The organism is Marinactinospora endophytica (assembly GCF_054780875.1).
On record NZ_BAAGVM010000001.1, the window covers coordinates 342,059 to 457,401 of the forward strand.

General features: G+C 71.9%; 98 protein-coding genes and 1 riboswitch (2 of these 99 running past the window's edge). Of the genes, 48 read left to right on the plus strand and 50 right to left on the minus strand.

Features of this window, described 5'->3' with window-relative positions:
* Nucleotides 1-991 carry the 5' portion of a thiamine pyrophosphate-dependent dehydrogenase E1 component subunit alpha gene (locus tag ACYVHU_RS01525; protein WP_078760315.1) on the minus strand. The gene continues 101 nt to the left of window position 1, outside the view, so the window shows 991 of its 1,092 coding nt (coding positions 1-991); its start codon is at nucleotides 989-991; its stop codon lies off the left edge, out of view.
* Nucleotides 992-1,123: 132 nt separating this feature from the next.
* Here ACYVHU_RS01525 and ACYVHU_RS01530 point away from each other — a divergent pair, with 132 nt between their 5' ends.
* From ACYVHU_RS01530 to ACYVHU_RS01540, 3 genes are all read left to right on the plus strand, one after another.
* Entirely contained in the window at nucleotides 1,124-1,573 is a 450-nt protein-coding gene (locus tag ACYVHU_RS01530; protein WP_078760316.1) for an Lrp/AsnC family transcriptional regulator, read from the plus strand.
* A 261-nt stretch (nucleotides 1,574-1,834) separates the two neighbouring features.
* Nucleotides 1,835-2,980: an ADP-ribosylglycohydrolase family protein gene (locus ACYVHU_RS01535; protein ID WP_432936139.1), complete on the plus strand. Its 1,146-nt coding sequence runs from the start codon at nucleotides 1,835-1,837 to the stop codon at nucleotides 2,978-2,980.
* Between the two features lie 106 nt (nucleotides 2,981-3,086).
* Entirely contained in the window at nucleotides 3,087-4,847 is a 1,761-nt protein-coding gene (locus ACYVHU_RS01540) for an ABC-ATPase domain-containing protein (protein ID WP_498947379.1), read from the plus strand.
* Nucleotides 4,848-4,950: 103 nt separating this feature from the next.
* Here ACYVHU_RS01540 and ACYVHU_RS01545 read toward each other — a convergent pair whose 3' ends face one another.
* The 5 genes from ACYVHU_RS01545 to ACYVHU_RS01565 all read right to left on the minus strand — a co-directional run bounded on the left by ACYVHU_RS01545 (nucleotide 4,951) and on the right by ACYVHU_RS01565 (nucleotide 10,443).
* Nucleotides 4,951-5,310, minus strand: a complete 360-nt coding sequence (locus ACYVHU_RS01545; protein WP_144389963.1) for a hypothetical protein — start codon at nucleotides 5,308-5,310, stop codon at nucleotides 4,951-4,953.
* 890 nt (nucleotides 5,311-6,200) lie between these two features.
* The gene (locus ACYVHU_RS01550) at nucleotides 6,201-7,424 is read right to left on the minus strand and encodes a zeta toxin family protein (RefSeq protein ID WP_078760321.1); all 1,224 of its coding nucleotides are present in this window, start codon (nucleotides 7,422-7,424) and stop codon (nucleotides 6,201-6,203) included.
* Nucleotides 7,414-7,812, minus strand: coding sequence for a type II toxin-antitoxin system Phd/YefM family antitoxin (locus tag ACYVHU_RS01555; protein ID WP_078760322.1), 399 nt, complete (start codon nucleotides 7,810-7,812; stop codon nucleotides 7,414-7,416). Before ACYVHU_RS01555 ends, ACYVHU_RS01550 begins: the two co-directional genes overlap by 11 nt.
* Nucleotides 7,813-7,911: 99 nt before the next feature.
* Nucleotides 7,912-9,360 (minus strand): MinD/ParA family ATP-binding protein, encoded by a 1,449-nt coding sequence (locus ACYVHU_RS01560; protein WP_078760323.1) that lies wholly within the window; start codon nucleotides 9,358-9,360, stop codon nucleotides 7,912-7,914.
* A gap of 6 nt (nucleotides 9,361-9,366) precedes the next feature.
* Nucleotides 9,367-10,443 (minus strand): VldE C-terminal domain-containing protein, encoded by a 1,077-nt coding sequence (locus ACYVHU_RS01565; protein WP_078760324.1) that lies wholly within the window; start codon nucleotides 10,441-10,443, stop codon nucleotides 9,367-9,369.
* Nucleotides 10,444-10,713: 270 nt separating this feature from the next.
* Between ACYVHU_RS01565 and ACYVHU_RS01570 the strand changes: the two genes are divergently transcribed.
* The 11 genes from ACYVHU_RS01570 to ACYVHU_RS01620 all read left to right on the plus strand — a co-directional run bounded on the left by ACYVHU_RS01570 (nucleotide 10,714) and on the right by ACYVHU_RS01620 (nucleotide 22,538).
* Nucleotides 10,714-11,337, plus strand: coding sequence for a DUF6668 family protein (locus ACYVHU_RS01570; protein WP_498947380.1), 624 nt, complete (start codon nucleotides 10,714-10,716; stop codon nucleotides 11,335-11,337).
* A gap of 27 nt (nucleotides 11,338-11,364) precedes the next feature.
* On the plus strand, nucleotides 11,365-11,673 hold the full coding sequence (locus ACYVHU_RS01575) for a hypothetical protein (protein WP_498947381.1): 309 nt from the start codon (nucleotides 11,365-11,367) through the stop codon (nucleotides 11,671-11,673).
* A 34-nt stretch (nucleotides 11,674-11,707) separates the two neighbouring features.
* Entirely contained in the window at nucleotides 11,708-12,520 is an 813-nt protein-coding gene (locus ACYVHU_RS01580) for a DUF8175 domain-containg protein (protein WP_498947382.1), read from the plus strand.
* A 111-nt stretch (nucleotides 12,521-12,631) separates the two neighbouring features.
* The gene (locus ACYVHU_RS01585) at nucleotides 12,632-14,152 is read left to right on the plus strand and encodes a TrbL/VirB6 family protein (RefSeq protein WP_498947383.1); all 1,521 of its coding nucleotides are present in this window, start codon (nucleotides 12,632-12,634) and stop codon (nucleotides 14,150-14,152) included.
* A complete protein-coding gene (locus tag ACYVHU_RS01590; protein ID WP_235000740.1) occupies nucleotides 14,139-15,641 on the plus strand; it encodes an SCO6880 family protein in 1,503 nt (500 codons plus the stop codon). The genes ACYVHU_RS01585 and ACYVHU_RS01590 overlap by 14 nt, the downstream gene beginning before the upstream one ends.
* 7 nt (nucleotides 15,642-15,648) lie before the next feature.
* Nucleotides 15,649-17,211 carry a putative type IV secretion/conjugal transfer ATPase gene (locus ACYVHU_RS01595; RefSeq protein WP_078760330.1) on the plus strand — a complete coding sequence of 521 codons (1,563 nt, stop codon included), beginning with the start codon at nucleotides 15,649-15,651 and terminating at the stop codon, nucleotides 17,209-17,211.
* Nucleotide 17,212: 1 nt separating this feature from the next.
* The gene (locus tag ACYVHU_RS01600; protein ID WP_078760331.1) at nucleotides 17,213-18,949 is read left to right on the plus strand and encodes a type IV secretory system conjugative DNA transfer family protein; all 1,737 of its coding nucleotides are present in this window, start codon (nucleotides 17,213-17,215) and stop codon (nucleotides 18,947-18,949) included.
* On the plus strand, nucleotides 18,946-19,455 hold the full coding sequence (locus tag ACYVHU_RS01605) for a DUF4913 domain-containing protein (protein WP_235000742.1): 510 nt from the start codon (nucleotides 18,946-18,948) through the stop codon (nucleotides 19,453-19,455). Before ACYVHU_RS01600 ends, ACYVHU_RS01605 begins: the two co-directional genes overlap by 4 nt.
* A gap of 13 nt (nucleotides 19,456-19,468) precedes the next feature.
* A complete protein-coding gene (locus ACYVHU_RS01610; protein WP_078760332.1) occupies nucleotides 19,469-20,122 on the plus strand; it encodes a GNAT family protein in 654 nt (217 codons plus the stop codon).
* A 347-nt stretch (nucleotides 20,123-20,469) separates the two neighbouring features.
* Nucleotides 20,470-21,393: a proteasome assembly chaperone family protein gene (locus ACYVHU_RS01615; RefSeq protein WP_078760333.1), complete on the plus strand. Its 924-nt coding sequence runs from the start codon at nucleotides 20,470-20,472 to the stop codon at nucleotides 21,391-21,393.
* Entirely contained in the window at nucleotides 21,390-22,538 is a 1,149-nt protein-coding gene (locus tag ACYVHU_RS01620; RefSeq protein WP_078760334.1) for a quinone-dependent dihydroorotate dehydrogenase, read from the plus strand. Before ACYVHU_RS01615 ends, ACYVHU_RS01620 begins: the two co-directional genes overlap by 4 nt.
* Before the next feature lie 82 nt (nucleotides 22,539-22,620).
* Here the strand turns inward: ACYVHU_RS01620 and ACYVHU_RS01625 are convergent, their stop codons facing one another.
* The 3 genes from ACYVHU_RS01625 to ACYVHU_RS01635 all read right to left on the minus strand — a co-directional run bounded on the left by ACYVHU_RS01625 (nucleotide 22,621) and on the right by ACYVHU_RS01635 (nucleotide 25,543).
* Nucleotides 22,621-23,307 (minus strand): DUF6461 domain-containing protein, encoded by a 687-nt coding sequence (locus ACYVHU_RS01625; RefSeq protein WP_498947384.1) that lies wholly within the window; start codon nucleotides 23,305-23,307, stop codon nucleotides 22,621-22,623.
* A gap of 42 nt (nucleotides 23,308-23,349) precedes the next feature.
* Nucleotides 23,350-23,886: a hypothetical protein gene (locus ACYVHU_RS01630; protein ID WP_144389965.1), complete on the minus strand. Its 537-nt coding sequence runs from the start codon at nucleotides 23,884-23,886 to the stop codon at nucleotides 23,350-23,352.
* Between the two features lie 91 nt (nucleotides 23,887-23,977).
* A complete protein-coding gene (locus ACYVHU_RS01635; RefSeq protein ID WP_078760336.1) occupies nucleotides 23,978-25,543 on the minus strand; it encodes a polysaccharide deacetylase family protein in 1,566 nt (521 codons plus the stop codon).
* Between the two features lie 356 nt (nucleotides 25,544-25,899).
* Nucleotides 25,900-26,126: riboswitch (cobalamin riboswitch) on the plus strand.
* Between the two features lie 171 nt (nucleotides 26,127-26,297).
* Between ACYVHU_RS01635 and metE the strand changes: the two genes are divergently transcribed.
* Complete coding sequence (gene metE / locus ACYVHU_RS01640) at nucleotides 26,298-28,574, plus strand: 5-methyltetrahydropteroyltriglutamate--homocysteine S-methyltransferase (RefSeq protein ID WP_498947385.1); 2,277 nt, start codon at nucleotides 26,298-26,300, stop codon at nucleotides 28,572-28,574.
* Nucleotides 28,575-28,916: 342 nt separating this feature from the next.
* On the opposite strand, the gene ACYVHU_RS01645 is transcribed toward metE, so the two are convergent.
* Complete coding sequence (locus ACYVHU_RS01645; RefSeq protein WP_078760338.1) at nucleotides 28,917-29,873, minus strand: carbohydrate kinase family protein; 957 nt, start codon at nucleotides 29,871-29,873, stop codon at nucleotides 28,917-28,919.
* Nucleotides 29,874-30,180: 307 nt separating this feature from the next.
* Nucleotides 30,181-31,269: a hypothetical protein gene (locus ACYVHU_RS01650; RefSeq protein WP_235000793.1), complete on the minus strand. Its 1,089-nt coding sequence runs from the start codon at nucleotides 31,267-31,269 to the stop codon at nucleotides 30,181-30,183.
* Between the two features lie 548 nt (nucleotides 31,270-31,817).
* Between ACYVHU_RS01650 and ACYVHU_RS01655 the strand changes: the two genes are divergently transcribed.
* Both ACYVHU_RS01655 and ACYVHU_RS01660 read left to right on the plus strand, forming a co-directional pair.
* Nucleotides 31,818-31,991, plus strand: coding sequence for a hypothetical protein (locus ACYVHU_RS01655; protein ID WP_200813517.1), 174 nt, complete (start codon nucleotides 31,818-31,820; stop codon nucleotides 31,989-31,991).
* A gap of 251 nt (nucleotides 31,992-32,242) precedes the next feature.
* Entirely contained in the window at nucleotides 32,243-32,674 is a 432-nt protein-coding gene (locus ACYVHU_RS01660; protein ID WP_078760339.1) for a PPOX class F420-dependent oxidoreductase, read from the plus strand.
* Between the two features lie 128 nt (nucleotides 32,675-32,802).
* Here the strand turns inward: ACYVHU_RS01660 and ACYVHU_RS01665 are convergent, their stop codons facing one another.
* Entirely contained in the window at nucleotides 32,803-33,837 is a 1,035-nt protein-coding gene (locus ACYVHU_RS01665; protein ID WP_078760340.1) for a coiled-coil domain-containing protein, read from the minus strand.
* A gap of 703 nt (nucleotides 33,838-34,540) precedes the next feature.
* Here ACYVHU_RS01665 and ACYVHU_RS01670 point away from each other — a divergent pair.
* From ACYVHU_RS01670 to ACYVHU_RS01720, 11 genes are all read left to right on the plus strand, one after another.
* A complete protein-coding gene (locus ACYVHU_RS01670; protein WP_078760341.1) occupies nucleotides 34,541-35,497 on the plus strand; it encodes a methionine ABC transporter ATP-binding protein in 957 nt (318 codons plus the stop codon).
* The gene (locus tag ACYVHU_RS01675; protein ID WP_078760342.1) at nucleotides 35,494-36,174 is read left to right on the plus strand and encodes a methionine ABC transporter permease; all 681 of its coding nucleotides are present in this window, start codon (nucleotides 35,494-35,496) and stop codon (nucleotides 36,172-36,174) included. Before ACYVHU_RS01670 ends, ACYVHU_RS01675 begins: the two co-directional genes overlap by 4 nt.
* 40 nt (nucleotides 36,175-36,214) lie before the next feature.
* On the plus strand, nucleotides 36,215-37,069 hold the full coding sequence (locus ACYVHU_RS01680; RefSeq protein ID WP_078760343.1) for a MetQ/NlpA family ABC transporter substrate-binding protein: 855 nt from the start codon (nucleotides 36,215-36,217) through the stop codon (nucleotides 37,067-37,069).
* 254 nt (nucleotides 37,070-37,323) lie between these two features.
* Complete coding sequence (locus tag ACYVHU_RS01685) at nucleotides 37,324-38,592, plus strand: type 2 periplasmic-binding domain-containing protein (protein ID WP_498947386.1); 1,269 nt, start codon at nucleotides 37,324-37,326, stop codon at nucleotides 38,590-38,592.
* 128 nt (nucleotides 38,593-38,720) lie between these two features.
* The gene (locus ACYVHU_RS01690) at nucleotides 38,721-39,728 is read left to right on the plus strand and encodes a carbohydrate ABC transporter permease (protein ID WP_432936123.1); all 1,008 of its coding nucleotides are present in this window, start codon (nucleotides 38,721-38,723) and stop codon (nucleotides 39,726-39,728) included.
* A complete protein-coding gene (locus ACYVHU_RS01695; RefSeq protein WP_078760345.1) occupies nucleotides 39,725-40,639 on the plus strand; it encodes a carbohydrate ABC transporter permease in 915 nt (304 codons plus the stop codon). Before ACYVHU_RS01690 ends, ACYVHU_RS01695 begins: the two co-directional genes overlap by 4 nt.
* Nucleotides 40,636-42,102: a GH1 family beta-glucosidase gene (locus ACYVHU_RS01700; protein ID WP_078760346.1), complete on the plus strand. Its 1,467-nt coding sequence runs from the start codon at nucleotides 40,636-40,638 to the stop codon at nucleotides 42,100-42,102. The genes ACYVHU_RS01695 and ACYVHU_RS01700 overlap by 4 nt, the downstream gene beginning before the upstream one ends.
* A 99-nt stretch (nucleotides 42,103-42,201) precedes the next feature.
* On the plus strand, nucleotides 42,202-43,221 hold the full coding sequence (locus tag ACYVHU_RS01705) for a LacI family DNA-binding transcriptional regulator (RefSeq protein ID WP_078760347.1): 1,020 nt from the start codon (nucleotides 42,202-42,204) through the stop codon (nucleotides 43,219-43,221).
* Nucleotides 43,222-43,652: 431 nt separating this feature from the next.
* Nucleotides 43,653-44,384, plus strand: a complete 732-nt coding sequence (locus tag ACYVHU_RS01710) for a hypothetical protein (RefSeq protein WP_327307852.1) — start codon at nucleotides 43,653-43,655, stop codon at nucleotides 44,382-44,384.
* A gap of 49 nt (nucleotides 44,385-44,433) precedes the next feature.
* Nucleotides 44,434-44,724: a dihydrofolate reductase family protein gene (locus ACYVHU_RS01715; RefSeq protein WP_235000744.1), complete on the plus strand. Its 291-nt coding sequence runs from the start codon at nucleotides 44,434-44,436 to the stop codon at nucleotides 44,722-44,724.
* 27 nt (nucleotides 44,725-44,751) lie between these two features.
* Nucleotides 44,752-44,955, plus strand: coding sequence for a dihydrofolate reductase family protein (locus ACYVHU_RS01720; protein WP_235000746.1), 204 nt, complete (start codon nucleotides 44,752-44,754; stop codon nucleotides 44,953-44,955).
* A 51-nt stretch (nucleotides 44,956-45,006) separates the two neighbouring features.
* Here ACYVHU_RS01720 and ACYVHU_RS01725 read toward each other — a convergent pair whose 3' ends face one another.
* Complete coding sequence (locus ACYVHU_RS01725; RefSeq protein WP_432936116.1) at nucleotides 45,007-46,212, minus strand: D-alanyl-D-alanine carboxypeptidase family protein; 1,206 nt, start codon at nucleotides 46,210-46,212, stop codon at nucleotides 45,007-45,009.
* Between the two features lie 479 nt (nucleotides 46,213-46,691).
* On the opposite strand from ACYVHU_RS01725, the gene ACYVHU_RS01730 reads away from it, so the two are divergent.
* The 5 genes from ACYVHU_RS01730 to ACYVHU_RS01750 all read left to right on the plus strand — a co-directional run bounded on the left by ACYVHU_RS01730 (nucleotide 46,692) and on the right by ACYVHU_RS01750 (nucleotide 52,057).
* Nucleotides 46,692-49,817: a sensor histidine kinase gene (locus tag ACYVHU_RS01730; RefSeq protein ID WP_078760349.1), complete on the plus strand. Its 3,126-nt coding sequence runs from the start codon at nucleotides 46,692-46,694 to the stop codon at nucleotides 49,815-49,817.
* A 223-nt stretch (nucleotides 49,818-50,040) separates the two neighbouring features.
* The gene (locus tag ACYVHU_RS01735) at nucleotides 50,041-50,442 is read left to right on the plus strand and encodes a roadblock/LC7 domain-containing protein (protein WP_078760350.1); all 402 of its coding nucleotides are present in this window, start codon (nucleotides 50,041-50,043) and stop codon (nucleotides 50,440-50,442) included.
* A gap of 23 nt (nucleotides 50,443-50,465) precedes the next feature.
* The gene (locus ACYVHU_RS01740) at nucleotides 50,466-50,960 is read left to right on the plus strand and encodes a DUF742 domain-containing protein (protein ID WP_394330028.1); all 495 of its coding nucleotides are present in this window, start codon (nucleotides 50,466-50,468) and stop codon (nucleotides 50,958-50,960) included.
* Nucleotides 50,961-50,994: 34 nt separating this feature from the next.
* Nucleotides 50,995-51,585: a GTP-binding protein gene (locus ACYVHU_RS01745; protein ID WP_078760352.1), complete on the plus strand. Its 591-nt coding sequence runs from the start codon at nucleotides 50,995-50,997 to the stop codon at nucleotides 51,583-51,585.
* 169 nt (nucleotides 51,586-51,754) lie between these two features.
* A complete protein-coding gene (locus ACYVHU_RS01750) occupies nucleotides 51,755-52,057 on the plus strand; it encodes a hypothetical protein (protein ID WP_078760353.1) in 303 nt (100 codons plus the stop codon).
* 28 nt (nucleotides 52,058-52,085) lie between these two features.
* Here the strand turns inward: ACYVHU_RS01750 and ACYVHU_RS01755 are convergent, their stop codons facing one another.
* Both ACYVHU_RS01755 and ACYVHU_RS01760 read right to left on the minus strand, forming a co-directional pair.
* Complete coding sequence (locus tag ACYVHU_RS01755; RefSeq protein WP_078760545.1) at nucleotides 52,086-53,042, minus strand: cation diffusion facilitator family transporter; 957 nt, start codon at nucleotides 53,040-53,042, stop codon at nucleotides 52,086-52,088.
* Nucleotides 53,043-53,169: 127 nt separating this feature from the next.
* Nucleotides 53,170-53,799: a TetR/AcrR family transcriptional regulator gene (locus tag ACYVHU_RS01760; RefSeq protein ID WP_498947387.1), complete on the minus strand. Its 630-nt coding sequence runs from the start codon at nucleotides 53,797-53,799 to the stop codon at nucleotides 53,170-53,172.
* A 198-nt stretch (nucleotides 53,800-53,997) separates the two neighbouring features.
* Between ACYVHU_RS01760 and ACYVHU_RS01765 the strand changes: the two genes are divergently transcribed.
* Nucleotides 53,998-54,765: an SDR family NAD(P)-dependent oxidoreductase gene (locus tag ACYVHU_RS01765; RefSeq protein WP_235000750.1), complete on the plus strand. Its 768-nt coding sequence runs from the start codon at nucleotides 53,998-54,000 to the stop codon at nucleotides 54,763-54,765.
* Between the two features lie 353 nt (nucleotides 54,766-55,118).
* On the opposite strand, the gene ACYVHU_RS01770 is transcribed toward ACYVHU_RS01765, so the two are convergent.
* The 3 genes from ACYVHU_RS01770 to ACYVHU_RS01780 are packed head-to-tail and all read right to left on the minus strand — an operon-like array spanning nucleotide 55,119 to nucleotide 60,053.
* Nucleotides 55,119-56,273, minus strand: coding sequence for an acyl-CoA dehydrogenase family protein (locus ACYVHU_RS01770; protein WP_078760356.1), 1,155 nt, complete (start codon nucleotides 56,271-56,273; stop codon nucleotides 55,119-55,121).
* Nucleotides 56,270-58,411 (minus strand): acetyl/propionyl/methylcrotonyl-CoA carboxylase subunit alpha, encoded by a 2,142-nt coding sequence (locus ACYVHU_RS01775; protein ID WP_078760357.1) that lies wholly within the window; start codon nucleotides 58,409-58,411, stop codon nucleotides 56,270-56,272. Before ACYVHU_RS01775 ends, ACYVHU_RS01770 begins: the two co-directional genes overlap by 4 nt.
* 31 nt (nucleotides 58,412-58,442) lie before the next feature.
* Entirely contained in the window at nucleotides 58,443-60,053 is a 1,611-nt protein-coding gene (locus tag ACYVHU_RS01780; RefSeq protein ID WP_498947512.1) for a carboxyl transferase domain-containing protein, read from the minus strand.
* A 130-nt stretch (nucleotides 60,054-60,183) separates the two neighbouring features.
* Between ACYVHU_RS01780 and ACYVHU_RS01785 the strand changes: the two genes are divergently transcribed.
* Together ACYVHU_RS01785 and ACYVHU_RS01790 are read left to right on the plus strand one after the other, a co-directional pair.
* Nucleotides 60,184-60,780, plus strand: a complete 597-nt coding sequence (locus tag ACYVHU_RS01785) for an SACE_7040 family transcriptional regulator (RefSeq protein ID WP_078760359.1) — start codon at nucleotides 60,184-60,186, stop codon at nucleotides 60,778-60,780.
* A 144-nt stretch (nucleotides 60,781-60,924) separates the two neighbouring features.
* On the plus strand, nucleotides 60,925-62,283 hold the full coding sequence (locus ACYVHU_RS01790) for an NAD(P)/FAD-dependent oxidoreductase (protein WP_078760360.1): 1,359 nt from the start codon (nucleotides 60,925-60,927) through the stop codon (nucleotides 62,281-62,283).
* A gap of 72 nt (nucleotides 62,284-62,355) precedes the next feature.
* Here ACYVHU_RS01790 and ACYVHU_RS01795 read toward each other — a convergent pair whose 3' ends face one another.
* The 3 genes from ACYVHU_RS01795 to ACYVHU_RS01805 all read right to left on the minus strand — a co-directional run bounded on the left by ACYVHU_RS01795 (nucleotide 62,356) and on the right by ACYVHU_RS01805 (nucleotide 63,720).
* Nucleotides 62,356-62,565, minus strand: a complete 210-nt coding sequence (locus ACYVHU_RS01795; protein WP_078760361.1) for a heavy-metal-associated domain-containing protein — start codon at nucleotides 62,563-62,565, stop codon at nucleotides 62,356-62,358.
* 38 nt (nucleotides 62,566-62,603) lie between these two features.
* Entirely contained in the window at nucleotides 62,604-62,891 is a 288-nt protein-coding gene (locus ACYVHU_RS01800) for a metal-sensitive transcriptional regulator (RefSeq protein WP_078760362.1), read from the minus strand.
* A 223-nt stretch (nucleotides 62,892-63,114) separates the two neighbouring features.
* Nucleotides 63,115-63,720: a hypothetical protein gene (locus tag ACYVHU_RS01805; RefSeq protein ID WP_078760363.1), complete on the minus strand. Its 606-nt coding sequence runs from the start codon at nucleotides 63,718-63,720 to the stop codon at nucleotides 63,115-63,117.
* A 201-nt stretch (nucleotides 63,721-63,921) separates the two neighbouring features.
* On the opposite strand from ACYVHU_RS01805, the gene ACYVHU_RS01810 reads away from it, so the two are divergent.
* The 3 genes from ACYVHU_RS01810 (at nucleotide 63,922) to ACYVHU_RS01820 (ending at nucleotide 65,554) form a co-directional block, all read left to right on the plus strand.
* On the plus strand, nucleotides 63,922-64,176 hold the full coding sequence (locus tag ACYVHU_RS01810; RefSeq protein WP_078760364.1) for a DUF2630 family protein: 255 nt from the start codon (nucleotides 63,922-63,924) through the stop codon (nucleotides 64,174-64,176).
* A gap of 81 nt (nucleotides 64,177-64,257) precedes the next feature.
* A complete protein-coding gene (locus ACYVHU_RS01815; RefSeq protein WP_498947388.1) occupies nucleotides 64,258-64,869 on the plus strand; it encodes a DUF4126 domain-containing protein in 612 nt (203 codons plus the stop codon).
* A 10-nt stretch (nucleotides 64,870-64,879) separates the two neighbouring features.
* Nucleotides 64,880-65,554, plus strand: a complete 675-nt coding sequence (locus ACYVHU_RS01820; protein WP_078760546.1) for an HAD family hydrolase — start codon at nucleotides 64,880-64,882, stop codon at nucleotides 65,552-65,554.
* Nucleotides 65,555-65,745: 191 nt separating this feature from the next.
* Here ACYVHU_RS01820 and ACYVHU_RS01825 read toward each other — a convergent pair whose 3' ends face one another.
* From ACYVHU_RS01825 to ACYVHU_RS01860, 8 genes are all read right to left on the minus strand, one after another.
* The gene (locus ACYVHU_RS01825) at nucleotides 65,746-66,360 is read right to left on the minus strand and encodes a superoxide dismutase (protein WP_078760366.1); all 615 of its coding nucleotides are present in this window, start codon (nucleotides 66,358-66,360) and stop codon (nucleotides 65,746-65,748) included.
* Between the two features lie 136 nt (nucleotides 66,361-66,496).
* The gene (locus ACYVHU_RS01830) at nucleotides 66,497-67,900 is read right to left on the minus strand and encodes a DUF2399 domain-containing protein (RefSeq protein ID WP_498947389.1); all 1,404 of its coding nucleotides are present in this window, start codon (nucleotides 67,898-67,900) and stop codon (nucleotides 66,497-66,499) included.
* Complete coding sequence (locus tag ACYVHU_RS01835) at nucleotides 67,897-72,036, minus strand: TIGR02680 family protein (protein WP_078760368.1); 4,140 nt, start codon at nucleotides 72,034-72,036, stop codon at nucleotides 67,897-67,899. Before ACYVHU_RS01835 ends, ACYVHU_RS01830 begins: the two co-directional genes overlap by 4 nt.
* 75 nt (nucleotides 72,037-72,111) lie before the next feature.
* Nucleotides 72,112-73,398 carry a TIGR02678 family protein gene (locus ACYVHU_RS01840; protein ID WP_498947390.1) on the minus strand — a complete coding sequence of 429 codons (1,287 nt, stop codon included), beginning with the start codon at nucleotides 73,396-73,398 and terminating at the stop codon, nucleotides 72,112-72,114.
* Nucleotides 73,395-75,023, minus strand: coding sequence for a DUF2397 domain-containing protein (locus ACYVHU_RS01845; protein WP_078760370.1), 1,629 nt, complete (start codon nucleotides 75,021-75,023; stop codon nucleotides 73,395-73,397). Before ACYVHU_RS01845 ends, ACYVHU_RS01840 begins: the two co-directional genes overlap by 4 nt.
* Before the next feature lie 73 nt (nucleotides 75,024-75,096).
* Nucleotides 75,097-75,552, minus strand: coding sequence for a MaoC family dehydratase (locus ACYVHU_RS01850; protein ID WP_498947391.1), 456 nt, complete (start codon nucleotides 75,550-75,552; stop codon nucleotides 75,097-75,099).
* Between the two features lie 114 nt (nucleotides 75,553-75,666).
* Nucleotides 75,667-76,038: a hypothetical protein gene (locus ACYVHU_RS01855; RefSeq protein WP_078760372.1), complete on the minus strand. Its 372-nt coding sequence runs from the start codon at nucleotides 76,036-76,038 to the stop codon at nucleotides 75,667-75,669.
* A 73-nt stretch (nucleotides 76,039-76,111) separates the two neighbouring features.
* Entirely contained in the window at nucleotides 76,112-78,274 is a 2,163-nt protein-coding gene (locus tag ACYVHU_RS01860) for a phosphodiester glycosidase family protein (protein WP_498947392.1), read from the minus strand.
* A gap of 265 nt (nucleotides 78,275-78,539) precedes the next feature.
* Here ACYVHU_RS01860 and ACYVHU_RS01865 point away from each other — a divergent pair, with 265 nt between their 5' ends.
* Entirely contained in the window at nucleotides 78,540-79,634 is a 1,095-nt protein-coding gene (locus ACYVHU_RS01865) for an isopenicillin N synthase family dioxygenase (RefSeq protein ID WP_078760374.1), read from the plus strand.
* Between the two features lie 27 nt (nucleotides 79,635-79,661).
* On the opposite strand, the gene ACYVHU_RS01870 is transcribed toward ACYVHU_RS01865, so the two are convergent.
* The 4 genes from ACYVHU_RS01870 to ACYVHU_RS01885 all read right to left on the minus strand — a co-directional run bounded on the left by ACYVHU_RS01870 (nucleotide 79,662) and on the right by ACYVHU_RS01885 (nucleotide 84,141).
* Nucleotides 79,662-80,783, minus strand: coding sequence for an enolase C-terminal domain-like protein (locus tag ACYVHU_RS01870; protein ID WP_078760375.1), 1,122 nt, complete (start codon nucleotides 80,781-80,783; stop codon nucleotides 79,662-79,664).
* Between the two features lie 120 nt (nucleotides 80,784-80,903).
* Nucleotides 80,904-81,515 carry a class I SAM-dependent methyltransferase gene (locus ACYVHU_RS01875; RefSeq protein ID WP_078760376.1) on the minus strand — a complete coding sequence of 204 codons (612 nt, stop codon included), beginning with the start codon at nucleotides 81,513-81,515 and terminating at the stop codon, nucleotides 80,904-80,906.
* 87 nt (nucleotides 81,516-81,602) lie between these two features.
* Nucleotides 81,603-82,721, minus strand: a complete 1,119-nt coding sequence (ald, locus tag ACYVHU_RS01880) for an alanine dehydrogenase (protein ID WP_432936090.1) — start codon at nucleotides 82,719-82,721, stop codon at nucleotides 81,603-81,605.
* Between the two features lie 124 nt (nucleotides 82,722-82,845).
* The gene (locus ACYVHU_RS01885; protein ID WP_498947393.1) at nucleotides 82,846-84,141 is read right to left on the minus strand and encodes an amidohydrolase family protein; all 1,296 of its coding nucleotides are present in this window, start codon (nucleotides 84,139-84,141) and stop codon (nucleotides 82,846-82,848) included.
* 377 nt (nucleotides 84,142-84,518) lie between these two features.
* On the opposite strand from ACYVHU_RS01885, the gene ACYVHU_RS01890 reads away from it, so the two are divergent.
* Together ACYVHU_RS01890 and ACYVHU_RS01895 are read left to right on the plus strand one after the other, a co-directional pair.
* Nucleotides 84,519-84,722, plus strand: coding sequence for a Z-ring associated ZapG family protein (locus ACYVHU_RS01890; RefSeq protein WP_144389967.1), 204 nt, complete (start codon nucleotides 84,519-84,521; stop codon nucleotides 84,720-84,722).
* Nucleotides 84,694-86,730, plus strand: coding sequence for a bifunctional copper resistance protein CopD/cytochrome c oxidase assembly protein (locus ACYVHU_RS01895; protein WP_432936084.1), 2,037 nt, complete (start codon nucleotides 84,694-84,696; stop codon nucleotides 86,728-86,730). The genes ACYVHU_RS01890 and ACYVHU_RS01895 overlap by 29 nt, the downstream gene beginning before the upstream one ends.
* Before the next feature lie 54 nt (nucleotides 86,731-86,784).
* Here ACYVHU_RS01895 and ACYVHU_RS01900 read toward each other — a convergent pair whose 3' ends face one another.
* The 12 genes from ACYVHU_RS01900 to ACYVHU_RS01955 all read right to left on the minus strand — a co-directional run bounded on the left by ACYVHU_RS01900 (nucleotide 86,785) and on the right by ACYVHU_RS01955 (nucleotide 101,927).
* The gene (locus ACYVHU_RS01900; RefSeq protein ID WP_078760381.1) at nucleotides 86,785-87,198 is read right to left on the minus strand and encodes a hypothetical protein; all 414 of its coding nucleotides are present in this window, start codon (nucleotides 87,196-87,198) and stop codon (nucleotides 86,785-86,787) included.
* 45 nt (nucleotides 87,199-87,243) lie between these two features.
* Nucleotides 87,244-87,945 carry an AAA family ATPase gene (locus ACYVHU_RS01905; RefSeq protein ID WP_078760382.1) on the minus strand — a complete coding sequence of 234 codons (702 nt, stop codon included), beginning with the start codon at nucleotides 87,943-87,945 and terminating at the stop codon, nucleotides 87,244-87,246.
* A gap of 960 nt (nucleotides 87,946-88,905) precedes the next feature.
* On the minus strand, nucleotides 88,906-91,929 hold the full coding sequence (locus tag ACYVHU_RS01910; RefSeq protein ID WP_498947394.1) for a sbcc family protein: 3,024 nt from the start codon (nucleotides 91,927-91,929) through the stop codon (nucleotides 88,906-88,908).
* A 43-nt stretch (nucleotides 91,930-91,972) separates the two neighbouring features.
* Entirely contained in the window at nucleotides 91,973-93,124 is a 1,152-nt protein-coding gene (locus ACYVHU_RS01915; RefSeq protein WP_078760384.1) for an exonuclease SbcCD subunit D, read from the minus strand.
* 110 nt (nucleotides 93,125-93,234) lie between these two features.
* A complete protein-coding gene (locus ACYVHU_RS01920; RefSeq protein WP_498947395.1) occupies nucleotides 93,235-93,894 on the minus strand; it encodes an O-methyltransferase in 660 nt (219 codons plus the stop codon).
* Nucleotides 93,895-93,975: 81 nt separating this feature from the next.
* Nucleotides 93,976-94,740 carry an ATP-binding cassette domain-containing protein gene (locus ACYVHU_RS01925; protein WP_432936075.1) on the minus strand — a complete coding sequence of 255 codons (765 nt, stop codon included), beginning with the start codon at nucleotides 94,738-94,740 and terminating at the stop codon, nucleotides 93,976-93,978.
* Nucleotides 94,733-95,536 (minus strand): ABC transporter ATP-binding protein, encoded by an 804-nt coding sequence (locus ACYVHU_RS01930; protein WP_235000752.1) that lies wholly within the window; start codon nucleotides 95,534-95,536, stop codon nucleotides 94,733-94,735. Before ACYVHU_RS01930 ends, ACYVHU_RS01925 begins: the two co-directional genes overlap by 8 nt.
* 5 nt (nucleotides 95,537-95,541) lie before the next feature.
* Nucleotides 95,542-96,429, minus strand: coding sequence for an ABC transporter permease (locus tag ACYVHU_RS01935; RefSeq protein WP_498947396.1), 888 nt, complete (start codon nucleotides 96,427-96,429; stop codon nucleotides 95,542-95,544).
* On the minus strand, nucleotides 96,426-97,442 hold the full coding sequence (locus ACYVHU_RS01940) for an ABC transporter permease (RefSeq protein WP_078760387.1): 1,017 nt from the start codon (nucleotides 97,440-97,442) through the stop codon (nucleotides 96,426-96,428). Before ACYVHU_RS01940 ends, ACYVHU_RS01935 begins: the two co-directional genes overlap by 4 nt.
* 84 nt (nucleotides 97,443-97,526) lie before the next feature.
* Nucleotides 97,527-99,137: an ABC transporter substrate-binding protein gene (locus tag ACYVHU_RS01945; protein ID WP_078760388.1), complete on the minus strand. Its 1,611-nt coding sequence runs from the start codon at nucleotides 99,135-99,137 to the stop codon at nucleotides 97,527-97,529.
* Between the two features lie 139 nt (nucleotides 99,138-99,276).
* Nucleotides 99,277-100,848: a hydantoinase/oxoprolinase N-terminal domain-containing protein gene (locus ACYVHU_RS01950; protein WP_144389968.1), complete on the minus strand. Its 1,572-nt coding sequence runs from the start codon at nucleotides 100,846-100,848 to the stop codon at nucleotides 99,277-99,279.
* Nucleotides 100,845-101,927 (minus strand): S-methyl thiohydantoin desulfurase family protein, encoded by a 1,083-nt coding sequence (locus ACYVHU_RS01955; protein WP_078760389.1) that lies wholly within the window; start codon nucleotides 101,925-101,927, stop codon nucleotides 100,845-100,847. Before ACYVHU_RS01955 ends, ACYVHU_RS01950 begins: the two co-directional genes overlap by 4 nt.
* A gap of 101 nt (nucleotides 101,928-102,028) precedes the next feature.
* Here ACYVHU_RS01955 and ACYVHU_RS01960 point away from each other — a divergent pair, with 101 nt between their 5' ends.
* Entirely contained in the window at nucleotides 102,029-103,543 is a 1,515-nt protein-coding gene (locus ACYVHU_RS01960; RefSeq protein ID WP_078760390.1) for a PucR family transcriptional regulator, read from the plus strand.
* Nucleotides 103,544-103,565: 22 nt separating this feature from the next.
* Here the strand turns inward: ACYVHU_RS01960 and ACYVHU_RS01965 are convergent, their stop codons facing one another.
* The gene (locus ACYVHU_RS01965) at nucleotides 103,566-104,279 is read right to left on the minus strand and encodes a metal-dependent hydrolase (RefSeq protein ID WP_078760391.1); all 714 of its coding nucleotides are present in this window, start codon (nucleotides 104,277-104,279) and stop codon (nucleotides 103,566-103,568) included.
* 230 nt (nucleotides 104,280-104,509) lie between these two features.
* Between ACYVHU_RS01965 and ACYVHU_RS01970 the strand changes: the two genes are divergently transcribed.
* From ACYVHU_RS01970 to ACYVHU_RS01990, 5 genes are read left to right on the plus strand one after another with little or no spacing between them, the layout of a single operon-like run.
* Entirely contained in the window at nucleotides 104,510-106,339 is a 1,830-nt protein-coding gene (locus ACYVHU_RS01970) for an ABC transporter substrate-binding protein (RefSeq protein WP_078760392.1), read from the plus strand.
* Nucleotides 106,336-107,379, plus strand: a complete 1,044-nt coding sequence (locus ACYVHU_RS01975) for an ABC transporter permease (protein WP_498947397.1) — start codon at nucleotides 106,336-106,338, stop codon at nucleotides 107,377-107,379. The genes ACYVHU_RS01970 and ACYVHU_RS01975 overlap by 4 nt, the downstream gene beginning before the upstream one ends.
* Complete coding sequence (locus ACYVHU_RS01980; RefSeq protein WP_498947398.1) at nucleotides 107,376-108,353, plus strand: ABC transporter permease; 978 nt, start codon at nucleotides 107,376-107,378, stop codon at nucleotides 108,351-108,353. Before ACYVHU_RS01975 ends, ACYVHU_RS01980 begins: the two co-directional genes overlap by 4 nt.
* Complete coding sequence (locus ACYVHU_RS01985; RefSeq protein WP_498947399.1) at nucleotides 108,350-109,381, plus strand: ABC transporter ATP-binding protein; 1,032 nt, start codon at nucleotides 108,350-108,352, stop codon at nucleotides 109,379-109,381. Before ACYVHU_RS01980 ends, ACYVHU_RS01985 begins: the two co-directional genes overlap by 4 nt.
* Nucleotides 109,378-110,421, plus strand: a complete 1,044-nt coding sequence (locus tag ACYVHU_RS01990) for an ABC transporter ATP-binding protein (protein WP_498947400.1) — start codon at nucleotides 109,378-109,380, stop codon at nucleotides 110,419-110,421. The genes ACYVHU_RS01985 and ACYVHU_RS01990 overlap by 4 nt, the downstream gene beginning before the upstream one ends.
* Here ACYVHU_RS01990 and ACYVHU_RS01995 read toward each other — a convergent pair.
* From ACYVHU_RS01995 to ACYVHU_RS02010, 4 genes are all read right to left on the minus strand, one after another.
* A complete protein-coding gene (locus ACYVHU_RS01995) occupies nucleotides 110,418-110,801 on the minus strand; it encodes a peptidoglycan-binding protein (protein WP_498947401.1) in 384 nt (127 codons plus the stop codon). The genes ACYVHU_RS01990 and ACYVHU_RS01995 overlap by 4 nt on opposite strands.
* Nucleotides 110,802-110,967: 166 nt before the next feature.
* Nucleotides 110,968-111,906 carry a S66 peptidase family protein gene (locus ACYVHU_RS02000; protein ID WP_498947402.1) on the minus strand — a complete coding sequence of 313 codons (939 nt, stop codon included), beginning with the start codon at nucleotides 111,904-111,906 and terminating at the stop codon, nucleotides 110,968-110,970.
* Nucleotides 111,903-113,954: a S9 family peptidase gene (locus ACYVHU_RS02005; protein WP_078760398.1), complete on the minus strand. Its 2,052-nt coding sequence runs from the start codon at nucleotides 113,952-113,954 to the stop codon at nucleotides 111,903-111,905. Before ACYVHU_RS02005 ends, ACYVHU_RS02000 begins: the two co-directional genes overlap by 4 nt.
* A gap of 99 nt (nucleotides 113,955-114,053) precedes the next feature.
* A protein-coding gene (locus tag ACYVHU_RS02010; protein WP_498947403.1) for a M20/M25/M40 family metallo-hydrolase crosses the window boundary here: on the minus strand, nucleotides 114,054-115,343 show its 3' portion. It continues 90 nt past the right edge of the window; only the last 1,290 of its 1,380 coding nucleotides appear in the window; the start codon falls outside the window, past its right edge — the gene reads right to left on this strand; its stop codon occupies nucleotides 114,054-114,056.

A 115,343-nucleotide genomic window follows, 5' to 3' on the forward strand; every position in this document is an offset into this window, starting at 1 on the left:
CGGGGGCGGCGTCCACGCGCTCGCGCACGTCGGCGGCCATCCGCTCGGCCTCGGCGGCGAACCCCGCCAACGTGTCGTCGTCCACGTGGCCCTCCGCGCGCAGCAGCGTCTCCAGCCGCTCGATCGGGTCGCGCTGCTTCCAGTACTCCACCTCGGAGTCGTCCCGGTAGCGCTGGGGGGCGTCGGCGTTGGTGTGGGCGTCCAGCCGGTAGGTGCGCGCCTCGACGATCGCCGGCCCGCCTCCCGCCCGCGCCTCCTCAAGGGCCCGGCCGACCACGGCGTGCACGGCCGCGGCGTCGTTGCCGTCCACGTGGTAGCCGCGCATCCCGTAGCCGACGGCCTTGTGGGCGAGGGTGGGCGCCGCACTCTGGCGGTGCAGCGGGACGCTGATCGCCCAACCGTTGTTCTGCACCAGGAAGACCACCGGGGTGTTCCACACGGCGGCGAAGTTGTACGCCTCGTGGGCGTCGCCCTCACTGGTCGCGCCGTCGCCCATGAGGACCAGGGCGGCCACGTCCTCGCCCTTGTGGCGGGCGGCGTAGGTGAGCCCGACCGCGTGGGAGGCGTTGGTCGCCAGGGGCGTGCACTGGGGGGCGCAGCGGTGCAGGCCCGGGTCGTAACCGCTGTGCCAGTCGCCGCGGAGCAGGGTCAGCGTCTCGACCGGGTCCACGCCGCGGGTGACCAGCGCGACGCTGTCCCGGTAGGTGGGAAACAGCCAGTCCTGTTCGGCGAGGGCGAGGACGCCCGCCACCTGGCAGGCCTCCTGACCGTAGGAGGAGGGGTAGACGGCGAGCCGGCCCTGGCGGGCGAGGGCTCCGGCCTGGCGGTCGAAGCGGCGGCCGACGATCATGGCCCGCAGCAGCGAGGTCAGGGTCGTGGGGGAGGGGCAGGAGACGGTCGGGTCGGCGACGCGCCGGCCGTGCCGGTCCACCAGGCGTATCGGCTCCAGGGTGGGGAGCGGCGGCGCGATGCGGTCATCGAGGCGCTTCATGTCTTGAATATGAGGTGGATCACCCCATAGTGTCCATGTTGTCCCGGCAAGGGTGGACGGATTGCTCCGACCGTTGGAAAAAGGGGTAGAACGTCCGGCCGGCGACGCCGTGAGCGGTGTGAGGTGAGACACATGGCTGCCGGGCTCGACGATGTCGACCGGACCCTCCTCGAACTGCTCCGCGGGGACGGGCGCATGTCGATCCGCGCGCTCGCCGAGCGGGCCCACATCTCCCGCGCCAACGCCTACGCCCGCCTGGACCGCCTCCGCCGCGACGGGGTGATCCGAGGGTTCACCGTGGTCATCGACCCCGAGAAGTGCGGTGCCGGCCTGGCCGCCTATGTGTCGGTGCGCATCGAACAGCACTCCTGGGAACGGTTCCGCGACCACCTGCGCCACATCCCCGAGATCGACCACGCGGCGCTGGTCTCCGGCGACGCCGACCTCCTCCTGCTCGTCCGCGTCGCCGACGCCCCGGCCCTGCGCACCCTCGTCCTGGAACGCCTCCAGCGCATCCCCGAGGTCCACTCCACCCGCACCATGTTCATCCTCGACGAACCCCCGGTGATGCACCGCCCTTAGACGCGGTATCGGATGCGTGGGAACGGCGGCGCTTTCGGGATCCGTCCCGCGACCGGCCGCTCGCGGGATGGTCGGCCCGGGAGCGACCGGCGGCGACGCCCATCGTCGTGGATGCCCGGTCCCCGTCACGCCGCTGACCGGCCGGCCACGCCATGGCCGGGGAAGCGGGACGCGCTCCACCGCCCTACCCGGCGGGGATGCGCGCGATGTCGGACGGGTGGATCATGATTCCCCCGACAACGGCGGAAAGGCGGACGGGACGTGACGACGGAGAAGGAACGCGACCGGGCGGAGAGGTACCGGTCACGGGTGCGGGGCTGCCTGCTCGGCGGCGCCATCGGCGACGCGCTGGGGGCACCGGTGGAGTTCATGACCCTCGCGGGCATCCGCGCCGAACACGGGGCCGCGGGGGTCCGCGCGTACGTCGCCGACCACTCCGACGGGACACCCCGCCACGGGCTCGTCACCGACGACACCCAGATGACGCTCTTCACCGTCGAGGGCCTGATCCGGGCCGGCGTGCGCGCCGACCGCGGAACGGGGTTCACGCCGGCCCCCGTCCACCACGCCTACCTGCGCTGGCTCGACACCCAGCTCCACGACGCGCCGACGGGCCGGCGCGACGGTCTGCTCCAGGGACAGCGCTGGCTCTACGCCCGCCGCGCGCCCGGCACCACCTGCCTGAGCGCCCTCGAAGCCGTCCACGAGCGGGCCGGCGCCGGCCGGATCCCCTTCGGCACCCCCGCCGCCAACAACTCCAAGGGCTGCGGCGGGGTCATGCGCTCGGCCCCGTTCGGGCTGCTCGCCACGCCGGCGTGGTCCCAGGAGCCGCCGGTGTTCGACTGGGCGGCCGAGGCGGCCGGCTACACCCACGGCCACCCCACGGGACGGCTCGCCTCGGGGGCGCTCGCGCTGCTGGTGCGGCGCCTGGTCGCCGGCGACGGGCTGGACGAGGCGCTGGAGGCGACACTCGCCGAGCTCGTCACGCGCCCCGGTCACGAGGAGACGAGCGCGGCGTTGCGCGCGGCCCGCGCGGCGGCCCGCGACCTGCCGGTGTGCGCGGAGACCGTGGAGCGCCTGGGCGGCGGCTGGATCGCCGAGGAGGCCCTGGCCATCGCCGTCTACGCGGCACTGGTCCACCCCGGTCCCGAGGAGTTCACCGACGCGCTCGCGCTGGCCGTCACCCACTCCGGGGACAGCGACTCCACCGGCGCGATCTGCGGCAACATCCTCGGAGCGCTGCACGGGGAGACGGCGCTACCGCCCGAGCTGGCCTTCGAGGTCGAGGGACGCGGCACGATCCTGGAACTGGCCGACGACTTCGTGTGGGAGTTCACCGCGGGGCGCCGGCTGCACGGCGACCACGGCCCCCACACCCGCTGGAGCAGCCGCTACCCCGGGAGCTAGGCGCCGCGCCGCCCTGTGGACGGCCGTCCGACCCGCATCGCTTCGGCGCGTAGCATCCGGGCAGGGGCACCCGGAAAGGCCGGGCGCGCGACGAGAGGGGAGCACCATGCCCGCAGGCTACGGAGGCCGGGGACACCGCCACGGAGGTCGCCCGGACGCGGGGCGGGGTCACGAACGGCCCCAGATCCGTGGCCGCCGTGACAGCCGGCGGCTTTCCGAGGAGCTGCGACGCATGGACGGGGCCTCCTACGGGCGTTACCGCGCGCTGTCGGGCGACTGGGACTTCGACGACCACACCCTGACCGTCGAACGGGTCCAGGCCGACCCCTACGCGCCGCCCTCGCGGGTCGCGGTGCGCATCCCGGCCGAGGTGGCGGGCCTGCCCGACCACGCCTGGCGTTCCCCGGTGCGGCGCCGCGCGACGGCCGACTACCTGGTGCGCCGCGCCCACCGCCTGCTGAAGGGGGCGCGGCTGCGCGTCGACGTCGGCGGGCAGGAGGTCCTCGACCGGTCGGCCTGCCGTATCGACGACGACGGCGGGGTCGTCGTGCGCATGGGGGTGGAGCTGCCGGGACACGGGCGGCGCATCGACGGCCACGCCGCGGAACGGGAGCTGTGCGAGCGCGTCCCCGAACTCGTCGACGGCCTGTGCTGGGAGGCGCTGGACACGGCCGACGCCACCTCTTTCGCCGACACCGTCGAGGACGCGGTGGCCCTGCGCGCGATGCTGCCCGAGCTCGGCCTCGTCGCCTTCGTCGCCGACGGTTCGGTGCTGCCGCGCCGCAGCGGGGTCAGCGACCTGCCCATGAGCGGCGACCCCGTCCCCTTCGTCTCCCCCCAGAGCCTGCGGGTGACCGTGCGGCTGCCGCACCGGGGCCAGGTGAGCGGCCTGGGGGTGCCCGAGGGCATCACCCTCATCGTCGGCGGCGGGTTCCACGGTAAGTCCACCCTGTTGCACGCGCTGGAACGCGGGGTCTACGACCACGTCCCGGGCGACGGACGCGAACTCGTCGTCACCCGAGCCGACGCGGTGAAGATCCGCGCCGAGGAGGGGCGCAGGGTCGAGCGCACCGACGTCGGCGCCTTCGTCCGCAACCTGCCCACCGGCGCCGACACCGGCGACTTCTCCACCGACAACGCCTCCGGTTCCACCTCGCAGGCCGCCAACATCGCCGAGGCGCTCGAAGCCGGGGCGGGAACCCTGCTGGTCGACGAGGACACCACGGCCACCAACCTCATGATCCGCGACGCGCGCATGCAGGCCCTGGTCCACGGCGACCGCGAGCCTCTCACCCCCTTCGTCGACCTGGTCCGCCCGCTGCACCGGGCGCACGGGGTGTCCACCGTCCTGGTCATGGGGGGCAGCGGCGACTACTTCGACGTGGCCGACCAGGTGGTCATGCTCGACGGGTACCGCCCCTACGACGTCACCGAGAAGGCCCGCGAACTCGCCCGGCCGCGCACCGACGCCCGCTTCCACCCGCCGGCCCGCCGCGTGGTCGACCCCCGCTCGGTCGACGCCCAGGTGCGCGGACGCCACCGGATCAAACGGCGCGACATGGACGTGCTCACCTTCGGCGAGACCGACATCGACGTGCGCCACCTCGCCCAGCTCGTCGATCCGAGTCAGATCACCGGTGTCGGCCTGGCACTGCGCACCCTCGCCGAGGACGGCATCCTCGACGGCCGGCGCTGCCTCGGCGAGGCCCTCGACCTGCTGGAGGAGCGCCTGGACTCGGGTGGGGTCGAGGCGATCGGCCGCGGGTACGCGGGCGACTACGCCCTGCCGCGCCGCCACGAGATCGCCGCCGCGCTCAACCGGTTGCGCACGCTCCGCGTCAGCCGGGTTCTCCGCGACCGCGAGTGAGGGAGGCCGGGACGGCACGCCCGGCGATCCCCGGACCCGTCTTCTCTCCTCCGCCGGGGCCGTTCTTCCTCGCCCTTGTGCGGCCCGGGCGGTGCTGCCGGCCTCACGGGTTCTCGCCGAAGGACCCGCCGAGACGTCCCCGGCGGTGCCGACCGTCAGGGACGCGGGGTGAGAGGTGTGGCGCGGGGCGGGTGGGGACGGAAGTCGTCGAGCGGGCGGGGACGCCTGGGACGCGGTGGGTCTCCCACCACTCCGGGGAGCCGAAACCATGGGGTGGGCCGGCCGAACGCGAGTAGGGGCGTACCCTGCCCGTGCGCCGTGGACGGGCGGGGATCACCCCAGGGTCCTGCGGTGGGGCGCCGACGGTGCCGGGCGCCAGTGTGACGATGACGGAGCGCGGGTGGGCGAGGGCCGGCAGCGTGACCGCGAACGCGGTCATGACGCGGCTGATAAAGTCGCGCACAGCTCTTCTTCCTGGGCTAGAGGAATGGAGAGTCAGGCCCTGGGCAGGTGTTGGCGCACCCACCAGGGCCGTTTCCGTCTATGGGGATGACGATACACGGGATTTCCGGGAGGCGTCCCACGGTCCGGGGGCGCTCCTTCCGCTCTTGCGGATCATTTATCCATTCACTCGGAAAACAAGATAGATAAACCCGCCTTTGGTGGCAAGATAAGCATTTTCTGGATATATCGCTGAATTCGGTTGGGGATACCACTTGGGTGGCTCACCGTCCGGGGCCGGCCGTGCGGGAACGCCGACCGGGAACGAACAGTCGTCGCCGCCAGTGGAACCGGACGACCAGACCGGCGAACGGAGAAGGCCGAGTGGACGTGACGTCGCCCTATGAGGGCGGAGGCACGCATGCGCGTCCCACAACCGGCCCGGTCGGCGCGCCGTTGTCCCCGGTCACGACACGGCCCAGGAGGGTGACGGCGGACACGAGGCCGGGGTGTCACGCAAGGACGGTGATGACGGCCTCAGGCGCGTTCGCGCGGGGCGGTTCCACGGGAGGAACCCCAGGGGCGGTACGGGCGGTGGGTCCCCCTCCACGAGGCGGGGGCCGGCCTCGCCGGCGGGACCGCAGTTTCCCGTGTTGGCGGTCCGCTCGTGGTGGTAGTGGGTTCGTTCGGCGATGCCCTCAGTGGCCGATGGCCGGCCGTCTGCCAGAACGGGAGCGAAGAAGACGGTGAAAGGCCGCTTCATGGTCTGGGCGTGACCGATGGAGTCCCCGATGGCACCCCGTGCCGATCAGATCCCGAGGGCGATGAAGCGGCCGAATCGTCGTGATGATGACCGATCGGCTTTCCCGCCGGTCACCTGCGCCCACCCGCGCGAGATCAGGAAGCGAGGGATCAGCGTTCGATCCCCGAACCCGGATCGGAACGGCGGCGGGGATCGGGCTGCTGGGGAGGTGCCGGGGATGTGTTGGGTGGTGCGAGCCCGTGTTGGGCGCGGCGCACCGTCTCCGTGGTGGTGAGATCCGCAGCCGACCCCACTCGTTTGTCCGGTGATTGCGTGAACGCGGCGAGGAAACGGGCCTTGTCCTCGGCGCCGGCTTCCAGGAACTTCAATGGACTCTGGGGCAGGTCGACGTTGTCGACGCCCCGCAGGCCGGCTTGGAAGACCACCTTCTGCACGGTCTGCCAACGCTGGTGTAGATCGAGTGCCTCTTTGTCTCCGTTGTAGGCGATGGGGGCGACCAGGTCGGCGTCGGAGTGCAGGGCCAGCATCGTCCCCGCGGTGACCGGACCGAGCTCGCCCCGTTCGATCAGCTGCTCGGCGTTTTCCCAATAGGAGGCCAGCCACTCTGAGGCCTCGACGCGACTGAAGGGCACCTCCCCTTCGCTGCGTGCCTCTTTCAAAGCCTCGCCCGCCCGGGGCGGACGCGACCATCGGCCGTCGTCGCCGCGCTCGTTCTCGTAGTAGATGGTTCCCGACCGGTCGGTGACGACGATCCGGTCCACGTGTGGACTCGCCTCCAGCGTGTCCAGCGTCTGCGGGACCATCCCATAGATCCGGTCGTGGGACTCGGCGTCGGCCCAGCGGCCCTCTTCCGGCGGCTCGGAGAGGTAGCGCTTCACCATGTCGAGGCGGCTGCGGTACTCAGACACCGCCATCGCGACCGCCTCGATTCGAAAACCCTCGTGGGCACCCGGTTCAGGGGCTTGGGCGAACCGCTCGACGACCCCCATCACCCTGGAGGGATGGGCGAAGGTCCCCTCGAGGATCAGGCTGTAGCCATGGGCGTGCGCGTGCTGCTGGGTCATCTCGTTCCAGCGGTGCATCGCCTCATTGGTGAGCGCCGCCATATCCAGGGGGCGCTCTTGCTGGATCTTGCTGTAGTGAGGGTGGAATTTTCGGAAATTATCCGGAGTGACCGGGGCGATGTCATCCCCGTGGTACTTGATGATTCTTTTGGTCGCGGTGGACTTGCCTGCGGCGAGTTGTCCGCCCAGTAACACAAGGGTCGGCTTGTGGGTACGTCCAATTCCGGCGAAGACAAGGTCTTTGATGTCCTCGTGAAATATCTCTTGTAGTTGTTCAGGCTTGACTTCGTAAGGAGTTTCAGACGTCATATTCGGTTTTCAGCTTGTCGAGTACGGAATTAAGGTGCTGAATTTCGCTGATCATCTCCCCGCGGGACAAAGTACGCCTCTTGATTAGCCATGCCTCCTTCGCTTTCTCCTTGGCTGTAGCTTTTGCTTCGGCGGTCTGCGCAGCTCTCCCGAGTCGGGTGTAAGCGGCAGCTACCGAGGCTGCAGTGTCGTGCAGGAGATCGGCGATGATGGCGTCAGGCATATTCGCGAAGCGTGGGTCTTCGGAGGTCTCCTTCAGGGGTGCGATGCGGGCGATGGGCTTGCCCTTGCGGGTCAGGATGATGGATCGGCCGAGGTAGCCGGCCTCGCTGGCGAGGTCGCCCAGGATCTTGCGGGCCTCTTCGATTCCGATTTCTCTGTTTTCCATGCCAGCAACCTTAAGTTACTTAAGGTTGTGAGGGAAGGGGTTTCCGAAGAAACCTCACCACAGGTTTGCCACAGACATCCTGTGCCTCCAGGACGGGGTTCAACGGGTGGTAATGAGGGCCGCGAGCCGGCTGTAGGCGGCGCGGGTCGCGCGCCTGAGCCGGTTCGGTTCGATGACTCCGCCCTTGTGCAGGTGGCGGTCGAAGGGGATGGTGACGACCGGCAGTCCCTGTTCGACGAAGCGCCGTTCGGCGTCGGAGCGGCGCGGGGCCTGGGAGGTGCGTCGGCAGATCGCGATCACGCAGGAGGCCGCCAGCGTGGGATAGCCCCTGGAGAGCCAGCGCAGGGTCGCCTGCCCGGCGGCGACGGCGTCGGCGGACGGGTCGAGCACGATGACACAGTGCGTGGAGCGGTCGAGGACGGCCTTGACAACCGGGTCGTCGAGATCGGTTCGGCAGTCGGTGACCACGGTGTCGGCGAAGCGTTCGACGTGGTGGGCGGCTGTTTCATAGTCCTCGACCCCGCCGCCACCGGCCAGGGCGTGCAAACGCTGACGGTTGGAGTTGAGGTAGCCGCGCAATGCCACGAAGCTCTCGATGGCCCGGTCGCGGGCCAGATCGCGCATGGAGTGCCGCACCCGGGTCGGGAACCGGTCGGCGAGGGTGCCGTAGTGGTTGGCGTCCACCGCGATGACCCGTTCGCTGTGCTGCTGGGCCAGTGCGGTGCCGAGTCCCACGGTGGTGGTCGTCTTGCCCACGCCTCCCTTGAGGGAGATCACCGCGATGCGTCGGGCCAGCATCAGGTTGTGCTCGGCGATCGCCTCCTCCCAGGCTTGGGAGGAGTCTCGGTCGGGGGCCGCCGTCTCGGGGAGCGGGGCGGCGGATGTCGAGACGGGACGGAGGGGGGTCCTGGCGACTGGGGGAGCCGCTTCGGCCGAAGGCTTCGCCGGGTGGAGCGGCGCGTCCGGGTTTCCGGAAAGCGCGGGTATGGGGTTGGCCGGGCCCTCCTGTGGCGCTGCGGTCGGAGGCGGGGCGTGTCGGGCGGAGTTCTCCCGGGGACGAACAGGCTGTTCCATCGTGCCGGGGACTTCAGGTGGGGCCGACGCCGGGTGGGCCGGGTGGGCCAGTGCTGCCATGGCGGTCAAGGGGCGGGCGAGCTCGCCAGGGGCCGCGTCTACGGGGTGCTTTGCCGCATCCGGCGTTTCGGGCGGGATCGGTGCGGGGCGGGCCGGGTGTTCCCGACGTGCTGGGGGAGTCGGAAGGGGAACGGGCCCGGCCGGATCCGTTGTGTGGGCGGTCGGGTTCTCGGGCGGTAGCGGCCGGACCCGGCCATCGGGGTGGATCAGCAGGTGCCAGCTGCGGCCGTCGGGGTCGCTGGTGGTGATGGGGAGGGGGCGGCCGGCGGACGCGGCGTGGGCGGCCACCATCTGGATGATGCGGGTGCGCGCCTGGTCGACGTCGGGCGCGGTTACGGCGTGGGAGTGGCCGTCGACGGTGAGGGTGCCGGTGCCGTCGGCCTGGACGACGGCGGTGATCGAGGAGGGGTTCACCGGCCTCTACCTTCCCTTGTAGTTGTGCCAGGGGCCCGTGGACAGATGGATGTGGTCGACGTGGGCGGCGACGACGCCCGCGGCCGCGGCGCTGAGGTGGTCGCGCTTGACCTCTTCCCACGGACCGTAGGGGTCGCGGGAGGGGTTCCAGATGTGTTCGTCGTAGATGATGTACTTGACGTCGAGGACCTCGTGGTGGGCCATGATCCACTGCACGACCTCGATCGCGCGGGCGTCCATGGCCTGGCTCGGATAGGTGCCGGGGCGGGAGACGTGGTAGTCGCAGGCCTGGCCGACCGGATGATCACCGCGCCCGTTGTCCCAGTGCCGGGGGTCGTAGCAGCCCACCCCGCCCAGCGGATCCCAGAACTGGCCGAACTCGGCGACCAGCGCTGCGTAGGCGCGGCAGGCCGAGACGTGGATGCCGTTGGAGACGGGAGCGCAGTCCTCGCTGATCCTTGGGTCGCCGCCCGAGCCAAGGTCGGCGCACTGCTGGGCGTTGACGGGGATCATATCGGTCGCGACACCGGAGAGGGCCTCGACGACGTCGGAGGCGTCTTCCCAGTAGGGGGCGTAGTGATAGGGATCGGCGTTGCGCTGCACCTCGTGGGCGGCCAGGGTGGGTTCCATGTCGTCGCGGCCGTCGACCTTCTCCAGCTGCTCGAAGAACATCCTGGCGCTGCGCGCCGGGTCCATGCGATCCTCGTAGCTGCCCCAAGCGCCGTTGTCACGCTGCTGGAACAGGCCACGTGAATCGGGTCCGGCGGAGTCGCCGTGGTCGATGACGCGCAGCGAGGACTCGCCCATCGCGGTCATGACACCGATGGTCTGATCACGCAGCGACAATCCCATGTCGGCGGCGACGTTCATGATGATGGCGGCGTTGACGAGCTGCTCGCCGCCCCAGCCGGCCTTTCCGATGGGGCCAGTGGGGAGGTCGCCCTCCTTCACGGCCACGCTTGTGGTGGGGGTGCAGGAGCCGCCGGGCAGGACCGCCACGGTGAGGGTGGCCAGGCAGCCGCTGAGCAGGAGAAGGGGGAGGCAGCCAATGAGGAGGGCTTTTCCCCCCGCGCCTCCAGGCATATTCCTCTTCCTTCTTCTCGGGCATCACCGAAGGCGGCCGGAGTTGTCTTTCTCCGGCCGCTGTCAAGGCGTGGGGATCCGAAAATAGCGCACCGTAATTATCGGACGCCACCCCATGTGACCAGGGGCATATTGGAGGGATCCAACCATTCGCGTGATCCTATTCGAGTTTTAGGTCAAACGACTCCATGAGATGAGTGCGCTACTATTGCGCTCCCCGTGTCTTTGCCTCGTGCTTCTTTGTGGTGCGCGAAATAGGAAGAGATCGCCGTGGACGACAACCCGTGGCTGAGCGCCGCTCCCGTGCCCTTGGAACAGCCCTCCACCGTGGCGGCTGAGGTCGATGCGGCGCACGAGCTGGACGTGTCGTCCCAGGTCGGGCCGCCGAGTGGGCCGCAGGCGCCTCAACCGTTCGTTCCCGCCGCCCCAGGCCCCGCGTTGCCGAGACACAACGCGCCGGGACCACCGGCGCTGTGGTGGATGGGCGTGCACGGAGGTGCCGGGGAGAGCACGCTCGCCGCACTCAGCGACGGTGGACGTGCTGCCGGCGGTGCGTGGCCCATAGCCGGTTCCGGTCATCAGCACGCCGTGGTGCTGGTGGCTCGCACCCACCACCACGGCCTGGAGCGGGCCCGGCAGGCCGCCATTGAGTGGGCCGGGGGACAGCCCGATGTACGCCTGCTCGGGTTGGCACTGGTCGCTGATGCGCCAGGTCGGCTGCCGAAACCGTTGCGGGACCTGGCGGCGCTCGTGGCCGGTGGCGTCCCCAGGGTCTGGCATGTCCCCTGGGTGGAGGCGTGGCGAATGGAACCGGCCGGCCCGCACAACACCCCGCATGCCGTGCGACGTCTATTGGCGCAGACCACGGCCCTTTTCTCGTCTTCCGCATCCTGAATTTATCGAGAGAAAGAAAGCACACAGATGACCGAGTTGTTCGCCGCCGCTGTCGAGGTCCTGCCGATGTCGGCGGTCATTCCAGACCCCGGTAGCGGTGAAGCGCCTCCCGTCGGCGCCGGTTTCACCACCATCTTGGGCTGGGTGAAGTGGCTGGCGCTGGCGGTGTGCGTGGCTGGGTTGATGATCGCGGGCGCCACGATGGCGATCCAGTCGCGGCGGGGCGAGGGCGGCGAGCACATGGGCCGCATCGTCATGGTGTTGACCGGTGTGATCGTGATCGCCGCTGCGACGTCCCTGATCGGCTTCCTGGTGGACGCCAGCGCCACCTCCTGATCGTCCCCGCCACAGAACATCGGAAGGAATACCCGTGAGCGATGAGGAGCGGCCCACCGACGGCGGTGGGGGCAAGAGTCCGTTGGCGTCGAGGTCGTTCATCGCGGCCGCGGTCACCGTCGGGGTGATCGTGGCCGCGGGCGGTGTCGTGACGGCGATCAATCTCACCGGTAACGACACGTCCGCCGAAAGCGCGGCCATCGAGCCTTCGGGCGGCCCGGCAGAGGGGACGGTCGGGGAAGAGGAGTATCCCGAGGAGGCGACGCCGGGAGGCGTGGAGCGTTCTGACGGCAGTGAGAGCGTCTGCGGTCTGCGTTCCAGTGAGAAGGACGAGTTCACGGGTTTCCCCGAGGACACCTCCTGGGGGTTCGTGGGGATGATGGAGGCACCGTCGAGTAGGGCGCATGGGCCGGGAGTGGTCGAGGACAACGGGTTCCGGCACTGCTATGCGAAGAGTCCCGAAGGCGTCGTCCTGGCCGCGATGAACTACGTTGCCATGACCAGCGAACCACCGTTGGCTTCCGATCTGCCTTCCCTCTACGCCGAAGGGCCGGGGAAAGACGTGCTGTTGGAGATGCCTGAGGAGGAGCTGCTCGATCCGGACAAACGATACCCCGGGCGTCTCGGTGGGGTCCGGCTGTTGTCCTACGCCGCTGACCGTGCTCGCGTTGACGTCGCGATCATCACGGAGGGGCGGGTGAAGGCAATCGGGTCTCAACCGATCGACTTTCGCTGGGAGGACGGGGACTGGAAGATCGTCACCCGGGAGAACGGGAAGATGGTTATCCCTTTGACGATCCTCCACTCTCTGGACGGCTACATCCTGCCTCCGGCAGAGGTGGGATAGGTCGTGCTGCCCATGGACGGTGAGGAGGACAGCGCATGTGATTGGGGGAGTATCTCCTGTCACATTGAGGAAGATGTAACTTCCGCTGTCAGTAACGCCTTTACCAGCACGTTGGAGGACATCGCCGCGGCGATCACCGAAGCGGTCGCCCAGATCGTCACGGCGTTGGGCACGTCCTGGCTTTTCTTCTCCACCCCGGAGAACCTAGAGGCCGCGGAGAAGGTCGAGCCGGGTGTGGTCACGACGGAGACGCCTCCTGACTCGGTGGCCGGACTGGAGACGGTACTGGGGTGGGTGACCTGGATCTCGCTGGGATTGTGCGTGCTGTCGCTGATGGTGGCGGGCGCGATGATGGCGGTGCGCACCCGGCGAGGTGAGGGGGGAGAACACCTCGGCAAGGTCGTCGTCATCATGGTGGCGACCGTGCTCATCGCGTCGGCCTCGGCGATCGCCGGCGCGCTGCTGGAGGCCGGCCCTTCGGCCAACGCATCCGCTCCAGTGCAGAGCGTGCAGCGCCATCTGTGGTGGTATGTCGGGGCCGCGGTAGTGCTGTCGGTCATCGTCGGCGGAGCCAAGATGGCCTGGGAACAGCGAGCCGACGCCGGCAAGGCGCTGGTGCAGTCGTTGATCACCCTGGTGGTGGTGAGCGGATGCGGTCTGGCGGTGATCACCCTGGCGACGCAGGCGGCCGATGATTTCGCCCGGTGGTTGGTCCTGGACTCTTCTGACGCGGACTTCGGCGAGCGAGTGTTGCAGATGCTCGCGTTGAGCAGAATGCCGGGCCTGGGGGTAATGCTCATCATCGTCTTGGGAGTGATCGCGATGATCGTCTCCCTGATCCAGATGGTGCTGATACTGATCCGCGACGGCCTGCTGGTCGTGCTGGCCGCGATCCTGCCGTTGGCGGCGTCGTTCACCAACACCGAGATGGGGCGCACCTGGTTCAAGAAGACGTGTGCCTGGATCATCGCGTTCATCCTGTACAAGCCGGCCGCGGCCATCATCTACGCGGTGGCCTTCGAGATCGTCGCCTCCGACGAAGGAGGACTGGACCAGACTCTGTCCAGATCGGTGATGGGGCTCGCGTTGATGGTGATGGCGTTGGTGGCGCTGCCCGCGCTGATCAAGCTCACGGTGCCGATGGCCTCCATGGGCGGTGGTGGCGGCGGGGCCGCCGGCGCGGCGGCGGGCGCGGTGGCGGGAATGGCCGGGGCGGTGGCCTCCGGTGCCGTCAAGAAGTTCTCCAGCATTAGTTCCGAAAGCATAGAGACATCCGGCTCTTCCAGCGGCGGGTCTCCCAACGGGGCCGATCCGGTCCCCCACCAGCAGGGGTCACAAGGGGAGGAACCGCACCAGGAGACCTCTCCCGACGGCGCCGACCCGTCCCAGACCGGCAAGAGGCAGGGGACGGGCGATACCCCCGACGGCGCGGACACCGGTGGCGCCGACACCGACAGCGCGGGCACCGGGACAGCGGCCGAGACCGCGTCCGGCAGCGCCGGGGGCAGCGCGGCCACCGGCAACCCCTGGCTCATGGTGGCCGAGGCCGTCGTGGAGACCGGACAGGCGGCCTACGACACAGCCAAGGGAACGATGACAGAGGCGGTGGAGGAGCCCGATGGCAGTAAGTGAGGTCCGTAAACCGCGCACCTACGGCAACTGGCGGCGACCGTCCTCTCCCGGTCTGATGGGACTGGGCGCGATGGGCACCATGCTGCTGCTGTTCGGCCTGGTGTTCACGGTGTTCGTGGTGATGGCCGCGGGCATGCTCGCGGGTCTGGTCTCTGGCGGTGCGCTGGGGGCAATCCTGCTCGTCCTGCTGGTCAAGGACCGCCACGGGCGCAGCATGCTGTCGCGGTTCGTCACCCGGGTCGGTTGGGCCAACGCCCGCAGCGCGGGCGCCCACCTGTACCGGTCGGGGCCGCTGGGCCGGGCGGGGTGGGGCACCCACCAGCTTCCCGGGTTGGCCGCGCCGTCACGGCTGAGCGAGCACCAGGATTCCTATGGGCGGCGTTTCGCGCTGATCCACGTGCCCTTCACCGGTCACTTCACCGTGGTGTTCGGGTCCGACCCGGATGGGGCGGCGCTGGTGGACGCCGAACAGATCGACCAGTGGGTCGCCGGTTGGGGCCAGTGGCTGGCCAACCTGGGGGAGGAGCCCGGGGTGGAGGCCGCACAGGTGACGGTGGAGACCGCGCCCGATACCGGACACCGATTGCGGCGCGAGGTTACCGCCAACCTCGACCCCGATGCCCCCGAGCTCGCGCGGCGCATGCTCGTCGAGACGATGACCACCTATCCGCGCGGCAGCTCCGCGGTGCGCGCCTACATCGCCGTCACTTTCAAGGCGATGGGCACTAACGGCAGGCGGCGCAGCGCCGAGGAGGTGGGACGGGACCTGGCCGCGCGTCTGCCGGCGCTGACCGGGTCGCTGGCCGCGACCGGGGCGGGAGCCGCCCGTCCGCTGTCGGCGGCCGAGCTGTGCGAGGTGGTGCGCATCGCCTACGACCCTGCGGCCGCCACGATCGTGGACGAGGCCCACGCCAACGGTGAGGCCGTCGAGATGGACTGGGCCAACGTCGGTCCGGCGGCGGCCGAGGCGACGTGGGAGACCTATCGGCACGACAGCGGCACGTCGGTGAGCTGGACGATGACCTCGGCTCCGCGCGGCAACGTGCAGTCCTCGGTGCTGGAACGCCTGCTCAAGCCGCACCGCGACATTGACCGCAAGCGGGTGTCGCTGCTGTACCGGCCCCTGGATCCGGCGCGGGCCGCCGCGGTGGTGGAGGCCGACCTGCGCGCCGCGCAGTTCCGCGCGACCTCCACTCACCGGCCCGCAGCCCGTGACCTGGTGGCCACCCGCCAGGCACAGGCCACCGCGAACGAGGAAGCCATCGGCGCCGCGCTGATCAACTTCGGGATCGTGGTGACCGCGACCGTCACGGATCCGGCGCGGCTGCCCGAGGCCAAGGCCGCCGTGGACAACCTGGCCGCCACCGCCCGGCTGCGGCTGCGGCCGGCCTACGGCTCCCAGGACGCAGCGTTCGCCGCGTCGCTGCCGTTGGGTCTGGTGCTGCCACGGCACCTGCGTGTCCCCGCCGAGCTGCGCGACCAGTTCTAGGAGTCCCATGTTCAAGACGAGGAAGCGCGCGCCCTCCGCGCAGCCGGCCGCCGAGGCCCGGCCAGAGCAGCCGCAGAAGACGGCGAAGAAGACGAAGAAGGTGGAGCCGGGACCACGGCGGCCCGGACCGCGTGGCTGGAACGGCCGCGGCGGCGGCGCCTCGCTGCTGGTGCAGATGGCCGACGAATACCGTGGCACGAGCGTGCAGGTCTGCGGTCTGTGGCCGTTCGCTGTTGGCGCGGGAGCCCCCATGATCGGGGTGCCCATTGGTCGTAACCTGCTCTCCGGGGCGACCTTGTGCTGCGACCCGATCTCGTGGTTCCAGCGCGCCAACCTCATCTCCAACCCCAGCGCGTTCGTGCTGGGCCTGCCCGGTCTGGGCAAGTCCACGATCGTGCGGCGGATGGTGCTGGGACTGGCCGGCTATGGGGTCCAGCCACTCGTCCTGGGCGACCTCAAACCCGACTACGTCGATCTCATCGAGGCGCTGGGCGGGCAGGTCATCAGCCTCGGCCGGGGTCGCGGCCACCTCAACGTGCTCGACCCAGGTGAGGCCCGTACGGCCGCCGAACGCCTCACCGGTACGGCCCGCTCCCGGGTAGTGGCCGACGCCCACGGCCGGCGTCTGACCATGGTCTCGGCCCTGCTCACCATCATCCGTTCCGCGCCGCCCAGTGACCGCGAGGAGACCATCCTCGACCGCGCGCTGAAGGTGCTGGACGAGCGCCACGAGGGCGTCCCGGTGCTGGCCGACCTGCTCAAGGTCATTCAGGACGCTCCCGAGGAGGTGCGTCAGGTCGCGCTGGACCGTGGATCCCTGGACCGCTACCGCGAGATCACCGATCACCTGGAGGCCTCTCTCATCGGCCTGGTCGGTGGCGGACGGCTGGGGGAGATCTTCGCCGCCCCCACCTCCAACCCGATGAAGCTGGACCGGCCCGTCGTCTTCGACGTCTCCTCCATCGACGACTCCGAGATCGACCTGCAGGCCGCCGTGCTGCTGGCCTGCTGGTCCACCGGGTTCGGCGCGGTCGGAGTGTCCCATGCCCTGGCTGACGCTGGGCTGGCCCCGCGTCGCCACTACTTCGTCGTCCTGGACGAGTTGTGGCGGGCGCTGCGCGCCGGCCGTGGCATCGTCGACCGGGTCGACGCCCTCACCCGCCTCAACCGCCAACGCGGCGTCGGCATGGCCATGGTCTCCCACACCATGAGTGACCTGATGGCGTTGGCCAGCGAGGAGGACCGCGCTAAGGCGCGTGGGTTCGTGGAACGGTCCGGCATGGTCATCTGCGGAGGCCTGCCCGAGGCGGAGATGCCCATGCTCAACAGCGCGGTGCGGATGTCACGCGCTGAGCAGCGACTGCTGTCCAGCTGGCAGGACCCACCCGCTTGGGACGCCACCGCCGGACGCGAGGCCGCGCCCCCGGGGCGCGGCAAGTTCCTCATCAAGGTCGGCGGCCGGCCCGGCATCCCCGTCCACGTCGGCCTGACCGCGGCCGAGGTCGCCATCAACGACACCAACAAGCTGTGGCACAGCGCCTCCCGCATCGGCACTTCGGAAGGGACGTGACATGCCCTCGACCAGACGCCGTGGCGTCCAGCCTTCGACCGTCAGCGCCGAGACTCTCCTCGGGGCTGCCGCCCTGGTTCTGCTCACCTTGGTCGTGGGCGGGGCCTGGTGCGCGATCCACCTGGCCGACCTCTTGGCCTCCAATCCGCAGCATCCACCCCTCAACCCCGCCACGCTCGCCGTGGCCCTGGCCACCGGGGAGACCGTCTGGACCGACGGCACCACCGTCGTTGTCGTCGCCGAGGTGCTTTTCCTGCTCGGGACAGTCGGTCTCGTCGTGTGGTGGCGCCGGCGCCGCAAGCGCAGGTCCAGCCGGGTGGACCGGGCCGCCGTCTACATGGGCTCCGGGGACGAACTGGCCGCGCTGACCGAACAGGGGGCCGCGGCCACCGCGCGCCGGCTCGGCGTCACTGGCGCCCCCGGCGTGCCGATCGGGCGCGTCGTCGCCGACGGGCGCATGTTGTACGGCTCCTGGGAGGACATGCACATCGATATCTGGGGACCGCGCACCGGCAAAACGACCTCGCGGGCGATTCCGGCCATCCTGGCCGCCCCCGCCACCTCCTCGGTGCTGGTCACCTCCAACAAGCGAGACGCCACCGACGCCACCCGCGACGTGCGCGCCGAGATCACCGGCAACACCCCCTGGGTGTTCGACCCCCAGCAGATCGCCCGTGAGGAGCCGACCTGGTGGTGGAATCCGCTGTCCTACGTCACCGACGAGGTCAAAGCCGCCCAGCTCGCCGGCCACTTCGCCTCCGGCAGCCGCGAGAACGGAGCGCGCGCTGACGCCTACTTCGACGGTGAGGGCAGGAACCTGCTCGCCGGACTGCTGCTGGCCGCCGCGTTGGACGATCGCCCCATCACCGACGTCTACACCTGGCTGACCCGCCCCACTGACGACACCGCCGTCGCCATCCTCGCCGACCATGGGTTCCCCCTGCAGGCCGACGGTGTCGCCGGGATCGTCAACGCCCCTGACAAGCAACGCGCTGGCGTCTTCGGTACCGCCGCCCAGATGGCGTCCTGCCTGACCAACCGCCGTATCGCCCCCTGGATTACCCGTCAGGGGGCCGACGACGACCGACCCCACTTCGACCCCTATGCCTTCGCCCGTGGCGGTCACACCCTCTACAGCCTGTCCAAGGAGGGTGCCGGAACCGCCGGGCCACTGGTGACCGCGCTGACCGTGGCCGTTGTTGAAGCGGCGGAGGAGATCGGGTCGGCCAGCCCGGGCGGGCGCCTGCCCACCCCGCTGCTGGGCGTGCTGGACGAGGTTGCCAACGTTTGCAAATGGGCCGAGCTGCCCAACCAGTACTCCCACTACGGCTCTCGCGGCATCGTGCTCATGGCGATCCTGCAGTCGTGGTCCCAGGGCGTGGAGGTGTGGGGTCAGGAGGGCATGCGCAAGCTCTGGTCGGCCGCCAACGTCAAGGTTTATGGCGGCGGTGTCTCCGAGACCGCCTTCCTCCAGGAGCTATCCCAGCTCATCGGCGACTACGACCGGCGCTCGGTCTCGGCCTCCATCAGTCGGGACGGCCGTTCCACCACCCGTCAGCTCACCAACCAGACCACCATGGACGTGGCCGACCTGGGCGCGCTGCCTCGAGGCCGCGCGGTCCTCATCGCCTCGGGGGCACCCCCCACGCTGATCAGGACCGTGCCATGGATGGCCGGCCCTCACGCCCAGGCCGTCAAGGCGTCCATCGCGGCACACGAGGCGGGAGGCCAGTCGTGACCACCGAATCTGGCAGTTACGAGGACGACCTTGCTGCGCTCATGGCACTGATCTCCACCCCAGACGACGAAGAGGTACAGGATTCGCAGGTGGCCGCAGCGGGGGCGGCGGACCGCGTAGACGATGCTGTGCTGGTCGACGCTGGAGATGTTGGACAGGACCTGTGTTACGGATCGGTGGACGAGTTCGTGCGCGAGGTCATCGTGCCGCTGTACCGGCGCAAGGTCGGTCCGCGCGGGCCACGGCGCTGGTCGGCTCAGTGGTGGCGCAATGGAGAGGCAGTCTCGCGCCTGGACGGCCTTTGGCGATCCTGGGAACACCTGCGCCAGGATGGCGCGACCGGGATCAGTAGTTGGTGGCGTGACCACGCTGACTACCACATGAACATCCTCTTCGACCCCGATGGTCCCTTCGCCGCCTCCACCGACGAGAACCGGGCCGGCGAACCCCTGCCCTATGACCCGCCGCCGCCGGGCCTGTTCACCGACGCCCGCACCATCGGTTGACCTGGAGACGACCATGACCGAATCCGACGGCATCGAGGAAGCGCTCTCCCATAACCTGCGCGAGGCGATGGTCAGGGCGGAACAGGTCGGGCGTCTGCTGGCCCGCCGACTCGACCTCATCACCGACACCCTCGCTCGCGGAGCCGTGGCGGCCGACCGGGCTTTTGCGCTCCATCGCCTGCGCAGGCGGGTCTGGAAGAAGGCCCAGGAGAAGCTGAAGCAGGTCGAGGACCCCCAATGGTGGGAGCGCGCAACCCCGGACCAGATCGCCGAGGTCCATGAGGTGGCCGTGACCTGGCGCGACCAAGAGCGGATAGCCCGGAAAGCCGACGACACCATCCACCAGGAGGTCCTGGACCGTTATGGGCTTGACCTGCGCACCCTAACGCGGCAACAGGTGTGGGAGGGACTGGAAAGGTCCACCAACGAGATCGATGGCGAATCTAAGCCCACCTATGACTCGCCGGAACGGCGCGATCGGGAGAAGCAGCGGATGGAGCGGGAAGGACTCGACCCTGAGCTCATCGACACCCACATGGTCGTGGACACGATGAACGCCCGGCCGCCGCACGACGCCGTACAACGATGGTGGGCGCGGTGGCGCTCGCGTGGTCCACGCGGTAGGGAGCTCCCCGGCCAGCAGGCCGAACAGGACCTCGGGTTGTGATCTCAACCCCCGATCCCGCTGTTCCCCGTACCTCTCTGTTGCTGGCAGGTGTGGCTTGAATCTGCCTGGGACGTATCCGGGAAAGCACCGTCCTGATCTCTTGGTGAGGCGAGTCGTCGAAGTCCGCCGTGTCCGGTTCCCTCCCGTCCCGCCCGTGGGGTCGGGCGGTGGTGTCTCAAGGCGGGCGAAATCGAGCTTTACGGTCATCCCCTGGCAGGTCGGTATCCTGGGAAGGAATCCGAAGGCCCGGCGTACGACGTCCGCCGGCCCGCACGGCCGCCTCCCGGGAGGGCCCCGGGGCGGCCCCGCCCCCAGATCACCCGGCGTGAGAATGGAGAGCCGTCCAGGTGCGAGATCCTGCTGATCTCTACGAGCTTCGCCCCGATCCTCCCGAGCTCGCCGAGCCGGTCATGTTGGTGGCCCTCGACGGCTTCGTGGACGCGGGGGCCGCCGCCAGGCAGGCGGTGGGAAGCCTGCTCGAGGACTTCGAGGCCGAGGAAATCGCGACCTTCGATATCGACCGGCTCCTCGACTACCGCTCCCGCCGTCCGGTGATGACGTTCAACCGGGACGCCTGGACCGGTTACGCCGACCCCAAGCTCGCCCTCTACCTCCTGCGTGACGGCGAGGGCACGCCCTTCCTCCTCCTCAACGGCCTGGAGCCCGACCGGGAGTGGGAGGCGTTCAGCCAGGCCGTCATCCAGCTCGTCGAGCGTTTCTCGGTGAGCCTGACGGTGGGCTTCCACGGCATCCCCATGGCGGTCCCCCACACCCGCCCGGCCACTGTCACGGCCCACGCCACCCGCGCCGAGCTGGTCTCGGGTTTCACCCCGTGGATGGGGACCGTGCAGGTTCCGGGCAGCGCCGCCTCCCTGCTGGAGTACCGCCTGGGCGAGGCCGGCCACGACTTCATCGGGTACGCCGTCCACGTCCCCAGCTACCTGGCCCAGTCGGAGTACCCGCGGGCGGCCCTGTCGGTGCTGGAGTACGTCGCCGGGGCCACGGGCCTGGCGCTTCCCACCAGCCGCCTGGAAGAGGCCGCGAGCGAGACCGACGCCGAGATCGAACAGCAGGTCCAGGCGTCGGAGGAGGTCCAGCGGGTGGTCCACAACCTCGAACGGCAGTACGACGACTTCCTCGCGTCGCGCGACCTCGCCGCCGACCTCGACCCCCTGCTCGCCGGGGACGAGTCGCAGCTGCCCACCGCCGACGAACTCGGCGCGGAACTCGAACGCTACCTCGCCGAACGCGACCGCGGCACAGAAGGATGACGGCCGGACCCGTGCTCTACCAGTTGCTCTTCCACGCCGTTCTGCGCCGCATGGACGCCGAACAGGCCCACCACCTCAGCTTCGCCGCGCTGCGCGCCTCGGCGAACGTCCCGGGGGTCGCCGAGGCGATGCGCCGGGTCCTGGGGCCCCGCGACCCCGAACTCCGGATCCACGCGCTGGGCCGGGAGTTCGCCGGCCCGCTCGGCTTGGCGGCGGGTTTCGACAAGAACGCCCACGGAGTGGCCGGGCTCGTCGCGCTCGGCTTCGGGCACGTCGAGGTCGGCACGGTCACCGCGCGCCCCCAGCCCGGCAACCCCAAGCCGCGGCTGTTCCGGCTCGTCGCCGACCGCGCGATCGTCAACCGGATGGGGTTCAACAACGAGGGCTCGGCGGTGGTGTCGGAACGGCTGCGCGCCCACCGCGCCCGCCACGGACGCCGGCACGTCATCGGCGCCAACATCGGCAAGACGAAGGTGGTCCCCGAGAACGAGGCGATCGCCGACTACGTCACCAGCGCGCGCCGTTTCGCCGACGTCGCGGACTACCTCGTGGTCAACGTCAGTTCGCCCAACACCCCGGGGCTGCGCAATCTCCAGGCGGTCGAGCACCTGCGGCCGCTGCTGACCGAGGTGCGCCGTACGCTCGACGACGCCGGCCACCCCGAGCTGCCGCTCCTGGTGAAGATCGCGCCGGACCTCGCCGACGCCGACATCGACGCCGTCGCCGACCTCGCCCTGGAACTCGGCCTGCACGGCATCATCGCCACCAACACCACGATCGCGCGCGAGGGCCTGCGGACCGACCCCGCCCAGGTCGACGCGGCGGGCGCCGGTGGTCTGTCGGGCGCCCCGTTGAAGCACCGCTCGCTGGAGGTGCTCAAGCGGCTGCGCGCGCGGGTGGGCGACCGTATCGTGCTCATCGCGGTCGGCGGGGTGGAGACCCCGGTGGACGCGTGGCTGCGCATCCGGGCCGGGGCCACCCTGGTGCAGGGCTACACGGGGCTGATCTACGGCGGTCCGCTGTGGCCGCGCCGCATCCACAAGGGGCTGGCGCGGCTGGCGCGGGCGGCCGGTTACGCCTCGGTCGCCGACGCGGTCGGGGTCGACGTCGACCTCGCGGTCCGCGACCGCGCGCCGGCCCGCTGAGATCGGCCTCCCACGACGGGAGACGGGCCGGTGCGCCACCCTTCGCGGGGTGGCGCACCGGCCCGTTGGGTCTCCTCGGGGGTCAGCGGGCGGTGAGCGGCGCGTACCCCTCCAGCTCCGCGCCGAGCAGCGGCCCCGCGAAGTGGCTGGGGCGGACCCGCACACCGGTGACACGTTCGGCCAGTGCCAACGCCGCGGCGCCCGGATCGGGGTGCACCGCCTCCGCGTCGGTGTCGATCCCCACCGCGGTCATCTCCGCCAGCAGGGCGTCGGGCTCGGTCCCCTTGCGCGCATCAGGGAAGCGGACGTCGAAGAAGGTCCGCAGCACGCCGTCGGCGACCCAGCGGAACTCGTAGCGGTGCTCCATGACGACCCGTACCGACACGAGTTCGGTCCCGGCCGACAGGGCCCGGTAGCGCTCGGGCCGGGTGGCGCGGCACCCGGTGGGCTCCACCAGCAGGGTCCACCCGTTCACCTGGAGGGCGTGCGCGGTCATCGGGGGAGCGCCCTCGCAGCACAGGCCGGCCTCCACGGCCTCGGCGATGGGCAGTGAGCGCAGCCGGCGCTCGTCGGCGCCGAGCCGGCACAGGGCCTCGGCCTTGCCCACGCCCTTGACGTAGGACAGGCAGTAGGCCTCGGCGAGGTCGGGCTGGGTCTCTTGGAGCCAGGCATAGTCACGGGCAAGTGCGGCGGACATCGGCCCGTCCCTTCGACAGTCGGGGGCCTCGTTGCGGTGGGCGGCGTTGTCCACGTCGCTTCCGGCCTTCACCCGGCGTGTTCCCACTAGGAGGTCGGCTAAGCGTCCCATTGTTCAGGTCACCATTGGTCGGTCGGGATGTTCGGGGGCGGGGACGAGCGCGGAGACCACCGCGAGGATGCGCTGCACCAGTTCGGCGGGGGTGGCGGTGGCGTCGATGACCACGCCCTCCTCGTCGTCGTGCAGCGGTTCCAGCTCGGCCAGTTGTGCCTCCAACAGGGCGGCCGCCGTGGCGTCGCGCAGTCGGCGTACGCGGCGCACGAGCAGGTCACGGCCTGCGGAGAGGTGGATGAAGTACAGTCCCGGGTCGCCCGAGCGCAGCAGGTCACGGTGCCGGCGGGTCAGCGCGGGACAGGTGGCGACGGCGAACACGCCGTCGCGGCGGCGTTCCGACAGCCAACGGGACAGCGGGCCCGGGAAGGGCTCCCGATGGTCGGGGGCCATGTCACGGACGTCGATGTAGGAGGCGGTCAGATGGCGGGCGAGCAGTCTCGCCACGGTCCTCGTACCGGTCCCGGCGACCCCCATCATCACGAGGGCCTTCCGCGGCGGCCCCAGGTTCCAGCCGTCAACGTCACTACTCGCACCCACGAGCGACCACCTTACGCGCGAATGGGGGCAGCTCCGTATCCGGGACCGCCCCCACGCGGGGTCATCCATGCCACATCTTCGGGCGCGGGGGTCAGGCGTCCGGTGACGCGCTGGGATCGGGGGCCTCCTCCTGCTCCTCGGGCTCGGGGTGGCCGTCGAAGTAGGACTTGCCGGCCTCGGTGTCACCGAGGAGCTGCGAGACCGTCACCATCGTGTACCCCTGTTCCTCCAGCCGCTTCAGGATCTCGGGAACCGCGTCGACCGTCGTGGAGTGGATGTCGTGCATGAGGATGATCGAACCGGGCTGGACGTTCTCGACCGCGCGCTTGGCGACGATGTCGGCGTTGCGGTCCTTCCAGTCGTTGGTGTCGACGCTCCAGATGATCTCGGCCAGCCCCAGCTCCTTGCTCACCTCCGCGACGGAGTCGTTCGTCGCGCCGTAGGGGGGACGCATGAGGTCGACGTCGTAGCCGGTCTCACGCCGGATCAGGGCGTTGACGGTGGCGAGCTCGGAGGTCACCTTCCCCGACGACACCGTGGTCAGGTCGGGGTGGGTCACGGTGTGGTTGGCCACCTCGTGCCCCTCGGCGTATTGGCGGCGCACGGTGGTGGGGTGTTCGCGGACCGGGCCGCCGGTGAGGAAGAACGTGGCCCGCGCGTCGTGTTCGGCGAGCGCGTCGAGCAGCTCGGGGGTCCGCTCCCCGGGGCCGTCGTCGAAGGTCAGCGCGACACACTTGGAGTCGGGTGCCGAGCAGTCCACCGAGTCGTCGCGGGCGGGCAGTACGCCGGGCACCGCGCTCGGGGCGGGGTCGGCGGAGGGGGAGGGGGCCGGCCGCTCGATCCGGAAGTCGGGGGTGACGACGGTGGCGGCGGCCTGCGCGCGCCGGCCGAAGTCCGACAGCAGCGGTTCGACGTCGTCCTTGCGGACCACGGTGAACACGCGGCCGTCTTCGGGGGGCGCGACCTGACCTTCGTCGAACTCCACGACCAGGTCGCCGTCGGCGTTGAACCCCATCGAGTCGTACAGGCGCAGGATCGGGTGGAGCGCGGAGACGTCGACGTCGTCGGAGGCGGAGAGGTTCTCCTGGACGATGTCGTTGAGGGCGTCGAGTTCCTCCTGGCCGGCGATCAGCTGGGTGGAGTAGGCCGGACGTCCGTTGGCGGCGTCGTACCAGTGGGTGGAGTAGAGGGTGCGCGGCCCCTCGGAGTCCTCCTCGTCTTGGACGAGCCGGATGCCGACGACGTCGTCGCCGGCCACGGTCACCCCCCAGTCGATGCCGATGCTCTTGGCTCCGGGGTTGGCGGCCCGGAAGTCGTCGACCTCCTGCGCGGTGGCCGCGGCGAGGTGCTCGGTCAACGGGGCGGCGTTGGGGACGGTCGGGTAGGCGACCTCGACGGCGACCCCGTCATCCTCGCTGCTCTTCTCCTCACCGAGGTCGACGACCAGCGCCGGGTCGACGACGGTCAGTTCACCGGGCTCCCCGGTCGCGGGCTCGCGAGGGTCCTCCTGGGTTCCGGAGGCGTGTTCGGCCTCGCTTCCGGACGAGCACGCTCCGGCCAACAGGACGGCCGCGCTGGCCGCGGCGACGCCACGCACGAGGCGGGCGCCTCCGCGCCGGGCGGTGCCTCGGAAGGTGCGGGAGGTGCTGGAGGGCATGGATTCACCAGGGACTTTCAACGGAAGGATGGTCTTTCACAGTCGAAGAGGTTCGACTTGCTTTGTCGCACGGGTGGGGTGGGACGGTTCCCTATCTTCTATGTCGATATGGACACGGTCCCCCTGATGAGGCTAGAACCACCGAGGCCGTGGCGTCTCACCCAATCGAGTAATAACACGACCGCATCGGGTCCGCTTTCAGGTGTTCGGTGCTTGAAACAGCCTCTGACATGCCGGTTCGCGGAGGCGAGGCGGGGCGGGGGCCGAAAATGCCATCTCGATCACGTGTCGGCCACAAGCGGACACGGCCGATCGGCCCACCGCCTCCGCGGTCGAGGCGGTCTGCAGGGGACGGCCTATACTCCCGGTGCGGTCGGTTCACGCGCGGCCTCGGGTCGTGCGTGTCGCAAGAGGGAACCCGGTGCGAATCCGGGACTGCCCCGCAGCGGTATGTGGGAACGAACGCCGTTTTTCGAGCACTGGACGCCACGGCGTCGGGGAAGCGACGGCCAGTAGGAGACGTGACGCGCCGCGTCACGCCGTGCCCGCGAGTCCGAAGACCTGCCACCGCCCGTGGTCGCGCCGCGACCACGGCTGTCCGAGGCCCCGAGGGAGGGCCGGACGACGACGGACGGTGGCCGCGTGGGCCCCGCCCGCGCGTTCGCGCACCCTCGTGGCCGAAGGACGACGGCTTCGACGAGGGAGAGAAGACCATGCGCGAGGACCTGAACGTGTCCGTCGGGGCGGGTGCCCGATGACGACGACCGTTCTCGGCTACCCCCGCATCGGGCCGCGGCGCGAGCTCAAGCGCGCCCTGGAGTCCTACTGGGCCGCGGACATCGACGCGGCCGAACTCGACACCGTGGCCGCCAGGCTGCGCGGCGCCACCTGGCGGACGCTGCGCGAGGCGGGCGTCGAGCACATTCCGTCCAACACCTTCTCCTACTACGACCACGTGCTCGACACCGCGGTCATGTTCGACCTGGTGGCGCCGCGTTTCGCCCGGATCGCCGAGGGGGACGACGACCGCTCCGCCGAGCTGCGGCGCTACTTCGCCATGGCCCGGGGCTGCGATGAGGCGGCGCCGTTGCGGATGACGAAGTGGTTCGACACCAACTACCACCACCTGGTGCCGGAGCTGTCGCCGGCCACCCGGCCGCGCCTGGCCGGGCGTAAGCCCCTGTCGGAGTACGTCCAGGCGCGTGGGCTCGGCTATGAGACCCGTCCGGTGCTGCTCGGCCCGCTGACCCTCCTCCTGCTGTCCGAGGGCTCCCCTGACGCCCCGCGGGGATGGCGGCCCCTGGAGCTGCTCGACGGGCTGCTCGACTGCTATGCCGAACTGCTCGGTGAGCTCGCCTCCGCGGGTGCGGGGTGGGTCCAGCTCGACGAACCGATCCTGGCCACCGACGCCGGCCAGGAGGTTCTGCGCGAACTGGGGGACGCCTACGAGCGCCTGGGCGGGGTGGCGCAACGGCCGAGGATCCTCGTCGCGGTCTACCACGGGCCGGCCGGCGAGGGCGCGCTGGAGACGCTCAAGCGGACCCCCATCGAGGGGGTCGCCCTGGACCTGGTGCGCGGCAACGCCGAGGACGTGTCCAAGGTCGGCGGCCTGGGCGCAAAGAGCCTGGTCGCCGGGGTCGTGGACGGACGCAACGTCTGGCGCGCCGACATCCCGGCGGCCCTGTCGACGCTGGCCTCCCTGCTGGGCCTGGCGGGGGAGGTCGTGGTGGGGACCTCCTGCCCTCTCCTGCACGTCCCCTACGACCTGGAGGTCGAGACCGGCCTGGACCCGTCGGTGCGCGACCGGTTGGCCTTCGCCCGGCAGAAGCTCGACGAGGTGGTCCTGCTGGGCCGCGCCCTCGCCGGAGCGGAGGACGTCGAGGAGCAGCTGGCCGGGGCCCGGCAGCGGTCGAGCGAGCGCGCCCCGCGGGCCTTCACCGACCAGCGGGTGCGGGCCAGGCTGGAGGCGCTCGGGCAGGCTCCGGCCCGCCCCTCCTACCGGCAGCGCGAGCGCGCCCGGGCCCCGCTGCCTCCTCTGCCCACGACGACGATCGGCTCCTTCCCGCAGACAGGTGAGATCCGGGCGGCGCGCGCCGCCCACCGGGCGGGACGGATCACGACGCAGGAGTACGAGCGGGAGATGCGCGCCGAGATCGACCGCGTCATCGCCCTCCAGGAGGACATCGGCCTGGACGTCCTCGTCCACGGCGAACCCGAACGCAACGACATGGTGCAGTACTTCGCCGAGCGGCTCGACGGTTTCGCCGTCACCGACCACGGGTGGGTGCAGTCCTACGGTTCGCGCTGTGTCCGCCCGCCGATCCTCTACGGCGACGTCGCCCGGCCCACCCCGATGACCGTGGAGTGGACCACCTACGCCCAGTCCCGCACGGACCGGCCGGTCAAGGGGATGCTCACCGGGCCGGTCACCATGCTGGCCTGGTCGTTCGTGCGCACCGACCAGCCGCTCGCCGAGACCGCCCGCCAGGTCGCCCTGGCCCTCCGTGACGAGATCTCCGACCTGGAGCGTGCCGGGATCCGCCACATCCAGGTCGACGAGGCGGCGCTGCGGGAGCTGCTGCCGCTGCGCGGACGCGACCACGCCGCCTACACCGCCTGGGCGGTGGGGGCGTTCCGGTTGGCCACCTCGGGGGCCACCGCCGGCACCCGTATTCACTCGCACATGTGCTACTCGGAGTTCAGCGCGATCGCCCCGGTGATCGACGCCTTGGACGCGGACGTGACCAGCATCGAGGCGGCCCGTTCCCAGGCGTCCCCGGCGGCCGACCTCGCCGGCGCGGGGTTCGACCGGGGGATCGGTCCGGGGGTCTATGACATCCACTCCCCGCGCGTCCCGACGGTGGCGGAGATCGAGCAGGCGCTGCGCGCGGCGCTGGAGCACACCGAGCCGGAACGGCTGTGGGTCAACCCCGACTGCGGGCTGAAGACACGCGGCTACGCCGAGGTCGAGCCGGCGTTGCGCGCCATGGTCGAGGCGGCCCGCAGGATCCGGGCCGAGCTGGCCGGGTGAGCCGGGCGGGGCCTTCTCCGGGAAGGCCCCGCCCCGTGCCCCGGCGGACCCGGCCGCACGGCCGGGTCCGCCGCCCATGAGGGGGCGGGGCGCGGCGCGTCCTCGCGCGGCCGGCGTCACCGTCCCGGGCCTGTGGAGCCGGCCGTCCCGTCGACGTCCCGGGCACGGCCGAGGACGTCCACCCTTGGCCGTCCGGTGCTTCGGCGCCGCGCCCGTCGCGGCCGGGAACCGGCCCCGGCCGCGTGGAGCACAGCCCGTTCGACCCGGAGCGGGCCCCGCCCGCGCCGTCCCCCGCCGTCGTGGTCTCCCCGACGGGGGCGCCCGGCCCGGGAGACGACGGGCTCAGGCGGTGGCGGGGAAACGGACCTGCGGCGGGTCGAGGGGACCCGGATCGGCGCCCACGCGCTCGCACACCCGTCCCGAGACCCAGTGGGCGTGGTCCAGGCACGCCGCGAGCGCCTGTGCGTCCAACGAGGCCAGCCGGTCCCGCCCGGCGGCGCCCAGGACGCCGTTGCGGTCGAGCGCGTCCAAGACCCCCGCGGCGAAGGCGTCCCCCGCGCCCACGGTGTCGGCCACCTTCACCGCGGGCGGTGTGCGCACCAACAGGAGCGGGTCGGCCCCGCCGCGCAGCGCGACGGTGCCCTCCCCGCCCCGTGTCACGAACACCAGACGGGGCCCCAGCCCCGCCCAGAAGCGGGCCGTCTCTTCGACGGAACGTCCCGGGTACAGCCACCTGACGTCCTCGTCGCTGGCCTTGACGATGTCGGCCAGCGCGATCTGGCGCTCCACCCGCTCACGCTCGGTCGCGGGGTCACCGGCGAGGGCGGGGCGGATGTTGGGGTCATAGCTCACGGTCACCCGCTCGCGCTGCCGGGCGATCCACTTCTCCAGCACCGCCGAGCCGGGGGCCAGGGCCAGCGCCAGCGAGCCGACGTGCAGCGCCGTCACGTCGTCCGCGACGGGATCGGGCAGCTCCTCGGGACGCCACTGCCAGTCGGCGGTGCCGTTCACGTAGAAGCCGTACTCGGCGTGTCCCGCCTCGTCGATGTCGGCGATGGCCAGGGTGGACGGCTCGGAGGCGCTGACCAGGTCGCGCCCGTCCACGCCACACGACGTGATGTAGCCGCGCAGCCGGCGGCCGAAACGGTCGGAGCCGATCCGGGCCAGCAGGGACGCCGGGGTTCCGAGCCGGGCCAGCGCGACAGCGGTGTTGGTCGGCGCGCCACCTGGCGCGGCACGGTAGGTTCCGCTCTCGGCGCTGATGAGATCGATCAGGGCCTCGCCGACGACGGTGATCAAGGCAGGTCCTTTCCGAGGGGTAGAGGGGAGGACGCGCCTGTCAGGCGCGTCCGGAACGGTCCGGGCCCCGCCGTAGGGGAGGAGCCGACGGCGTTGCGGCGCCGAGAGGGCGCGAGGCTCTCGCATGCCACGCGGACGTCCTCCTCGGTCCCGTCGGCGGGTCCGGCCGCGCCGGAGGGAAGCGGGCCGCTTCCCGTTGGGAGTATGGCCTTAGCGCGCCACTCGGACAACGCGCCCGCCCCGAGAGGGAGCGGACGCGCGAAGGGGCGCGTGGAGGATCCACGCGCCCCTTCGGGACAGGTCGGCGTCAGCTTCCCACGAGGTTGAGGGCCTGCTTGCCGAGCTCGGGCATCAGCCCCTCGACGTCGGAGAACTCCAACGGCGCGGGAGCGCCCTCGGACATGATGTCCGGGCTCATCGTGTAGATGATCTCCAGGTTCATGTTGTCCTCGCGGATGAGCAGGGTCGCCACGGATTGGTTGCCGAAGGACTCCTGCTCGCTGAAGATCAGCTTCGCCTCGTCACCGAGGTTGACGTCCTGCTGCTCCAGCACCTTGGTCGGCAGGATGTCGCTCGTCTCGTCGGTGGCGTAGTCGAGGTTGAACTGGAAGTCCTCCTTGGCGCCCTCGACCGAGTCGGAGGCACCGTAGGGCACCGAGTAGTCGACCTGGAGGGTGCCGTAGGTGCCGTCCTCGCCGAGGACGCTCCAGGTGCAGGAGGAGTTGTTGTCGCTGAGGTACTTGCTCGGGTCCGTGGCGCCGATCTCCGCGGCCTTCTCCTCGGTGATGGCCGTGCAGGGGTCCTCGGTGAGCGTGTAAGGCGGCTCGCCCGCGGCGCTGGTGGTGCCGCCCTCGTCGCCGCCCTCCTGCTCCTGGCCGCTCTGCTGCTCCTGCTCCTGCGAGGTGCCGGCGTCGCCGCCACCGGCCGAGGGCGCGGGTTCGCTGGAGCCGTTACGCATCAGCATCACCACGACCGCGACGACGAGGATCAGGATGACCGCGCCACCGCCGATGACGATCCACAGCCCGGCGTTGCTCTTGCGCGGGGCGGGCGGCTGCGGCGGGTAACCGGGCATCCCCATGCCGGGACCCCCGGGGCCACCGGGGCCATAAGGCGGCTGCCCGCCCTGGAACATCTGCTGTTCGTGGGGCTGCTGGAACTGCGGGGCGCCGGGCTGCTGGCCGTAGGGGCCGCCCTGGTAGGCGGGCTGGCCGCCACTGTCGCCATAGGGGGACGACGGGTAGGGGCCGCTCGGGTACTGGGGCTGGCCGCCACCGGGCTCGCCCTGCTGGCCGGCTCCGCCGTAACCGCCACCGTAGTGGCCCGGCTGTCCGCCGGAGTCTGAGTCACCACCGGGGTACTGCGGTGGCTGTGTGTAGGGTCCGTTGTCGCTCATGGCTCCCCTCGCGCCCGCTGCGTTGTGTTCCGTCCTGGGACGCACGTGAACGCCCCATGGTTCCAACTGGATGACTTGCCCGGCGCACTCCTGCCGGCCGTCCGCGGGGCACCGGAAGCTTACGCGTCGTCGGTGACGTTTCCGGTGGCCGCGTCTTGGGGGTGAGGAAGCGGACAAGACCTCCGGCGTCACGTCCGGGGAACGGGCCGTTGACGTGGGAGGCGGCCGGTTCCGCGGGGGACGCGAGAGCTGAAATCCTAGCCCGAGACGGGGGCTGGAGGGCAGACATCAAGGGAGGAAGCAGGCGGATCGTCACTCTTTTGTAGCTGGACTGTGCTGCCTGCGGCGCTCCCGGGGAACCCCGGCGGGGGAAGGCGCGGCCGCGATCGTTGCCGGATCGAAACCCGGGCGGGACCGATGGCCACGCCTTTTTGGCGAATCGTGGCGGGAAAGGCGGCCGAGAGCCCGGCGGGGCCGCCGGGCGGCGCCTAGAGTTGCCGGCGAGCGGTGGGCAGGGGAGCCCGGCGACCGGACAGGAGGGTGCGCTGATGTCGTCTCCGTCTTCTTCGGCTGGACGTGACGAGGACGCGCGGGCCGAGCCGCCCCGGCGGGGACCGCTCGCCTGGGCCGTCTTCGTCGTCGCGATCGCGGTGGTGCTGGCCGTCATGGCCGGGTGCATGACGGTGATGTACGCGCCGGTGTTCTCCGGTCTGGGGGGCTGACTCCCGAGCCCGCGGCGGGAGGGCGGGGCGGAGCCCTACGGACGGGCTTCCACTCCCATCGACCGCCGCCGGCCATCGCCGCACGGCGCCGGCCGTCCGCGTTCCCGCAGGCCCGAGGCCGGCCCCGCGGCGGCCTGCCCGGGGCGGTGCTCGGCCCGTCTCGCCGGCGAACCGTGGAATGCCGGGTGGGCACCGAGAGAGCGGCGTACCTTGGGAACGACCACGGCCTCCGACGAGATGGGGATCACGATATGACCGACGCGCCGTTCAACCCGCGTGAGCTGCTCGCCGAGAGCCGACTCGGCGTCCTCGCGACCATCAAGTCGGACGGTCGGCCGCAGCTCTCCCCGGTGAGCCCCTTCTACGACCCGCGGACCGACACCGTCTACGTGTCGATGACCGAGGGGCGCGCCAAGACGGCCAACCTGCGACGCGACCCGCGGGCCGCGATCGAGGTGACGCGCTCCGATGGGTGGGCGTGGGCCACCGCCGAGGGCACGGTGACGCTCACCGGGCCGGGCGGCGACCCCCACGGCCCCGAGGTCGAGGCGCTGGTCGAGTACTACCGGCGCGCGGCCGGGGAGCACCCCGACTGGGCGGAGTACCGGTCGGTGATGGTGTCCGAGCGCAGGGTGCTCATGACGATGGCCGTCGAGCACGTCTACGGCGAGCGGCTCCGCTGAGGGCGGAGCCGGTCCACGCGGGATCAGACCGGCGAACGCGGGCCGCGGAGCTTCGACGCGGTGGGGCGCCAAGGGCCGGGACGCGACGGTGACGGCGCCTCACCGTGGCGGAGCGGGCCGCGCGCCCGTCAGAACATCGAGATGTGCACGTGGTCGAAGTGGTTCTCGGTGATGCTGCCGCGGTCGGCCATGTCGCGCCAGCCCTCGTCACCGCGCCGGATGTCCCAGATCTTCTGCCGGTAGATGATGTACATGATCCCGAGCCGGTCGGCGTTCTCCTGCGCCCACTCGGCGATGGCGTAGCCGTGGTCGATCTGCTCCTGCGAGGGCATCTGCCCGTTGGCGTCGACCATGAAGTCGCAGGCCCGGCCCTTGGGGTGTTCGCCGACCACCCAGCCCCCGTTGGGCCGATAGCAGCCGACGCCGCCGTGTTCCCGGTTCTCCCCGAACTCCTCGATGATGAGTTCCTTCATCTGGCGGGTGCGCGGCGTGAGGTTGTCGGGACCCCCCATCTGCTGCACCGGGTAGTCGGCGATCATCGCCTGGACCTCCTCGCGGCGCTCCTCCAGCGCCGCGAGGTCGGCCTCGACCTGTTCGACCTTGGCCTGCGCGGCCTCCTGCGCCTCGCGGTCCTGCGCGACGGCCTCTTCGAGCTGCGTGATCTTGTCGCGGTTGCTGGTGGCGAGGTGGTCGACCATCACCGCGCGGTCGATGATGTCCTGGGGGTCGTCCTCGACGAACAGGGTCATGGCCGGCTCCAGGCCGCCGCCGGTGTAGGTGGCGATGGCGAGCCGGCGGACCTCGTCGCGCGCCTCGTCGACCTGTTCCTGGGTCGAGTCCGCGCGCTCCTCGGCCTCCTGGGCCTCGGCGATGACGCCTTCCATGTCCCGCAGCTCGCCGTTGTACTCCTCGCTCAGGGAGTCGGCCCGGGCGAGGAGGCTGTCGAGGTCCTCGGCCGGCGCCGGCGCGGGCGCCACCGCCAGGGCGGGAGCGGGGGACAGGGTCAACGGTGCCACCAGGGCGAAGGCCGCGATGGCGACCCCCGAGCGGCGCAGTGACGCCGCGCCGAGGCGCGGGCGCGCGAGGGCGCTGCGGGACGGGCAAGGCGGATCGGGCGCCCAGAAGTCGGCGTAGTCGTCGCCGGTCGAACGGTCGGGCTGCACTCTCTCGCTCCTCGATAGGCGCAGGACTCCCGGGAGAGGGCACTGGCCTTCCCGGGAGCGGGGTCTGCTCGCTGCCGCGGGCCGCGTCGTGTGGTCGGCTCCGTCCGAGGACGGGGACGTCCCGGAGGGCGGGGCCGAGGAAGCTCGTGGCCGGACGTCGAGCACTTTAGGAAAAATTGACTCTCTTGCCAATCGCGATGCCAATATCACGCCCGGGGATGGGGAGGGTCGGGCACTCGCGGACGAGTCTAGGTGTCCGGCAAGGGGAAAGCGGACGTTTCGGGTGATCTGTGTCATGGCCCATGCGGCCTGTTCAGCTAGGGAGACTCGGATCACATTTTCCTACTGTTATAGTGGGTTTTGTGGCGGAGGTAACCCGCTCCACCGCAATGTGGACACGGCGGGAATGGTTGTCTAGTTACGTGGATGGTGAACGGATGAGCGGTGCGCACCCCTGCGTCGCGACGACGCGCGGGCGGCGGTACCTGTCCTGCCACCGTTCCGCCGGCGGGTGTTGCCTGATGCGCGGCTGAGCCCCGGCCTCCGTGAGATCCCGCGCCCCCGGGCGCGTTCCCCGCGGCGGCCCCGCCGCCCAGCCCCGGCGCGACCCCGCGCCGTGCGGCCGGTCCCCGCGTGGTCCCGGGCCGTGGCGGACCCTGCACCCATCCGGAAACTTAACGAGGAAGACCCAGTGATAAACGCTGTGGGCCTGCGCAAGGTCTACCGGTTGAAAGACCGCGAGGTGCTCGCGCTTGACGGCGTCGACCTGCACGTCCGTCAAGGCGAGATCTATGGCGTCGTGGGCCAGAGCGGTGCCGGCAAGAGCACCCTGCTGCGCTGCGTCAACCTGCTGGAACGCCCCACCGCGGGAACGGTCGCCGTCGACGGCGAGGACCTCACCTCCCTGAGCGGGGCCCGGTTGCGCGCGGCGCGGCGCGGGATCGGCATGGTGCACCAGCACTTCGCCCTGTTGTCCTCGCGCACGGTCGCGGCCAACGTGGCCTTCCCGCTGGAGATCGCCGGGGTGGGCCGCGCCGAGCGCCGCCGCCGTGTCGGCGAGCTCCTCGAACTCGTCGGCCTCCAGGAGAAGGCCCGCGCCTACCCGGCACAGCTGTCCGGTGGCCAGAAGCAGCGGGTGGGGATCGCGCGGGCGCTGGCGTCGAGTCCCAAGGTCCTGCTGTCGGACGAGGCCACCTCGGCGCTGGACCCGGCGACCACCGAGTCCATCCTCGAACTGCTGCGCGACCTCAACCGCGAACTCGGCCTGACCATCCTGCTCATCACGCACGAGATGGACGTGATCAAGCGGATCTGCGACTCCGCCGCGATCATGGAGCAGGGCGTGTTCCGCGAGTCCGGCAAGGTCCTCGACCTGCTCGCCACACCGGGGTCGCTGCTCGCCCGGTCCCTGTTCCCACTGCCGCCCGCCGACGCCCCCGGCGTCGTCACCATCACCTATCCGCGGCAGTTCGACGAGCCGCTGATGTCGGAACTGACCCGCAGGTTCGACGTTGACGTCAACGTCCTCGGCGGCGCGGTCGAGACCGTCTCGGGCCAGTCGGTGGGCCGGCTCAACGTCGGCATCCAGGGCGCCAACCGCGCTGCGGCCCTGGCCTATCTCAAGGACAAGGGGCTGTTGGTGGAGGAGTCGACCCGATGAGCTGGATCCACGAACTCGCCGAGCGCTGGCCGGACATGTGGCCCGTGCTGTGGCTGGGCACCCTGGACACGCTCTACATGGTCCTGTGGGCCACGCTGTTCACGGTCCTGTTCGGCCTGCCGCTGGGGGTGCTGCTCGTCATGACCGACCGGGGCGGGTTGACCCCGGCCCCCGCGGTCAAGGCGGTCCTGGGCGCGATCGTCAACATCGGTCGCTCGTTGCCGTTCATCGTGCTGATGGTGGCGGTGCTGTCGTTGACCCGGTTCCTCACCGGCACCACGCTGGGGCCGACGGCCGCCATCGTGCCGTTGAGCATCGGGGCGATCCCGTTCTTCGCCCGCCTGGTCGAGACGGCGTTGCGCGAGGTCGACCGGGGCGTCATCGAGGCGTCCCACGCCATGGGCGCGCGACGGCTGACGATCGTGGCCAAGGTGCTGCTCCCCGAGGCGCTGCCGGGACTGATCGCCGGACTGGTCATGACGATCGTCGCGCTCATCTCCTACTCGGCGATGGCCGGCGCGATCGGCGGCGGTGGTCTGGGTGACATCGCGATCCGCTACGGCTACCAGCGCTTCGACGACTACTACCTGTGGGCGACCGTGGTCTTCCTCGTCATCGTCGTCCAGCTCATCCAGAGCCTCGGTGACGTGCTCGTGCGGCGGATGTCCCACCGCTGAGAGCCCGTTCCGACATCACTGCAACGACAAGGAGCACACCGTGCGCAAGCCCTGGGCGATCCTCGCAGCCGCGACCTTGACCACCACCCTCGCCGCGTGCGGCAGCCCGAGCGAGAACGCGGCCCAGCAGGAGGGCGACAGCGATCTGACCACGCTGCGGATCGGCGTCAACCCGGTCCCCCACGGCGACATCCTGGGCTTCGTCCAGGAGAACCTGGCCGAGGAGGCCGGGCTGAACCTGGAGATCGTGGAGATCGCCGACTACAACCAGCCCAACCCGCAGCTCGCCGAGGGCGCGCTCGACGCGAACTACTTCCAGCACCGCGTCTTCCTCGGCGAGTGGCAGGCGGCCAACCCCGACGACGAGCTGGTCTACGTCAGCGACGTCCACGTCGAGCGCCTGGGGCTGTACTCCACGAAGGTGGAGGACGTGGCCGACATTCCCGAGGGGGCCGAGATCGCGGTGCCCAACGACGCCGCCAACCTCGACCGCGCTCTGACCACCCTGGAGGCCGAGGGTCTGATCACGGTGGATCCCGAGGCCGGCGCGCTGGCGACCGAGAAGGACATCGCCGACAACCCCAAGGACATCAAGGTCACCCCGTTGGAGGCGGCCCAGCTCCCGCGGTCCCTGGGTGACGTGGACGCCGCCGTGGTCAACGGTAACTACGCGATCGAGGCCGATCTGGCGACGGAGGCCAACACGCTGGCCTGGGAGCCCGACGGCGGCGCCGACTACGTCGAGAACTACGCCAACGGCCTGGTCGTGCGGGCCGAGGACCAGGACGACCCCGCGGTCACCAAGCTGGCGGAGCTGCTGCACAGCGACGAGGTCGTCTCCTACATCGAGGAGACCTGGCAGGGCGTGGTGTTCCCGGTGGAGAACCAGGCCTGACGTCGTCCGGCCCCTCGGGGCCGGGAGGGACGCCGAGTCGAGGGCCGTGGCCCCGCGTGAAGACGCGGGGCCACGGCCCTTTCGGCGTCGTGGGGGTGGGACGAGGCGGTGTGATCGGGGTAACGGTTATGTTTCGCCGTCATGTCGGGGGATTGACGTAGACCACACGGAAGGGCTTCTCTTGTGGGAGCGCTCCCATATGGGGGGTACGGGACGCCCCGTCGTTGACTTTCCTGCCGGAGAAGGGTCCGCAGATGCAAACCTTCCGACGTCGCCCCTTCCAGGCCGCCGCCGCGGCGGCCGGGGTCGGTGCACTCCTCCTCACGACCGCCTGTGGCGGCGGTGACTCCGCCGACGCCAACGGCGAGATCACTCTCGTCGTCGACACCTACGGGGTCTTCGGCTACGACGAGCTGTACAAGCAGTTCGAAGCGGAGCACCCCAACGTCACGATCGAAGAACGCAACATCACCGACCTCGCCGAGTACACCCCGCAGCTCCAGCAGAACATCGCCGCGGGCAGCGGAGCGGGCGACGTCGTCGCGCTGGAGGAGGGCAACGCCGTCCAGTTCCTCCAGCAGTCCGACAAGTTCGTCGACCTGCGCGAGTACGGCGCCGAGGAGCTGGAGGGCAACTTCCTCGCCTGGAAGTGGGAGCAGGGCAAGGACACCGAGGGCAAGCTCGTCGGCCTGGGCACCGACATCGGCAGCATGGGCATGTGCTTCAACATCGACCTGTTCGAGGAGGCCGGCCTGCCCACCGACCGCGAAGAGGTCGCCGAGCTCTGGCCCACCTGGGACGACTTCATCGAGACCGGCGCCGACTTCGTCTCGACGATCACCCCCTACTTCAGCGTGCTGACCGTCCAGGGCGGCGAGCACACCTTCCAGGACACCGAGGGCAACCTCGTCGTCGAGACCAACCCCACGATCCGCGAGTCGTGGGACCTCGTCACCCGCATGGCCGAGGAGGGGCTGTCCGCCAGCCTGCCGATGTGGTCCGACGAGTGGAACGCCGCGATCCAGAGCAACGCCTTCGCGACGCTGCCCTGCCCGGCCTGGATGCTCGGCCACATCGAGAGCACCGCGGGCACCTCCGGCGCCAACAAGTGGGACGTCGCCGCGGTCCCCGAGGGGCGCGGTAACTGGGGCGGTTCCTGGCTGGCGGTCCCGACGCAGAGCGAGCACCCGGAGATGGCCGCCGAGCTGGCCAAGTTCCTGACCTCCCCCGAGGGACAGCTCGAGGCCTGGAACTCCGCCAACGTCCTGCCCTCCTCGCCCGAGGCGATCGACAGCCCCGAGGTCCAGGAGTTCGAGCGCGAGTACTTCAACAACGCCCCGGTCGGCCAGATCTACGGCGCCAGCGCCAAGGAGCTGGAGCCCGTCTACTTCGGCCCGGACAACCAGGCCATCGGTGACGCCTTCCGCGCCGCCCAGGAGTCGGTGGAGCAGGGACAGGCCACCCCCGACGAGGCGTGGAACACCGCCGTCGAGGCGGCCAAGCGGGCCACCGGCGAGAGCTGACCTCCCGACCTGACCACGCGGCCCGCCCGGCCGGCCGGCACCCCCTCCCCGGTGCCCGGCCGCGCCGGGTCGGGCCGCCCTCATCACCCTCCTCAACGCATACGGAATTCTTCGAAGGAGCGCGCGACGTGACCACTCCTCTCAAGCGCGGTGGCGCCCCGCCACCCGCGGTCCCCCCCACGGGCGGGAGCCGCGGTGCCGCGGCACCGGGCAGCCCGAAGGGAACGGAGGAACGCCGGTTCCTGTGGACGAAGCTGGACACCAAGGCGTCGCCCTACCTTTTCATCGCCCCGTTCTTCATCCTGTTCGCGATCTTCGGGCTCTTCCCGCTGCTCTACACGGTGTGGGTCTCCCTGCACGAGTGGAGCCTCATCGGCGGCAACGAGGGCTTCGTCGGCCTGGACAACTACGCCCGGTTGATGGGTGACGCCAAGTTCTGGAACGCGCTCTACAACACCCTCGGCATCTTCCTCATCGCGGTCGTGCCGCAGCTGCTCATCGCGCTCTTCCTGGCCGACACCCTGAACCGCAGGCTGCGCGGGCGGACCATGTTCCGCATGGTGCTGATCCTGCCCTACATCACCTCGATCGCCGCTGTCGCGATCGTGTTCAGCCAGCTCTTCGGCACCCAGTACGGCCTCATCAACTACGGTCTCGGATTCCTCGGGATCGACCCGATCGACTGGCGGGGTGAGAAGTACGCCTCCTGGGTGGCCATCGCCATCATGATCGACTGGCGGTGGGTGGGTTACAACGCGCTGATCTACCTCGCCGCGATGCAGGCCGTCCCCAAGGACGTCTATGAGGCGGCGGCGCTCGACGGCGCCAGCCGGATGCGCCAGTTCTGGCAGATCACCATCCCGATGTTGCGTCCCACCATCATCTTCACGGTCATCATCTCCACCATCGGGCAGCTCCAGCTGTTCACCGAACCCTCGGTGTTCGGTACCGACGGGACGATGGCCGGCGGCACACAGGGACAGTTCCAGACGGTGATGATGCTGGTATTCCAGGAGGCCATGCGCTACGGCAACTACGGTTACGGTGCCGCCATCTCCTGGGCGTTGTTCCTGTTGGTCGTGCTCTTCTCGATCGTCAACGCCCTGTTGAGCAGCCGGATTCGGAGTGCGTCATGACCGCCACCTCCCTGACGACAACGAGACCCGGCGGTCCCGCCGCAGGCTCCCCGCGCCGTACCCGCAAGCGCAAGGGCGGGGGGACGATGCGCGAGGCCACCCCGCTGACCTACATCGCGCTGATCATCACGGTCCTGCTCTCGGTCTTCCCACTGTGGTGGATGTTCGTCGTGGCCACCCGCGACACCTCGGCCGCCTCCCAGCGCCCGCCCACGCTGCTGCCGGGCGGGAACTTCATCCTGAACATGGAGCGCCTGTTCGCCAACACCACCGCGAACTTCACGACCGGTCTGACCAACTCGCTGATCGCCTCGACCACGGTCGCCGTGGCGGTCGTCTTCTTCTGCTCGCTGGCCGGCTTCGCCCTGGCCAAGCTGAGGTTCAAGGGGCGCGGCGCCTTCACCGTCGCCGTCGTGGTGACGATGGCGGTCCCGGTGCAGGTCGGCATCATCCCCCTGCTCATGCTCATGGACTGGCTGGGCTGGCGGGGCGAGTTGCAGTCGGTCATCGTGCCGTTCCTGGTCAGCGGCTTCGGCGTGTTCATGATGCGCCAGTACGTCGAGCAGACGGTCCCCGACGAGCTGTTGGAGGCGGCGCGCATCGACGGCTGCTCCACGTTCCGGATGTACTGGAACGTCGTGCTGCCCGCCCTGCGCCCGGCGATGATCGTCCTGGGGTTGCTGACCTTCATGACCACCTGGAACGAGTTCGTCTGGCCGCTCGCCGCGCTCAACGCCGACAACCCGACCGTCCAGGTCTCCATCAACCAGCTCAACGTCTCGGCCTACTCTCGTGACTTCTCGCTGATGTTCATGGGATCGACGTTCGCGACCCTCCCGCTGCTCATCCTGTTCATCGTCTTCGGCCGTCAGCTCGTCGGCCGGATCATGGAAGGTGCGATCAAAGCGTGAACCCTTCTCCTTCATCCACGCAGTCCCCGGCTCCCGCCCCCAAGGCGGGGGAGGCGACCGAGGTCCGCTTCCCCGAGGGCTTCGTCTGGGGCGCGGCGACGGCGTCCTTCCAGGTCGAAGGCTCGACCACCGCCGATGGGCGCGGAACGAGCATCTGGGACACCTTCTCGGCGACGCCCGGCAAGGTCATCGGCGGCGACACCGGGGAGCCGGGGACCGACCACTACCGGCGTTACGTCGAGGACGTCGCGCTCATGCGCGAACTCGGCCTGGGCGCCTACCGTTTCTCCGTGGCCTGGCCGCGCATCCAGCCCGACGGTAAGGGCGGGATCAACCGGGCCGGCCTGGACTTCTACGACCGGCTGGTCGACGAGCTCCTCGCGGCGGGCATCGACCCCTGGCCGACGCTGTACCACTGGGACCTGCCCCAGCAGCTGGAGGACGACGGCGGTTGGCCCGTGCGCGACACCGCGCTGCGCTTCGCCGAGTACGCCGCCGTGGTCCACGGCACGCTCGGCGACCGGGTCACCAACTGGAACACCCTCAACGAGCCGTGGTGCGCCTCCTTCCTCGGCTACGGCGAGGGCGTCCACGCGCCCGGCCGCACCGATCCGGCCGCGGCCCTGGCCGCCGCCCACCACCTGCTGCTCGGCCACGGCCTGGCGGTCGCGGCGATCCGCGAGCAGGCCGGGCAGTTCGACCGTGTCCCGCGACTGGGCCTGGCGCACAACCAGACGGTCATGTGGCCCGACACCGACAGCCCGGCCGACCAGGCTGCGGCCCGTTTCGCCGACGGACTGCGCAACCGGATCTTCACCGACCCGCTGTTCCACGGCGCCTACCCCGAGGACATCGTCGAGGGGCTGGCCTCCATCACCGATTTCGGGTTCGTCCGTGACGGCGATCTCGCTGTGATCTCCACCCCACTGGACATGCTCGGGATCAACTTCTACAACCCCCAGTGGGTGTCGGGCGACCCCGCCCGGGTGGACCCCGCGACGCTGGACGACGGCGACAACGCGATGCGGCTCGGCGACGTTCCCATGGCGTTCGTCCGCAGGGGACTGCCCACCACCGCGATGGGATGGGAGATCGAGCCCGAGGGCCTGTACGCGGTGATGACCCGCCTGGCCGCCGAGGCCCCGGGCGTCGACCTCTATGTCTGCGAGAACGGGGCGGCCTTCGAGGACGTGATCACCGAGGACGGCGGCGTGCACGACCACGAGCGCACCGCCTACATCGACGCGCACCTGCGCGAGGTGCACCGGGCGATCGAGGCCGGCGTGCCCATGCGCGGCTATTTCGTGTGGTCGCTCATGGACAACTTCGAGTGGGCCTGGGGATACTCCAAGCGGTTCGGGATCGTCCACGTCGACTACGAGACCCAGCGGCGCACGCTCAAGGACAGCGCCCTGTGGTACTCCGATGTGATCCGCAGGGGAGGACTGCTCAGGGAGTCCTGAACCTTCCCCGAAACCGGACATCGCCGCCCCTTCGTGTACCACTATTGGTGGAGGAGGAGGGGCGGCCGTGTGTGTGCGCCCGAAATGGGAGGACGGCAGATGAGCGTTCGTCGGCAGCGGCCGACGCTGGAGATGGTGGCCGAGCGGGCCGGGGTGGGCCGGGGGACGGTCTCCCGTGTCATCAACGGTTCGCAGCAGGTCAGCAAGGCCACCCGCGAATCGGTGCTCAGGGCGGTGCGGGAGCTGGGGTATGTGCCCAACAAGGCCGCGCGGACCCTGGTCACCCAGCGCACCGACACGATCGCGCTGGTCGTCTCCGAGCGTGATGACCGGCTGTTCGCCCAGCCCTTCTTCGCGGGCATCGTCCGTGGCGTCAGCTCCGTCCTCAACGACCGGGGGTTGCAGCTGCTCCTGGCCACGGCCCGGACCGCGGCCGAACACGAACGCCTGGCCGAGTACCTCACCGGCCACCACGTCGACGGTGTGCTGTCGGTGTCGCTGCACAGCGACGACCCGCTGCCCGGGCTGCTGGAACGCGCGGGGGTGCCCTACGTGCACGGCGGGCGGCCACTGGACGCCGAGCCGAGGGCCGTCCACTTCGTCGACACCGACAACGTCGGCGGCGCCCGCGCGGCGACCCTGTACCTCGTCGAGGGGGGACGCGAGCGCGTGGCCACCATCGCCGGGCCGCAGGACATGGTCGCCGGCATCGACCGGCTCCGCGGCTACCGCGGCGCGCTCGAGGAGGTGGGGAGAAGGGTCGATCCCGCCCTCCTGGCCTACGGCGACTTCAGCTACGAGGGGGGCGAGGCGGCCATGCGGGAGCTTCTGGCCGCCCGTCCCGACGCGGTGTTCGCCGCCTCCGACCTCATGGCGCTCGGCGCGCTGCGGGTGGTCAAGGAGGCCGGTATGCGCGTCCCCGAGGACATCGCCATCATCGGCTACGACGACTCCGACCTCGCCCTGCACTCCGACCCGCCCCTGACGTCGGTCCACCAGCCGATCGAGCGGATGGGACGGGAGATGGCCCGCATCCTCACCGACGGCCTCGCCGGGGAGGTGCGCGAACCGGGCGGGGTCATCCTCGACGCCTACCTGGTCGTGCGCGATTCCACCTGACGAAGGCTACCGGGGCGTAGGGCCGCGGCACCCTCTGGACGCCGCCTCACCTGCTGTGCGACGCTGAATCCGGTCCTTCCCTGATGCCATGGCACGGGAGGGAACAGGACGGGGCGGGCGCGCCCGGCGGTGCGCGACGGCGTGACGTGGAAACGGGGCGGATGCGGGTGGGGCGCACGCGGCAGCGGTGCGGGGTGGACGGATGTGAATGGTGCGCCGGCGCCGGCCGGCCCTGCCGTTTCTGCGCCGGTACCAGACGGTGGCGTCCCGAACGTCCGCTCCGCGACGCCGACGGGGTGATCGGTTGGGTCCGGGTCGAGGAGGAGTGCCGCATGTGCGGCGGGACCGGCCGGGAGCACAACCCGTTGGACGCGCCGGCGGCCGGATCGCGCTGAGCCGCGCCGCCAGGCCACCTTCGTCGCCGGGATACCGTGAATCCGAGCGGTCGCCTCGTCGACGCGACCACCATGGGAGGGGAGTTCATGCGCTGGGTCACCTATCTGTCCCCCAGTGGGGGAGCGGAGCGGCCGGGGGTCGTCGACGACGGCTGCGTGTTCGGCTACCCGGGTGAGGAGACCGTGCCCGAGCTGCTGGCCGAGAGCCGTGACGCGCTCGCCGACGCCTTCCAACGCGCCCTGGCCTCCCCGGTCGAGATCATCGTGGAGTTCGAGACACGTCTGTGCGCGCCCTACCTGCCGGCCGGCCCCGTCATGGTGCGCCGGGCCTCCGGCGAGGCGTGCGCGATCACGCCCGACCTGGTCCGCGGTACGGACGACGGGATCATGGTGCCCGCGGGGGTGGGGGCGCTGGTGGCCGAGGTCGGGGTCGCCGCCCTGTTCGGGGGGCGGGGACTGCACGCGGGATACACCCTCGCCTGTCTGTGGCTGTCCTCCACCGGTGAGCCGGTCGGTCTGACGCTGGGGCCGGCCATCGTCACCCACGACGAGTTCGACGGTTCCGACCTGACGGTCACGGCGACGGTCGAGGGGGAGGAGGTGGCCTCGGCCGCCCTCGACGGTAAGCTCGCCTGGACCGAGGAGCTCGAGGGCGATATCGCCATCGCCCTGCCCGCTGCGAGCCGTCCGCTGGAATCCGGCGAGGAGTTCCACGTTGACGGGGGGACGCTCGGCGAGTTCGAGATCCGGGTGGGGGCCGCGGCCTGATCCGTCCCCGTCGGCCGGCCACCATCGCGAGTGAAAGAGGCATGAGGCCATGGGGAAGGTCCTGGTCCACGTCACGATGTCCCTGGACGGCTTCATCGCCGGGCCCGAGGACGCGATGGACTGGGTCTTCGCCGGCCTGGAGCCGAACGAGGCCGCCGACGAGGTCATGCGGGCCACGGGCGCGGTGCTCGCCGGCCGTCGCACCTACGAGGTGGGGCTGCGCGACGCCCAGGAGATCTACGAGGGCGCCTGGGAGGGGCCCCAGTTCGTCCTCACCCATCGGGCACCCGCCCAGGCCGCGCCGGACTCCCCGGTCACCTTCCACCTGTGGTGTCCGTGAGGCGGTCGAGCGGGCACTCGCCGCCGCATGGTGACGGGGGCCGACACCGTTCGGCAGTGCTTCGAGGAGGGGCTCGTCGACGAGGTCCTCGTCCAGGTCGCACCGATCATGCTGGGCGACGGGATCCGGCTCTTCCAGGTTCCCGGCGGCCGGCGGGTGCATCTGGAGCCGATTTCGCTCACCGCCTCGGGCGGACGCGCGGACCTGCGCTACCGCGTCGTCTCACGCTGACCGGGCGGCCGGCTCCCACCTGATGGCGCGGGAGCCGGCCTGGACGCGGGCTCAGGGAAGGTACTCCCAGTGCCAGGGTTCGAAGCCGTTCTGCGCCCATGCGGGGTTGTGCCATCCGTAGTCGGGCGCGACGGACATCATCCAGTCGTACTCCACCGACCCGTGGACGTTGACCCCGCCGCACAGGTCGACGGCCAGGCCCAGCCCGTGGGTGCTGGTCCCGGGGCGGGCGGCCATCCCGGCCTGCATCTGGTGGAACAGCGCCACCTGTTCCGCCAGCGGCCGGTAGGAGTCGGTGACGCACATCGGACGCCCGAACCGCTCGCGGAACGCGCCGTCGAGTTCGATGAAGGCGACGGCGGCGTCGGCGCGTAGACGTTCACCCGGCTGGGGCAACGGGCACAGCGCCCACTCGGGGATCTGGCCGTTGGCGTAGCCGGCGGCGGCGGTGCCGTCGCACCCGGCGTCGGTGGAGCTCCCCTCCGCCGCGTCGCGGGCCTGTTGTAGCGCGGCCCTGCGCTTGCGCTCCTGCCCGGCGTCGTCGCTGACGGAGGCGAGCCGGTTCTCCAGTTCGGTCTGCTCGGCCAGGATCGACTCCATCGACTCCTCCTGCTCGCGCACCGCGGCCAGGGCCCTGTCCTTGGCCGCTGCGGCGGCGTCGGCGGCCTCGCGCTGTTTGTCGCGGGTCTGCGCTGCGTGCTCCTCGATCGCGTCGGCCGCGGTGCTGGAGGCGGTCGCCCGGTCCACGACATCGTTCCGTCGGTCGGCCAGCAGGCGGAGGTAGCCGCTGCGGTCGGCGACCTCCTGGGGGCCGTCAGGGGAGACCCACGCGGTCGCCATGCTCAGGTCGGCGCCCATGTAGGCGGAGGCGGCGTAGCGGGCCGCGTCGCGGCGCGCCGCCTCACGGCGTTCCCCCGCGTTGGCCGCCTTGCTCCGGGCGCTGTCATAGGCCTTCTCGGCCTCGTCCAGACGGTCCAGTTCCCCGTGGTAGTCGAGGATGGCCTGGTCCGCCGCGCTCTGAAGGTCGTCCAGCCGGGCCTGTACCGCCGCGATCCGGCTCTTGAGCGCCCCGACGGAGTCCTGTGGTCCAGGGCCGTCGTCCAGGTCGTCTCCGAGCCTGGCCGGCCCGGGAGGTGTTCCGGCGGCGGTCGGGGTGGCCCCCGCGATCGCCAGCCAGGCCCCCAGGAGCACCACCGCCGCAGCGCGGACGCCCCCGTATCCGCCCTGGAATGGGCGCGCGCGTTCACCGTGCCTCACAGACGCTCCCCCCGAAACGTGCGTGTGCGGACACAGAATGCCACTTCGGGGAATCGGTTGACAGGGAGCTCAGGGTGTGTCCGAAAAGTTATCGAAGAGCGGGACGGAGCGGTGGGGGATCGTGACCTCACTGATGCGGGAGAGTGCTGGACCGGATAGCAGGGAGGATGAATAATCCATCGTCAGATCGAGTCCGGCATTAGGGATAATCGAGGTATCCCGGACGTCCGGACGGATTGATACGCTATCGATCTCACGTCCCCCGTTTCGGTTTAATGGTGGACGACGCCTCTCCCCCCCCATGAGTCGGGTCCTGGCGAAGAAAGCTTCCCCCCTTCTCGGCGCCGGATCGCCGTGTGCGGCAGGCCGATCGGCCGTCCCCGGCATCCCTCAGGCCTCCACACGCAGGCCGGGTGGATCGTGCTCAGGGAGTCCATGTCCGTTGCCCGAGGCGGTAACACGAAAGGTTGCGAGGGTCCGTGTCGACACGAGCGACGGGAATTGGAGCCGATTCGGCCCACGACGAGCTCCCCGAACAGGCGGAACACGCCGGCGGAGACGAGGAGCAGTCGGAGCGTCCGGCCCGTTGGTGGGCGCCGCGCAACTGGCGCGTGCGATCCCGCCTCGTCGCGCTCATCGTCCTCCCCACCGCGGTCGCGGTGCTGCTCGGTGGGTTGCGCATCTCGGAGAACGTCTCCGGAACGCTCACCCACGAGCGGATCGAGAGTATGGCCGCGCTCACTGAGACGGTCGTCACGCTTGGTAACGAGCTCGGCCGGGAACGGTTGCTGACGGCGGCCTACATCGCCGACGATCCCAACCCCGCCGAACGCTCGCCCGAGCTCGGTAAACAACTGGAGGACCAGCAGAAAGTCGTCGACCAGGCGGTCAACGAGGTGCGCAACGGCGCCAACGAGCTTGGAGACCCCGGCACCGAGCTGATCTCCAACCGGCTCCAGGCGATGTTGACGAACCTGGAGAACCTGTCCACGATCCGCGACGAGGTGAGTGAGACCCGTATCTCGGTCCTCCCCGCGGTCACGAAGTACCGTCAGCTCAACAACACCCTCGTCGGCTTCACCGAGACGATCGCCGAAGGAACCGACAACACCTCGCTGCGCGAGAGCGCCCGCACCCTCGCCGAACTCAGCCGGGCGCGCGACCAGCTCTCCCACGAGTCCTCGCTGATGCTGTACTCCCTGATGCGCGGGTCGATGTCCGGCGGTATCCAGGAGTCCATCGAGGGCGCCCGGGCGCGCTACGACAACAACCTCCAGAACTTCCAGTCCAGCGCGACGATCGAGCAGCGCAAGATCTACGACGACACCTTCACCGGCCTGGAGGTCAGCCGCATGGCCACCATGCGGCTGCGGGTGATGATCCGCACCAACACCGACCAGCAGCTGACCGGCCTGACCTCCGGCGACAGCGCCGCCGAGTACCAGGAGGTCTCCACCGAGTCGCTGGGGCTCATGCAGCAGGTCGAGTCCCAGATCGCCGCCGACACCCGTCAACAGGCCGCCGACCTCAAGGGGAACGCGCTCAACCGGGCGATCTTCGACTCGCTGGTGATTCTGGCGGTCATCGCCGCGGTCATCGTCATCACCATGCTCGTCGCCCGTTCCATGGTCCGTCCCCTGCGGCGGCTGCGTGAGGGCGCCATGCGGATCGCCGAACAGGACCTTCCCGAGGCGATCCACCGGATGCGTGAGACCAACGCCGATGTCGACGACATCCGCATCACCCCGATCGACGTGGCTTCCAGCGACGAGATCGGCGAGGTGGCGCGCTCCTTCGACGAGGTCCACCGCGTGGCCCTGCGGTTGGCCGCCGACGAGGCCGCGCTGCGCAGCAACGTCAACTCGATGTTCGTCAACCTTTCACGCCGTAGCCAGACGCTGGTCGAACGGCAGATCCGCCTGATCGACGGTCTGGAGCAGAGCGAGCAGGACGCCGACCGTCTCGCCGACCTGTTCCAGCTCGACCACCTGGCGACGCGCATGCGCCGCAACAACGAGAACCTGCTCGTCCTGTCCGGTCAGGACAACACCCGCAAGTGGGCCCAGCCCATCCCGCTGGTGGACGTTTTGCGCGGTGCGATCTCCGAGGTCGAGCAGTACGAGCGGGTCAACGTCCGCGCCCCCTCGCACATCTCCGTCCTGGGCCGGCCGGTCAACGACGTCATCCACCTCGTGGCCGAGCTGGTCGAGAACGCGACCTCCTTCTCCTCCCACGACACCCAGGTCTCGGTCACCGCCCGCGCCCTTGACGGCGGTGAGGTGATGGTCGAGGTGACCGACAGCGGCATCGGGATGTCGCCCGACGAGATCGAGGCGACCAACCAGCGGCTGGCCGAGCCCCCTGTCATCGACGTCGCGGTCTCCCGCCGAATGGGTCTGTTCGTCGTCAGTCGCCTGGCCAACCGGCACGGCATCCAGGTGCGCCTGCGCCCCGCCCACAACGGGGGTATCACCGCGCTGATCGTCTTGCCGGCCGACCTGTTGATTACCCCGGTCGACCCGACCCCGCCGGCGTTGGGCGGCGGGCGCGCCGGCGTCCCCGACACCTACGCCGAGGCGACGGCGGCCTTCGCCTCGGCTCCCGCGCCCTCCGACCCCGCCGAGGCGTGGCAGACCCCGGCCGGCGAGGAGCGGCCCCTGTGGGAACAGGACCGGCGCGAGACCCTGCCCAAGCGTCCCGACCCGGCGCAGGCCGGCCGGGCACGTGAGGAGCACCCGCCGAGCGGCCAGGACCTGTGGAACGACGCCTGGAAGAAGCCTGCCGAGCCCGAGCGTCCCGCGCAGTCCCCGCAGCCGGCCCGGCCCGAGCCCACGGCGCAGGCCCCGCAGCCCCTCCAGCCCGAGCGTCCGGTCGAGCCCCCGGCGGCCACGCCGCGCCCGGTCGAGGAGCAGCCGCTGTGGCGGGAGCAGCCCCAGTCCTCCCCGCAGCAGCCGCTGGAGGAGTCCCGGCCCTGGAAGGAGCAGGCGGCCACGCCGCAGCCCTACCAGGTCCAGCCGCCGGCCACCCCGCCCGGACAGGACTCCCGTGAGGGGTACGGCTCCACGGCCTACCTGTCGAAGCGCTACGGCAGCGGCTCAAGCCACGGGACCGTGGTCCCGCCCGCCCCGGACAACAACAGCGGCCCGCTGCCGATCTTCGACTCGATCGAGTCGAACTGGTTCCGCCGTCGCACGGTGCGTCCGGCCGTCACCGCCCCCGAGACCGGGCCGATCGGCCTGGGAACGCCGCCCAACAGCGCGGGCGTGCCGGCCGGAGCCAAGGCCGAGCCGATGAGCGCTCCCGAGCCGCCGGCTGCGCCCTCCTCGGGACGTCCCGAGGACGAGTGGCGCTCGGAGGCCGACACCGGATGGAAGGCCGCCAAGAGCGCCAGCGAGCCCGTCGCCGGTGGCTTGACGTCCGCGGGCTTGCCAAAACGCGTTCCCAAGGCAAACCTTGTTCCCGGTACGGCTCCCCAGCCGGAGAACTTCAAGCAGATCCCGACACGTTCCGCCGAGCGGGTCCGCAGCAGGTTCTCCAGCTTCCAGCAGGGGGTCCGTCAGGGCCGCAACATTGCCGGAGAACAGCAGTCGTCCAAGGAGAAGTAGTGGTCGCCAGGATCGATGGGAGACGCTCCCCGGACATGGTCCGGGGGCCGGCCCGTGGACCGTGCCGGCGGGGGCGCCGTAGATCACGGATGAGCCATGAATTAGCATCATCCGCACTTCTTGGACATTCACTCGCAATAAAGTCGATAACGATGAAATCTTGGCTTTTGGCCGGCTCCACCCCCGACGGCCGATGCGAAGGCTGGGACCGACAGGAGAGCAGATGAGTCAACCGGTGAACGAGCTCAACTGGCTGATCACTGACTTCGCTAACCGTGTGCCTGACGTCGCGCACGCGATCGTGGTGTCGTCCGACGGACTGCCGCTCGCGGCGTCCGCGGGCTTTCCCACGGACCGCGCCGACCAGCTCGCGGCGATCGCCTCGGGGCTGTCCAGCCTCACGCAGGGGGCTGCCCGGGTCTTCGAGGGCGGCGCGGTCGCTCAGACCGTCGTGGAGATGGAGCGCGGTCTGTTGATGATCATGGCGATCAGTGATGGTTCGTGCTTGGCGGTCCTCGCCGCGGCGGAGTGTGACCTCGGCCTCATCGGCTACGAGATGACCCTTCTCGTGGAGCGAGCCGGCCGGGCGCTGACCCCGGCGGCGCGCACTTCGGGCGTCCACTGAACCACCACCGACAGGAGGAAGTGGTGGCACCTCACGGTAGGGATGCCGGGAGCACCTCATGGTTCGGACACCAGCCCGCCGGCGCCTCCCGGGCGCTGACGGACGGTGTGTCGGGCGCCGACGCTCCGCGGCACGGCCAGCAACCACAAGACCGACAGCAGTGGCCGGCCGCCAACAGCGCGCCGAGTTCGCTCGTACGCCCCTACGCTGTGACGCGGGGGCGTACCAAACCGCGGTCGCAGCTGCCGCTGGAGGCGCTGATCTCCACGACTGCGACCGCTCGCAACGAGTTCGGGACCCTGACCCCCGAATGCCAGGCAATCAGCGATCTGTGCCGGGAATGGCGCTCCGTCGCGGAGATCTCCGCACTGCTGCGGATTCCGCTAGGTGTCGCTCGGGTGCTCGTGGCGGACATGTCGGAGCAGGGGCTGGTCCAGATCAGATCGTCGCTCAACACCGACAGCCGGCCCAACACCAACCTGCTTGAAAGGGTGCTCAGTGGACTTCGCAAGCTCTAGCGCGGCCGATGAGGGCGGTGCTGTGGCGAGTGCGATGACGTCGGTCAAGATCGTCGTCGCCGGAGGGTTCGGCGTCGGCAAGACCACGTTCGTGGGCTCCGTCTCCGAGATCGTGCCGCTGACCACCGAAGCCGTCATGACCAGCGCCAGCGTCGGGGTCGATGACCTCGCCAAGACGCCGGACAAGCAGACCACCACGGTGGCGATGGACTTCGGCCGCGTCTCACTGGACTCCGACCTCATCCTCTACCTGTTCGGCACGCCGGGCCAGCACCGCTTCTGGTTCATGTGGGACGACCTCGTCAAGGGCGCGATCGGCGCCGTCGTCCTGGTCGACACCCGCCGGCTGGCCGACTGCTTCCCGGCCATCGACTACTTCGAGGAGGCGCGGCTGCCGTTCATCGTGGCCATCAACGGCTTCGACGGCTACTACCCGCACACGGCCTCCGAGGTCCGTGACGCCCTCACGCTCAACGAGAACATCCCGATCGTGCAGGTGGACGCGCGTGACCGCACCTCCACGAAGGCGACGCTCATCACCCTGGTGGAGCACGCCATCACCGTCGGGGACGCCGCGAGCGCGGGGCAGCCGACCTCGACCGGAGGACAGAGCTCCTGGCGGTGACGGCCACGCGCCAGGAGACCGCGTACGCGCCGTCTCGCCGACATCGGCGAGGCGGCGCGTTCCTTGTTCGCCCGGCCGCCGGGTCGAGGAGTGGGGCCCGCCCCGAGCGGGGACAACGATCGTGAGGCCGGCCTCGCGTGGGTCGGCGCGCCTGCCGAAGGGGGGACTCATGATCCGGGGAATCGTACGCGAGACCGACCTCTCCCGGCCCGAGGCGTGGCAGGCCGACACGGCCGGTGTCCGCCGCCGCCGGGCCAGGTCCCTGCGCGAGGTCCTGCGCGACTTCGGCTGCTACCAGTTCACGATCCCGCTCTCCGACGAGCCCGACGACTGCCTGTACCTGTCCCTGGAACAGTGGCGCGGACGCGACTTCGACACCACCTACCTGCTCCTGGACTGGCAGGACGACTCCGCGGCCGCCGGGGACGGCGCGCCCACGGTGCCCGCGCCCCGGTCCCGGTCCGAGCCCTGAGCGCGGGAGTGGCCGGGGAGCCGTTCCCTCAGGTCGTTCCAGCCGGCGAGGGGCCCGATCCGTTCGGGAGGGTGTAACGCCGTACGTCGGGTTCCAGGTAGATCAGCCGGGCGATCGGCACGGCCGCGCGTATCCGGCGCTCGGCCGAATCGATCGCCGTGGCCACCTGGACCGCCGAGTCCTCGACGTCGATCGCGATCTTGGCGGCCACGAGCAGTTCCTCGGGGCCCAGGTGCATGGTGCGCATGTGGATGACCCCCTCCACGTCCGCGCCCGTCTCGATGGCCTCCTGGATCAACCGGACGTGCTCCCCGCTCGCCGCCTCCCCGATCAGCAGGCTCTTCATCTCCACCGCGAGGACCACCGCGATGGCCACGAGGAGGAGGCCGATCATGGCGGTCCCCAGGCCGTCCCACACGCCGTTCCCGGTGATCAGCGTCAACGTGACCCCGGCGAGCGCGAACACCAGGCCGAGGAGCGCGCCGGTGTCCTCAAGGAGGATCACCGGCAGCTCCGGCGCCTTGGAGCGGCGTACGAACCCCACCCAGCCGGTGTCCCCGCGCACCGCGTTGGACTCCTTGACCGCCGTGCGCAGCGCGGTCGCCTCCATCGCCATGGCGACCAGCAACACCACGATGGGGACCCAGTGCCATGAGGTGATCGGGTGGGGATCTCTGATCTTGTGCCAGGCCTCGTACAACGCGAACAGGCCGCCCAGGGCGAACAGCACGATCGAGACGAGGAAGGCGTAGACGTAGCGCTCGCGGCCGTAGCCGAAGGGATGCTCCGGGGTGGCCCGCCGCCGGGCCCGCCGGCCGCCGACGAGGAGCAGGACCTGGTTGCCGGAGTCGGCGACGGAGTGGATGGACTCGGCGAGCATCGCCGAGGAACCGGTGAGCGCCCAGGCGGCGAACTTCGTCACGGCGATCCCCAGGTTGGCGCCGAGCGCGGTGACGACGGCGCGGGTACTGCCTTCGGTTGCCACGGTCATCCCCCTGATTCACGTGCCGGGCTCCGGCGCGTGGAGTCTGCGACCGGTCGTCCCGTCCTAGGCCCAGTGCCCCGCGGCGGCCCGCTCTCACGGGCAGGAGCGGGGGGATCGAGTTCGGGGGTCAGTCGGACAGCCCCTCGGCCGCGATGGCGAGGGCCTCGCGCACGGTGTCGTCGAGGGAGCGGCCGTCGTCGCGGGGGTGCCAGGCGAAGTCCTCCACCGCCGCGCGCAGGGCCACGTTGAGCACCGCCGCCTGGACGCGGGGGCGCAGGTCCTCCGGGGAGGCGCCGATGCGCAGGGCGATCACCTCGGCGATCAGCGGCTCGGCGTCCAGATGGGTCCGCACCCACACGGAGCGCACCCCCGGCTCGGTACGGGTCAGGCGGACGAGCTGCACGATGGCCCAGGAGTTTCCCGAGCGTTCCACCGAGAGCGAGCGCAGCGCCTCACTGAAGACCTGGCCGGGGGTTCGGTCGCGCAGGGCCGTCACCAGGGCCTCGACGCCGGCCGACAGCAACGGGCTGACGCACTCCTCCTTGGCGGAGAAGTAGCGCCACAGGGTGCGCGGGGAGATGTCGGCCGCGCGGGCGATCTCGGCGGAGGAGGTCTTGGCCACCCCCTGGGCGGTGAAGAGGCGCACCGCCTCGCGGGCGATGCGCAGCCGGGTGGCGGCCTTGCTCTGCTCGCTCAGGGGCGGGCGTCCGGTCCGGGGGCGTGGGCGTTGCGCGTCCGTGTGCGTGGCGTCCTCCATGGGGACATCCTCGCGCGTTCCGCCCCTCCCCGTCCCTCCGGCCTGTCGGGGAGCCGTCACGATCGGCGTGGCGGTTCCCCGATCTCTTTTTGGCATTGAGTGCCATAAAGTCGTACGCTGAAGTCCTCAGGCGGCGGGAACAGCGCAAACCGGCCACAAGCCGCGCTCCGCCGCGCCAGACGGACAATGGAGAACGACGTGAACGGTAATTCCGGCCCGGTGGGCCGTGGCGTGATCGTGACGGGTGCGGGTTCGGGCATCGGCCGGGCCGCCGCCCTGAAGTTCGCGGCCCAAGGGGACCGGGTCCTGATCGCCGACATCGACGAGGCCAAGGTCCGCGCGGTCGCCGGCGAGATCGAGGAGGCCGGTGGCACCGCCGTGGTGGTCGCCGGAGACCTCAGCGACCAGACCGTCGTCGACAGGGTGACGGCCACCGCCGTCGAGTCCTTCGGCGGTGTGGACGTGCTGGTCAACAACGCCGGGATCATGGACCGCATGTCGGCCGCCGCCGACACCGAGGACGGTGAGTGGGAGCGTGTCCTGCGCGTCAATCTCACCGCCCCCTTCATGCTCACCCGCGCCGTGCTGCCGCACATGCTGGACGCGGGGAAGGGCGCCATCGTCTTCACCGCCTCGGAGGCGTCGCTGCGCGGTAGCGCCGCCGGCGCCGCCTACACGGCCTCCAAGCACGGTGTCGCCGGCCTGACCAAGTCGGTCGCCGTGATGTACCGGGAGAAGGGGATCCGCGCCAACGCCATCGCCCCCGGAGGCACCCGTACCGGCATCACCGTCGACGCCCAGGCCGAGGCGCACGGTCCCGGGGTCCTCGCCTCCTACATGCGCAACATCGGGCACCCGGCCGAGGCCGAGGAGCAGGCCGCCGCGATCGTCTTCCTCGCCTCCGAGGCCGCGAGCAACATCAACGGCGTCGTGCTGCCGGTCGACAACGGCTGGGCCGCGGTCTGAGCCGCGAGGTGCCGTGGTGGCGCCGGCGGTGACCGTTCCATATGGCCCGCCTCGCCGAACGCCCGGCTCCGACGGAGGGGGCTCGGTGGGCCGTCCGGCCCCCGAAGCGCCGGCCGACGTCCAGCCGGCCGGCGCCCCGTCCCGGCGCTCCCGCGCGTGGCGGCCGGGCGCGAGACGGCCGGGGAGAGGAGGCCGGGACCGCTCCCTGAGCCCCATGGCCAGCCGCACATCCTCGCCGCCCCCGATGGGGCTCCCAGCCCCCGTGGCGGCTGACCGCTCACCCCACGGCGAGGACCGCGCGAGGCGGCCGGATCCCCGCGACGAGACTCGCGGGGATCCTCTGCCGGCGTGGATCAGGCGGGCAGGCCCAGTTCGCGGGCGATGAGCATGCGCTGCACCTCGCTGGTGCCCTCGCCGATCTCCAGGATCTTGGCGTCGCGGTAGAAACGGCCCACCGCGTAGTCGTTCATGAAGCCGTATCCGCCGAAGACCTGGGTGGCGTCGCGGGCGTTGTCCATCGCGGCGTTGGAGGCCACCAGCTTGGCGATCGCCGCCTGCTTCTTGAACGGCTCGCCCGCGAGCATGCGCGCCGCGGCGTCGTAGTAGGCCAGCCGCGCGGTGTGCGCCCGGGCCTCCATGTCGGCGATCTTGAACTGGATCGCCTGGTAGTGGCCGATGTGCCGGCCGAACGCCTCACGCTCGGCCGCGTAGCGCAGGCTCTCGTCCACGCACCCCTGGGCCAGGCCCACCGACAGCGCCGCGATCGCGATCCGCCCCTCGTCGAGGATGCGCAGGAACTGGGCGTAGCCGCGGCCGCGCTCGCCGACCAGGTTCTCCTCGGGCACCCGGCAGTCCTCGAACACCAGCTCGTTGGTGTCGGAGGCGTTCCAGCCGACCTTCGAGTAGTGCTGCCCCACGGAGAACCCGGGCGTTCCCGCGGGCACCAGGATCGCCGAGATCTCGGGCCGGCCGTCGGGGCGTCGTCCGGTGACCGCCGTGACCGTGACCAGGGCGGTGATGTCGGTGCCGGAGTTGGTGATGAACGACTTCGTCCCGTTGACGACCCAGTGGCCCTCTTCCAGCCGCGCCGTGGTGCGGGTGGCGCCGGCGTCGGATCCGCCCCCGGGCTCGGTCAGGCCGAACGCGCCCAGTGCCTCGCCCGAGCACAGCCGGGGCAGCCAGGTCTTCTTCTGCTCGGCCGAACCGAACCGGAAGATCGGCATCGCGCCCAGCGAGACGCCGGCCTCCAGGGTGATCGCGACGGAGGAGTCGACCCTGGCCAGTTCCTCCAAGGCCAGGCACAACGCGAAGTAGTCGCCGCCCATGCCCCCGTACTCCTCGGGGAAGGGCAGGCCGAACAGTCCCATCTCGCCCATGCGGGCGACGATCTCGTAGGGGAACTCGCCTCGCTCGTAGTGGCCGGCGATCACGGGCGCGACGACCTCGTGGGCGAACGCCTCGACGCTGCGGCGCAGCTCCTCGTACTCTTCCGACAGCCGGTGGCTCACGCTGACTCCTCTTCGCTCCTGGTGACGGCCCCGTCCCCGGCGGGATCGCCCGCGGGAGAGGCGGTGATGACGGCCAGGACGGCGTCCATGGCCACGGACTGCCCGGGGCGCGCCGGCAGCGCGGTGACCACCCCGTCGATCGGCGCGGTGACGGCGTGCTCCATCTTCATCGCCTCGACCACCACCACCGGGGCGCCGGCCGTCACGGAGTCGCCCTCCGCCACGGCCACCGAGAGCACGGTCCCCGGCATGGGGCTCCGCAGGGTCCCGTCGCCCGCGCCCTCACCCGCGCGGGTCGGTGCGAGCAGCGTCTCCTCGTGCAGCCGCCAGGTGGCGCCCTCACGGCCCAGCCACAGCACCTCCCCCTCCAGCGCGCGTGAGAAGCGCAGGGACAGCCCGCCGTAGGTGAGGGTGAGGGAGCGGCCGCCCGCGCCGCGTGACGCGCTCGCCCGTACCGGCGCGCCGTCACCGACACGCACCTCGAAGCGGCGCCCCACGCCGTCGCGGCGACGCACCCGGACCGCGACGGGGTCCGCGCCGGGGGCGCGCAATCGCCACGTCGTCCACGCGGGGCCGCCGATCCGCCAGCCGTCGGGGACGTCGAAGCGGTCCACGACGGGGCCGGAGGGCTCCAAGGCGAGCTGACGGTCCAGGGCCGCGGCCGCGTAGACGGCGTCGGGGACCTCCCGCTCGCCGGCGGTGAGCTCCGCGCGGACCCGTTCGGTCAGGCCGGTGTCCAGCCGGCCCGCGGCGACCTCGGGGTGGCCCAGCAGGCGGCGCAGGAACGCGACGTTGGTGTCGCACCCCAGCAGCCCGTAACCCGCCAGAGCGGTGTCCATGCGGCGCAGCGCGGCGCCGCGGTCGGGTCCCCAGGTGATGACCTTGGCGAGCATCGGGTCATAGGCCGAGGTGATCCGCGCGCCTTCGGCCAGACCGGAGTCGACGCGCACGTCCTCGCCCGCGGGTTCCTCCAACAGCAGCGCGCTGCCGCCCGTGGGCAGGAAACCGCGCGCGGGGTCCTCGGCGTAGACCCGGCTCTCCACCGCGTGTCCGGCGAAACCGATGTCGGCCTGCGAGAAGGGCAACGGCTCGCCCATGGCGACACGCACCTGGAGCTCGACCAGGTCGACCCCGCGCACACCGCCGATGGTCACGACCTCCTCGGTGACGGGGTGCTCGACCTGGAGCCGGGTGTTCATCTCCAGGAAGGCGTACTCGCCGCTGCCCGTGCCCGAGACGATGAACTCCACCGTCCCCGCGCCTACGTAGCCGCAGGACTTGGCGGCGGCCACGGCCGCGCCGCCCATCGCCGCGCGCAGGTCCGCGTCGAGCAGGGGGGAGGGGGCCTCCTCGACGATCTTCTGGTGCCGTCGCTGGAGGCTGCACTCCCGTTCGCCGAGGTGGACGACGTTGCCGTGGGCGTCGGCGAGCACCTGCACCTCGATGTGGCGGGGACGCTCCACGAACCGTTCCACCAGGAGGGTGGCGTCACCGAAGGAGGCGAGAGCCTCCCTGCGCGCAGCTGCGGCGGCGCTCGCCAGCTCCGACGGGTCGCCCACCAGGCGCATGCCCTTGCCGCCGCCCCCGGCCGACGGCTTGATCAGCAACGGGTACCCGACGCGCTGGGCCGCGGCCACGAGCTCCCCGTCGTCCATGGGCCGCCCGGCCTCCTCGGCGAAGCCGGGCAGGAGCGGGACCCCCGCCGTGGCGACGGTCCGCTTGGCGCGGATCTTGTCGCCCATCGCCTCGATCGCCTCCGGAGGTGGACCGATGAAGGTCAGTCCCGCGTCGGCGCAGGCGCGGGCGAACGCGGCGTTCTCCGAGAGGAACCCGTAACCGGGGTGGACCATGGTGGCCCCGGTGGCCGTGGCCGCGGCGATGATGGCCGCGCCGTCGAGGTAACCGCCCGCGGGGCCGTCCCCGGCCAACCGCACCGCGCTGTCGGCGGCGCGCACGTGCCGGGCGCCGGCGTCGTCGTCGCTGTGCACCGCGACCGAGCGCATCCCCAGCCGGCGCAGCGTGCGCATGATCCGCACCGCGATCTCGCCCCGGTTGGCGACGAGCACGACCGGGGCGGCGCCCGTGCCGCCGCGGACCGCGGGGTGGGGGGTCCCGGTGGGCTCGGCCCCGTCGATCATCTGTGACTCCGTCCCGCTGACCATCACTGCCTCACATCCGGAAGACGCCGTAACCGACCGGTTCCAGCGGTGCGTGTCGCGCCGCGGCCAGGGCGAGCCCGAGCACGGTACGGGTGTCGACGGGGTCGATGATCCCGTCGTCCCATAGCCGGGCGGTGGAGTGGTAGGGGTTGCCCTCACGCTCGTACTGTTCGCGGATGGGGGCCTTGAACTCCTCTTCGGCCTCGGCGTCCCACTCCTCGCCGCGCGCGGCCATCTGGTCGCGGCGCACGGTCGCCAGGACCGAGGCGGCCTGCTCGCCCCCCATCACCGAGATCCGGGCGTTGGGCCACATCCACAGGAACCGGGGGGAGTAGGCCCGGCCGCACATGCTGTAGTTCCCGGCTCCGAAGGAGCCCCCGATGACCACCGTGAACTTGGGGACCCGCGCGCAGGCGACGGCGGTGACCATCTTCGCGCCGTGCTTGGCGATACCACCGGCCTCGTAGTCGCGGCCGACCATGAAACCGGAGATGTTCTGCAGGAAGACCAGCGGGATGGAACGGCGGTCGCACAGTTCGATGAAGTGCGCGCCCTTGAGCGCGGACTCGGAGAACAGGATGCCGTTGTTGGCGACGATGCCGACGGGGTGGCCGTGGATGTGGGCGAAGCCGGTCACCAGCGTCGTCCCGTACTCCGCCTTGAATTCGGTGAACTCGCTGGCGTCGACGACGCGCGCGATCACCTCGCGGACGTCGTAGGGGGTGCGCGTGTCGGCGGGGATCACCCCGTACAGCTCCTCGGGATCGGCCGCAGGAGGGCGCGCGGGGAGCTGTTCCCAGGCGGGCGCGGGGCGCGGACCGAGGGTGGAGACGATCCGCCGGACGATCTCCAGCGCGTGCGCGTCGTCCTCGGCCAGGTGGTCGGCGACTCCGGAGACGCGCGTGTGCAGGTCGCCGCCGCCCAGCTCCTCGGCCGTGACCACCTCGCCGGTGGCGGCCTTGACCAGGGGAGGACCGCCGAGGAAGATCGTCCCCTGGTCGCGGACGATGACGGCCTCGTCGCTCATGGCGGGGACGTAGGCGCCGCCGGCCGTGCACGAGCCGAGCACGGCCGCGATCTGGGCGATGCCCAGCCGGGACATGGTGGCCTGGTTGTAGAAGATCCGTCCGAAGTGCTCGCGGTCGGGGAACACCTCGTCCTGCATCGGGAGGAACGCGCCGCCGGAGTCGGCCAGGTAGACGCACGGCAGGTGGTTGTGCAGGGCCACCTCCTGGGCGCGCAGGTGCTTTTTGACCGTCATCGGGTAGTAGCTGCCGCCCTTGACGGTGGCGTCGTTGGCGACCACCACGACCTCGCGGCCCTGGATGCGGCCCACCCCGGTGATGATGCCGGCGGCGGGAGCGTCGTGGCTGTCGGCCCCGTACATGCCGAAGGCGGCCAGGGGGGAGAGTTCGAGGAAGGGCGATCCGGGGTCCAGGAGCGCGTCCACGCGGTCGCGCGGCAGGAGCTTGCCGCGCTCGACGTGGCGGGCGCGGGCCTTCTCCGGCCCGCCGGCCGCGGCCGTCGTGATCCGCTCCCGTAGTTCGGCCGCCAGCGCGCGGTTGACCTCGGCGTTGGCCTGGAAGGCCGCGCCGGTGGTGTCGACCGCCGAGGTGAGCACGGGTGCCCTGCTCATGGGTTCCCCTCTGGTCGCGAGATGTTAATGACCGCTAACATGGTCGATGTTAATGATCGTTAACAGCCGTGTCCAGGGTCACGGTAGGGGGAGGATCCCCGAGGCGGGAGGGACGATGGCCATCGACCACGTTGGGGCCGGCCGGACCGGTCGCCGTGACGCGATCCTGCGCGCCGCCGCCGACCTGTTCGCCGCGCGGGGCTTCCACGGGGTCTCCATCGAGGAGCTGGGGCGCGCGGTCGGCACCAGCGGCCCCGCCCTGTACCGGCACTTCCCCGGCAAGGAGGCCCTGCTGGCCGCCATGCTGCTGGACATCAGCGAGCGCCTGGCCGCCGACGGCGCCGCCCACGTCGCCGCGGCCCACTCGCCCGAGGACGCCCTGGACCGGCTGCTGCGCGGCCACATCGCCTTCGCGCTGGGCGAGCCCGCCCTCATCACCGTCCACGATCGCGAACTGGGCAACGTGCCCGAGCCGCAACGGCGGCGGGTCCGCCGGCTCCAACGGGGCTACGTCGAACAGTGGGTCGACGTCCTCGCCCGGCTGCGCCCCGGCGTCTCCGCGGAAGAGCTGCGCGCCGCCGTGCACGCGACCTTCGGCCTGCTCAACTCCACCCCGCACAGCGCCGGCCGCCTCCCCTCCGGCCGCATGGCCGACCTGCTCCTGGCCATGGGACGCGCCGCGCTGCTCGCCTCCGCGCGCCCCGGGGGATGACCCGCGCCCACCCTCCCGGGCGCGATCGCGTCACGTTTGAGTGGTGGGCGCCAGGGCAGCGGAGCCGTGAACCTGAACCGCCCGGCGCCCGTGGCACAGGGCGCGGATGACGCCGGGCCGTCTTCGAGGGGGAGTGGTTCGACGATGGCACGGCCTCGCATCGTGGTGGTCGGAGCCGGTTTCGCGGGGCTGAACGCGCTGCGCCGGATGGAGCGGCGCATCCCCAAGGACGCGGCGGAACTGGTCCTCATCACACCCAACGACTACATGCTCTACCAGCCGTTGCTGCCCCAGGTCGCCTCCGGGCTGCTGACCCCGCAGTCGATCGCGGTTTCGCTGCACCGGCTGCTGCGCCGGACCAAGATGGTCCCCGGGGCCGCCATCGGTGTCGACACCAAGTCGCGCACCGTCGTGGCGCGCAAGATCTCCGGCGAGACCACCTACGTCCCCTACGACCGTTTGGTGCTTGTCCCGGGAAGCAACACCAGGGTCTTCGACATCCCCGGGCTCATCCAGCACGGACGGGGCAACAAGAACCTCGCCGAGGCCGTCTACCTGCGTGACCACGTGCTCGCCCAGCTCGAGCTGGCCAATGCCAGCGACGATCCGCAGGAACGCGAGGAACGTTGCACCTTCCTCGTCGTCGGTGGCGGTTACACCGGCGTCGAGACGGCGGCGTCACTGGAGCTGCTGTGCGAGGAGGCGTGCAAGCGCTACCCACGGCTGCGCGAGTCCATCAGCTGGCACCTCATCGACATCGCGCCCAGGCTGATGCCCGAGCTCGGCGAGAGCCTGGGCGACGCGGCGATGAACCTGCTCAGACAGCGCGGCGTGCAGGTGTCCCTGGGGGTGAGCGTCAAGGAGGCCACCGAGGACAAGGTCACGCTGACCGACGACCGCGTGCTGCCCTGCCGCACCCTGATCTGGACCGCGGGCACCTCGCCCAGCCCCTTGATGGAGGCGACCGGCCTGGCCACGAACAAGGGCAAGCTCGTCGTGGGCGCGGACCTGGCCGTGCCCGGCAGCCCCGAGATCCTGGCCGCCGGCGACTCCGCCGCCGTCCCCGACCTGAGCAAGGACGAGGAGGGGGCGCTGTGCCCGCCCACCGCGCAGCACGCCATGCGGCAGGGGCACCTCCTCGCCGACAACGTCATCGCCTCGCTGCTGGGACAGCCCCTGCAGGAGTACCGGCACAAGGACCTGGGCCTGCTGGTCGACCTCAGCGGGCGCGACGCGGTGGCCCGTCCCCTGGGCAAGGAGATCACGGGTCTTCCGGCGCTGGGCATCACCCGCGCCTACCACCTGTACGCGCTGCCCTCGGGACCCGGCCGGGCACGGGTCGCGACCAACTGGGCGATCCGGGCCCTGCTCGGCGGTGAGGTGTCGCGGCTGGGCTTCCTCAACCGCAAGATCGACACCCTGGTCGATCCGGAGGAGACGTCGCAGTACCTGGACCAGGACCAGGTGCGCCAGCAGGTGGAGATGGCGCGCGGAGCGGTATGACCGCCCATCGCCACGCCGCGGGGTGGACGCAAGTGCGCGTCCACCCCGCGGCGCGCGGGGGAGGGGAGAGGATCAGGCGACGATCTCGTAACCGGCCTCGGCGACGGCCGCGTCGAGCTGCTCGCGGGACAGCGGCCCCTCGCTGTCGACGGTGACCCGCCCGCTCTCCAGGTCGACGTCCACGGACGTCACACCCGGCAGGGCGCCGACCTCCTCCTTCACGGACGCGACGCAGTGCCCGCAGGTCATGCCGCTGACGGTGATCGTGGTGCTGGTAGCCATGGCGTTCCCGTTTCCGTAGTGTGACGACGTGTCAGAGGTCAGGAGCGGACCAACCGGGCGATGGCCTCCGACGCCTCGCGCACCTTCTCCTCGGCCTCGTCGCCGCCATTGGCGACGGCGTGGGCGACGCAGTGCTTGAGGTGCTCATCCAGCAGTGACAGCGCGAACGAGCGCAGTGCCTTGTTCACCGCCGACGTCTGGGTGAGGATGTCGATGCAGTAGGAGTCGTCCTCGACCATCCGTTGCAGCCCACGGACCTGGCCCTCGATCCGGCGCAGCCGGTTGAGATGCTTCTGCTTGTTGTCGTGGTAGCCGTAGGTGGCCATGCCGGCGTCCCCCTGGGTCCTCTGTGCTTCCTCGGCCAATGATACCCCCTCTGGGTATTTCCAGCGGTGTGCTCCGGGCCCCCGGTGCGTGACCGGCCGGCGCGCGTGGCCGCGGCGCGGGGCACGGGAGGGAGCCGTCTCCCTCCGAGTATCGACGCTGATGGGCGTTGTCCGGCAAACAGGGCGAGAGCGGGCGCGGGGAAAGGAACCGGTCCGGCGTGGGTCAGGGGCGCAGACCAAGGCGCCGCAGCTCCAGGTCGGCCAGCCGGGCGATCGTGCGGGCGTCCCCGGTCCGCCAGGCCCCCACGGGGTCGGAGTGGATCTTGAGGAGCCGGCCCGGGGGGACCGAGCCGAGCGCGCGCAACGCCAGCAGTTCGCCGCGGGCCTCCGGAGACATCGCGCGCAGCCGCCGGGCGCCCCCGGCCCGCACGACCCAACGTGCCCGCAGTGGAAGCCAGGTCGCCAGCACGAACAGCAGGGGGATCACCGCGGTCAGCAGCGCCACCACCAGCGCCAGATCGGCGACCGTCTCCTGGAAGCGCTGTCCCGCCTCGCTCAACGCCTCGCCGGAGGTTCCCACGCTGGTGAACGGCTCGCTCAGGGTGTCGCCGATCAGCGGGATCTCGCCGGCGCGTTCCGCGGCCTCGCCCATGTGCGCGCTCAACCCCCCGCCGGCGTCCTCCATCAGCTCCCCCGGCCGGGCCAGACCGCTGAGGGTCTCGTGGAGGGACACCGCCGCCCAGACCCAGCCGGCGATCCAGGCCAGCGCGAGTGTGTCGCTGAGGAACTGGAGGAAGAAGCGCAGGGGGCGGTCCGCATAGAACTTCATCGTGTGCTCCAGGGCGGCGTTGGGGAGGCGGGACGCGCCGTGACGCGCTCCACCGGACGGCGGCTGTCGTCCGGCGGGCCGGGACCTTCCCTCGGTGTGAGCGAGTTAACCTGATCCGTCCCGATAGGTGGTGATGTCTCACCCTTGGTGACCTCGGTCGATGCTTGCCAACCAGGGGGATCGGCACGGAACATGGATCACATGAGCGACGTCAGCAACCGCGACGAGGACATCATCCGGCGCATCGGTGAGCTCGTCACCGAGGAACGCGACCTGAGGGAGCAGCACGAACACCGGCTCACCCCCATGGAACGCCAGCGCATCCGCGACCTGGAGGCCGCGCTCGACCAGTGCTGGGACCTCCTGCGCCAGCGTCGCGCCCAGGAGGAGTTCGGCAAGGACCCCGACACCGCCCAGGTCCGCCCCGCGGCCCAGGTCGAGGAGTACCGGCAGTAGACAGCGGAACCCCGCGCCCCGTCCCGACGTCGAAACAGGCGGTGCGGGATCCTCCCGCGCCCTTCGAGGACGGGAGGACACGTGCTGGAGGTACTCACCGGGACCGGGCTGGCCTCGGCGGCCGGGCTCAACGCCTACGTGCCGTTGCTGGCCGTCGGCCTGCTCGCTCGCTATACCGACCTGCTCCCACTGTCCTCGGGCTGGCAGTGGCTGGAACACCCGGTCGTGCTCGCCGTCTTCGGCCTGCTGCTGGTCGTGGAGATCGTCGCCGACAAGATCCCGGCGGTGGACAGCATCAACGACCTCCTCCAGACGTTCGTGCGCCCCGCCTCGGGCGGCGTCACCTTCGGGGCCGGAGTCTCCGCGGTCACCCCCGGCGACATCGCCGCCGCGGGGGAGGGCTCGTGGTGGCCGGTGCTCTCGGGCATTCTCATCGCCCTGGCCTTCCACGGCCTCAAAGCCCTCGCCCGGCCGGTCCTCAACACGGTCACCGTGGGCGTCGGCGCGCCGGTCGCCAGCACCGCCGAGGACATCGCCAGCGTCGTGCTCGCCCTGCTCGCCGTCGTGGTGCCGATCCTGCTGCTCGTGATCCTGCCGCTGTTCGCCGTTCTCGCGGTGGCGGTCTGGCGGGCCCGTCGCAGACGCGGCGGGGGACGCCGGGCCGGGGAACAGGCAGGACTCACGGGACCGTAGAGTGCAGGACGTGCTTCACAACGCGATCGAACGGCCAGGCGAGATCTCCCACATCGTCTGGGACTGGAACGGCACCCTCCTCAACGACAACCACGCCAACCTCGCCGCGGTCAACCGCGTCTGCGCGGAGTTCGGCCGTGACCCCGTGGACCTGGAGTACTGGCGGGCGAAGTTCCGCCGTCCCCTCCTGGCCTGCTACGAGGAACTGCTGGGGCGGCCCTTCACCGAAGCCGAGTGGGAGCGCGTCAACACCGCCTACGACAGCCACTACCTGGATCTGCTGCCCTCCTGCGACCTGGCCGAGGGGGTGATCGACGTGCTGACGTCATGGCCGGCGACCGGACGCACGCAGTCGCTGCTGTCCATGGCGGGCCACGACCACCTCGTCCCCCTCATCGCGGAGCGGGGGCTGAGCGACCACTTCACCCGCATCGACGGGCGTCGCCGCGACACCGTCCACGACTCCAAGGCCGAACACCTGGTGGAGCACCTGCGCGTCCAGGACATCGACCCCGCGACGGTCGTGCTGATCGGCGACATCGACGACGACGGTCACGCCGCGGTCGAGGCGGGCACCCGCGCGATCCTGGTCGCCTCGGGCCTGATGAGCCGCGACCGCCTGGAGGCCACCGGCCACCCGGTGGTCGACTCCGTCACCGAGGCCGTGGCCCTGCTGCGCGGCTGACCTCCTCCCGGCCCCGACCGTCCACCCGTCGCGATGCGCAGCCGCCAAGGGCGCGGCCGGTCGCGCGGGTCCGCGCGGCCAAAGGGCCGCCCGCGAAGACGGCGCGCCGACGCCGACACGGCAGAGGGGCGGTGCCTATGGCACCGCCCCTCTGCTCGTCGTGGGACGGACGCGGCGCGCCCCCACCCGGGCTAGGCCAGGGCGACCTTGCGGGCGGCCTCGAAACGCTGCTGGACGTCGGCCCAGTTGACGACGTTCCAGAAGGCCTTGACGTAGTCGGCCTTGACGTTCTTGTACTGGAGGTAGAAGGCGTGCTCCCACATGTCGAGCATCAGCAGCGGGTAGGAACCCGCGGCCAGGTTGCCCTGGTGGTCGTAGAGCTGCTCGATGATGAGCTTCTGGCCGAGGATGTCCCAGGCGAGGATGGCCCAGCCCGAACCCTGGATGCCGGTGGCGACCGCGTTGAACTGCGCACGGAACTTGTCGAAGGAGCCGAACGCGTCGTCGATCGCGGCACCCAGCTCGCCCTCGGGCTTGTCGCCACCGTCCGGCGACAGGTTCGGCCAGAAGACGGTGTGGTTGACGTGACCGGCCAGGTTGAACGCGAGGTTCTTCTGGAGCAGGTTGACCTTGCTCAGGTCGTCCTTGTCACGCGCCTCCGCGAGCCCCTCCAGCGCGTCGTTGGCGCCCTTGACGTAGGCCGCGTGGTGCTTGTCGTGGTGCAGCTCCATGATCTGACCGGAGATCCACGGCTCAAGCGCGCTGTAGTCGTAAGGCAGCTCGGGAAGCGAATAGGGCGCGGACATCTACGCACCTTCCTCTGACACGGTTGTGGCTCTGACACGCGAATCGATCGCTTGGGAAAAGCTATCAGCAGGTGCCCCGGCGGACCGGTGTTGCCCTCATGACAGCCGTTGTGGGGAATAACCCGCACCCTGCGCCCTACCCGGCACCGGGCCTCCCATGCGGCGACCGCTCCCGTCCCCACGCGGTCAGGTCGGCGACCAGGGCCGCGCGCACCGGGGGGCACTCCTCCTCGACGACCACGCCGGCCGCCCGCATCACCTCGGGCAGGGCCGGATCCCACGGGCAGGCGGCACCTCCCGGCCCCAGTGGGGGCAGGCGATCGGGGTCGAGCCCGGCCAGGGCCGCGGCGTGGTCGGCGGCCGACATCCGCCACGGACGGGCGCCGGGAAGCCGCAGCACCCGCGTGGCGATGTGCAGGCCGGCCCAGTCGAAGTCGCCGTGGTAGCGCAACCTCGCCCCGGACTCCGCCAGCAGCCGCAGCCAGTCCAAGGCCAGGGTCGAGAACTGTCCGCCGACGCAGACGAGCGGGCAGCGCGCCCCCGCCCGCGCGGCGTACTCCAGGACGAGGGGGTTCTCGCACACGGCGACCACCGTCCCGGGGGTGATCAGGGCGGGCAGTCCCCGGGCGACGCGCAGGTCGTCGCGGTCCAGGTGCAGGGCGTGCCCCAGCCGGACGCGCTCGCCCAGGTTGCGCGCCCAGGGGTGGTCCCCGGTGAAGAGCAGGCCACGAGCGGACACCGTGGTGGTGGGGGAGCCGGTGGACACCCCGCAGCGCTCCCACAGGGTCCGCACGTCCTCCGCCCGATCGCTCCAGGACCGCCCGTGGGCGAACGCGGCGGCGCGCAGCACCAACGTCGCCAAGGGGGCGCGCCGCTCCTCCAGCCCGTGGGAGCCGCCCCTCGCCTCGGCGTGGGCGAGCTCGGCCAGGCCCAGGACGGACTCGGCCGGCCGGTCCGGATCCAGGTGGATCCGGGCGAGCACGTCACAGGCGTGGCGGGCGAGCCGGACCCGCTCCGCCGCCGTCTCCTCGGTCAGCCCGCGGGTCAACCAGTCCAGCCACTCCGACGTCCAGGCGGCACCGGCCAGGCCGGTGCGTTCCAACTCGCCGAGAAAGCGTTCGCGCACCCGGGCGGCCCGTTCCCGCCTGACCCGCTTCTGCGCGGGGCGATGGACCAGCGGGGCGCCGCCGGTGTGCTCCGCGATCAGGTCGGCCAGGTCCACGCCGTGCTCGTCGCGCAGCTTCCGGGCCAGCGCGGTCAGGTCCACCCGCACCTGAGCGGGCCGTTCGTCGCGGCCGCGCTCGGCACCGGGGAGCTGCTGGACCACCCCACGGGTCTCGGCGGTGACCGAAACCCCGACCTTCGAGGGGCGGCCGTCCGGGTCGATGCCGGCCCGCCTGCCCTCGACGTGTCGGCGCGCCCGGGTCCAAAACTCCGCGAGTTCGGCCTTGGCGTAGAAGGCGCGCAGGTAGGCGGGCAGCCGCTCGACGGGGGCCGCGGGGGCGCGCCCGGCATCTCCGGCCGGTGGCGCGCCGCTCACGCCGCGCGCTCGAATCCGCTGCCGTTCCACGTCGTGCGGGCGCACGCCACCCCCCAGGCGCCCTTGCGCTTGAGGATGTCGTAGATGTGCATCCGGTCGATCTTCGGCGACACGCCATACCCCGAGGGCCAGGTGATCGCCCAGTCCATGTCGAGGTCCACCAGCAGCTCCAGTAGGCGGGCGATCGTCGGATCGTCCAGTCGCTCGAACGCCTCGTCCAGCAGCACCAGGCGCAGCGGCCCCTCCAGCTCGGTCTCCAGCGCGTCGTAGAACGCGGCGCTGGCCGCGAACAGGGTCACATAGGACACCAGGCGTGTCTCCCCGGAGGAGAGCTGGCGGATCCGACGGTCGCGCGGCTGGCCGTCCGGCCCGGTGTCGTGGATGCGCACCCGGTAGGAGTACCAGCGCCGGTAGTCCAGGGCGCCGGCCAGCACCTCGGCGTAGCCACTGCTGCGCCCCTCGGCCCGGGTCGCGCGGATGCGGTCCATCAGGGCGCGGCGCAGCCGTTCGTTCTCCTCCGGCGTGCGCCGGGCGACGGACTTCTTGGCCAGCGCGAACGCCGAACGCTCGGCCGGATCCAGATCGGGGGCGGGCTCCCACGACAGTTCCACCCGCACGCCCTGGCTGGAGCGGGCGTTCTCCAGCACCGCGTTCATCCGGCGGGTCAGCGACTCGGCCGAACCGATCTGGCGGTGCAGTTCCTCGGCGACGTCGCCGAGCAGGTACTCCTCGAAGATCCGCTCCTCACGGCCGGTGAGGTTGTCCTCGGCGAGGGTCAGGCGTTCGGCGGTGCGCCGCGCGGTCGCCGCGACCGGCGCGGTTCCCGCCTCCTCGCTGACCGCCACGGTCAGCACCCCGCGGGTGCGGTCGGCCTGGACGTCGTGGGTTCCGGCCAGCGCGGTCTGCAACGTCTGGATCCGGCCGAGAAGGTCGCGTTCCAGGGCAGCGGGCTCGCCCGGAGGCGTCTCCCCCTCCAGGGCCGCCGCGATCGCGGCGCGCAACTCGGTCCGGTCGAACGGGGGCTCCTCCGCGCCGGTGGCGGCCTCCCACACACCGGGAACCTCAGCGGTGTCGGTCAGCGCGTCCTCGGCGTCGGCCACGTCGGCCTCGGCCCGGGCGTGCTCCTTCTCCGCGTTCTCCAGGCGTCCCTCGGCGTCGGCCAGGGCCTTGACCCGGTTCTCGACCCGCTCCTGGGCGCCGGGGGCCTTCGAACGCAGACGACGCCGCTCCTCCTCCAGCTGGCGGACCTCCTCCCCGACCTGGCCGGCGTCGCGGCCGAGGGTGGAGCGGAGCTTGGCCAGCGTGGCGTGGGCCTCGGCGTAGCCGCGATGGGCCTCGTGCGCCTGCGCCTCGGCCTGTTCCCGGGCCCGGGCGGCCCGCTCGTGGTCCTGCTGGGAGGCCGTCAGCGAGCGCAGCGCGTCGGGATGGTCACGGCGGAGGAGCTCCCCCATGCGTTCCAGCGCCTCGATCGCGCGGCGGGCGCGCTCGCACAGTTCGCGCAACCCCTCGGCGTCCTCGGTGACACCGAGCTCACCGCAGGCGCGCTGGTGCTCGGAGCGCTCGGCGCCCAACCGGGCCCGGGCCCGCGCGTGCTCGCCCTCCGCGCGCTCGGCCTCGTCGGCGGCGCGCCGCGCCGCCGAACGGCGGGCCTGCGCCTCGAAGTGGGCGCGCAGCACCTCGGCCACCTCCGGGAAGGAGTCCAGGCAGGACTGCCAGGCCCGCTCCAGCTCCTGGGCGGCCCGCAGCGACGCCGCGAACCCCTCCGCCTGTTCGGTCAGCGCGGTGAGTTCCGCCTCCACGGCGGCGATACGGCGGCGACGCGCCAGCTCCCGCGCGCCCGCGCCGATGTGCTCGGCCTCGGACTTGGTGTGGCGCCCGCTGAGAACCCCCGCCCGCCACCGGCCGTCACACCCCACGGAAGGACGCCCGTGCGCGTCGTGGTCCGCCCCGAGGAGGGGGACCGACTCCAGCAACCGCCCCACCAGCTCCTCGGAGACGGGACCGGCGGAGTCCGTCGCGGGCCGCAGCACATCGGCCAGATTGGGACCCTCCACCCGATCGCGTGGCCGCGCCCACACGTCGTCGCCCTCGGACTCGATCCCGCCGTCGGCCCGCACCCACGCGCTGAGCAGGCCCGAAGCGTGCAGGGCGGCCTCCAGGCCGGCCCGGTCCGGCTCCGGCAGGTCGGGGGCGAAGTCGACCAGACGGTAGAAGGGCGCGCCGTGGCGCGGATCGCGCGGCGCGGTGGTCAGCGCCGGCGGCGCGAGCTCCACTTCGACGGCCTCGCGCAACCGGCGCAGTTCCGCCTCCAAACGGCCGCGCTCGGCGTTGACCTGGGCCAGACGCTGCTCGGCGACCACGGCGGCGTGCTGGACGGCGCGCACCCGGGGTTGCAGCGCGGCGCGGGCCTCCCGCTGGGCGTCGCGGAAGCCCTCGGGGTCGGCGATCACCTCCGCCGGCTCGGGCGCCGCGGGCAGCTCGCCGGGCTCGGGCCGGTCGCCCGCGGGCGGTGCCTCCTCACGCCAGCGTCGGACGGCGTGCACCCACTGGTCGGCGACGGCGCGCAACCGCTCCTCGCCCTCCGCGACACGCCGCGCCGCGGACACCGCCTCCTCCGCCGCCGTCGCGGCGCGCTCGCCCAGCCGCTCCACCCGCTCCTCGGCCTCCACCACCTGCTCGGCCCGCGCGCGCAGGGCCGCCAGCACAGGCGCCCGCTCCGCCGCGGCGCGCGCCGCGGCATCAGCGCGTTCGCCGGTCTCCTGCGCCGCGCGTTCCAGCGCGGCGACGTCCAGGCGGGGAGGGAGTTCGCGGTGCAGCTCCTCGGGGCGGGCGTCGGGCTCGGGGGACAGCAGCGCCCGGACGGTCCCGCTCGCCCGCTCCAGGTCGGGCACCAGGCGGGGCAGGGCGCCCAACGTGGCCGGCAGACCGATGGCGCGCAGCTCCTCCCGCGCCCGCTCGGCCTGTGCCGCGACCCCCTCTCCCAGCCGTACCACGCTCGCCGCGGCCCGTCCGATGGCCGCGATCGACTGCTCCTCGGCGGCTCGCAGCTCCCGGGTGTGGCCCAGCGCGCTCTCGACGTGGCTGCGCCGGGAGTCGACGGTGGCGGCCTTGTCCTCCAGATCGCCCAGGGCGCCGTAGGCCGGGGACGCCTTGAGCGCGCTCAGCTCGGTCTCGACCTGCTCGGCGCGTTCGGTCAACGAGTCGCGGTCGAGCCGGGCCTGGACCAGCTCGGCCTCGCTGGCCGCCCGCTCGGTCTCGCGCCTGTCGCGGGCCCGCCGGGCCCGGCCCAACGCCTTCTCGGCGTCCTCCAGCCGGGCGGCGCGGTCGGCCAGGATGCCGCGGGCGTAGGCGCGGTAACCGGTCAGGAACTCCTGGAGCGCGGCGTCGGCCCGGCGCAGCCGGGCCACGTTGCGCCGCACCCCTTCGAGATTGTCCAGCCCGGCCGCGGTGCGCGCGATGACGTCGGGGTCGATCGGCGGCAGGGCGTCGGACAGCAGCTGCTCCAACTGCCCCTGGAGGACCTTCAGGCCGATGTCGGGGTTGCGCAGCGTGCGCTGGAGGTGCAGCAGGTCGGTGTAGCGGTTGCCTCCGGTGATGCCGTAGACCGCGGCGGCGACGCGCTCCTGGAACGCCTCCTGGCCGGCGACGACCGCGCTCTCCCCGATGTGCTCGCGCAACCGGGACTGGCTGATAGGGGTCTGCTGCTCCATGAGCGCGAAGTCCTTGTTCACCCGGGCCGGGGTGATGAACCGCCACGAGTCGCTGACCTGGCGGGACGAGGCGCTCGCCTTCACCCCGATCCCGCAGGTCAAGAACTCCTCCGTGCCGTCGGCGCGCACCCGGCGCAGCTCGATCCAGGCGTAACCGACCCGGGAGCGGCCCGCGGTGTAGTCGTCGAGCATGAGACGGCTCATGCTCACCGTGTCGAAGCCCTTGCACCCCATGTTGCGCAGATCCCCGTCCAGGCACAGCGGGAGCAGCAGCTCCAGGGTGCGCGACTTGCCCGAACCGTTGGTGCCCTTCAGGATCACCCGGCCACCGGACAGGTCGAACTCCTCCTCGGCGTACTGCCAGATGTTGACCACGCCACCGCGGTGCAGTCGCCAGCGTTCGCGAAGGTCGGCTCGGCCGTCCACGTCTTGATCCTCACGTCTCTCGGAAAAGGGATGGGGGCGAGGCCCCGCGGGGGCGCCGGTCGGCCGGCGCCCCGCTCACAGGGCGAAGAGCTGTTCTTGGCCGTCGGCTGCTCCCGGGTCGGGGAGCGCGACGGCGTCGGGCGCGGGGGCCGCCTCTTCGGCGTCGGGCATCGGGAGGTAACGCCCGGCCGCCGCGCTGACCACGACGAGCCCGCCGGGAGGCGACACGGCCAACCCGACCTCGGTCAGGGTCTCCAGCACCGAGGAGGCGAGCCGGTCGGTGTCGCGGACGGCGTCCTTGGACCAGGCCCGTGGATGGCGCGCCGCCAGATCGGCGACCACCGCGTCGAACCGCTCGCGCGTCACGGCCACGCCGTCACGGTCCACCTCCCCGCCCCGCCCCGGGGATTCCTCGCCGTGGTCGATGCCGGGGCGGGACCCCTCCTCCACCAGCTCGGCCGCCGCCAACAGGGCGATGCGGGCGAAGGTGCCCCCGCCGGGAAAGGCCCGGTCGGTGAGGTAGCCGTCGGGATCGACCGCGAGCACGCCCTCCGCGCGCGCCTCCAGCCGCATGCCCGTCAGCTCCTCCAGCAGGCGCGCCTCGGAACGCAGGTGGGTGCGTAGCCAGTCCCGTTCCTCGGGGGTCAGCGACGAACGCGCCACCACGGGGTCCTCGACCAGCCGGCGGCGTACCCGGTGACGGACGTCGGCGGACTCCGCGCCCGCGTGGGCCAGGGCCTCCGGTGAGGCGACCCGGGACAGGGGGACGGCCACGAGGTGGGCCAGCAGTTCCACGTCGACGGTGAGGAGCGCCTCCCGGGCGGCGTCGTCGGCCCACGGCGCGACGCTGCCGTCGGTCTCGGTGAGCACCCCCAGGTCGACCAGGTGACGCAGCGCCGCGGCGAGCGCCCGACGGTCGACGATCCCGGTGCCCAGGTCCAGGCCGGCCTCGGCGCCGGCCGCCCGCACGTCGGCGACCAGCCCCGACAGCAGGAGCTGGCCGCTGCCGCCGGTGAGCACCGCCAGCACCAGCGCCAGGTAGGCGTAGGCGCGCGGCGTGAGGGGCGCCCCGTTGGGTTTGCGCGCGCCGCGCACGCCGTCGGGTCGGCGCCCGGTCTTGTACAACCGGGCGAAGGACGGTTCGACCACCAACCGGTAGCCGAGGTAGGCGGTGAACAGGGTCTGTAACCGGTCGGCGTAGCGGCGCACCGTGCCCAGCGCCTCGCCGTCGGGTCCCTCCGCGCGAAGCAGGGGCCGCCGCAGCAGCACCCGCGCGCACCTGCGCACCTGGGCCGCCTCGATCGCGTCCAGGCCGTCCAACGCGGCGGTCTCGGCCGGGGCCAGGGTGGAGCGGGGGCTCATCGGATCGCCGCCGTGACGTCCAGGCGCACGTCCACCCCGTGCAGCTCCAACGTTCCCAGGACCGATCCCACGCGGGTGACGTGTCCCTGCGGGCGGGGCAGCAGGGTCAGCGTCAATCCGCTCACCGGATCGCCGGCCGCGCCCTGTTCGGCGGGGCCGTCGCGGCCGTCTCCGGCCAGCGCCAACAGCTCGCACAGCAGCTCCAGCGCCGGCCCCGACAGCCGGGCCCCGGCGAGGTCGTGGGCGGCCGCGGCCAGCTCGCCGACGGCGGCGGCGTGCCGTTGTTCCCGCCGGGCCGCCTCGGCGAGCAGGGCGGCGCGCCCCAGCGGATCGTCGCTCACCCGTGGGACCCGCCCCGCGGGCGGGCGCTCGGCGCGGGTGCGCAGGTTCACCTCGACCGGCACGCGTGGGCCCTCCCGCCAGGACAGGTCGGGGGCCGGGGTGTCGTCCTCCCCGGCGAGGCCCAGATGGCGGGAGGAGAAGAGCCCGAACGCCGCCGCGTACAGGTCGTGCGCCTGTTCGGGGGAGGAGGCGTCGAACCAACGGGCCAGGGTGAGCAGGTCCCGTCGCCGGCCGGGATCGACGCCGCCGGCCCCGGTGATCCGCTTGACGTTGGTGAGCAGCGCGGTGATGGCCCGGCTGGTCGCCTCGCGCAGCCCGTCGACCTCGGAGGGGCGGCCCGGCCGGCCCACGAACCAGTCGGTCAACCCGTCCCAGTCGGCCTCGCGGCGACCCGGCGCGCGCTCCAGCAACTCGGTCTGCCCGGCACGGGTGGCGCGCGGGGTGAGGTCGCCGGGGCCTCCGCCGAGCAGGTCGAGCAGGGAGGCCCGCTGCCGGTTCAGGGCGGTCAGGTGGGCGGTGATCGGCGCGGAGTGGCGCAGGACGTCCTTGACGATCAGCTCCACGTACTCCAGCAGCATGTGCTTGAACCCCGATGTCTCGGCGGGGTCGAGGTCGTAGCGGGCGATGACCGAGCCGAGGTAGGCGTAGAAGTCGCGGACCGCCGCGGCGAACTCGTCGTGTTGCAGGAACAGGGTGGTGACCTGCTGGGCCAGTCGCTCCCGCAGCGTCCGCGACACGGTGGGCGCCGGGCCGCGCTCGGCGGTGAGCACCTCCCCGAGCGTACGGCGGATCGCGGCGAGCCCTTCCTCGATCGCCGGGAGCAGTTCCCGCGACACCTCGCGCGCGCCCTCGGCGACGTCGAGCATCTCATCGACCTCGCGCTGTACGCGCATGGCGAGCTTGGCCACCTGGTAGCGGACGCGGCTACGGGTGAACTCGGCGATGGTCGCGGCCGGCTCGCGGCGGCCGGGGAGGAGGTTGCCCCAGCGGGCCAGCTGCTCCAGGCGGTCGACGACGGTGTCGGGGGCGGCCTCGCCGGGGTCGATCTCGCCACGCCGTTCGGCCTCCACCAGCGCGGCCGCGACCTCCCCGGCCCCCAGGTCGGCCAGCAGGGTCGAGGTGAACAACCGCATGATGGCGAGGTAGGTACGGCGCTCGGGCGCGCTGAGGTAGGCGTAGAGCCGCAGGCGGGACAGGTCACCGGCCGGGGGAGGGGGCGAGGGGGGTTCCTCCCGCGGGACCGAGGGGTGCGCGTGCGGGATGTCGTCGGCTTCGGTAGGCATGGCCTGCCCCAACTTAGTCCCTCGACGTCCCGGCCGAGGCCGTTCGGCCGGGACGGGCCGGGGCGGCCGAGGCTCAGGGGACCAGCAGTGTCAGGGTCTCGGCGACCAGGGCGGGACGCTCCACGCCCTCGATCTGGACCTCGTGCCGCATGGTCAACAGCAGTCCCTTGTCGGTCTCCTTGACCTCGGTCAGTTCGATGCCGTCGCGGACGCGCGATCCCACCGTGACGGGCTGAAGGAAACGCACCTTGTTCAGGCCGTAGTTGACGCCCATGGCGGGAGGAGTGTCCAGCTCGTAGACCTCCGGTCCGAACATCGGCAGCAGGGACAGGGACAGGAAGCCGTGGGCGATCGTGCTTCCGAAGGGGCCGCGCGCCGCGCGTTCGGGATCCACGTGGATCCACTGGTGGTCTCCGGTGGCCTCGGCGAAGGCGTCGATCCGTTCCTGGGTGACGACGTGCCAGTCGCTGTATCCGAGGTGCTGGCCACGGGCGGCGGCCAGGGCGGTGACGTCGGTGAACCTGCGCATGGGCCTTGCACTCCTTCGGGCCGTGGCCGGGGATCTGGACCGACCTTACCCCATACCGACTGACCGGTTTGTGTCGGGCGCCACGTAGGGAAGGCCGCGTCCCCGACAGCGCCGTCAGGACCCGGTGAGCTGGGTGATGCGTTGCGGGGACAGCCCCAGATAGTGCGAGATGTCGACCAGGGTGAGCCCGGCGGCGGTCAGCCCGGCCACCGCCTGCCGGGTCTTGGCCGTCGCACCGCGTAACGCCTCGTCGGCCTCGTGCAGGGCCCGGCGCGCCTCAAGCGCCAACCGGTCGAGCTCGTCGCTGACCCGGGGAAGCAGATCGATGTGCACCTGCTCCTCCGCCAACTCGGCCTGGCCCGCGATGTACTCGCGGGCCCGGGACTCGGCGTCGGCCAGCGTGGGCGACCACGTGACACCCACCCCGTCCACCCGTAGCTCCCACCCGTTCTCCCACTTGCGGGCGTGAACCTCGTACAGCGCCACCGAGGGCCTCCCTATCGAGTGCTCTGGGCCCCGATCATCCCGGAAAGTCCGCAACGGCGGCAAGAGTGCCGGGTCATTCACCCAAAGTGACCGTCGCGCCCAGCCCGTCCAGCACGACCCCGCCCCGATAGCCGATGGCCGACCGTGTCTCCACCAGGTAGAGCCGCTCGACCTCGGCCGGGTGCGCCACGGCGTCACCGACCGGGATCTCGGCCCGGCGCCACCCCGTCCAGTCGACCGTGGGCCCATGCAGGGACACCCGCCGTCCATCCGCGCCGATCACCGTCGCCGCCAGACGCGCGCCCATCCCGTCCCCCCGCACCCACGTCCACAGGCGGGTGGCGTGGCCTCCCAGGGGCAGGGGTGAGGGCGCCAGCGCGTAGGCCGCGCGGGTCCCGGTGGAACCCGTGAAGTCGTAGTCCAGGGCCAGCCCCGTACCGTCACGGCCCGCGACCGCCGCCACCGACGCCGTGGCGCGCACGGCCTCGGCCGACCACGACGCCGCGTCGTCGAAGGAGGCGAGCTCCCGCTCGGTCGTTCCCACCCGCACCGGCACGCTCACCCGCCGTCCGGCCGCCTCGAACCCGATGGAGGTCGTTGCCGCCGCGACGGTCGCCGTGACGGCGAAGGTCCCGTCCGCGCGTGAAACGACGCGGAGCAGTTCCGGATCGACATCGACGGTGACGTCCTCGGGTTCGATCGGCGCCCGGGTTCCGTCGGGCGCCACGCCGGTGAGGGCGAGCACCGCCGGGTTCGCGGGATCGGGCAGCGCCAGCGACGCCGGTGCGGCCTCCAGCAGTTGCGGGGGAGGAAGCACCTCCAGCGTCACCGCGCCCTCGACCCCCTCCGCGCGGGCGCTGACACGCGCGCTTCCCGGCGGCCCCGCGGTGAACGCGCCCCCCGAAACGCTTCCCGACGTCGCCTCCCACTCCGTGGCGGGGCGCCGTCCCGCCGCTTCCACCGGCCCGTAGGCCGCGTCGTGGGGAACGGCCTCCAGGCGCCGGAGAAGCCCGGAGAAGACCCGGTGGGGGTCGGCGTGGACGGGGGCGCCGGTCCGCGCCGGCACCAACGGGTCGATGCGCGGACGCACCCACAGGCCGCTCGCCCGGCCATCGCCCCGAGGAGCGTGGACGGCCAGGCCGTTGGGGACCGGGCGCTCTTCCTCGCCGGTGCGGTTGTGCCGGCGCAGGCCGGTGTCGCCGGGGGAACGCGCGAGCAGCGCGGCGGAGCCGCCGCCGTCCAGCTCCAGGGCGTCGTCGGCGCCGGCGGCCCGCATCCGTTCGCCCATCTCCCGCAGGGTCGCGCCGGGGCTATCGGTGTAGCGGCCGTCGGCCACGATCGCATACATCCGCCTGCCGTCGGCGGAGAAGCCGATCGCGGTGCGCGGATGCCGCGAGGTGTCGGCGATGTCGGCGACCACGCCGTCGCGCAGCAGCACGTGCCGCCCGCCGATCGCCAGGTGGGGGCGGACCCCCTCGGCCGTCAGCGTGTAGTCGACCTCGACCCGGTCCCCCGGCCGCAGGCCGCCGAGGCGGTCGGCAGCCTCCCCGCGGCCCAGGAGGACGGTGCCCCCCTCCGGCACCGTCCCCGCGCCGGCCGCCTCGCCGCTATGGGTCACCACGCCGTCCTCGACCAGCACCTCGCGGACCCGCCCGGCCCCCGGCACCGTGTCACCGCGCGGGTGCTCGCCCCAGGCCGGGGTGAAGACCCCCAGTCCGTCCACCGGGATCTCGTGGGCGTTGAGCCGATCCACTCCCAGGGCCGTCGAGGACGACACGGCCGCGCCGGAGAAGGAGACCGGGCCGATCCGGCCACGGCCCTCCGGCGCGACCAGAACGGCGTGGCCGTGTCCGGGGGAGGGGGACTTGACCACCTCGCCCCCGCGCGCGGCCGCGCCGAGAGGGGCGTCGGAGCCGCCGATGTCGAAGAAGTCCCCGTTGACGGCGGCGACCGCACCGGCCGCCGTCGCCCGCGCGTGCAACGAGCCGGTTCCCGCCACCCGGCCCCCGTCCAGGTAGCCCAGGCGGGGGCCGGCGGACAGGTCCACGCGCAGCATGGTGAAGCGTTGGCGGTGCGCGCCGGAACCGACCTCGCTGGAGACCAGCTCCACCCCGGGAGCGACGGGTTGTCGGCGCACCGTCTCGACCGGGGCCGCCATGGCCGGGGCGACGGGGGCGAGCAGGGCCGCCGGAGACAGGAGGGCGACGGCGAGGCACAGGGACGCGCGCACGGACACACGGACCTCCGTTCCGGCCATGGGGGCGGACATCAGCGGGGGAGCGGCCGGCCCGGCCGCCGCCAGGGCGGAACGTGGCCGTCCGTTCCCCTGGGGCGCCATCCCGCGCCACGCTCACTCACTCTGAGTGAGCATACGTGTACGTCCGATTAACGTCGACGTTGCGCGCGTTGACCTGTGGGCAACACCGCCTGCCTAGAGTCGCCAGGGTCGGGCCCGTCCCGCCCACGGGTCGTGGCGGGCCGCGAAGAGAGCGAGGAGCACCATGGTCCGTGCGGCCGGGGCGACCGGACGCCCCCTCCACGTCCCCGTCGTCGACCTGACGGGCTGGGAAGGCGGCTCCGTGCGGCGCCGGGCGGCCATCGCCGCCCGCGCCGACGGTGCGGCGCGCAGAAGCGGTTTCATGCAGATCACCGGGCACGGAATCCGGCCCGAGACGTTCCAAGGGCTGGCCGAGGCGATGGACGCGCTCTTCGACCGGCCGTCCTCGACCGACCCCGACACGTCTCTGCCTCCCGCGCCGGGAACGGGACGGGGCTACGGCCGCCCCGAAGGCGGTTGGGTGAGCCACGGGCCGGCCGAGCCCGACGGGACCGCGCGGACCTTCACCATCGGTACCCAGGCGGCCGACCACCCCGACCGGGCACTGCCCGACGACCTGTACCCGGCCAACGTCTGGCCGCCTGGGCTGCCCGGGGTCGAGCCCCGGACGATGGCGTGGTTCACCGAGGCCAGCCGGCTCGCGCGTCGCCTCACCGAGGTGTTCGCGGTCGCCCTGGACCTGCCCGACGCCTTCTTCCTCACCTACAGCGGGCACTCGCTGGACGTGCTGCGACTGTACGAGCACCCGGCGGCGTCGTCGGCCGAGGAATCCCCGACCGGCCCCGGAACAGTGCCTCCCGGACACACCGACTTCGGGATCCTCACCTTGCTGTGGGCCGAGGGAGGCGGACGGTTGCAGGCGCGCGACCGCGCCGGTGACTGGCACGACGTCCTGCCCCGTCCCGGCACCCTGCTCGTGGGGGTCGGAGACCTCCTGGCGCGCTGGACCAACGACCGCTGGACCTCGCCGGTGCACCGCGTCCTGCCGCCGGGGACGGCCGGCACGTCCGGGCGGCGCCGGGCGGCGGCCTTCTTCCACCACGGCGACTTCGACGCCCTGGTCACCCCGGTGCCCACCTGCGTCGAACGCGCCAATCCCGCGCGCTATGGGCCGGTGACGATCGCGGCGCACCTCGCAGAGAAGCGGGGACAGGCCCCGCCGGTCCCTCCGACGTCCCCCCTGGCGGGACCGCCGTCCTTCTCCCGCAGGACGGCGCGTGCCCGAGCGGTCGAGGGAGGCCGGCTGCCGACCCGCTGAACGGGGAGGGGAGCCGGCGCGCCGTCCTCAGCCGGTGAGGGTCAGGCTCGTGACGGCCATGGCGCGGATCGCGCCGGGGTCCACCTCGTGGCCCAGGCCGGGACGGGTCAACGGAACCGGAACGATGCCGTCATGGGCCCGGACCGGTGGTGTCACCACGTCACGCGAGAAACGCCCCCCGGCCCCCGGCATCTCGGTGGGCAGGGTCACCCCGCGCAGCGACGCCAGCGCGACGATGGCGGCCCGCCCCACCCCGGTCTCGTGGTCGCTGCCGCACCACACCTGCCAGCCGGCGTCCACCGCGCGGTCGTGGGCCCGCCGCGCGGGGGTGAGCCCGCCCATGGCGGACATGCTCAGGTGGAGCGCGCTCGCGGCCTCGGTCCGGATCGCCTCGTCGAGGCGGTCCAGTGAACCGGCGGGGCAGCGGATGGCGACGGGGGTGCGCAGGTCCCGGCGCAGCCGGGCGTGGGCGGCCAGATCATCGGAGGCGAACGGCTGCTCGACGGCGAGGAGCCCGTAGTCGTCCAGGGCGCGCAGCGTCGCGAGGTGGTCGGGATCCTCGCTGTAGCGGCCACCGGCGTCGACCTGCAACGCCAGGTAGGGGAAGGCCGCCTGCACCGCCCGCACCACCTCGATGTCCCAGCCCGGTTCGATTTCGAGCCTGATGCGCTTGAAACCACTGCCGACCTGCCGGTTCACCTCGTGCACCAGAGCTTCGAGGGACGGCTGCCGGGCCAAGGTGACCCCGGCGGTCACGGCGGTGCGGGTACCACCGAGCGCGTGGGAGAGCGGTGTGTCGCGTTGCCGGCTCCACAGGTCCCAGCAGGCCACGTCCAGGCCGCACCGCACCGCGGGATCGGCCGGCAGGCCCGCCCACGCGTGCTCGACATCGGTGGGACGCTGCCAGGAGTGGCGCAGCAGCGCGGGGGCGAACTCCTCGACCAACGCCCGCCACCCGGCCGATCCGGGGATCTCGCCCCACCCGGTGACGCCGGAGGCGTCGGCGACCCGGACCAGGACGTGATCGGCGTAGCGGGGCCGCTCGCCCACGCCCCGGTTACGGGGCTTGGGCTGGACGAGAGGCAGCCGCAGCAGCGTCGCGTCGATCGTCGCGACGCGGGTGAGCGTCGCGGGTTCGGTGCGTGACACGCGGGTTCCGCCTCCCAGGAGCGATGTCGGACAGGGACGCGACGAACGCCCCATCTCGACGTTATCCCCTCAGACCCGGGCCGACCACCGGTCCGAGCGCAGATGTGGGATCGCTCGCGTTCACGCCCGCCCCCGTTTGGTCGCCGCGAAGATCAGCCCCATGCGCAACTCGCCGCGCCGCGCGCCGCCGAACCGATCGCGCAGCGCCGCCTCGACACGGTCCAGTTGCGTGTCGCTGAGCGCCAGGCGGGTGTCGCTGTGATGCCAGGCCAAGACGGCCCTGCCCCCGGGGCGCAGCACGCGATGGAGTTCGCCGACGCCCGCGTCCAGGTCCGGCCACATCGCGACGGTGTTGACCGAGACGACGACGTCGACGTCGCCGCTGGCGACACCGGTGTGGGCCGCGTCGGCCCGGTACAGCCGCACCCTGCCACGCCGCACCGCAGCGGCGTTGCGACGCAGCGCCATCCGCACCATCTCCGGCGAGGGGTCGATGCCGGTGACGGTCACCTCGGGTGACCGGGCCAGCGCCTGGACCAGGACACCCGGGCCGGTACCGATCTCCAGGACGTGATCGCCCGGACGCACCCCCAGCGAATTGGCGATCTCGATGTTTTGCGCCCGGTTGGTCCAGGCCAGCACCACTCCGGCGAGAAACCCCGGCAGTCCTCGGGGAAGCGCGAACGGATTGGACCCCGGGGGCTGACCCGTCCAGAGATCTCGATGCGTCATGGTGTCTCTCCTCCAGCAGGGAGACTTCCCGTCACGGAGGGTGTTCACGCCTGTCGCCGCGTGGTACCGCGCAAGGGCGCGGACCTTTCACTCCTTGAGGACCTCGGCGACGTCGCGCGAGGACAGTCCGTGCGCCTGGGCGACCGCCGCGTTGGTGAGTTCGCCGTCGAAGGTGTTCAACCCCAGGGCGAGGGCCGGATCCTCCGTCAGGGCCCGCCGCCACCCCTTGTCGGCCAGGGCCACCGCGTAACGCAGGGTGTCCTTGGTCAGGGCGTGGGTGGAGGTGTTGGGGACCGCGCCCGGCATGTTGGCCACGCAGTAGAAGACGGTGTCGTGGACCGCGAAGGTGGGATCGTCATGGGTGGTGGGGCGGCTGTCGGCGAAGCAGCCCCCCTGGTCGATGGCGATGTCGACGAGCACCGCCCCCGGACGCATGCGCGCGACCAGGTCGTTGCCCACGAGCTTGGGGGCCTTCGCGCCGGGCACCAGCACCGCGCCGATGACGAGATCGGACTCGACCACGGCACGCTCAAGCTCATAGGCGTTGGAGGTCACGGTGCGCACCCGCCCCCGGTAGAGCGCGTCCGCCCGGCGCAGCTTGTCGATGTCCAGGTCCAACAGCGTGACGTCGGCGCCCATGCCGACCGCGATGCGGGTGGCGCTCATCCCCGACACGCCGGCGCCCAGAACGGTGACCCTCGCCGGGGGGACGCCGGGCACACCGCCCATGAGCATCCCCCGCCCGCCGTTGGGGCGCTGCAGCGTGGCCGCGCCGACCTGCGGCGCGAGCCGGCCCGCGACCTCCGACATCGGGGCCAGCAACGGCAGCGAGCGGTCGGGGAGCTGGACGGTCTCATAGGCGATTCCGGTGACCCCCCGCTCCAGCAGGGCGTCGGTACAGGGGCGGGAGGCGGCCAGATGGAGGTAGGTGAAGAGGGTCTGGCCCGGCCGCATCCGGTGGTACTCCTCGGCCACGGGCTCTTTGACCTTGAGGATCAGCTCGCCCTCGGCCCAGACCTCGTCGGCGTTGTCGACAATCGCGGCTCCGGCCGCGACATACTCGTCGTCGGAGATGGACGAACCGGCCCCGGCATCGCGCTCGATGACGACCTGGTGTCCCCGCCCGACCAGTTCGTGGACGCCGGCGGGGGTGATGGCCACCCGGTACTCGTGGTTTTTGACCTCGCGGGGCACACCGATGCGCACGGTGCATCTCCTCCTCGTATCGCCTGTGATACCTACCCACTGTGCGATGTCGCGAGACCCCGTGCCATGACCACGGTGCATGTCCATTGGGGATTTTCTTGACATCCTGTCAAAGGCGGGACGCTTATCGGGCGGCCGGCAGCAGCAGGCCGCCGTGCCGTGCCGGGGAGAGGTTGCGCCGCGCCGCCTCCCGTGGCAGCACCCGGCCCCGTACCCAGGTCGCCTCGACCCGGCCGTGCAACGTCCGGCCGGCGTAGGGGCTCGGGTCGGCGTGGGGGACCTCCTGGATCGACCACGGGTCGAACGCCACCAGGTCGGCGTCGGCGCCGACGGCGATCCGTCCCTTGGCGGACAGCCCGAGCGTCACTGAGGGGCCCGCCGCGGTCCAACGGGCGAGCGCGGAGAGGTCGAGGCCGCGCCGGCGGGCGGCGGTCCACATCGCCGGCAGCGTCCAGCGGATGGCGTCGATCCCGGTTCCCGGCCGGTGCCCGGAACCGATCGCGCCGACGATGTCACCGGAGCCGTCGAGCAGCGCGCTCCACAACGCCCCCCGATTGGCGTCGGAGCGGATCGGGGGGCGACAGCGGTAGGCGGGGTCGTCGTCGGGCACCTGCTCGGCGGGCAGGCACAGGTAGTGCGGGCTGGTCTGCGCGCTCACCGCCACCCCGATGGAACGCGCGGCGGCCAGCATCGCCGCGCACTCGGCCGCGACGAACGGCGCGACGTGCACCCGGGCACCGGTCACCCGCGCGGCGGCGATGACCCGCTCCAGGCCGCGCCGTTCCGCGCGCGAGGGCCGCGCCGCCAGGAGCGCGCTGTTGCCGGAACCGGACGGCTTCGACAGCTCGCCCGCGTCCTCGGCGTGCACGACCAGGGGGACGCCCATCGCGGCCAGCCCCGCCATGGCCTTGCGCAGGCGTACGTCGTCCAGTGGTGCCAGGTCGGGGGCGCCTCCGTCCGACAGCGAGCAGGCGAACCCGGTGACGCCGGCCGCGCGCAGGTCGGCGAGGTCGGCGGGGGTGCTGCGGGGGGTCACGCCGCCGAGGAAGGCCACGTGGGTCCAGCTGTTGCCGGCCGCCGCGCGCACATGGGTGGCGAGCGCGTCGGCCGTGGTGATGGCCGGACGGGCGGGGGCGGGGGCGACGACGACGGTGGTGACACCGCCTTCGGCGGCGGTCCGGGTGGTGCGCGCGTACGCCTCGGCCACCGAGTCGCCGGGGGCCTGCACCGCCACGTCGACGTCGACGCACCCCGGCAGGAGCGCGACGTGGCCGAGATCGGTCTCGTGGCCGGCCGCCAGGGGGGTGTCGTAGTCGCAGACGGCCCTGATGCGTCCCCGGCTGACGGCCACCGACGCGGGGCCCGCGCCCTCGGGGGTGACGACCAGGCGGGAACGGATGACGAGATCGAATCGGCGCACCGGATCCCCTTCGTTGACGTGCTGGACGGACGGATCCGCCGTGGGACCCGTACCCGGACAGGGCGCCGCCCCGGCACCGGCTCCTGCCCGCCGGCGCCGGGAACCTCCAGCGGCCTGCGCCTTCCCGATTCTCGCCGGGTCGTCTCACCTTCGCGCCGCTTTTCCCGGATATCCCCCGGCTGCCTCCCTGACGGCGGGGCACACCCCGGTGCGGAATCAGGCCGGGAGCGGACACCGGCGACGCCTGCCCGCCGGAGGAGCCACCGGGGGATTAGGCTCTCGGCACGGGTGGCCGGGGTCACCCTCTCGTGCCCGTTCCCCCTGCTCACGACCCGGGTGAGGAGGGGCGAACGGTTCGTTTACCCTTAGCAGAGGTGGTGTCCGCCCTGGATCTCTCAGAGGTGCTCTTCAGCGACTTGGCCGCCGCGTTCGCCTCCTGGGTCCCCTGGATCCAAGGAGGGGCCGGTCTGGTGGTCGGCGCGGTGATCGGCACGCTGGTGGTGCGGCGCCGCCTCCGACAGCAGGACCCCCGACGACAACGGAGCGGCGCGCGTGGCTTCCCCGGGAATCCGCAAGACTGACACCCAGCGGAGCAGAGGCGGCGCGACCGCCATGGCCGTGGGCGGAGCCTCCGCCGCGGCCTGCCTCATCGCCCTGATCATCGCCCTCGTCGCCGGAGGGGCGGTGCGCGCCCAGGTCATCCCGGGCCTTCCGGACGCCGGCATGCTGACCCGATGGGGCCTTCCCATCTCCAAGACGGTCATGGACGTCACGGCCGCGCTCACGCTGGGGGTGCTGCTGCTCGCCGTGGTCCTGCTCCCCTCCGACCGGGGCGTGCTCGGCGGCCAGGCCCAGGGGTACGTCCGCGCGGCCTCGTGGGCCGCCCTCGTCTGGGCGGCCGCGGCGGCCGCCACCCTGATCTTCCAGCTCTCCGATCTGCTCGGGCTGCCCCCGATGGAGGTGATCGGCAACCAGCTCACCAGCTACGCGGGATCGGTCGCCCAGGGCATCGCCCTGATGCTGGTGATCCTGATCGCCACGGCCGTGGCGCTGCTGGGGCGCACGGTCGCCTCGGCGACGGGCACGCTGGGGCTGCTCGGCCTCACGCTCGTGGGCACGGTCCCCCCGGCGCTCACGGGGCACTCCTCCTCGTCCCCCAACCACGAGCTCGCGGTCACCGGCCTGGCGCTGCACGTCGTGGCCATCTCGGTGTGGGTGGGCGGCCTCGCCGCGCTCACCTACCACGCGCTGCGCCGCGACGGCGAGCACCTGGCCCCGGCCGCCGAGCGCTTCAGCCTGCTGGCCCTGTGGTCCTACGTCGGCGTCGCGGTCAGCGGCGTGGCCAGCGCGGCCAGCCGTCTCTACAGCGTCACGGACCTGTTCACCACCTCCTACGGGTTGATCATGGTGGCCAAGGCCGTGGTCTTCCTGGTCTTGGGCTACCTCGGCTGGCTGCATCGGCGCCGCACCGTGCCGCGCATCGCCGAGGGGGCCGGGCGGGCCCTGTTCGCGCGGGTCGCGGCGGTCGAGGTGGTCCTCATGTCGGTGGCCATGGGACTGGCCTCGGCCCTCAGCCGGACCGCTCCGCCGCCGCCGCTGGAGGGCACCTACGACCCGGTCCGGGAACTGCTGGGCTTCAGCATGCCTCCCGAGCAGAGCGCCTGGACGCTGTTGACCCTGTGGCGCCCGGACCTGTTCTTCGCCCTGCTCGTGGTCGTGCTCGGCGGGCTGTACGCGGCGGCCGTCCTACGGCTGCGCCGCCGCGGCGACCGCTGGCCCTGGGGGCGCCTCGTCGCCTGGTACGCGGGTCTGCTCACGATCGTGGTGGTCCAGCTCTCCGGTGTCGCCACCTACGCGATGGTGCTCTTCAGCACCCACATGGTGCAGCACATGGTGCTGTCGATGCTGACGCCGATCCTGCTGGTGCTGGGCGCTCCGGCCACGCTCGCGCTGCGGGCGCTCAAGCCGGCGAAGCGCCGAGGGGACCGGGGACCGCGCGAATGGCTCACCGCGTTCCTGCACAGCCGTTACTCCCGCTTCGTCACCCATCCGGCGTTCGCCGTCCCGATGTTCGTGGGCAGTACCTACGCGCTGTACTTCACCCCTCTGTTCGGCTCGCTCATGTCCGACCACCTCGGTCACCTGTTCATGGGCGTGCACTTCCTCCTCACGGGCTTCCTGTTCTACTGGATCATGATCGGGGTCGACCCGGCCCCGCGGAAGTACCCCTACCTGCTCCGCATCGTGCTGCTGTTGCTGGTCATGGGCTTCCACGCCTTCTTCGGCATCGCGATCATGATGCAGTCCGCGCCGCTGGGGATGGAGTACTACGGCCGTTTCGAGGTGCCGTGGCTGGAGAGCGTCGAGGACGACCAGTACACCGGCGGGGGCATCGCCTGGGCGATCGGCGAGATCCCGACGACGATCGTGCTCATCGCACTGGTCGTGCAGTGGTCGCGTGACGAGGAGCGGACGGAGCGGCGGCGCGAGCGGCACAGCCGTCGCGGCGGGTCCGACGACGCCGACATGGACGCCTACAACGCCTACCTCCAGCAGTTGGACCGCCGCTCCAGGGAACAACAGGGCTGAACGCGTGTGGGGCGGGGGCCCGGGCCCCCGCCCCACACGCGTTCGCAGGCTGTCTCAGCTGAGAAGGGCGCCCAGGCCGGTCCCGACGAGGGCGAGCAGGGCGCAGACCACCAGTCCTCCCGCGAGCATCGCCGGCGAGGGGCGCAGCCGGAGCAGGCGGGCGTCACCCCGGTCCGCCGCGGCACGGCGGGCGACCAGGGGCAGCAGCGCCACGTTCGCCGCGTAGACGATCACGACCACGCCGAGGGCGACCAGGAACGCCCCGCCGAGGCCGGCACCACCACGCAGGTGGGCCAGGACGGCCAGGGTGGGCAGGGCCACGAGCACCACCACCGACACGGCACCCGACAGCACCCGTGGGCCGGTCCCCTTGGCGCGTCCGGCGAAGACCAGCAGCAAGCCGAGGAGCGCCGCCATCACGACGGCACCGACGATTCCGAAAACGACGACGTTGACCAGCGAATTCACCCGGTCATTGTCCCACCGTCGCCCCGATGCCCCGGTCGGGGGTGGTCACAGCGCGGCCAGCAGCAACGCTCCGTAGGTGAAGGCCCGGGCGGCCCGCCACCGTACGGCGGGCACCGGGACGTGCCGGAAGTGGATCGCGCGCACCACACGGGCTCGCGCCCGGTCCAGCACGACGAGCGACACCGCGCCGGGGATGCCCCGCGCCGGATCGCCGGAACAGGCCGCCAACAGCCGCCGCCACCGCACTTCGTGGGCGCGGAAGCTGCGTGAGCTCACCATCCGTCCCCGGGCGATCTGGCCGATCCGCGCCTCTGCCGGATCGACGTCGATGAACAGCAGGTGGAGCTGGATCCGGGCGGCCCGGCAACAGGCGCTGACCAGTGCGCGCACGAACGGGCGGGTGGCGGGTTCGTGCACGATCACGGGACCGCCGTGGCGCAGCGCCAGGACAAGGCTCATGTAGTGCGCGAGGTGGACGACCCAGCGCCAGGAGGGGTAGGGCAGGAGGCGTAACCACGGGGTCAGGCGGTTGCGGGACTGCTGGGAGTCGATGATGCGCACCCCCTCGGCGGCGACCACGGTCGAGGTCTCCTCACCGGTCAGTCCGTAGAGCCGGTTGAGCAGGGTGCTCTTGCCCGCCCCGGGGATGCCGCCGAGCAGGATCAGGGAGCGAGCGGGGTAGCGCAGGACCTCCGCCGGGCCTGGTCGGGGATCGGAATCTTCGGAGACGGCGAGCGGCGTCTGCATCACTCTCTTTTCCCCTCACCACCCGGCCGGGACCAACCGGCAAGAGCGGGTGAAAACGGCACCGGTCATTGAGACCACGTACAGGCGCGCGGAAACGTTCCCCGCCGGTCGGCCGGGCGGATGGCGGGGGAGTGGCGGGATGCGGGGGTGGGGTGGGTCCGGCCAGGTGAGGCGGGGATCGGATGGGACGGGAGGGGTGCGGGTGTGGCGTGGGATGTCCGATTCCGGTCCCTCCTCTCCCGCTCTGGAAATGATCTACGTCGTAAAGGAAGGGATGCGATCACTAACGGAACACAGGTCCCAGTATCGGACACGGTGGCCGAGTATCGCGATCACGCCGCGACGACCTCCGTTCCCACCGACATTCCCACCCGCGTGGCGACGCGGCGCGCAGGGGGACCGGTGCCGCCCCGGCACCCTCCGGGGCACGGCCGACCACACGGGGGGCCGGGAACCGCGGGACCCATACGGTCGGGAGGAGGCCGACCAGGGCCACCACGACCCCGCCGGCCGCCAGGGAACAGCGACCCATCGACGGCCCGGACCACCGAGCCGAGGCCGACCTCCGAGCGGCGCGGAAACCTTGGCCCGGGGACCGAACGCCGTTCCGGCTCCCAGCAGATCCTCCGCCACGGCATCCCGTCGTTCTGCGTGAACGCGAGGACACCGCCCGCCCTCGCCCTCACCGGGAGGCCCCGGCACGGCGACCGCGCCGGCGAACGAGGCCGGTCCGGGTTCTCAGCGACGGGATCGCTCGGGAGCGGACCGAACAGTGGGTGGGCCGCTTCGGGTACGACGAGCAGCGCCGGCCCCTCGGCCCGCTGCGGTTTTCGTCGCCAGGACGCAGCGTCCCTTCCACCACCTCGGCTCCACGCGTACGGTGACGGGGCTCCAGGCGCCCGTGGACCGGTGGAACGGCCTGGATGTCCGGTCGGTGGACCGCTCGCCCAAGGACGCGGCCTAACCGGACTGGGCGATCCGCGACCCCGACGAGGACTTGACGAGCCGGAGCTGCGAGGTGATCCGGGTCCGCAGGTCCGCCACGTGGCTGACCACCCCGACGGCGCGCCCGCCGTCGCGCAGATGGTCCAACACCTCCAAGACCTCCTCCAGGGTCTCCTCGTCGAGGGTGCCGAACCCCTCGTCGATGAACAGGGTCCCGATCTCGGCTCCCCCGGCCTCGGCCCCGGCCACATCGGCCAGCCCCAGGGCCAGGGCCAGAGAGGTGATGAAGGTCTCCCCGCCCGACAGCGTCGAGGGATCGCGTTCCTGTCCCGTCCAGGCGTCGATGACGAGCAGCCCGAGCCCGCCCCCCGAACGCGACCGGTCTCCCGCCACCTTGTCGACGGTGTGGCGCAGCTCGTATCGGGCGTCCGACATCCGGTGGAGCCGGTCGTTGGCCGCCGCCACCACCTGCTCCAGCCTGGCGGCCAGGACGTAGGAGGAGAGGGGGACGTGTTCGCGGTTGTCCCCGGAGGTGCCCGAGGCGAGCCGGGACAGGCGTTCGGCCACCGCGTGGCGGTGCCGGGCCGGCCGGGACCGGTCCAGCTCGGCGTCCAGTTCGGCGCGCAGGTCGGCCAACCGGGCCGCGCGCTCCTCCAGGCGGTCATGCCAGGCCAGCGTGTACCTGGCGGCCTCCTCGGCCGCTTCGGCGGCGGCGCCCAGCGCGGCGAGGTCGGGCGGGGGGAGCCGGCGCGCCGCAACCAGGGCGGGGTCGGCCAGGACGGAACGGACGGCCGCCAGTTCGTCGTCGTAGGCGCGGGCGCGTTCGGCGAGGTCGCGCTTGCGGGCGACGTCGCGGGCGGCGGCACGGACCTCGCCGGCGTCGTCGAAGCCCGCCGCCGCCACAGCGGCGCGGGCCTCCTGTTCCGCGGCCGTCAGCTCCTCGACGGCGACCAGGCGGGCGCGCAGGGCACGGGACACCGACTCCAGCAGCCCGGCCTCGTCGGAGAGCCGGGAGATCCGGGCGGCCAGGTCGGGGTCGTCGCCACGGGCGGCGTCGAGCTCCGCGGCGAGCCGCGCGGCATCCCTCTCCCCGACCTCGACGCGCTCGCGCAGCCGGGCCAGCTCCCTACCGAGCTCGCCTTCCCGCACGCGGGCGCGCTCGGTCTCGGTGTCGAGGGCGGCGAGTTCGTCGGCGAGCCGGCGTGCCTCCTCGGCGGCGCCGTCGATCTCGGCGAGGGCGGCCTCGCGCCGGGCCACCAGTTCGCGGGCCTGCGCCGCGTCCATCCCTTCGGCGGCGCTGCGCGCGGCGGCCAGCCGTTCCGCCACGGAGGCGGCCGCGCTCTCGGCGGCGACCCGTTCGGCGGCGGCGGTGTCGAAGGCGCGCTGGGCCTCCTCCTCGTCCCGGCGGCTGGGACGTCCCTCCTCGCCCGAGGCGGGAGCGGGGTGGTCGGCCGAGCCGCACACCGGGCACGGCGCGCCCGTCACCAGGCCGGCGGCGAGTTCCGCGGCCATGCCGGCGATGCGCCGCTCGCGTATCTCCTGGAGCCGGTCGCGGCTCCGCTGCGCCGCGTCGACGGCGGCCTCGCGGCGGCGCGCGGCCACGTCGAGCTCGTCCGCCAACCGCTCGCAGGAGAGGACGGCGGTCAACCGCGCCTGCGCGGCCCGCACCGCCTCGCTCGCGCTCTCGCGGGGCAGTGCCCGTTCGCGGGCCTTCGTCAGTGCCTGGTCCAGCGCCGTCCTGCGTTCGGGGATCCGGTCCAGGTGGGCCGTCACCTGTCCCAGTTCCGTTTCGACCCGCTCGATCCGGGCGGTGTCGGCGGCGATGCTGTCGCGCAGCCCGGCCAGCCGGCCGGCGTTGCCGCGTAGGTGTTCCAGCTGGGCGATCTCGTCGCGGCGGTCGCGTTCGGCCGCGCCCAGCAGGGTCTCGGCCCGCGTGCTGGAGGCGGGATCGGCCGGGGCGAGGAGGCCGTCGCGGGAGAGGGTGGCCGGCAGGCCGGCCAGCCCCTCGATGAGCGGTACCCGCTGGGCGAGGTCGAGTTCGGCCTTGCGGACCTGGCCACGGCGCTGGTCGAGGGCGTCGAGGAGCGGGATCACCGGCGCCGCCCGCTCGGCGGCGCGCAGCTCGGCGTCGAGCGCGGACCGCCACTCGCCGCGCTGTGACAGTTCGCCCTCGCGCCGTTGCGCGTCGGCGTGGCGGTGGTGGAGGTCGGCCAGTTCGCGTGCCCGTTCCAGGGCGTGGCGGGCCTCGTCGCGCCGCCGGACCCGGTCGGCGGCGATCCTTTCGAGGTCGCGCGCGGTCCCCAGGGTGACGCCGGCCAGTTCGGCGGCCCAGGGCACGAGGTCGTCGGGTTCTTCGGGGACGGGCGCGCGGGCGCCGCAGCGGTCGGCGATCAGGTCGGCGACACGCCGCACCGCGGTTTCGGCGGCGGTGGCCGCGCGCCCCAGCTCGCGGGCGTGCTCGGCCAGCCACTTCTCGACGTCGCCGAACGCCTCGGTGGCGAACAGCCTCTCCAGGGCGCGGCGCCGCTCCGACGCGCTGGCCCGCAGGAAACGGGCGAACTCGCCCTGGGGCAGCAGCACGATCTGGCAGAACTGTTCGCGTGAGAGCCCGAGCAGCTCGTCGATGAACTGGGCGGCCTCGTCGATGCGGGTGGTGACGCCCCGCCAGCCCTGTCCGGTGTACTCGGAGACGGCGATGCGTGGTTTCTCGACCGTGGTGCCGCTGCCGCGTTTCTTGGGCCGCTCCCATTGGGGACTGCGGGTGATGGACAGGCGGCGGCCGCGGATGGTGAGCTCGCAGGTGACCTCGGGGGCCAGATGCGGTGGGGCGTGGTTGCTGCGGGGGGATTTCGCGGCCTCGCGGGCCCCGGGGACCTTGCCGTACAGGGCGAAGCACACGGCGTCGAGCACCGAGGTCTTGCCCGCGCCGGTGGGGCCGTGGATGAGGAACAGGCCCGCCTCGCCGAGCGCGTCGAAGTCGACGGTCTCGGTGCCCGCGAACGGGCCGAACGCCTGCATGGTGAGCCGGTGCAGTTTCATCGGCGCCTCGTCGTCGGTGGGGAAGGGGGAAGGGAGGGCGGCGTCACCGCGCGGCCTCCTGCGCGCGGACCGCCTCGAAGGCGCGCTGGAGCAGCCCGCGCTCCTCGGGGGTGGCCGCGCTGCCGCGCGACCAGTCGACGAAGTCCAACGCCAGTTCGATCTCGGAGCGTTCGGCGACACGCTCGGCCCAGCGCGGCCCGTCGTCGGGGCGGACCCCCTCGGGGGCGAATTCGAGGTGCAGCGCGTGGGGGAAGCGCGCGCGCAGCCGTTCCATCGGAGCGGCGGGGCGGACCGGGTCGGTCAACGTGACCTGCACCCAGTGGTCGGTGTAGGTCTCCCACCGGTCCTCTCCGAGCAGCGCGTCGAGGGTGCCGCGGAGGCGCGCGATGGGACGCGGCACCGGGGCCTCGACGAACTCGGCGGTGACGGCGCCCGCCGCGTCGATGTCGACCAGCCAGCAGCCCTTGACGTGGTGTTCCTCGGAGAAGGAGTAGGCGAGAGGGGAGCCGCTGTAGCGCACGGTGCCGCCCATGCCCTGTCGGCCGTGCAGGTGTCCCAGCGCCACGTAGTCGACCCCGGCGAAGACGCCGGCGGGAACGTGGGCGGCGCCGCCCACGCTGATGTCGCGCTCGCTGTCGGAGGGTTCGCCTCCGCTGACGAAGGCGTGGGACAGCACGACCGAACGGGTTCCGGCGGGCCGCGTGGCGAGGTCGGCGCGGACGAGGTCCATGGCGTGGCCGAGCGCGGCGGCGTGGCTGCGCTCGGGCAGCCGCCACAGGTGCCGCACGATCTCGGGTTCGAGGTAGGGGATGCCGTAGAAGGCGACCGGGCCGTGCGCGTCGTCGATGATCACCGGTTCGCCGACACGCTCGGCCGAGCTGCGCAGGTGGACGCCCGAGGCGTCGATGAGCTCGGTCGCGTAGGCCAGGCGGACCATGGAGTCGTGGTTGCCGCTGATGAGCACGGCGCGCGCGCCGGTGGCGTGGATACGGCGCAGCGCCTCGCCGAACAGCCGGACGGCGTCCACCGGGGGGAGCGCGCGGTCGTAGAGATCGCCGGCCACGACCACGACGTCGACGTGTTCGGCGCGGACGGTCTCGATCAGGTGGTCGACGAACGCCGCCTGCGCGTCGAGCAGGTTCTCCCGGTGGAAGGACCGGCCCAGGTGCCAGTCGGAGGTGTGCAACAGCCGCATGGTGGACGAGATTACTTCAGGGAGGGCAGGGGGCGGGGGGAGACCGGTGACGCCTGTGGAAGGACGGGGACGGGCGGCCCGGCGCGCGGAAGGCGCGAGGGGCCGCCGGGTCAGCGCCTGCGGGCCAGGGTGAGGCCGTCGCTGATCGGTAGGAGCACCTGCTCCACGCGGTCGTCCGCGTGGACCCGGGCGTTGAAGTCGCGGATGCCCTGCACGGCCGACGAGGTGACGGACGGGTCGATCACGCGGCCGTGGGAGAAGGTGTTGTCGGCCAGCAGGACGCCGCCCGGCCGCATCCGGGGCACCAGCTCCTCCCAGTAGGCGACGTAGCCCTCCTTGTCGGCGTCGATGAAGGCGAGGTCGAACCGGGGCTCGCGGGGCAGGGAGCGCAGCGTCTCGATGGCCGGGCCGATGCGCAGGGTCACCCGGTCGGCGACGCCGGCGCGTTCCCAGTAGCGCCGCGCCACCGCGGTCCACTCCTCGCTGACGTCACAGGCGAGCAGTCTGCCGTCCTCGGGGAGGCCGCGGGCCAGGCAGATCGAGGAGTAGCCGGTGAAGGTGCCGACCTCCACGGCGTCGCGGGCACCGCACATCCGGGCCAGCAGGGTCATGAACGTCCCCTGCTCGGGGCCGATCTGCAATCGCGCGCTGGCGGGGAAGAGGCGCTCGGTCTCGGCGGCGAGGTCGCGCAGGACCTCGTCCACCGGGGAACTGTGCGCCACCAGGTAGTCGTGCAGGGCGGGGCTGAGGTTCTCACTCGTGCGCGTCACCCCGTCAGCCTAGACCCTCCACCCCCTCCGGCCGGGCCCCTGAGGTGGGGGTTTCGTCCGGAGGGGGAGGGAACACGGCCGTCAGGGGGTGGCCGGCGGGGTGGCGGGCAGGCGGGGGACCGCGTCGCGCAGCCGCCGGGTGTAGGGTTCGCGCGGGTCGTGGAGGACCTGGGCGGTCGGCCCCTCTTCGACGACCCGGCCGGAGCGCAGCACCATGGTCCGCTCGCACAGGCGTTCCACGACCGCGAGGTCGTGGGAGATCAGCAGGTAGGCGAGCCGGTGCTCCTCGCGGAGCCGTTCGAACAGTTCCAGCACACGCGCCTGCACGGTCACATCCAGCGCGCTCGTGGGCTCGTCCAGGACGAGGACGCGGGGCCGCACCGCCAGCGCGCGGGCGATCGCCACACGCTGGCGCTGCCCGCCCGAGAGCTGGTGCGGGTAGCGGTCGGCGTGCTCGGCGGACAGGCCGACGTCGGTGAGCAGCTCCACGACCCGCTCGCGTTCGGCGCCGCGCGGCACCAGCCGGTGGGAGCGCAGCACCTCGGCGATCGCCGTCCCGACCCGCATCCGCGGGCTGAGCGCCCCATCGGTGTCTTGGAGGACGACCTGCACCGCGCGCCGGTAGGGCCGCAGCCGGCGCATCGCGAGGACGTCCTCGCCGTCGAAGCGGATCGACCCCGAGGCGACCGGCGCCAGTCGCAGGAGGGCGCGGCCCAGCGTGGTCTTGCCCGATCCGCTCTCCCCGATCAGGCCGAGGCCGCACGGGCCGTCGGGGAGCCGCAGGCTCACCCGGTCCACGGCCACGGTCCGGCCGAAACGCACGGTGACGTCCTTGGCCTCAAGCATCGCTGCCCCCTCTCAAGCGCGGCACGGCGGCCAGCAGCTCACGGGTGTAGTCGTGGTGCGGTGCGGTGACCAGGTCGACGGCGGGACGGTCCTCCAGGATCCGCCCGTCGCGCATCACCGCGATGCGGTCGCAGGTGGAGCCCAGCACGGCGAGGTCGTGGCTGACGAACAGCGCGGACACCCCCTCGTCGTCGCGCAGCGAGCGCAACAGCCCGCAGATCTCGTCCTGCACGGTCACGTCGAGGGCGCTGGTGGGTTCGTCGGCGATGAGCAGGCGGGCGCCCAGCGCCAGCCCGAGCGCGATGGCCACCCGCTGGAGCTGCCCGCCGGAGAGCTGGTGCGGGTAGCGCTCCAGGTGCTGTTCCTCCAGGCGGACTTTTGTGACGGCCTCGACGGCCCGGCGCCGCGCGGTCGCCCGGGAGTCGCCGTGCAGGCGCAGCGCGCGCCGCACCGTGGTGCCCACGCGCAGGACCGGGTTGAACGCCGAGGACGGGTTCTGCGGGATGAGCGCCATGGTGCCCCCGCGCAGCCGTCGCAGCCGCGCCTCGGGGGCGCCGACCAGTTCCACCCCGTCCAGGGTGATCGAGCCGGTGACGGTGGCGCCGGAGCGCTGGGACAGTCCCAGGACGGACAGCCCGGTCAGGGATTTGCCGGCGCCGCTCTCGCCGGCCAGGCCGACGATCTCGCCGGCGCGCACGTCGAGTTCGCCGATGTGGACCTGGGTGCGCGCGCCGAAGCCGATGCGCAGGTCGCGGATGGCCAGCAGGGGGCCGGAGGTGGTGGGGTTCGCTGTCATCGTCGTCAGATCCGGGGCGTGCGTCGAGGGTCGAGACGGTCGCGCAGCGCGTCACCGAGCAGGTAGCACAGTGCCGCGACCAGCATGATCGCCAGGCCGGGGAAGGTGCCGATCCACCAGTGGGTCGCGAAGTAGTTCTGCGACTCCTGCACCATCAGCCCCCAGTCGGGGGTGGGCGACTGGGCGCCCAGACCGAGGAAGGACAGGCCGGCGGCGACGAGGATGACGCCGCCGATGTCGGTGGAGGCCTGGACCAGCAGCGGGGTCGTGGCGCTGGGCAGGACGTGACGGGCCAGGATGCGCCACGTGGGCAGGCCCAGCGCCCGGCACGCCTCGATGTGGCGGCGGCCGGCGATCGACGCGGCATCGCCGCGCACGAGCCGGGCGTACCAGGGCCACCAGGTCACCGCGAGGGCGATGGTCAGCCCGACCACGCCACGAGGCAGCACCGAGGCGAGCGCGAGCGCCAGCAGCAGCGCGGGCACCGCGAGGAACACGTCGGTGACGCGCATGAGGACTTCGTCGATCCATCCGCCGAAGTAGCCGGCGACCAGGCCCACGACCAGGCCGACGAGCAGGGAGACGAAGACGACGATCAGGGCGATCAGCGGGCCGACACGGGCACCGTAGAGGACCCGGGTGAACACGTCGCGGCCCAGGTGGTCGGTGCCGAACCAGTGGTCGGCCGAGGGGGGCAGCAGCGCGCGTGAGGTGTCGGTGGCGCCGGTCGCGTCGCCGGGATAGGGGGCCAGCAGCGGGGCGAACAGGGCGATGAGGGCCAGCAGCGCCAGCAGCGCGGTGATCGTCCAGATCGCGGGCGAACGTCGGAGTATGGCCGGCGTCCGGGCCGAACGGCCGCGCCGGGCGGGAGGGGAGGCAGGGGTAGTGGTCACCGGAGCCGGATCCGTGGGTCGAGGGCGGCGTGCAGGAGGTCGACGATGAGGTTGGCGGCGATGTAGAGCAGTGCCACCAGGAGCGTGACACCGACGATCGCCGGGACGTCGAGGACGGTCGCCGAGGCGGCGGCGTAGCCGCCCAGGCCCGGGTAGTTGAACACCGCCTCGACGAGGAAGGTGTTGACCAGCGAGGAGCCGAAGATGAGGGCGACGGTCTGCAGGACGGGGTTCCACGACAGGCGCAGCGCGAAGCGGCCCAGCACGGAGCGCTCGCGAAAGCCCAGGGCGCGCACCATCTGCACGTGGGTCTCGCCGAGGGTGTCCAGGACGCTCGCGCGCACCAGCCGGGCGATGACCGCGACGGGGTAGGCCGCCACGGCGAGCGCGGGCAGCAGCAGGTGGTCGAAGACGCTGGCGGCCATGGCCCAGTTGCCGGTGAGCAGCGCGTCGACGAGGGACAGGCCGGTGATGCGGGTGAGCGGGTGCTCGGCGAGCACGGCCTGGTCGTACATGCCGGCCACGGGCAGCAGGCCCAGCCGGGTGGCGAAGAACATCTGGATCAGCAGGGCCAGCCAGAAGACGGGCATCGACCCGCTGATGACGGCGCCGACGCGCACGACGACGTCGGGCAGCCGGCCCTGCCAGCGGGCGGCGAGCAGGCCGGCCGGGATGCCGACGAGCAGGCCGATGAGCAGGCCGGCCAGGACGAGCTGGAGGGTGCTGGGCAGCAGGGTGGACAGGTCGTCCAGGACGGGCCGGTGGGTGCGGACCGAGATGCCCCAGTCGCCGCGCAGGACGCCGGCGACGTAGTTGACGATCTGCGTGTGCAGGGGATCGTCCAGGCCCAGTTCGGCGCGGACTCGATCGCGCTCGGCCTGGCTCGCCCGCGGACCGGCCCAGCCGGCCGCGGGGTCGCCGGGCACGACACGGGCGATCACGAAGGTCAGGACGACGACCCCGAAGGCGACGAGCGCCGACAGGCCGAGCCTGCGGGCCGTGTAGGCGATCACGGGTTCTCCTGGGAGGGGAAAAGGGGGTCGGAAGGGGGTCCGGGGCCGCCGGACGGTGACGGCCCCGGACCGTTGGGAGGTGGATCAGGCGGGGGAGTAGTCGTAGACGAACGGGACGTTGGCATACATCGGTTCGTCCCGGAATCCCTCGACGGAGGCGCTCACCGCGCGCTGGTAGCGCCGGTTGCCCAGGAACAGGGCGGGGGCGTCCTCGTTGAGGATCTCCTGCATCTCGGCGTAGGTCCGTTCCGCGGCCTCGGGGTCGGTCGCGGTGAGCGGGCCGACCTCGTCGATGAGCTTGTCGAGCTCGGGGTTGGAGTAGTAGGCGAGGTTGAGGAGGATCTCCTCCTCGGTGCGGAAGAGGTTCTGGTACCACGACAGCGGCTGCGGGTCGTCGGGCCACCAGTACATCAGGAGGATGTCCTGCCGGTCCTCGGGATCGGCCTCCTGGGCCTTGGGCCACTGGGCCGACTCCCAGGGCAGCCCTTCGATCTGCAGCTCGATGTTGACGCTGGCGAGCTGGGACTGCATGAGGCTGGCCATCGTGGCGACGTCCTCCTCACCCTCGGTGTAGGTGAGGTTCAGGGTGAGGATCTCGCCGCTGTCGGGACCGTAGCCGGCCTCCTCCAGCAGCTGTTCGGCCCGGTCGGGGTCGTACATCCGCAGGCCCGGGTCCTCCTGGTGGCCGATCAGTCCTTCGGGGATGACGCCCTCGGACTCGCTGAAGCCGCCGTTGGTGCCCTCGATGAGGGCGTCGTAGTCGATCGCGTGCGCGATCGCCTGGCGCACCCGCTTGTCGTCCAGCGGGGGCTTCTCGGTGTTCATCAGACCGAACAGGTTCTGCCACGACGCGGTCTCGATGACCTGAAGCGAGGGGTCGTCGTGCATCGGCTCCAGCAGCTGGGTGGGCAGGGCCTGCGCGTAGTGGGCCTCACCGGAGGTGATGAGCTGGGCGGCGGTGGAGGCCTGCGGGACGACGCGGTAGGCGATCTGCTCGTAGTGCTCGCCCTCCCAGCCGCCCCAGTAGCCCTCGTAGGCGGTGAGGGTGAGTTCGTTCTCCTCGCCCGGCTTCCACTCCGAGACGGTGTAGGGGCCGGTGCCGTGGGAGGTGGACTCGAAGGCCCCCTCGTTCTCGGGCACCTCGTAGATGTAGGCGCCGTAGGCGGCGGCGCTGATCAGGTCGAGCGGAGCGGCGTGGCTCAGTTTGAACTCGACGGTGCGGTCGTCGGGCGTGGAGATCTCCTCCACCGGGGACCACAGGTAGGCGGCACCGGCGCCGACCTCGATCGTGCGCTCGATCGCCTTTTTGACCGAGGCGGCGGTCATGGGTTCCCCGGAGTGGAAGGTCACCCCCTCGCGCAGGGTGAACGTCCAGGTCAACCCGTCGTCGGAGGAGGACCACTCGGTGGCCAGCAGCGGTTCGACCTCACCGCTCTCCGAGTTGTAGCGGGTGAGCGTCTCGTACATGTTCGGGAACGCGACGATCTCGTTGGAGTAGGAGGCCGCCGGGTCCCACTCGGTCATGATATCGGTCGTGCTCAGGTAGGTGAAGGTGGTGGAGTCGGCACTGGTCGAGCCGTAGTCACCAGAGGAGCACCCGGCCGCGGTGATGACGAGGGCGGTGGCCGCGGCCAGGATCGACCGGGCGCCCGCGCGACGTGATCGGCGGGTGGAGGGGGGAGTGACTGGGGTCATGGGTTGTTTCTCGTGGAGGGTCGGGGACAGGAACCGGCAAACAGAACATGCCGGCGTCGCGTGGTGACGCAACGCCGAAGCCCGCCGGCGTACCGTGCGGTACGCCGACGGGGGAACGGGGGGTGATCCGGGAAACCTTTCACACCTTGCTGAGCGGGCCGGCGGCCTTGACACGAAGCCGGATCGCGGGTTCGCGCAGGTAGGACAGCGGGATCTCGTCGATCTCGACGATTTCCACCGCCTTGGGGTCGGCGCCGGAGCTGACGGCGTTCTCGACCGCGCTCTGGCGGGCCGCCTCGATGGCCTTGGCCCGGCCGCCGGCCGCGGAGCCGACGGGGTAGATCCGGTCGACCTGGCCGCTGACCGTGCCGATGGCGGCGCCGATGGCGTTGGCCACGTCGTAGTGTTCGGGGCGGATCACCTCGGTCACGCCGGGCAGCGTATCCGGGATCAGCACGCTTCCGCCTCCCACGGCGATGAGTGGAAGGTCACCACGGGTCACCTTGATGCGGTCGATCGCCTCGGCGACCTGGCGGTCGGCCTCCTCCAGGGCCGCGCGCAGCAGCGGGCGCAGCGAGTCGGGGACGTCGGTGTCGCCCATGCTCGCCCGGCCGTCGAGGACGGCGGCGTCGGACAGGGTGGTCACGTCGCCGCCGAACACCAGGCCGCGCCGGGACAGCTCGTAGCCGACGCTGCGCGGACCGACCTGGGGGGCGCCGTCCTCGCCGGCCTGGACGATCGTTCCGCCGCCGATGGCGATGCTGACGAGGTCGGGCATCCGGAAGTTGGTCCGCACCCCGCCCACCTCGACCCCGAACGCGGATTCGCGCGGGAAGGTCAGCGTCAGCGCGCCGACGTCGGTGGAGGTGCCGCCGACGTCGGCGACCAGCGCGTTGGCCTCGCCGGTGAGGTAGGCCGCGCCGCGCAGGCTGTTGGCGGGGCCGCTGCCGATGGTCAGCACCGGGGTGCGCTCGGTGGACTCCAGGGTCATCAGCGTGCCGTCGTTTTGGGCGAAGAACGGCACCGCGTGCGCCAGGTCGTGGGCGCTCAGCGCCTCGTCGATGGCCTGGACGATCTGGGTCGCCACCCGGCCCAGCGCGGCGTTGAGGATCGTCGCGTTCTCGCGTTCCAGCAGGCCGAGCGAGCCGATCTCGTGGGACAGGGTGACGGGGATGTCGCCGAGTTCGCGGCGCACCACCTCGCGGGCCAGGTGCTCGTGCGCCGCCGAGACCGGCGCGAACACGCTGGTGATGGCGACGGCCTCGGCGGTCCCTGCCACCTCGCCGCAGAAGCGCGCGACCGCCTCGGCGTCGAAGGGGGCGCCGTCCTCGCCGTTGAGCTCCACCCCGCCGCGCACGATGCACGCGCCCGCCGAGACCTTGCGGTACAGGTCCTCGGGCCAGCCGAACATCGGGCGGATGGCGGTGGAGGCGGGCGCGCCGATCCGGATCGCGGCGACGCGCTGGAGGTCGCGGCGCTGGAGCAGCGCGTTGGTGGCGTGGGTGGTGCCGATCATCACGTGGCCCACGCGCGCCGCCGAGACGCCGGGGGCCGACAGGACCTCGGTCAGCGCGGTGACGATGCCGGTGGTGATGTCGGAGCTGGTGGAGACCTTGGTCCGGGCGATGGGGGCCTGGGTGTCGCCGAGCACGACGGCGTCGGTGTTGGTGCCGCCGACGTCGATGCCGATACGCAGGTCGGTGGTCGTCACGCGGAGCCTCCCTCTCGCTGGGCCAGCAGCTCCTCCACCGGCGTGTAGTCGAAGTCGTATCCGAAGGCCCGCGGGCCGACGAGCTCCAGTCCGGCGTCGGTGCGCCAGACGTCGGGGGAGGGCAGCGCGACGAGCGTCACCCGCTGGCCGTAGCGCAGCTCCTCGGTGAAGATGACGTCGCTGGTCTGGCTGTCCAGCATGGTCATGATGTCGGGCACCGAGGCCAGGACCCGGCCGTCCTCCAAGACGGCGAGGTTCTCGTTTTGGATCTCCACCCGCACCAGCCGGCCGCGGTCCTCGCCCACGCCGTCGATCAGGACGTTGCCGCGGACGAAGCCGTCGACGGTGCGCCGTTCGACGTCGCTGATCTTTCCGGTGATGAGCACGTGGCCGCCGAGGCGGTCCATGACGGTCGCCACGCGGTCGTGGGTGGTCTCGGAGATGACGCGCCCGATGTGCAGGGCGCGCGAGACGCTGCCGGGGATGGTGCAATCGCGGGCCTGCGCGCCGGTGAAGGGGTGGTCCACGGTGCAGGCGAAGCCGCCGAAGGCCACGGCGACCGCGCGGGCGGAGCGTTCCAGCCAGCGCGCGTCCATGTCGCGGAAGATCATCTGGTGGCCGCGTTCGTCCACGAGCGCGGTCGGGGTGGCGGGGATGCCCTTGAGGTGCATGGTGACCATCTGGACCTCGGGGAAGGCCCGGCCCATGCCGTCCGCGTCCAGGAGGGGCAGGCCGGTGTGCGCCGCCCACACGATCGGGGTGAGCGCGTTGCTGCCCCCGACCTCGCTGGCCATCAGCGCGTGCGCGGGACGACCGAGCTCCTTCTCCATCGCCGTGCGCATCCACACGCCCTGCTCGGGGTTGCCGAGCTTCTCCAGGGTGATGTCGGGGGAGCCGAGTCCGGCGGCCGGGAGGACCAGCGCGTCGTCGGGCAGGTCGTCAACGCTGATGACCTCGACGGGGCCGAACTCCTCAACGGCCTGGAGCGCCGCGAGCAGGCCGACCCGGGTGGACCCGCCGCCTCCCGCTCCCAGGATCGCCGCTCCCCGCGCATAGTCGGGCAGTGTGGTTTCATCCATAAACACGGTTAACGAGCCTAAGGACGGGTATGTAGTAAGGTCACCGGCTTCTTTGCACGACGTTTCATCTTTCTATTGTGCATAGGGCACAATAAACGATCATGGCGAAGCTTTCGGAGCTTTTGTCCAGTCCAGGACTGGAGACGGCCAACGTCGTCACGGGCAGCCTTCCGGCGCGCGAGGTGAGCGATGTCGCCATGGTGGACGATCCGGCCCGGTTGCACAAGGTCCCCGAGGGCGCTGTTGTTATCCTGACGCCCTCGTTGCTGGCCCAGGCCCAGGCCTACCACCTCGACATCTGGGGCCGAACCGTGGCCGAACGCGGTGCCGCCCTGCTCCTGTTGCACGGCTACCACCCGGAGAAGGTGCCGCGCAGCGCCACCAGGCTCGCCAGCCGCTCGGAGATGGCGCTGGCCTGTGTCCCGGCCGAGACCGACGCCGCGCGTCTCGTGCGCGCCATCGGCCGGGTGATCGACGCGGGGTCCGAGGACGCGCTGGCCCGCGCCACGGCGGCCGCCCGGGCCCTGGCCGAGGCGGTCGAGGACGACCTGACCACCGCCGAACTGTGCGCGCTGGCCGCACAGGCCGCGGGCTGCCCGGTCCAGGCCCGCAGACCCCAGGACGGCGAAGTGGGCGCGCCGGTCCTCATCGACGGGGTGGAGGTCGACCACGTCGCGGTGCCCGACGCCGCGGGGCCCGGCGGTGACCTCGCCCGGATCGTCGCCCGGCTGACCGCGGAGACCGCGGCCCGCGTGACGATCGCCCGCAGGCGGGCCGAGGAGCTGCCCATCCGATCCCGTTCCCAGCTGCTCAGCGAGCTGTTGACGGCCGGCCCGCAGCACGTGATCGAACTGGTGCCCCGGGCCCGCTCGCTGGGGTTGGGCATCGACGACTGGCACGCGGTGGTGCAGCTCGACGTCGACACCGAGGAGCTGAGCGAGGCGCAGCGGTTCGGGTTCGGCGAGACGCTGGGCACCGTCGTCATGCAGGCGGTCGGCCGCTCCGGGGCCGGGCACGGCGAGGGCGGGGGCGCGGGCTGGCACCTCGCCTACGCCGACGGAACCCCCCTGCTGGTGCGCACCTGGGGCCGTAACCCGGGGGAGGGGGCGATGCGCAAGGTGCGCGCCGCCGTGGAGACGGTGCACGCCGAGCTGGCCCGCCGAATGCCGGAGCGGCGCGTCCGGTTCGGGATCGGCAGCGTCCATGAGACCGTCGAGGGGCTGCGCGCCTCGTGGGCCGAGGCCCGCGCCGCCCTGCTCAGCGACGACCCCGCCCACGGCGCCAGGACGCCCGAGATCGTGGTCTTCGACGACCTGGGGCTGCACCGCATGCTCGTCGAGTGGTACACCACCCACACCGCCCGCACCGCGGTGCGCGACCTGCTCGCCCCGCTGGAACGGCTCGGGCCCGACAAGTGCGCCATGATGGTGCGCACCCTGCGGGTCTACCTGGACCAGCAGGGGTCGCTCAGCGGCACCGCGACGGCGCTCAACCTGCATCGCAACGCGGTCAGCTACCGGCTCAAGCGCATCGTGTCGCTGCTGGACGTGGACCTGGACGACCCCGACCAGCGGCTGGCCCTGCACCTGGCGTGCCGGGCCTGGAAACTCTCGTGAACGCCGCCCCGAGGCGGCGGGCTCACGCTTCGGGGAGCATCTCGGCCCAGGGGAACAGGTAGATCGAGTACAGGACGATGGCGATCGTCAGCAGCGGCGTGATGACCTTGCGCTCGATCGGGCCGTCGGTCTTGAACCCCATGTTCTTGCCGAAGCGGTACTTGCTGGCCGGCCACAGCAGCGGGACGCCCATCTCGGTGGCCATGTCGCCGGCGAAGTGCAGCAGGCAGCCGAAGGCGACGGCCAGACCCATCCACGAGTAGTCGACGCCCGAGGTATAGAGCGCGAGGACGATGCCGGCCGTCCCCATCGCGTTGATCACCTCGGCGGCGGTGCGGTTCTTGTCCATGCCGAAGCCCAGCCCGTTGAGGGCGATGCCGGTGAGGAGGAAGACGAAGACCTGTACCGCCATGTCGGACCACAACGCCAGTGCCTGGGTCAGCACCCCCATGATGAGGGCGAAGAGGAAGGAGTGGGTCCCGTTGCGGTGCCCGCCGAAGAGCCAGTTGAGCAACGCCCCCAACGTCTTGGTGACCACGCCGTAGGTCTGGGTGATGGTGGCGCTCTTGTGGTCGAGGTCGGGCAGCAGCGCCGCGCCGGCGCAGACGAACGACCCGGCGATGATCTCTCCGGGGCCGAGGTCGAACCGGACGCCCAGGATCTCCGTCCCCTGCACCAGGGGAACGATCGCCATCCAACCGACCACGCCGCTCAGCGCGTGAGAGTGCCCCATCATGGCCGGAACCGTAGCGGTTGACGGCGTTTCAGGCGAATCGCCTGAGCGGCTACAAAACGGGGACGCGCGGTGATGTCAGCACCGACCACGCCATGAGCGGGTCTACCCATCGTAAACGTTATGTGACGTCCACGGTGCGAATCGTTGACCCTCCTCCGGCGACGCTGGTAGACAACCAACTCAGCGGCGAGAAGATCACTCTCCCCCCGAGCAATGAGGGAATCCGCTCCATGGTCGTTCGACAGACACCTTCGAGACCGAGATCCTCCCGCTGGACGGCGCTGGGCGCCGCCGTGCTGGCCTTCGTGGTGGGGTCCCTCCCCACCGCCGCGGCGGCCGAGTCCGCCGACGGGGCGCCGACCACGCTGACCCTCGCCGTCTCCCAACCGGTCGATTCCCTCAGTCCCTTCCTCGCCCAGCGGGCCATCAGCACCAACATCCACCGGCTGGTCTATGACTACCTCACCAACTACGACGCCGAGACCAACGAGCCGATCGGCGCCATCGCGGAGTCATGGGAGGTCTCGGAGGACCAGCTCACCTGGACCTTCCACCTCCGAGACGGCCTGGAGTGGAGCGACGGCGAGCCCCTGACCGCCGACGACGTCGCCTGGACCTACACCACGATGATGGAGGACGAGGCCGCGGCCACGGCCAACGGCAACTTCGTCGCCAACTTCGAGAAGGTCACCGCCCCCGACGACGCCACCGTCGTCGTCAAGCTGGCCGAACCCCAGGCCACGATGCTCGCCCTGGACGTGCCGATCCTGCCCCGGCACGTCTGGGAGAACGTGGACGACTTCGCGAGCCACAACAACGACCAGGACTTCCCCGTCGTCGGCAGCGGGCCGTTCGTCCTCACCGGCTACGAGCCCAATCGCTCGATCACCCTGGAGGCCAACCCCGACTACTGGCGGGGCGCCCCCGGCTTCGACCGGATCGTGTTCCGCTACTACAACGACCAGGACGCGATGGTCGAGGCGCTGCGCAAGGGTGAGGTCTCCCTGGTCAGCCAGCTCACCCCGGCCCAGGCCGACGCGCTCGCCGGCGAATCCGGCATCACCGTCAACGACGCCAGCGGCAAACGCTTCATGGGCTTCACCATCAACCCCGGGGCTCGCACCCAAGACGGTGACCCCATCGGCGACGGCCATCCGGCGCTGCGCGACCGCGACGTGCGCCGCGCGATCACGATGGCCATCGACAAGGAGGCGATCGTCGAACGGGTCTACGGCGGCTACGCCGAGGCCGCCGAGGGCTACATCCCCTCCCGGTACGGCGACTACCACTGGACCCCGGCCGGGGACGAGCGGCTGGCCTTCGACCCCGAGGCGGCCAACGCGCTGCTGGACGAGGCGGGGTATGAACGCGGCGAGGACGGCGTCCGCGTCTCCCCCGACGGCGAACGGCTCTCCCTGCGCCTGCACGTCCACAACGACCGGCCCGACTACGTGCAGACCGGCCAGTTCGTGGAGGAGTGGCTCACCGACATCGGTGTCGAGGTCCAGGGCGAATACGTCGACCCCGGCAAGATCGGCGACGCGCTCACCAGCGGCGAGTACGACCTGATCTTCACGGGCTGGGCGGTCAACCCCGACCCCGACTACGTGCTCGGCATCCACACCTGCGACGCGCTTCCGGTCGAACCGGGCACGATGCGCAGCGACTCCTACTTCTGCAACGAGGACTACGACGAGCTCTACCGGCGCCAGATCGCCGAGTACGACCCGCAGGAGCGCGCGAACCTCGTCAAGGAGATGCAGCAGATCCTCTACGAGGAGGCGGTCGTCAACGTGCTGGTCTATCCCAACACGCTGGAGGCCTACCGATCCGACCAGATCGCCTCCATCCAGGTCCAGCCCGATCCCGGCGGCAACATCTGGGGACAGGACGGCTACTGGAGCTTCTGGTCGGCCCAGCCCGCCGACGCCGCGGGCTCCTCGTCGGGCGTCTCCGGTGCGCTGATCGCCGGTATCGCCGCGGGGGTCGTCGTGGTCGGCGCGGGAGTCGTCTTCCTCGTCGTGCGCCACCGCTCGGCGACGGCGGAGGACCGCGAATGACCGGGACCCAGGCCCCGGTCACCGCGGCCGCCGGCTCCGCCCCGGACAGGGGCGGGGAGGGCCGGCCCGGCCGGGGCAAGGCGCTGCGCTACATCGCCGGGCGACTGCTGACCTCGCTGCTGTCCCTGGTCGCGGTCATGTTCACCGCGTTCTTCCTCTTCCGCATCCTGCCCGGCGACCCGGTGCGGGCCATGACCGAGGGACGCTCGGTCAGCGTCGAGCAGATGGAGGAGCTGCGCCGCCAGTTCGGGCTGGACAAGCCACTGCCGCAGCAGTTCGTCGACTACTGCCTGGGGCTGCTCCGCTTCGACCTGGGGGTCTCCTACCAGTACCGCGTCCCCGTCGTCGAGCTCATCGCCGACCGGTTGTGGCCTACCGTCCTGCTCTCGGGCACCGGCACGCTGTTGGCCGCGCTGCTGGGGCTGTGGCTGGGGACCCGTTCGGCGTGGCGCCGCGGTTCGGTCTCCGACCGGGTCAACTCCGGTGTCGCGCTCACCCTGTGGTCGGTGCCGACGTTCTGGCTCGGGCTGATCCTCATCGTCCTGCTGGCCTCGGGCGCCGACCTCTTCCCCACCGGCGGCATGATGACGCCCGGGACCACCGGGGCCGTCGCGGTGACGCTGGACGTCGCCCACCACATGGTGCTGCCCGTGGCCACGATGGTCGCGGTCCTGTACGCCCAGTACCTGATGATCATGCGTTCCTCGTTGCTGGACGAGATGGGCGGCGACTACCTGGTGACGGCCCGGGCCAAGGGACTGCGCGACGCGTTGGTGCTCCGCCGCCACGCGGTCCCCAACGCGCTGCTGCCCGCCGTCACGCTGATCTTCCTCAACATCGGGCTGGTCGCCTCGGGCGCGATCCTGGTCGAGACGGTCTTCTCCTGGCCCGGGCTGGGAACGCTGTTCTACGAGGCCCTGTCCGTTCCCGACCTCCCGCTCGTGCAGGCCCTGTTCATCTTCTTCTCCGCGGCGGTCATCCTCATGAACCTGGTCGCCGACCTCGTCTACCCGCTGCTGGACCCGAGGGTGCGCTCATGAGTACGACCGAACCGGCGGCGACGCCGGAACCCCGCCCGGCACCGCCGAGCCCCGGTCCCGGGGACGGCCCGGAGGGGGCCACGGCCTCCCCGCGCAGGCTCGCCCGGCAGCGGCGTCGGCGGGCGCTCGCGCGGTTCTGGCGCGACTACCGGGCCAACCGCGCCGGGCTGTTCGGCCTGGCGGGGCTGGCGCTGTTCGTCCTGGTGGCCCTGGCCGCCCCGTGGCTCGTCCAGCCCGCGGACCTCAGCGTCACCCGGGCCCCCGGCCTGCCCTACCAGCCGCCGAGCCTCGACTACCCGCTGGGGACCGACAACTTCGGCCGTTCGGTGCTCGACCTCGTCATCTGGGGGTCACGGGTGTCGCTGCTCGTCGGCTTCCTCGCCACGCTGGTCTCGGTCACCCTGGGCGCGCTCATCGGGATCATCGCCGGTCATTTCGGCGGGGCCACCGGAACCGTCCTGATGCGCGTCACCGACTGGTTCCTCGTCCTGCCCACCCTGGTGCTGGCCATCGCGCTGGCCACGGTGCTCAGCCGGAGCGTGTTCACCATCATCCTGGCGATCGGGGTCACCGCGTGGCCGACCACGGCCCGTCTGGTCCGCGCCCAGACGCTCGCGGTGGAGGCCCGCCCCTACATCGAGCGGGCCAGGGCGCTGGGCGGCGGGCACCTGCACATCATGATGCGCCACGTGCTGCCCAACGTCATGCCGCTGGTGCTGGCGCAGACCACGCTGCTCGTGGCCAGCTCGATCATCATGGAGTCCACCCTGGCCTTCCTCGGTCTGGGCGACCCGACCACCGTGTCGTGGGGCGGTGTCCTCCAAGACGCCCGCAACGCGGGCGCGGTCAGCTCCGGGGTGTGGTGGTACCTGCTCCCGCCGGGTCTGGCGATCGCGCTGGTGGCGCTCTCCTTCACGCTGTGCGGCCGGGCCCTGGAAGGCGTGCTCAACCCGAGGCTGAGGGACCGCTCGTGAACTACCTGGAAGTCAACGACCTCACCGTCACCTACCGCACCCAGGACGGCCCGCTGCCCGCGGTGCGCGGCGTCGACCTGACGGTCGAACCCGGGAGCAAGCTCGGCATCGCCGGTGAGTCGGGGTGCGGCAAGTCCACGGTCGCGCTCGCGCTGCTGCGGCTGCTGCCCAAGTCGGCGGTGCTGGGCGGGCGCGTCCTGCTCGACGGCGAGGACGTGCTGACCATGAAGTGGGGCCGATTGCGCGCGGTCCGCTGGGCCGGCGCCTCGATCGTCTTCCAAGGGGCGATGCACGCGCTCAACGCCGTGCACCGCATCGGCGACCAGATCGCCGAGCCGATCCTGCTGCACGGCGGGGCGACCCGGGCCGAGGCCGCCCGCCGCGCGGGGGAGCTGCTGGAACAGGTCGGCCTGCCCGCGGCGCGCGCCGCCGCCTACCCGCACGAACTGTCGGGAGGCCAGCGTCAGCGCGTCATGATCGCCATGGCGCTGGCCTGCGAGCCGCGGTTGATCGTCGCGGACGAGCCGACCACCGCGCTCGACGTGATGATCCAGGCCCAGATCCTGCGGCTGATCGACCGCCTGATCGGCGACCACGGCATCAGCATGGTGATGATCAGCCACGACCTGTCGGTGCTGGCCGACACCTGTGACCGGCTCGCCGTGATGTACGCCGGGCGCGTGGTCGAGGAGGGGCCGGCGGCGGAGGTGTTCGCGGCCCCCCGCCACCCCTACGGCCAGGCCCTGGGCGCCGCGTTCCCGCGGATCGGCGATCCGGCGTCGCGCCGCAACCCGCGCGGACTGCCCGGGGACCCGCCCGACCCGGCGGCCCTGCCCTCGGGCTGTTCCTTCCGGCCCCGCTGCGGGGTCGTCGAGGAGCGCTGCGCGCACGTCGACCCGATGCTGTGGCCCGCGGGCCCCCGACGGAGGGCCGCGTGCGTGCGGGTGCTCGACGGGACGGCCGCGGACACGGTCGAGGCGCCCGCGGCGCGGACCACACCCGAGACGGCCGTGGAGGAGACCCGATGACCATTCGCACCGACGGGGTCGCCGGGCCCGTCCCCGAGACGGCCCCGGCCGTCCTCGCGGCGCGCGACCTGCGCGTGGAGTTCCGCGGCCGGGGGGAACGCGCCGTCGCCCGCGCTGTCGACGGGGTCGACCTCGACGTGCGGGCGGGCGAGATCGTCGCCCTGGTCGGCGAATCGGGGTGTGGGAAGACCACATTGGCCCGCACGCTGCTGGGCCTGGAGCGGCCGACGGCCGGACAGGTGACCTTCGAAGGCCGGCCGCTGGGCCACCGCGCCCGTGAGCTCAAGGCCTACCGCCGCCGCGTCCAACTGGTGCTGCAGGACCCCAACGGCTCCCTCAACCCCCGGCACACCGTCTACGACGCGGTCGCCGAAGGGCTGCGCATCCACCACGGGACGACCGCCGACGAGCGGGAGCGGGTCGCCGCCGCGCTGTCTCGGGCGGGGCTGCGCCCGCCCGAGCGGTTCTTCCTGCGCTACCCCCACGAGATGTCGGGCGGACAGCGCCAACGTGTCGTGATCGCCGGGGCGTTGGTGCTGGACCCCGAGGTCATCGTGGCCGACGAGCCGGTCGCCTCGCTCGACGCCTCGGTGCGCGGCGAGATCCTCGACCTGCTGTTGCGCCTACGCGACGACCTGGGGCTGTCGGCCCTGGTGGTGACCCACGACCTCGGTCTGGCCTGGAACATCGCCGATCGGGTGGCCGTGATGTACCTGGGCCGCATCGTCGAGGTCGGCTCGGTCGAGGAGGTGCTGACCGCGCCACGCCACCCCTACACCCGCGCGTTGCTGTCGGTCCTGCCCGAGGGCCGGACCGGGGAGCCCATCATCCTGTCCGGTGAGCCGCCCGACCCCACCAGGATTCCCGGGGGGTGCCGTTTCCACGCCCGCTGCCAGGTGCTGGCCTCGGGCGAGGCCGAGCGCGCGGGGATCGCCGAGCGCTGCCGCGCCGAGGACCCCGGGATCCTCTCGGCGGCCCCGGTGGCGCAGGTGGCCTGCCACCACGCCACCGGCCAGGACGGCCGGGGATCCCCCGGTTAGCGGGCCGGCAGACCCAGCAGACCCAGTTCGCGGAGCTCGCGGTGCTCCCGGGCCGACCGGGCGAGCAGCGAAACGGTCCGGCCGTCGGCGCGCCCGTCCGCGGGCAGGCCCATCGAACGCTGGAACTCCTGCAACGCCAGGATGCGCTGGGCCGGCGCAGCGGCCGCGTCCAGCAGACCCAGCTCGATCAGCAACGCGCGGACCTCGGCGGGTTCGGCCTCGGGAAGGACGAGATCGGGGGCGAGCGCACCGGCCAGCACCGCGCCGGCCCAGGTGAGAGCGTCGCGCAGGAGGTCGGCGAGACGGTGCTGCCCCCGGTGGTGGACGGGGACGTCGGAGCGCCAGGCCCCGGTGGGGTGTGGTGCCCGGATCGTGGCCATCGTGATCACCTCCCGGGCGGAGGTCTCCGCCCTCATCCGCCAGTATTCCCAGCCGGGGCGAGCCCGACCTCATCCTTGAGGGGGGAGTTCGGTTAAGCCGAAAGTAGGGGGTGGGCGCGCGGGAGAGCGGTCCGGTCGCCCCCGGACCGGAGGCGACCGGACCGCCTCACCGTAGGGCGGGCTCGTCCAGGACGAGTGTCGCGGCGTCGGCGTCCAGGGTCGCCGTCACCCCCAGGGGGACGGTGAGCTGGCTCGGCGCGTGGCCGAACCCCAGCTCCCACACCACGGGGACGCCCAACGGCGCCAGCCGCTCCAGCATCAACGCGCGGATCACCTCCGGCCCCGGCGTGCAGTTGTGCCAGGACCCCAGGGCGATTCCGGCCACGCCGTCGAGCCAACCGGTGCGCAGCAACTGGGTGAGCATCCGGTCGATCCGGGAGACGTCCTCGCCGACGTCCTCCAACAGCAGGATCCCGCCGGCGGCCGAGGGGCGGCTGTGCGGGGTGCACAGACCATCGTTGAGCAGGCTCAGATTGCCCCCGATCGTGACCCCGCGGGCCTTCCCCCCGATCAGCGTCGCCGCCCCCGGCGAGGTCAGTCTCAGGCGTGACTCCGGTTCGAACAGGGTCGCGCGCAGCTCCGCCGAGGTGCGGGCGTCCCCGACGAACTCCGCGGTGGCCAGCACCGGGCCGTGCACGGTCGCCACCCCCAGCTCGCCGGCGAACGCCTCGTGCAGCGCGGTGACGTCGCTGTAGCCGACGAACGCCTTCGGCCGCGCCGCCCGCATCGCCGCGAAGTCGAGCAGGTCGACGGTGCGGTGCGCGCCGTCGCCGCCACGGGCGCACAACACCGCGGCGCTGTCGGGGTCCGACCACGCCTCCTGGAGGTCGCGGGCGCGGTCGGCGTCCTTGCCGGCCAGGTAGGGCAGGACCGGATGACGGTCCAGCACGTGCCGGCCCAGACTCACCTCAAGCCCCCAGCCGCGCAGGAGCGCGCACGCCTCCTCCAGCCGTTGCCGGGGTACCGGCCCGCACGGGGCCACCACCGAGACCCGGTCGCCGGGACGCAGCCGCCGTGGCCGCCTGCCCGGACGCGCGGCGGTCACGGCCGCAGCTCCACCGGCTCGGCATCGGTCTCGAACCCGAACACCTGGGCGTACAACGACAGTTCGGCGTTGAGCGCCGCCCGGATCGTCGCCTCCTGGCGGAAGCCGTGCTGCTCACCGGCGAACGCCAGATAGGCGTGGGGCACGCCCCGGCCCTGGATGCGTTCCAGGAAACGTTCGGACTGCACCGGCGGACAGATCTCGTCCTCCAGCCCCTGCAACAGCACGAACGGCGCGTTGATCGAGTCGGCCCGGTTCACCGGGGAGCGTTCCTCGTAGCGCCGTCGCTCCTGGGGCCAGGGGCCGACCAGGGTCTCCAGGTACCGCGACTCGAAGTCGTGGGTCTCGCCCGTGCGCCACCCCACCAGGTCCAAGATGGGGTACAGGATCGCGCCGCAGCGGAAGACGTCGGTGGAGGCCAGGGCCGCCGCCGCCGTCCACCCGCCGGCGCTGCCGCCGCGGATCGCCAACCGTTCGGGGTCGGCCAGGCCGCGCTCGGCGAGGTCCCGGGCCACCGCGACACAGTCGTCGACGTCGACGATCCCCCAGGTGCCGCGCAGCCGCTCCCGGTAGGCGCGGCCGTGGCCCGTGGAACCGCCGTAGTTGACCTCGGCGACGCCGATGCCGCGGCTGGTGAAGTAGGCGATCTCAAGGTCGTGCACCATCGGGGCGCGGCTGGTGGGGCCACCGTGGACGAAGACGACGTAGGGGGCGGGGGTCCCCTCGGGACCGGTCGCCTCGGGGTTGTGCGGCGGGTAGAGGTTGGCGTGCACGTCGCGACCGCCGGGCCCGCGCACCACCATCGCCTGGGGGCGGGGCAGGTAGTCGGCGAAGGGGTCATCGGCGTCGTCGCCGGGCGGCCGGCTCAGCGACTGCCACTCGCCGGTCACCGTCGAGACGGAGACCACCTCGGCGGGAAGAGTCGGGGAGAAGGCCACGCCGATGACGGAGTTGCCCGCCGCGCCCCCCAACGTGATCCGGCCGCTCCACTCGGTGTGGGGCGTGGTCAGGTCGACGAGCTCGCCGGAGTCGGGGCTGAGCAGCCCCAGGGAGGTGGCCGCCCGGCCGTGCACGACGGCGATCCGGCCGTCGGGCAGCGGAGCCGACCACGTGGCGCCGGTCTGCCACAGCGGACCGCCGAACTCCTCGTCGCGGCGGCACAGGTTGACCGGCTCGCGCACGGCCTCGCCCTCCGGGTCCAAGGTGAGCTGGTGCGGGTTCCACCACCCCTGGGGATCGGTGACGCAGTAGAGCGTGGTGGCGTTGACCCACTCCACCTGGACGACCGCCTGGTCCTTTCCGCCCGCGACGCGGCGCGCCCCGTCCACCCTGCCGTCCTCGGTGATCTCGCCGACCATGAGCGCCGTGGAGTCCCAGGGCATGTCCGGGTGGTCCCAGCCGATCCAGGCCAGCCGGCGCCCGTCGGGGGAGATCCGCGGACAGGCGAGGAAACGGTGGCCCGAGGCAACGATCCGGACCGACCGGGGGTCCTCGGCGGCGGAGCCGTCCAGCGGCACCGCCACGATCGCCCGTTCCACGTCGGTGGGGGCCGGACCGGTGTGCAGTTCACGCACGCACCACACCTCCGTGCCGTCGGGGGTCACGACCGGTTCGGCGTAGCGGACCCCCGAGGGCAGGCCCGGTTCGGGCGTCAACGGCCGGGGAAGCGCGACCGGGCCCGGGGCGGGGTCGTGCGGGTGGCGGGCGCGGCCGGGCTCGTAGCGGTACAGCCGCTGGTCGGAGTACTCGCTGAACACCACGACCGGGCCGTCGCCGCCGCGGAACAGGACATAGGGCCGGCCGCCGTATTCGTGGACCCGGTTGCGCACGTTCCAGGGGGCGGGCAGGACCGTCTCGACGCCGCCCGGGCTGCTGTCCAGGCGGACCCGGCACAGGGTCACCCGACCGCCTTCCCCGGGCCGGGGCTCGGTCCACCACACCTCCTCCTCAAGCGTGGCGGGCCAGTTGGGGGCCCCGTCGTGCCGGGCCACCGCCGCGGCGTCGATCGGGGAGGGCCACGAGCCGTAGGGGAGGGAGCGCTTCGTCACCGCCGGGCCTTTCCTGTTCGTCGTCTCCGCCGGCCGGGGAGCACCGGCCGGTACCGCCGGGACGGCCGTCACCGGCCGCCCCGAGTCAGCCGGGCCGCCCTATTCGACCGTGGTCAAGAAGCGGTCCAGCACGCGGGCGCCGAAACGCAGTCCGTCGACCGGGACCCTCTCGTCCACGCCGTGGTAGAGCGGGGCGAGGTCGAGACCCGGCGGCATGCGCAGCGGCGAGAACCCATAACCGGTGATACCCAGCTGCGAGAACTGCTTGGCGTCGGTTCCCCCTGTCAGGCATACCGGGACGACCTGGCCGTCCGGGTCGTGGGCCAGCAGCGCCGCCCGCATGGCCGCGAACGTCGGCGACTCCACGGGGGACAGCAGGGGGACGGAGTGGTGGGCGTACTCCCAGGCGACCCGGTCGCCGGTGAGCTCGTCCATGGTCGAGGCGAACTCCGCCTCGCCGCCGGGGACGACCCGGCCGTCGACGCCGGCCGTGGCGGTCTCCGGGATCACGTTCACCTTGTAACCGGCCTCCAGCATGGTCGGGTTGGCGCTGTTGCGCAGCGTGGAGCCGACCAGGACGCCGGCCGCGCCCAGCGAGTCCAGTAGGGCGTCGATGTCGAGTTCGGGGGAGAAACCCGGGGCGTCCAGGTCCACCTTGCGGCCCAGCGCCGCGGCGATCTCGGTGATCGCGGCGCGTGTCGTCGGGGTCAGCCGGACCGGCCAGCGGTGCCGGTGGATCCGGGCCACCGCGGCGGCCAGCTCGCCCACCGCGTTGTCGGGGTTGGCCTTCGAACCGTGCCCGGCGGTGCCGTGGGCGGTGAGCCGCAGCCACGCGCTGCCGCGTTCGCCCGCGCCGATCGGGTACAGCCGCACGGGGTCGCCGCCGGGGGTGGCGGCGTGGAAGGTGTACCCTCCCGACTCGCCGATCCCCTCGGTGCAGCCCTCGAACAGGCCGGCGTGTTCGCGCACCAACCAGTCCGCGCCGTAGGCGGCGCTGTCCTCCTCGTCCGCGGTGAAGGCCACGACGACGTCCCGGCGCGGGCCGCGCCCGGTGCGCCCCCAGGCGCGGACGAGGGCGAGCACCATCGCGTTGGTGTTCTTCATGTCGACCGCGCCGCGGCCCCACACCATGCCGTCACGGACCTCGCCCGAGAACGGGTGGACCCGCCACTGGGCGGGGTCGGCGGGCACCACGTCCAGGTGGCCGTGGACGAGCAGGCCCGGCGCGCCGGGGTCGCTGCCGGGGATCCGGGCGACCACGTTGGTGCGTCCGGGCGCCGATTCCAGCAGTGTCGGCTCCACGCCGGCCTCGGCCAGCCGTTCGGCGACGTACTCCGCCGCCGGGCGCTCCCGGCAGTCACCGCCGCCCCGGTTCGTGGTGTCGATGCG

Coding starts and splice junctions, on each gene's coding strand:
- ACYVHU_RS01685 (WP_498947386.1), top strand. CDS start 37,324: ATGCAAACCTTCCGACGTCGCCCCTTCCAGGCCGCCGCCGCGGCGGCC.
- ACYVHU_RS01805 (WP_078760363.1), bottom strand. CDS start 63,720: ATGAAGTTCTATGCGGACCGCCCCCTGCGCTTCTTCCTCCAGTTCCTC.
- ACYVHU_RS01550 (WP_078760321.1), bottom strand. CDS start 7,424: ATGACGTCTGAAACTCCTTACGAAGTCAAGCCTGAACAACTACAAGAG.
- ACYVHU_RS01555 (WP_078760322.1), bottom strand. CDS start 7,812: ATGGAAAACAGAGAAATCGGAATCGAAGAGGCCCGCAAGATCCTGGGC.
- ACYVHU_RS01845 (WP_078760370.1), bottom strand. CDS start 75,023: ATGCCTACCGAAGCCGACGACATCCCGCACGCGCACCCCTCGGTCCCG.
- ACYVHU_RS01695 (WP_078760345.1), top strand. CDS start 39,725: ATGACCGCCACCTCCCTGACGACAACGAGACCCGGCGGTCCCGCCGCA.
- ACYVHU_RS01675 (WP_078760342.1), top strand. CDS start 35,494: ATGAGCTGGATCCACGAACTCGCCGAGCGCTGGCCGGACATGTGGCCC.
- ACYVHU_RS01785 (WP_078760359.1), top strand. CDS start 60,184: ATGGCCATCGACCACGTTGGGGCCGGCCGGACCGGTCGCCGTGACGCG.
- ACYVHU_RS01925 (WP_432936075.1), bottom strand. CDS start 94,740: ATGCTTGAGGCCAAGGACGTCACCGTGCGTTTCGGCCGGACCGTGGCC.
- ACYVHU_RS01955 (WP_078760389.1), bottom strand. CDS start 101,927: ATGGATGAAACCACACTGCCCGACTATGCGCGGGGAGCGGCGATCCTG.
- ACYVHU_RS01530 (WP_078760316.1), top strand. CDS start 1,124: ATGGCTGCCGGGCTCGACGATGTCGACCGGACCCTCCTCGAACTGCTC.
- ACYVHU_RS01735 (WP_078760350.1), top strand. CDS start 50,041: ATGAGTCAACCGGTGAACGAGCTCAACTGGCTGATCACTGACTTCGCT.
- ACYVHU_RS01600 (WP_078760331.1), top strand. CDS start 17,213: ATGCCCTCGACCAGACGCCGTGGCGTCCAGCCTTCGACCGTCAGCGCC.
- ACYVHU_RS01850 (WP_498947391.1), bottom strand. CDS start 75,552: ATGCGCAGGTTCACCGACGTCACCGCCCTGGCCGCCGCCCGTGGCCAG.
- ACYVHU_RS01790 (WP_078760360.1), top strand. CDS start 60,925: ATGGCACGGCCTCGCATCGTGGTGGTCGGAGCCGGTTTCGCGGGGCTG.
- ACYVHU_RS01990 (WP_498947400.1), top strand. CDS start 109,378: ATGACCATTCGCACCGACGGGGTCGCCGGGCCCGTCCCCGAGACGGCC.
- ACYVHU_RS01660 (WP_078760339.1), top strand. CDS start 32,243: ATGACCGACGCGCCGTTCAACCCGCGTGAGCTGCTCGCCGAGAGCCGA.
- ACYVHU_RS01610 (WP_078760332.1), top strand. CDS start 19,469: ATGACCGAATCCGACGGCATCGAGGAAGCGCTCTCCCATAACCTGCGC.
- ACYVHU_RS01620 (WP_078760334.1), top strand. CDS start 21,390: ATGACGGCCGGACCCGTGCTCTACCAGTTGCTCTTCCACGCCGTTCTG.
- ACYVHU_RS01865 (WP_078760374.1), top strand. CDS start 78,540: ATGGTCCGTGCGGCCGGGGCGACCGGACGCCCCCTCCACGTCCCCGTC.
- ACYVHU_RS01800 (WP_078760362.1), bottom strand. CDS start 62,891: ATGGCCACCTACGGCTACCACGACAACAAGCAGAAGCATCTCAACCGG.
- ACYVHU_RS01810 (WP_078760364.1), top strand. CDS start 63,922: ATGAGCGACGTCAGCAACCGCGACGAGGACATCATCCGGCGCATCGGT.
- ACYVHU_RS01595 (WP_078760330.1), top strand. CDS start 15,649: ATGTTCAAGACGAGGAAGCGCGCGCCCTCCGCGCAGCCGGCCGCCGAG.
- ACYVHU_RS01875 (WP_078760376.1), bottom strand. CDS start 81,515: ATGACGCATCGAGATCTCTGGACGGGTCAGCCCCCGGGGTCCAATCCG.
- ACYVHU_RS01655 (WP_200813517.1), top strand. CDS start 31,818: ATGTCGTCTCCGTCTTCTTCGGCTGGACGTGACGAGGACGCGCGGGCC.
- ACYVHU_RS01540 (WP_498947379.1), top strand. CDS start 3,087: ATGCCCGCAGGCTACGGAGGCCGGGGACACCGCCACGGAGGTCGCCCG.
- ACYVHU_RS01720 (WP_235000746.1), top strand. CDS start 44,752: ATGGTGACGGGGGCCGACACCGTTCGGCAGTGCTTCGAGGAGGGGCTC.
- ACYVHU_RS01915 (WP_078760384.1), bottom strand. CDS start 93,124: ATGCGGCTGTTGCACACCTCCGACTGGCACCTGGGCCGGTCCTTCCAC.
- ACYVHU_RS01975 (WP_498947397.1), top strand. CDS start 106,336: ATGACCGGGACCCAGGCCCCGGTCACCGCGGCCGCCGGCTCCGCCCCG.
- ACYVHU_RS01965 (WP_078760391.1), bottom strand. CDS start 104,279: ATGATGGGGCACTCTCACGCGCTGAGCGGCGTGGTCGGTTGGATGGCG.
- ACYVHU_RS01650 (WP_235000793.1), bottom strand. CDS start 31,269: ATGAGCGACAACGGACCCTACACACAGCCACCGCAGTACCCCGGTGGT.
- ACYVHU_RS01905 (WP_078760382.1), bottom strand. CDS start 87,945: ATGCAGACGCCGCTCGCCGTCTCCGAAGATTCCGATCCCCGACCAGGC.
- ACYVHU_RS01825 (WP_078760366.1), bottom strand. CDS start 66,360: ATGTCCGCGCCCTATTCGCTTCCCGAGCTGCCTTACGACTACAGCGCG.
- ACYVHU_RS01705 (WP_078760347.1), top strand. CDS start 42,202: ATGAGCGTTCGTCGGCAGCGGCCGACGCTGGAGATGGTGGCCGAGCGG.
- ACYVHU_RS01575 (WP_498947381.1), top strand. CDS start 11,365: ATGACCGAGTTGTTCGCCGCCGCTGTCGAGGTCCTGCCGATGTCGGCG.
- metE (WP_498947385.1), top strand. CDS start 26,298: ATGACGACGACCGTTCTCGGCTACCCCCGCATCGGGCCGCGGCGCGAG.
- ACYVHU_RS01995 (WP_498947401.1), bottom strand. CDS start 110,801: ATGGCCACGATCCGGGCACCACACCCCACCGGGGCCTGGCGCTCCGAC.
- ACYVHU_RS01590 (WP_235000740.1), top strand. CDS start 14,139: ATGGCAGTAAGTGAGGTCCGTAAACCGCGCACCTACGGCAACTGGCGG.
- ACYVHU_RS01840 (WP_498947390.1), bottom strand. CDS start 73,398: ATGAGCCCCCGCTCCACCCTGGCCCCGGCCGAGACCGCCGCGTTGGAC.
- ACYVHU_RS01980 (WP_498947398.1), top strand. CDS start 107,376: ATGAGTACGACCGAACCGGCGGCGACGCCGGAACCCCGCCCGGCACCG.
- ACYVHU_RS01775 (WP_078760357.1), bottom strand. CDS start 58,411: ATGATCGACGGGGCCGAGCCCACCGGGACCCCCCACCCCGCGGTCCGC.
- ACYVHU_RS01760 (WP_498947387.1), bottom strand. CDS start 53,799: ATGGAGGACGCCACGCACACGGACGCGCAACGCCCACGCCCCCGGACC.
- ACYVHU_RS01715 (WP_235000744.1), top strand. CDS start 44,434: ATGGGGAAGGTCCTGGTCCACGTCACGATGTCCCTGGACGGCTTCATC.
- ACYVHU_RS01750 (WP_078760353.1), top strand. CDS start 51,755: ATGATCCGGGGAATCGTACGCGAGACCGACCTCTCCCGGCCCGAGGCG.
- ACYVHU_RS01565 (WP_078760324.1), bottom strand. CDS start 10,443: ATGCCTGGAGGCGCGGGGGGAAAAGCCCTCCTCATTGGCTGCCTCCCC.
- ACYVHU_RS01960 (WP_078760390.1), top strand. CDS start 102,029: ATGGCGAAGCTTTCGGAGCTTTTGTCCAGTCCAGGACTGGAGACGGCC.
- ACYVHU_RS01970 (WP_078760392.1), top strand. CDS start 104,510: ATGGTCGTTCGACAGACACCTTCGAGACCGAGATCCTCCCGCTGGACG.
- ACYVHU_RS01795 (WP_078760361.1), bottom strand. CDS start 62,565: ATGGCTACCAGCACCACGATCACCGTCAGCGGCATGACCTGCGGGCAC.
- ACYVHU_RS01635 (WP_078760336.1), bottom strand. CDS start 25,543: ATGCCCTCCAGCACCTCCCGCACCTTCCGAGGCACCGCCCGGCGCGGA.
- ACYVHU_RS01930 (WP_235000752.1), bottom strand. CDS start 95,536: ATGACAGCGAACCCCACCACCTCCGGCCCCCTGCTGGCCATCCGCGAC.
- ACYVHU_RS01745 (WP_078760352.1), top strand. CDS start 50,995: ATGACGTCGGTCAAGATCGTCGTCGCCGGAGGGTTCGGCGTCGGCAAG.
- ACYVHU_RS01910 (WP_498947394.1), bottom strand. CDS start 91,929: ATGAAACTGCACCGGCTCACCATGCAGGCGTTCGGCCCGTTCGCGGGC.
- ACYVHU_RS01945 (WP_078760388.1), bottom strand. CDS start 99,137: ATGACCCCAGTCACTCCCCCCTCCACCCGCCGATCACGTCGCGCGGGC.